The organism is Sphingomonas sp. H160509, assembly GCF_024124765.2.
Taxonomy (GTDB): Bacteria; Pseudomonadota; Alphaproteobacteria; order Sphingomonadales; family Sphingomonadaceae; genus Sphingomonas.
Window position 1 is genome coordinate 1232222 of sequence record NZ_JAMXSR020000002.1, and the last position, 114784, is coordinate 1347005.

At 66.0% G+C, this 114784-nt stretch carries 93 protein-coding genes, 1 tRNA gene and 27 pseudogenes (1 of these 121 only partly in view); 72 read left to right on the forward strand and 49 right to left on the reverse strand.

Annotated elements, in window-relative coordinates; translation table 11 throughout:
- Positions 1-104 precede the first annotated feature (104 nt).
- A complete protein-coding gene (locus NHF48_RS07690; RefSeq protein WP_253070757.1) occupies positions 105-449 on the forward strand; it encodes a hypothetical protein in 345 nt (114 codons plus the stop codon).
- A gap of 85 nt (positions 450-534) precedes the next feature.
- Here the strand turns inward: NHF48_RS07690 and mutL are convergent.
- Positions 535-2344, reverse strand: a pseudogene (gene mutL, locus NHF48_RS07695) (DNA mismatch repair endonuclease MutL).
- A 151-nt stretch (positions 2345-2495) separates the two neighbouring features.
- On the opposite strand from mutL, the gene NHF48_RS07700 reads away from it, so the two are divergent.
- The 9 genes and pseudogenes from NHF48_RS07700 to NHF48_RS07735 all read left to right on the forward strand — a co-directional run bounded on the left by NHF48_RS07700 (position 2496) and on the right by NHF48_RS07735 (position 9143).
- Positions 2496-3539 (forward strand): rod shape-determining protein, encoded by a 1044-nt coding sequence (locus tag NHF48_RS07700; RefSeq protein WP_055878614.1) that lies wholly within the window; start codon positions 2496-2498, stop codon positions 3537-3539.
- A 105-nt stretch (positions 3540-3644) separates the two neighbouring features.
- The gene (locus NHF48_RS24840) at positions 3645-3980 is read left to right on the forward strand and encodes a hypothetical protein (protein WP_342454604.1); all 336 of its coding nucleotides are present in this window, start codon (positions 3645-3647) and stop codon (positions 3978-3980) included.
- Entirely contained in the window at positions 3898-4518 is a 621-nt protein-coding gene (gene mreC, locus NHF48_RS07705) for a rod shape-determining protein MreC (RefSeq protein WP_342454605.1), read from the forward strand. The genes NHF48_RS24840 and mreC overlap by 83 nt, the downstream gene beginning before the upstream one ends.
- Positions 4515-5045 carry a rod shape-determining protein MreD gene (gene mreD, locus NHF48_RS07710; protein WP_082440961.1) on the forward strand — a complete coding sequence of 177 codons (531 nt, stop codon included), beginning with the start codon at positions 4515-4517 and terminating at the stop codon, positions 5043-5045. The genes mreC and mreD overlap by 4 nt, the downstream gene beginning before the upstream one ends.
- Positions 5046-5071: 26 nt before the next feature.
- Positions 5072-7116 (forward strand): annotated as a pseudogene (gene mrdA, locus NHF48_RS07715) (penicillin-binding protein 2).
- Positions 7117-7135: 19 nt separating this feature from the next.
- A complete protein-coding gene (rodA, locus tag NHF48_RS07720) occupies positions 7136-8242 on the forward strand; it encodes a rod shape-determining protein RodA (protein ID WP_253070758.1) in 1107 nt (368 codons plus the stop codon).
- 157 nt (positions 8243-8399) lie between these two features.
- A tRNA-Lys gene (locus tag NHF48_RS07725) sits at positions 8400-8475 on the forward strand.
- A 99-nt stretch (positions 8476-8574) separates the two neighbouring features.
- Complete coding sequence (locus tag NHF48_RS07730) at positions 8575-8769, forward strand: hypothetical protein (protein WP_253070759.1); 195 nt, start codon at positions 8575-8577, stop codon at positions 8767-8769.
- A complete protein-coding gene (locus NHF48_RS07735; protein ID WP_253070760.1) occupies positions 8766-9143 on the forward strand; it encodes a hypothetical protein in 378 nt (125 codons plus the stop codon). The genes NHF48_RS07730 and NHF48_RS07735 overlap by 4 nt, the downstream gene beginning before the upstream one ends.
- Positions 9144-9241: 98 nt before the next feature.
- Here the strand turns inward: NHF48_RS07735 and NHF48_RS07740 are convergent, their stop codons facing one another.
- The 5 genes and pseudogenes from NHF48_RS07740 to NHF48_RS07755 form a co-directional block, all read right to left on the reverse strand.
- Positions 9242-10384: a nucleoside hydrolase gene (locus NHF48_RS07740; protein WP_253070761.1), complete on the reverse strand. Its 1143-nt coding sequence runs from the start codon at positions 10382-10384 to the stop codon at positions 9242-9244.
- Between the two features lie 87 nt (positions 10385-10471).
- A pseudogene (locus NHF48_RS07745) lies at positions 10472-12811 on the reverse strand (xanthine dehydrogenase family protein molybdopterin-binding subunit).
- On the reverse strand, positions 12808-13569 hold the full coding sequence (locus tag NHF48_RS07750; protein ID WP_342454729.1) for an FAD binding domain-containing protein: 762 nt from the start codon (positions 13567-13569) through the stop codon (positions 12808-12810). The pseudogene NHF48_RS07745 and the gene NHF48_RS07750 overlap by 4 nt, the downstream one beginning before the upstream one ends.
- Positions 13568-13720, reverse strand: a pseudogene (locus tag NHF48_RS24845) (FAD binding domain-containing protein); the annotation flags it as partial. The pseudogene NHF48_RS24845 and the gene NHF48_RS07750, both read right to left, overlap by 2 nt.
- 73 nt (positions 13721-13793) lie before the next feature.
- Complete coding sequence (locus NHF48_RS07755; protein WP_253070762.1) at positions 13794-14300, reverse strand: 2Fe-2S iron-sulfur cluster-binding protein; 507 nt, start codon at positions 14298-14300, stop codon at positions 13794-13796.
- A gap of 478 nt (positions 14301-14778) precedes the next feature.
- Between NHF48_RS07755 and NHF48_RS07760 the strand changes: the two are divergent.
- Positions 14779-15438, forward strand: a pseudogene (locus tag NHF48_RS07760) (amidohydrolase family protein); the annotation flags it as partial.
- 191 nt (positions 15439-15629) lie between these two features.
- The gene (locus NHF48_RS07765; protein WP_253070763.1) at positions 15630-15803 is read left to right on the forward strand and encodes an amidohydrolase family protein; all 174 of its coding nucleotides are present in this window, start codon (positions 15630-15632) and stop codon (positions 15801-15803) included.
- Positions 15804-15825: 22 nt separating this feature from the next.
- Here the strand turns inward: NHF48_RS07765 and NHF48_RS07770 are convergent, their stop codons facing one another.
- The 3 genes from NHF48_RS07770 to NHF48_RS07780 are packed head-to-tail and all read right to left on the reverse strand — an operon-like array spanning position 15826 to position 18245.
- Positions 15826-16662, reverse strand: coding sequence for an SLC13 family permease (locus NHF48_RS07770; RefSeq protein WP_253070764.1), 837 nt, complete (start codon positions 16660-16662; stop codon positions 15826-15828).
- Positions 16574-17080 (reverse strand): SLC13 family permease, encoded by a 507-nt coding sequence (locus tag NHF48_RS07775; protein ID WP_253070765.1) that lies wholly within the window; start codon positions 17078-17080, stop codon positions 16574-16576. The genes NHF48_RS07770 and NHF48_RS07775 overlap by 89 nt, the downstream gene beginning before the upstream one ends.
- 52 nt (positions 17081-17132) lie before the next feature.
- Positions 17133-18245 (reverse strand): metallophosphoesterase family protein, encoded by a 1113-nt coding sequence (locus NHF48_RS07780; protein WP_253070766.1) that lies wholly within the window; start codon positions 18243-18245, stop codon positions 17133-17135.
- A gap of 274 nt (positions 18246-18519) precedes the next feature.
- Here NHF48_RS07780 and NHF48_RS07785 point away from each other — a divergent pair, with 274 nt between their 5' ends.
- On the forward strand, positions 18520-19794 hold the full coding sequence (locus NHF48_RS07785; protein WP_253070767.1) for an MFS transporter: 1275 nt from the start codon (positions 18520-18522) through the stop codon (positions 19792-19794).
- 13 nt (positions 19795-19807) lie between these two features.
- Here NHF48_RS07785 and NHF48_RS25845 read toward each other — a convergent pair whose 3' ends face one another.
- From NHF48_RS25845 to NHF48_RS07795, 4 genes are all read right to left on the reverse strand, one after another.
- On the reverse strand, positions 19808-20200 hold the full coding sequence (locus NHF48_RS25845) for a hypothetical protein (protein ID WP_446741123.1): 393 nt from the start codon (positions 20198-20200) through the stop codon (positions 19808-19810).
- A 231-nt stretch (positions 20201-20431) separates the two neighbouring features.
- Positions 20432-20998: an amidase family protein gene (locus NHF48_RS25850; protein ID WP_446741124.1), complete on the reverse strand. Its 567-nt coding sequence runs from the start codon at positions 20996-20998 to the stop codon at positions 20432-20434.
- The gene (locus NHF48_RS25855) at positions 20995-21369 is read right to left on the reverse strand and encodes an amidase family protein (RefSeq protein ID WP_446741125.1); all 375 of its coding nucleotides are present in this window, start codon (positions 21367-21369) and stop codon (positions 20995-20997) included. The genes NHF48_RS25850 and NHF48_RS25855 overlap by 4 nt, the downstream gene beginning before the upstream one ends.
- A gap of 119 nt (positions 21370-21488) precedes the next feature.
- Positions 21489-22394, reverse strand: a complete 906-nt coding sequence (locus NHF48_RS07795) for an SDR family oxidoreductase (protein WP_253070768.1) — start codon at positions 22392-22394, stop codon at positions 21489-21491.
- Between the two features lie 97 nt (positions 22395-22491).
- Between NHF48_RS07795 and NHF48_RS07800 the strand changes: the two genes are divergently transcribed.
- Positions 22492-23319, forward strand: a complete 828-nt coding sequence (locus tag NHF48_RS07800) for a helix-turn-helix transcriptional regulator (RefSeq protein ID WP_253070769.1) — start codon at positions 22492-22494, stop codon at positions 23317-23319.
- 31 nt (positions 23320-23350) lie between these two features.
- On the opposite strand, the gene NHF48_RS07805 is transcribed toward NHF48_RS07800, so the two are convergent.
- Together NHF48_RS07805 and NHF48_RS07815 are read right to left on the reverse strand one after the other, a co-directional pair.
- On the reverse strand, positions 23351-25186 hold the full coding sequence (locus NHF48_RS07805) for an ATP-binding protein (RefSeq protein ID WP_446741126.1): 1836 nt from the start codon (positions 25184-25186) through the stop codon (positions 23351-23353).
- A pseudogene (locus NHF48_RS07815) lies at positions 25134-25931 on the reverse strand (PAS domain-containing protein); the annotation flags it as partial. The gene NHF48_RS07805 and the pseudogene NHF48_RS07815, both read right to left, overlap by 53 nt.
- 232 nt (positions 25932-26163) lie before the next feature.
- Here NHF48_RS07815 and NHF48_RS07820 point away from each other — a divergent pair.
- Entirely contained in the window at positions 26164-26568 is a 405-nt protein-coding gene (locus NHF48_RS07820; protein WP_253070770.1) for a DUF2147 domain-containing protein, read from the forward strand.
- A 171-nt stretch (positions 26569-26739) separates the two neighbouring features.
- Positions 26740-27225, forward strand: coding sequence for an Hsp20 family protein (locus NHF48_RS07825; RefSeq protein ID WP_253070771.1), 486 nt, complete (start codon positions 26740-26742; stop codon positions 27223-27225).
- A 73-nt stretch (positions 27226-27298) separates the two neighbouring features.
- Here the strand turns inward: NHF48_RS07825 and NHF48_RS07830 are convergent, their stop codons facing one another.
- From NHF48_RS07830 to NHF48_RS07840, 3 genes are all read right to left on the reverse strand, one after another.
- Positions 27299-27571, reverse strand: a complete 273-nt coding sequence (locus NHF48_RS07830) for a hypothetical protein (protein ID WP_253070772.1) — start codon at positions 27569-27571, stop codon at positions 27299-27301.
- 248 nt (positions 27572-27819) lie between these two features.
- Complete coding sequence (locus NHF48_RS07835) at positions 27820-28032, reverse strand: CsbD family protein (RefSeq protein ID WP_342454730.1); 213 nt, start codon at positions 28030-28032, stop codon at positions 27820-27822.
- A 324-nt stretch (positions 28033-28356) separates the two neighbouring features.
- A complete protein-coding gene (locus tag NHF48_RS07840; RefSeq protein WP_253070773.1) occupies positions 28357-29370 on the reverse strand; it encodes a sensor histidine kinase in 1014 nt (337 codons plus the stop codon).
- A gap of 213 nt (positions 29371-29583) precedes the next feature.
- Here NHF48_RS07840 and NHF48_RS07845 point away from each other — a divergent pair.
- From NHF48_RS07845 to NHF48_RS07850, 3 pseudogenes are all read left to right on the forward strand, one after another.
- Positions 29584-30865: pseudogene (locus NHF48_RS07845) on the forward strand (NAD(P)/FAD-dependent oxidoreductase).
- Between the two features lie 144 nt (positions 30866-31009).
- A pseudogene (locus NHF48_RS24855) lies at positions 31010-31123 on the forward strand (CoA transferase); the annotation flags it as partial.
- 106 nt (positions 31124-31229) lie between these two features.
- Positions 31230-31892 (forward strand): annotated as a pseudogene (locus NHF48_RS07850) (CoA transferase); the annotation flags it as partial.
- Positions 31893-32012: 120 nt separating this feature from the next.
- Here NHF48_RS07850 and NHF48_RS07855 read toward each other — a convergent pair.
- Complete coding sequence (locus NHF48_RS07855; RefSeq protein WP_253072366.1) at positions 32013-32876, reverse strand: HpcH/HpaI aldolase/citrate lyase family protein; 864 nt, start codon at positions 32874-32876, stop codon at positions 32013-32015.
- Between the two features lie 232 nt (positions 32877-33108).
- Here NHF48_RS07855 and cysD point away from each other — a divergent pair.
- The 4 genes and pseudogenes from cysD to NHF48_RS07875 all read left to right on the forward strand — a co-directional run.
- Positions 33109-33609 (forward strand): annotated as a pseudogene (cysD, locus tag NHF48_RS07860) (sulfate adenylyltransferase subunit CysD); the annotation flags it as partial.
- A complete protein-coding gene (locus tag NHF48_RS07865; protein WP_263817025.1) occupies positions 33569-34147 on the forward strand; it encodes a phosphoadenosine phosphosulfate reductase domain-containing protein in 579 nt (192 codons plus the stop codon). The pseudogene cysD and the gene NHF48_RS07865, both read left to right, overlap by 41 nt.
- Entirely contained in the window at positions 34062-35954 is a 1893-nt protein-coding gene (gene cysN / locus NHF48_RS07870; protein WP_263817026.1) for a sulfate adenylyltransferase subunit CysN, read from the forward strand. The genes NHF48_RS07865 and cysN overlap by 86 nt, the downstream gene beginning before the upstream one ends.
- 5 nt (positions 35955-35959) lie before the next feature.
- Positions 35960-36688, forward strand: a pseudogene (locus tag NHF48_RS07875) (3'(2'),5'-bisphosphate nucleotidase CysQ); the annotation flags it as partial.
- 25 nt (positions 36689-36713) lie between these two features.
- Here NHF48_RS07875 and NHF48_RS07880 read toward each other — a convergent pair.
- Both NHF48_RS07880 and NHF48_RS07885 read right to left on the reverse strand, forming a co-directional pair.
- Positions 36714-36971: a hypothetical protein gene (locus tag NHF48_RS07880; RefSeq protein WP_253070775.1), complete on the reverse strand. Its 258-nt coding sequence runs from the start codon at positions 36969-36971 to the stop codon at positions 36714-36716.
- A 39-nt stretch (positions 36972-37010) separates the two neighbouring features.
- The gene (locus NHF48_RS07885) at positions 37011-37892 is read right to left on the reverse strand and encodes an aldo/keto reductase family oxidoreductase (RefSeq protein ID WP_253072367.1); all 882 of its coding nucleotides are present in this window, start codon (positions 37890-37892) and stop codon (positions 37011-37013) included.
- A gap of 95 nt (positions 37893-37987) precedes the next feature.
- On the opposite strand from NHF48_RS07885, the gene NHF48_RS07890 reads away from it, so the two are divergent.
- From NHF48_RS07890 to NHF48_RS07915, 6 genes are all read left to right on the forward strand, one after another.
- Entirely contained in the window at positions 37988-38896 is a 909-nt protein-coding gene (locus NHF48_RS07890) for a LysR family transcriptional regulator (RefSeq protein ID WP_253070776.1), read from the forward strand.
- Positions 38897-38954: 58 nt separating this feature from the next.
- Positions 38955-39677 carry a response regulator gene (locus NHF48_RS07895; protein ID WP_253072368.1) on the forward strand — a complete coding sequence of 241 codons (723 nt, stop codon included), beginning with the start codon at positions 38955-38957 and terminating at the stop codon, positions 39675-39677.
- 11 nt (positions 39678-39688) lie between these two features.
- On the forward strand, positions 39689-41056 hold the full coding sequence (locus NHF48_RS07900) for a sensor histidine kinase (protein WP_263816817.1): 1368 nt from the start codon (positions 39689-39691) through the stop codon (positions 41054-41056).
- Between the two features lie 78 nt (positions 41057-41134).
- Positions 41135-41857 (forward strand): EF-hand domain-containing protein, encoded by a 723-nt coding sequence (locus NHF48_RS07905; RefSeq protein ID WP_253070778.1) that lies wholly within the window; start codon positions 41135-41137, stop codon positions 41855-41857.
- Positions 41858-41889: 32 nt separating this feature from the next.
- Positions 41890-42048 carry a hypothetical protein gene (locus NHF48_RS07910; protein WP_253070779.1) on the forward strand — a complete coding sequence of 53 codons (159 nt, stop codon included), beginning with the start codon at positions 41890-41892 and terminating at the stop codon, positions 42046-42048.
- 208 nt (positions 42049-42256) lie between these two features.
- Positions 42257-43552 (forward strand): glycoside hydrolase family 130 protein, encoded by a 1296-nt coding sequence (locus NHF48_RS07915; protein WP_253072369.1) that lies wholly within the window; start codon positions 42257-42259, stop codon positions 43550-43552.
- Positions 43553-43749: 197 nt separating this feature from the next.
- On the opposite strand, the pseudogene NHF48_RS07920 reads toward NHF48_RS07915, so the two are convergent.
- A pseudogene (locus NHF48_RS07920) lies at positions 43750-44256 on the reverse strand (cysteine hydrolase family protein); the annotation flags it as partial.
- Positions 44257-44338: 82 nt separating this feature from the next.
- On the opposite strand from NHF48_RS07920, the gene pncB reads away from it, so the two are divergent.
- From pncB to NHF48_RS07935, 3 genes are all read left to right on the forward strand, one after another.
- Entirely contained in the window at positions 44339-45643 is a 1305-nt protein-coding gene (pncB, locus tag NHF48_RS07925) for a nicotinate phosphoribosyltransferase (RefSeq protein ID WP_253070780.1), read from the forward strand.
- 155 nt (positions 45644-45798) lie between these two features.
- Entirely contained in the window at positions 45799-46803 is a 1005-nt protein-coding gene (locus NHF48_RS07930) for a TonB-dependent receptor plug domain-containing protein (RefSeq protein WP_253070781.1), read from the forward strand.
- A gap of 67 nt (positions 46804-46870) precedes the next feature.
- On the forward strand, positions 46871-48727 hold the full coding sequence (locus NHF48_RS07935) for a TonB-dependent receptor domain-containing protein (protein ID WP_253070782.1): 1857 nt from the start codon (positions 46871-46873) through the stop codon (positions 48725-48727).
- A gap of 179 nt (positions 48728-48906) precedes the next feature.
- On the opposite strand, the gene NHF48_RS07940 is transcribed toward NHF48_RS07935, so the two are convergent.
- On the reverse strand, positions 48907-49245 hold the full coding sequence (locus NHF48_RS07940) for a DUF2794 domain-containing protein (protein ID WP_253070783.1): 339 nt from the start codon (positions 49243-49245) through the stop codon (positions 48907-48909).
- Positions 49246-49258: 13 nt separating this feature from the next.
- Positions 49259-49951, reverse strand: a complete 693-nt coding sequence (epsC, locus tag NHF48_RS07945; protein ID WP_253070784.1) for a serine O-acetyltransferase EpsC — start codon at positions 49949-49951, stop codon at positions 49259-49261.
- A gap of 162 nt (positions 49952-50113) precedes the next feature.
- Between epsC and NHF48_RS07950 the strand changes: the two genes are divergently transcribed.
- Positions 50114-50881, forward strand: a complete 768-nt coding sequence (locus tag NHF48_RS07950; protein ID WP_446741127.1) for a sulfite exporter TauE/SafE family protein — start codon at positions 50114-50116, stop codon at positions 50879-50881.
- A gap of 36 nt (positions 50882-50917) precedes the next feature.
- Here the strand turns inward: NHF48_RS07950 and NHF48_RS07955 are convergent, their stop codons facing one another.
- Positions 50918-51436: a carboxymuconolactone decarboxylase family protein gene (locus NHF48_RS07955; protein WP_056057750.1), complete on the reverse strand. Its 519-nt coding sequence runs from the start codon at positions 51434-51436 to the stop codon at positions 50918-50920.
- Positions 51437-51568: 132 nt separating this feature from the next.
- The gene (locus NHF48_RS07960) at positions 51569-52114 is read right to left on the reverse strand and encodes a peroxiredoxin (protein ID WP_253070786.1); all 546 of its coding nucleotides are present in this window, start codon (positions 52112-52114) and stop codon (positions 51569-51571) included.
- A gap of 148 nt (positions 52115-52262) precedes the next feature.
- Here NHF48_RS07960 and NHF48_RS07965 point away from each other — a divergent pair, with 148 nt between their 5' ends.
- The 3 genes from NHF48_RS07965 (at position 52263) to NHF48_RS07975 (ending at position 54861) form a co-directional block, all read left to right on the forward strand.
- Positions 52263-53165 carry a hydrogen peroxide-inducible genes activator gene (locus tag NHF48_RS07965; protein ID WP_253070787.1) on the forward strand — a complete coding sequence of 301 codons (903 nt, stop codon included), beginning with the start codon at positions 52263-52265 and terminating at the stop codon, positions 53163-53165.
- A gap of 257 nt (positions 53166-53422) precedes the next feature.
- Positions 53423-54055 carry a fasciclin domain-containing protein gene (locus NHF48_RS07970; RefSeq protein WP_167397686.1) on the forward strand — a complete coding sequence of 211 codons (633 nt, stop codon included), beginning with the start codon at positions 53423-53425 and terminating at the stop codon, positions 54053-54055.
- A 134-nt stretch (positions 54056-54189) separates the two neighbouring features.
- On the forward strand, positions 54190-54861 hold the full coding sequence (locus NHF48_RS07975; RefSeq protein ID WP_253070788.1) for a fasciclin domain-containing protein: 672 nt from the start codon (positions 54190-54192) through the stop codon (positions 54859-54861).
- A gap of 112 nt (positions 54862-54973) precedes the next feature.
- Here NHF48_RS07975 and NHF48_RS07980 read toward each other — a convergent pair whose 3' ends face one another.
- Genes NHF48_RS07980 through pgsA form a run of 3 tightly spaced genes read right to left on the reverse strand, consistent with a single transcriptional unit; the run spans position 54974 to position 56231 of the window.
- Positions 54974-55423 carry a molybdenum cofactor biosynthesis protein MoaE gene (locus NHF48_RS07980; RefSeq protein WP_253070789.1) on the reverse strand — a complete coding sequence of 150 codons (450 nt, stop codon included), beginning with the start codon at positions 55421-55423 and terminating at the stop codon, positions 54974-54976.
- Positions 55420-55677, reverse strand: coding sequence for a molybdopterin converting factor subunit 1 (gene moaD, locus NHF48_RS07985; protein WP_253070790.1), 258 nt, complete (start codon positions 55675-55677; stop codon positions 55420-55422). Before moaD ends, NHF48_RS07980 begins: the two co-directional genes overlap by 4 nt.
- 2 nt (positions 55678-55679) lie before the next feature.
- Positions 55680-56231 (reverse strand): CDP-diacylglycerol--glycerol-3-phosphate 3-phosphatidyltransferase, encoded by a 552-nt coding sequence (gene pgsA, locus NHF48_RS07990; protein ID WP_253070791.1) that lies wholly within the window; start codon positions 56229-56231, stop codon positions 55680-55682.
- Positions 56232-56345: 114 nt separating this feature from the next.
- On the opposite strand from pgsA, the gene NHF48_RS07995 reads away from it, so the two are divergent.
- Positions 56346-57671: an MFS transporter gene (locus NHF48_RS07995; protein WP_056057732.1), complete on the forward strand. Its 1326-nt coding sequence runs from the start codon at positions 56346-56348 to the stop codon at positions 57669-57671.
- 137 nt (positions 57672-57808) lie between these two features.
- Here NHF48_RS07995 and NHF48_RS08000 read toward each other — a convergent pair whose 3' ends face one another.
- Positions 57809-57973 carry a hypothetical protein gene (locus NHF48_RS08000; RefSeq protein ID WP_165895150.1) on the reverse strand — a complete coding sequence of 55 codons (165 nt, stop codon included), beginning with the start codon at positions 57971-57973 and terminating at the stop codon, positions 57809-57811.
- Between the two features lie 196 nt (positions 57974-58169).
- On the opposite strand from NHF48_RS08000, the gene NHF48_RS08005 reads away from it, so the two are divergent.
- Positions 58170-59288, forward strand: a complete 1119-nt coding sequence (locus tag NHF48_RS08005; RefSeq protein ID WP_056057730.1) for a DUF47 family protein — start codon at positions 58170-58172, stop codon at positions 59286-59288.
- Between the two features lie 161 nt (positions 59289-59449).
- On the forward strand, positions 59450-60448 hold the full coding sequence (locus NHF48_RS08010) for an inorganic phosphate transporter (protein WP_253070792.1): 999 nt from the start codon (positions 59450-59452) through the stop codon (positions 60446-60448).
- A gap of 118 nt (positions 60449-60566) precedes the next feature.
- Here NHF48_RS08010 and NHF48_RS08015 read toward each other — a convergent pair whose 3' ends face one another.
- Positions 60567-61013: a phasin family protein gene (locus NHF48_RS08015; RefSeq protein WP_056057723.1), complete on the reverse strand. Its 447-nt coding sequence runs from the start codon at positions 61011-61013 to the stop codon at positions 60567-60569.
- 131 nt (positions 61014-61144) lie between these two features.
- On the opposite strand from NHF48_RS08015, the pseudogene NHF48_RS08020 reads away from it, so the two are divergent.
- From NHF48_RS08020 to NHF48_RS08050, 7 genes and pseudogenes are all read left to right on the forward strand, one after another.
- A pseudogene (locus NHF48_RS08020) lies at positions 61145-62447 on the forward strand (UDP-glucose dehydrogenase family protein).
- A 64-nt stretch (positions 62448-62511) separates the two neighbouring features.
- A pseudogene (locus NHF48_RS08025) lies at positions 62512-63130 on the forward strand (TetR/AcrR family transcriptional regulator).
- A 315-nt stretch (positions 63131-63445) separates the two neighbouring features.
- A complete protein-coding gene (locus NHF48_RS08030; protein ID WP_253070793.1) occupies positions 63446-63844 on the forward strand; it encodes a hypothetical protein in 399 nt (132 codons plus the stop codon).
- Complete coding sequence (locus NHF48_RS08035; protein ID WP_446741128.1) at positions 63841-65118, forward strand: efflux RND transporter periplasmic adaptor subunit; 1278 nt, start codon at positions 63841-63843, stop codon at positions 65116-65118. Before NHF48_RS08030 ends, NHF48_RS08035 begins: the two co-directional genes overlap by 4 nt.
- A gap of 173 nt (positions 65119-65291) precedes the next feature.
- Positions 65292-68473: pseudogene (locus NHF48_RS08040) on the forward strand (efflux RND transporter permease subunit).
- Between the two features lie 44 nt (positions 68474-68517).
- Positions 68518-69898 (forward strand): annotated as a pseudogene (locus tag NHF48_RS08045) (efflux transporter outer membrane subunit).
- A 91-nt stretch (positions 69899-69989) separates the two neighbouring features.
- On the forward strand, positions 69990-70265 hold the full coding sequence (locus NHF48_RS08050) for a hypothetical protein (protein ID WP_253070794.1): 276 nt from the start codon (positions 69990-69992) through the stop codon (positions 70263-70265).
- Between the two features lie 21 nt (positions 70266-70286).
- On the opposite strand, the gene NHF48_RS08055 is transcribed toward NHF48_RS08050, so the two are convergent.
- Positions 70287-70574, reverse strand: coding sequence for a hypothetical protein (locus tag NHF48_RS08055; protein ID WP_253070795.1), 288 nt, complete (start codon positions 70572-70574; stop codon positions 70287-70289).
- A gap of 109 nt (positions 70575-70683) precedes the next feature.
- Here NHF48_RS08055 and NHF48_RS08060 point away from each other — a divergent pair, with 109 nt between their 5' ends.
- Both NHF48_RS08060 and NHF48_RS08065 read left to right on the forward strand, forming a co-directional pair.
- Entirely contained in the window at positions 70684-70836 is a 153-nt protein-coding gene (locus tag NHF48_RS08060; protein WP_156362382.1) for a hypothetical protein, read from the forward strand.
- A gap of 48 nt (positions 70837-70884) precedes the next feature.
- Positions 70885-72273: a lactonase family protein gene (locus NHF48_RS08065; protein WP_253070796.1), complete on the forward strand. Its 1389-nt coding sequence runs from the start codon at positions 70885-70887 to the stop codon at positions 72271-72273.
- A gap of 64 nt (positions 72274-72337) precedes the next feature.
- On the opposite strand, the pseudogene NHF48_RS08070 reads toward NHF48_RS08065, so the two are convergent.
- The 6 genes and pseudogenes from NHF48_RS08070 to NHF48_RS08095 all read right to left on the reverse strand — a co-directional run bounded on the left by NHF48_RS08070 (position 72338) and on the right by NHF48_RS08095 (position 81359).
- Positions 72338-73885 (reverse strand): annotated as a pseudogene (locus tag NHF48_RS08070) (DHA2 family efflux MFS transporter permease subunit).
- 275 nt (positions 73886-74160) lie between these two features.
- A pseudogene (locus NHF48_RS08075) lies at positions 74161-75325 on the reverse strand (efflux RND transporter periplasmic adaptor subunit).
- The gene (locus NHF48_RS08080) at positions 75322-76731 is read right to left on the reverse strand and encodes an efflux transporter outer membrane subunit (RefSeq protein WP_253070798.1); all 1410 of its coding nucleotides are present in this window, start codon (positions 76729-76731) and stop codon (positions 75322-75324) included. The pseudogene NHF48_RS08075 and the gene NHF48_RS08080 overlap by 4 nt, the downstream one beginning before the upstream one ends.
- A complete protein-coding gene (locus NHF48_RS08085) occupies positions 76728-77198 on the reverse strand; it encodes a MarR family winged helix-turn-helix transcriptional regulator (RefSeq protein ID WP_253070799.1) in 471 nt (156 codons plus the stop codon). Before NHF48_RS08085 ends, NHF48_RS08080 begins: the two co-directional genes overlap by 4 nt.
- 201 nt (positions 77199-77399) lie before the next feature.
- Positions 77400-80984, reverse strand: coding sequence for an autotransporter domain-containing protein (locus tag NHF48_RS08090; protein WP_253070800.1), 3585 nt, complete (start codon positions 80982-80984; stop codon positions 77400-77402).
- A 225-nt stretch (positions 80985-81209) separates the two neighbouring features.
- On the reverse strand, positions 81210-81359 hold the full coding sequence (locus tag NHF48_RS08095) for a hypothetical protein (protein WP_156362381.1): 150 nt from the start codon (positions 81357-81359) through the stop codon (positions 81210-81212).
- A gap of 240 nt (positions 81360-81599) precedes the next feature.
- Between NHF48_RS08095 and NHF48_RS08100 the strand changes: the two genes are divergently transcribed.
- The gene (locus NHF48_RS08100) at positions 81600-81842 is read left to right on the forward strand and encodes a hypothetical protein (RefSeq protein ID WP_263816818.1); all 243 of its coding nucleotides are present in this window, start codon (positions 81600-81602) and stop codon (positions 81840-81842) included.
- 204 nt (positions 81843-82046) lie between these two features.
- A pseudogene (acnA, locus tag NHF48_RS08105) lies at positions 82047-84733 on the forward strand (aconitate hydratase AcnA).
- 529 nt (positions 84734-85262) lie between these two features.
- On the opposite strand, the pseudogene NHF48_RS08110 reads toward acnA, so the two are convergent.
- From NHF48_RS08110 to NHF48_RS08150, 9 genes and pseudogenes are all read right to left on the reverse strand, one after another.
- Positions 85263-86133, reverse strand: a pseudogene (locus NHF48_RS08110) (S-methyl-5'-thioadenosine phosphorylase).
- Positions 86130-87521, reverse strand: a complete 1392-nt coding sequence (locus tag NHF48_RS08115) for an amino acid permease (RefSeq protein ID WP_107953838.1) — start codon at positions 87519-87521, stop codon at positions 86130-86132. The pseudogene NHF48_RS08110 and the gene NHF48_RS08115 overlap by 4 nt, the downstream one beginning before the upstream one ends.
- Positions 87522-87829: 308 nt before the next feature.
- Positions 87830-88182: pseudogene (locus NHF48_RS08120) on the reverse strand (HesB/IscA family protein).
- Positions 88183-88295: 113 nt separating this feature from the next.
- The gene (locus tag NHF48_RS08125; RefSeq protein WP_253072371.1) at positions 88296-88691 is read right to left on the reverse strand and encodes an SUF system Fe-S cluster assembly protein; all 396 of its coding nucleotides are present in this window, start codon (positions 88689-88691) and stop codon (positions 88296-88298) included.
- A 63-nt stretch (positions 88692-88754) separates the two neighbouring features.
- Positions 88755-89969 (reverse strand): annotated as a pseudogene (locus tag NHF48_RS08130) (cysteine desulfurase).
- Positions 89966-91039 (reverse strand): SufD family Fe-S cluster assembly protein, encoded by a 1074-nt coding sequence (locus NHF48_RS08135; protein ID WP_253072372.1) that lies wholly within the window; start codon positions 91037-91039, stop codon positions 89966-89968. The pseudogene NHF48_RS08130 and the gene NHF48_RS08135 overlap by 4 nt, the downstream one beginning before the upstream one ends.
- A gap of 118 nt (positions 91040-91157) precedes the next feature.
- Complete coding sequence (gene sufC / locus NHF48_RS08140; RefSeq protein WP_056489234.1) at positions 91158-91901, reverse strand: Fe-S cluster assembly ATPase SufC; 744 nt, start codon at positions 91899-91901, stop codon at positions 91158-91160.
- 291 nt (positions 91902-92192) lie between these two features.
- Positions 92193-93683 carry a Fe-S cluster assembly protein SufB gene (gene sufB / locus NHF48_RS08145; RefSeq protein WP_056057660.1) on the reverse strand — a complete coding sequence of 497 codons (1491 nt, stop codon included), beginning with the start codon at positions 93681-93683 and terminating at the stop codon, positions 92193-92195.
- A 126-nt stretch (positions 93684-93809) separates the two neighbouring features.
- Positions 93810-94253, reverse strand: a complete 444-nt coding sequence (locus NHF48_RS08150; RefSeq protein ID WP_056047140.1) for an SUF system Fe-S cluster assembly regulator — start codon at positions 94251-94253, stop codon at positions 93810-93812.
- A 237-nt stretch (positions 94254-94490) separates the two neighbouring features.
- Here NHF48_RS08150 and NHF48_RS08155 point away from each other — a divergent pair.
- From NHF48_RS08155 to NHF48_RS08165, 7 genes and pseudogenes are all read left to right on the forward strand, one after another.
- A pseudogene (locus NHF48_RS08155) lies at positions 94491-95518 on the forward strand (quinone-dependent dihydroorotate dehydrogenase).
- A 272-nt stretch (positions 95519-95790) separates the two neighbouring features.
- The gene (locus tag NHF48_RS25860) at positions 95791-95970 is read left to right on the forward strand and encodes a gamma-glutamyltransferase (RefSeq protein ID WP_446741129.1); all 180 of its coding nucleotides are present in this window, start codon (positions 95791-95793) and stop codon (positions 95968-95970) included.
- A 4-nt stretch (positions 95971-95974) separates the two neighbouring features.
- A pseudogene (locus NHF48_RS25865) lies at positions 95975-96265 on the forward strand (gamma-glutamyltransferase); the annotation flags it as partial.
- Positions 96228-96641, forward strand: a pseudogene (locus tag NHF48_RS25870) (gamma-glutamyltransferase); the annotation flags it as partial. The pseudogenes NHF48_RS25865 and NHF48_RS25870, both read left to right, overlap by 38 nt.
- 70 nt (positions 96642-96711) lie before the next feature.
- Positions 96712-97278, forward strand: coding sequence for a gamma-glutamyltransferase (locus NHF48_RS25875; RefSeq protein ID WP_446741130.1), 567 nt, complete (start codon positions 96712-96714; stop codon positions 97276-97278).
- A 10-nt stretch (positions 97279-97288) separates the two neighbouring features.
- Positions 97289-97444 (forward strand): hypothetical protein, encoded by a 156-nt coding sequence (locus NHF48_RS25880; RefSeq protein ID WP_446741131.1) that lies wholly within the window; start codon positions 97289-97291, stop codon positions 97442-97444.
- A gap of 232 nt (positions 97445-97676) precedes the next feature.
- Positions 97677-99462, forward strand: a pseudogene (locus NHF48_RS08165) (AMP-dependent synthetase/ligase).
- A 161-nt stretch (positions 99463-99623) separates the two neighbouring features.
- On the opposite strand, the gene NHF48_RS08170 reads toward NHF48_RS08165, so the two are convergent.
- Entirely contained in the window at positions 99624-102536 is a 2913-nt protein-coding gene (locus NHF48_RS08170) for a M16 family metallopeptidase (protein WP_253070802.1), read from the reverse strand.
- A 299-nt stretch (positions 102537-102835) separates the two neighbouring features.
- Here NHF48_RS08170 and NHF48_RS08175 point away from each other — a divergent pair, with 299 nt between their 5' ends.
- From NHF48_RS08175 to NHF48_RS08205, 7 genes are all read left to right on the forward strand, one after another.
- Complete coding sequence (locus NHF48_RS08175) at positions 102836-103573, forward strand: aspartyl/asparaginyl beta-hydroxylase domain-containing protein (RefSeq protein ID WP_274705274.1); 738 nt, start codon at positions 102836-102838, stop codon at positions 103571-103573.
- 98 nt (positions 103574-103671) lie between these two features.
- Positions 103672-104670 (forward strand): patatin-like phospholipase family protein, encoded by a 999-nt coding sequence (locus tag NHF48_RS08180; protein WP_253070804.1) that lies wholly within the window; start codon positions 103672-103674, stop codon positions 104668-104670.
- Between the two features lie 180 nt (positions 104671-104850).
- On the forward strand, positions 104851-105423 hold the full coding sequence (locus NHF48_RS08185; protein WP_253072373.1) for a NifU family protein: 573 nt from the start codon (positions 104851-104853) through the stop codon (positions 105421-105423).
- The gene (locus NHF48_RS08190) at positions 105423-106016 is read left to right on the forward strand and encodes a malonic semialdehyde reductase (RefSeq protein ID WP_253070805.1); all 594 of its coding nucleotides are present in this window, start codon (positions 105423-105425) and stop codon (positions 106014-106016) included. Before NHF48_RS08185 ends, NHF48_RS08190 begins: the two co-directional genes overlap by 1 nt.
- Positions 106017-106135: 119 nt before the next feature.
- On the forward strand, positions 106136-106753 hold the full coding sequence (gene tsaB / locus NHF48_RS08195) for a tRNA (adenosine(37)-N6)-threonylcarbamoyltransferase complex dimerization subunit type 1 TsaB (RefSeq protein WP_253070806.1): 618 nt from the start codon (positions 106136-106138) through the stop codon (positions 106751-106753).
- On the forward strand, positions 106753-107241 hold the full coding sequence (locus NHF48_RS08200; protein WP_253070807.1) for a GNAT family N-acetyltransferase: 489 nt from the start codon (positions 106753-106755) through the stop codon (positions 107239-107241). The genes tsaB and NHF48_RS08200 overlap by 1 nt, the downstream gene beginning before the upstream one ends.
- Positions 107242-107315: 74 nt before the next feature.
- The gene (locus NHF48_RS08205) at positions 107316-107738 is read left to right on the forward strand and encodes a Fur family transcriptional regulator (protein WP_056047123.1); all 423 of its coding nucleotides are present in this window, start codon (positions 107316-107318) and stop codon (positions 107736-107738) included.
- Here NHF48_RS08205 and NHF48_RS24860 read toward each other — a convergent pair.
- Complete coding sequence (locus tag NHF48_RS24860) at positions 107722-108150, reverse strand: hypothetical protein (RefSeq protein WP_342454773.1); 429 nt, start codon at positions 108148-108150, stop codon at positions 107722-107724. The genes NHF48_RS08205 and NHF48_RS24860 overlap by 17 nt on opposite strands.
- Between NHF48_RS24860 and NHF48_RS24865 the strand changes: the two genes are divergently transcribed.
- From NHF48_RS24865 to NHF48_RS08245, 8 genes and pseudogenes are all read left to right on the forward strand, one after another.
- Positions 108053-108559: a 1-acyl-sn-glycerol-3-phosphate acyltransferase gene (locus NHF48_RS24865; protein WP_342454731.1), complete on the forward strand. Its 507-nt coding sequence runs from the start codon at positions 108053-108055 to the stop codon at positions 108557-108559. The two genes, NHF48_RS24860 and NHF48_RS24865, sit on opposite strands and share 98 nt — an antisense overlap.
- Positions 108560-108755: 196 nt before the next feature.
- Positions 108756-110072: a tRNA (N6-isopentenyl adenosine(37)-C2)-methylthiotransferase MiaB gene (gene miaB, locus NHF48_RS08215; RefSeq protein ID WP_263816819.1), complete on the forward strand. Its 1317-nt coding sequence runs from the start codon at positions 108756-108758 to the stop codon at positions 110070-110072.
- Between the two features lie 374 nt (positions 110073-110446).
- Complete coding sequence (locus tag NHF48_RS08220; RefSeq protein WP_056057614.1) at positions 110447-111451, forward strand: PhoH family protein; 1005 nt, start codon at positions 110447-110449, stop codon at positions 111449-111451.
- 48 nt (positions 111452-111499) lie between these two features.
- On the forward strand, positions 111500-111757 hold the full coding sequence (locus NHF48_RS08225) for a type II toxin-antitoxin system VapB family antitoxin (protein WP_253070809.1): 258 nt from the start codon (positions 111500-111502) through the stop codon (positions 111755-111757).
- Between the two features lie 2 nt (positions 111758-111759).
- The gene (locus NHF48_RS08230) at positions 111760-112200 is read left to right on the forward strand and encodes a type II toxin-antitoxin system VapC family toxin (RefSeq protein ID WP_253072374.1); all 441 of its coding nucleotides are present in this window, start codon (positions 111760-111762) and stop codon (positions 112198-112200) included.
- The gene (ybeY, locus tag NHF48_RS08235) at positions 112160-112669 is read left to right on the forward strand and encodes an rRNA maturation RNase YbeY (protein ID WP_253070810.1); all 510 of its coding nucleotides are present in this window, start codon (positions 112160-112162) and stop codon (positions 112667-112669) included. Before NHF48_RS08230 ends, ybeY begins: the two co-directional genes overlap by 41 nt.
- 8 nt (positions 112670-112677) lie before the next feature.
- Positions 112678-113578: pseudogene (locus tag NHF48_RS08240) on the forward strand (hemolysin family protein).
- A 79-nt stretch (positions 113579-113657) separates the two neighbouring features.
- On the forward strand, positions 113658-114784 hold the 5' portion of the coding sequence (locus NHF48_RS08245) for a PQQ-dependent sugar dehydrogenase (protein WP_253070811.1). The gene runs 202 nt beyond the window's last position; the window shows 1127 of its 1329 coding nt (coding positions 1-1127); its start codon is at positions 113658-113660; its stop codon lies off the right edge, out of view.

Here is a 114784-nt window from a genome sequence, read left to right on the forward strand (position 1 = left end):
GCGCGTAAGTTTCACCCGGTCCAAGGTCACAATCGCAACCATGGGTTCTGACGGTGAATGTCCGAGATGGGGAGGTTAGCTGACGTTCGTGTTAAGGTCGCCTAATGACCGACTTGATCCTTCTGACACGACGTATCGTAGAGGAGATCGACGACTACGCTGCGCCGTCTTCTCCAAACCTCAGCCTTGGCAGCGCACCCGAACGTGCGTGGATATCAGAACAACTCCATTTCATGCGTTCCGCGTTGGTAGTCCCATATCGCGTCCAAGTGACTGACGATGCTGGAGAGAGCCGCGCGGTATTTGTCGTTGCTAACGATGAGTTGGGGAGCTTGGTCGTTTACGATCCGAGCGAAGGTGGTGATTTTGCTCTGGCAGTTGGAAGCGTTCAAAACTTGGTGCTCGCCGGACCGAGGGGCGACGCCGTGGGTTGCTTCCTTGCTCGTTAGCAATGTCCGCTTATGGGCGGAAGCGGTCGTTCCATGGCGGTTCCGGGACCTTCACCATGACCATAGAGCAAAATTCGTAAGCCGTTCACTTACGCCCGAAGAGCTTCTCGATGTCCGAATGCGCGAGCTTCACCCAGGTTGGGCGGCCGTGGTTGCATTGGCCGGAGTGCGGGGTGACTTCCATTTCGCGAAGAAGCGCGTTCATTTCGGGGACCGACAGGATCCGGCCGGCGCGGACGGAGCCGTGGCAGGCCATCGTGCCGGCTACTGCGTCGAGGCGCTCCTTTGGGGAGAGTGCTTCGTCGAAGGCGGCGAGTTCGTCGGCTAGGTCTGTTACCAGGCCTTTGGGATCGCTTTGGCCGAGCAGTGCAGGGGTTGCGCGGACCAGCATGGCGTGGGGGCCGAAGCGTTCGAGGTCGAGGCCGAATTCGGAGAGTTCTTCGGCGCGGGATTCGAGGCGGTCGCAGGCGGATTCGTCGAGTTCTACGACTCCGGGGATCAAGAGAGCCTGGCTGGCGATCGTGCCGCCGATCAGGGCTGCGCGCATGCGTTCGAGGACGAGGCGTTCGTGGGCGGCGTGCTGGTCGACGAGGACGAGGCCGTCTTCGGCTTCGGCTACTATGTAGGTTTTTGCGACCTGGCCTCTTGCTACGCCCATCGGGAAGGCGGTGGTTTGGGGCGGGGGTGTCCAGGCGGGTTCGGCGCGCGCCTGCGGGGGTGCTGCGAAGAACGTGGGCCGAGCTTCGTTAACGGTGCTGTAGCTTCGGCTTTCGAGGGGAAGCCTTTGGGGCGTACCCTCACCTTCCCATCCGCTTTGCGGACGGGCCCCTTCCCTCTCCCCGTGGGGAGAGGGAGATGTTTTCCGGTTGCCACATCGAGAGGGGCGGACTCGCTGGCGCGTTGGCTGCGGTGGCCGGCGGCGTCGAGGGGCTCGGCGCAAGCCCGAGACGATCAGGCCTCTTACCATTGCGGGGTCGCGGAAGCGGACTTCGGTCTTGGCGGGGTGGACGTTGACGTCGACCTGGTCGGTGGGGATGTCGAGGAACAGCGCCACCACCGCGTGGCGGTCGCGGGGGGAGCATCTCGGCATAGGCGCCGCGGATCGCGCCCATCAGCAGGCGGTCCTTTACCGGGCGGCCGTTGACGAAGAGATACTGGTGGTCGGCGATGCCGCGATTATAGGTCGGCAGGCTCGCGACGCCGCCGAGGACCAATCCTTCGCGTTCCAGGTCGATCGCGACCGAATTGTCGGCGAGTGCGCGGTCGGTGAGCGTGGCCACCCTGCCCGGCCGGTCCTCGACCTGCATCGCCGACAGCGCGCGGCGCCCGTCATGCTCCAGCGTGAAGCCAATGTCGGGCCGCGCCATCGCGAGCCGGCGGACGACGTCGAGACAGGCGGCGTATTCGGCGCGGGGGAACGGAGGAACTTGCGGCGCGCGGGGACGCGCGCGAACAGGTCTTCGACGACGACGCGCGTTCCGGGCGGCAGCGCGGCGGGGCCTTCGCGCTCGACCTTCCCGTTGTCGACGGTGCGCGCCCAGCCTTCGGCGCCGCGGATCCGGCTTTCGATCGTCAGCCGTGCGACGCTCGCGATCGAGGGCAACGCCTCGCCCCGAAAACCGAGCGTCACGACCGATTCGATGAACTCGTCGGGCAGCTTGGAGGTCGCGTGGCGTTCGAGTGCCAAGGCCATGTCCGCGGGGGTCATGCCGCAGCCGTCATCGGCGACTTCGATCCGCGACGTGCCGCCCCTCAACGAGGAGAATCGCGATGCGTCCTGCCCCTGCGTCGATGGCATTTTCGACTAACTCCTTCAACGCGCTGGCGGGTCTTTCCACCACTTCACCGGCGGCGATGCGATTGACCAGATGCTCGGGGAGACGCCGTATTGACATGGGTTTGCGTCTAGACCAAGCGACGGCATCCCGCGACCCGCAAACGCCATTTAAACAGGCACCCGGTGCTCGACATCACCGGCGGGTCACGCGAGATGATGTGTGCGATGTGCCGCCCGTCCGGCGGCCAGGATTACGGGACCCTGATTGAATGGCCTTCTACTCGCGTTTCTTCAAGTTCATGTCGCACGACATGGCGATCGACCTCGGCACCGCGAACACCGTCGTCTACGTCCGTGGCCGCGGCATCGTCCTGAACGAGCCGTCGGTGGTCGCGGTCGAGACGATCAACGGCATCAAGCGCGTCAAGGCGGTCGGCGACGACGCCAAGATGATGATGGGCAAGACGCCGGGCAACATCGAGGCGATCCGGCCTTTGCGCGACGGCGTGATCGCGGACATCGACGTCGCCGAGCAGATGATCAAGTATTTCATCCAGAAGGTCCACGGGCCCCGCAAGTTCGCGCGCTGGCCAGAGATCGTGATCTGCGTGCCGTCGGGCTCCACCAAGGTCGAGCGCCGCGCGATCCGCGATGCCGCGTCGAACGCGGGTGCGTCGCAGGTCTGGCTGATCGAGGAGCCGATGGCCGCCGCGATCGGCGCGGACATGCCGGTCACCGAGCCGATCGGTTCGATGGTCGTCGACATCGGCGGCGGCACGACCGAAGTTGCGGTGCTGTCGCTGCGTGGCCTCGCCTACACGACCTCGGTGCGCGTCGGTGGCGACAAGATGGACGAGGCGATCGTCTCCTATGTGCGCCGCAACCATAACCTGCTGATCGGCGAAGCGACGGCGGAGCGGATCAAGAAGGAAGTCGGGATCGCCAAGCCGCCGGTCGACGGCATCGGCATGATCATCCAGATCAAGGGCCGCGATCTCGTCAACGGCGTGCCCAAGGAGATCCAGATCAACCAGGGCCAGATCGCCGAAGCGCTCAGCGAGCCGGTCGCGACGATCGTCGAGGGCGTCCGTGTCGCGCTCGAGAACACCGCGCCGGAACTGGCCGCGGACATCGTCGATCAGGGCATCGTGCTCACCGGTGGCGGCGCGCTGCTGCAGGGGCTGGACGAAGTGCTGCGCGACGAGACCGGGCTGCCGGTGACGGTCGCCGAGGATCCGCTGACCTGCGTCGCGCTCGGGACCGGTCGCGCGCTCGAGGACCCGCTGTTCCGCGGCGTGCTGATGAGCGGCTAAGAGTTTGTTTTTGCTTTAAGACACACGGACACGAAATCGCGTCGTCCGATTCGCGGGGGATCTGGCCCTCGCGGTTCGGCGGCGCCCGAGACAGGGGACAGGCGCATGGCGCCAGCCCGCGACCGGCGCACGGGGTTTTCCCGGCGTCGGCAATATGGTGTGTTCATGGGCTATGTGCTCGCCGTCGCTGGTGCGGTGGTGGGCCTGGTGCTGCTCGTCGCGTCGACCTTCAATCCGCCGGCGTTTTCGGCGCTGCGGATGGGCGTGGCGGGGGGTGACGACGCCGGTGTCGACCGGGCTCGCCACGGTCGGATCGTCGATCTCGGGCATCCCCGACGCGATCGGGAATTATTTCTTCGTGAAGCAGGAGAACGTCGCGTTGCGCGCCGATCGCGAGCGAACGCGGGCGTTGCTGATGCGCGCGCGGACGATCGCGTATGACAATCGCCGGTTGCGCAGCCTGCTCGCGATCCGCGAGCGCTCGACTGCGTCGGTCGTGACCGCGCGGCTGGTGAGTTCGAGCGCGTCGAGCGGCCGGCGCTATGCGTTGCTCAACGCGGGGCGCTGGAACGGCGTGCTGCCAGGCATGCCGGTGCGCGGCCCCGACGGCCTGATCGGTCGCGTGGTCGAGACTGGCCCCAACGCGGCGAGGATCCTGTTGCTGAGCGATGGCGACAGCATCGTGCCGGTCCGCCGCACGCGCGACGGCATGCCCGCGATCGCGGCGGGGCGTGGCGATGGGATGATCGACATCCGCTCGGTCAACGCGACCAACGTCCGGTTCAATGCGGGCGACCTGTTCGTGACGACCGGCACCGGCGGGATCTACGCGCCCGGCGTGCCCGTTGCACGCGTCACTAAGGCGGGGTCGGACTCGGTGATGGCGCGCGGCTTCGCCGATCCCGACACGCTCGATTTCGCGCTCGTCGAGCGGATGTTCATGCCCGTGCCACCGCCCCGCCCGGTAGCGCAGCAATGAGTCGCGCTCGCGTCGTCGACAGCGTCGACTACAAGCCGTTCGAGACCAAGATCCCGGCAGGCCGGTCGCGTGCGATCCCTTGGGCAACGGTGATGGCGGGATCGCTGATCACGATCATCCCGGTGGTCGCGACGATCCCGCTGCTGCCGCCGTTCGGGTTCGTCATGCTGCTCGCGTGGCGGCTGCTCGCGCGGTTCGCGTTCAAGCCCTGGGCCGCCGCGCCGCTTGGTTTTTTCGACGACCTCGTCAGCGGCCAGCCGCTCGGCAGTGCTGTGCTGATGTGGTCGCTCGCGTTCGTCGCGATCGACATGATCGAACAGCGCCTCGCGTTTCGCGACTATTGGCAGGATTGGCTGATCGCCGGCGGGCTGATTGCCGCGTGCATCCTGGTCGGGCGCTTCATCGCGGTGCCGGTCGGCGCGCATGTCGACACCATCCTGATCGCGCAGATCGCGGTCACGATCCTGATGTTCCCGCTGGCCGCCCGCATCGTCGCGGCGATCCAGAACAAGCGCGGTGCCGAGTGAGGAATACCCCGCGGATCGTCACCGAGATGTCGCAGGCCTACAGCTTCTCGCGCCGCGCGTGGATGCTGGGCGCGGCGCAAGGCGGCGTTGGCTTGCTGCTCGCCGGGCGGATGGCGTGGCTGTCGATCGCGCAGAACGAACGCTACACGCAAATGTCCGAGAGCAACCGCGTCAACATGACGCTGTTGCCGCCGCGGCGGGGCTGGATCGTCGACCGCCACGGCGTGCCGATCGCCAACAACCGCACCGATTTCCGCGTCGACATCATCCCCGACCGCCTCCGCGACAAGGAGGCGCGTGCTGCCGCTGCTCGGCCGCATCCTCCAATTGCCGCCCGAGGAAGTCGAGCGGATCGCGATCGACCTCGAACACGCCGCCGGGTTCCAGCCCGTGCAGGTCGCGGAGAATCTCGACTGGGAGCGGTTCGCGGCGGTCAGCGTCCGGCTGCCAGAACTGCCCGGCGTCGCGCCGACGCGCGGGTTCGCGCGCAGCTATCCCGCGGGCGCCGCGGTCGCGCACCTGACCGGCTATGTCGGCGTGCCGAACGCCGAACAGTACAAGAAGACGCACGACCCGTTGCTCGTCACGCCCGGCTTCAAGCTTGGCAGGGACGGGCTCGAGAAGATGCTCGAGGCCGAACTCCGCGGCGTCGCCGGTGCCAAGCGCGTCGAGGTCACCGCGCGCGGCAAGCTGGTCGCCGAACTCGCGACCAAGCCCGACGTCCCCGGCAAGACTGCGCGGCTGACGATCGACGTCGGGCTTCAGGAATATGCCGCAAGGCGGCTCGGCACCAACTCCGGGTCGGTCGTCGTGCTCGACACCCGCACCGGCGAGATGCTCGCGATGGTGTCGATGCCGGCCTATGATCCGAACAGCTTTTCGGACGGGATCAGCCATCTCGAATGGCAGATGCTGAGCGACGACGATCACGTGCCGCTGATGAACAAGGTCACGCAGGGGCTGTATCCGCCGGGCTCGACCGTGAAGCCGATGAACGGCCTCGCGCTGATGAACGCGGGCGTCGATCCGTCGACCCGCGTCAATTGTTCGGGGGGCGATGCGGCTCGGGACTAGCGTGTTCCATTGCCACAAGAAGAGCGGCCATGGTCCGCTCGATCTCAAGAACGCGATCATGCAGAGCTGCGACATCTATTTCTACGAGATGGCGCGGCGGGTCGGCTACAACGCGATCGCGCCGATGGCGCGGACGCTCGGCATGGGGCAGAAGTTCGACCTGCCCTTCTCGACGCAACGCTACGGCACGGTGCCCGACCCGGCGTGGAAGCTGAAGAAGTACAAGCACGACTGGACCGTCGCGGATTCGCTGAATGCGTCGATCGGCCAAGGCTATGTGCTGGCGAACCCGTTGCAGCTTGCGGTGATGGCGGCGCGGATCGCGTCCGGCCGTGCGTTGCAGCCGAGCATTCTCGCGAGCCATGTCCACCGCGATTCCCCTGCCCTCGCGATCGACTCCGAGCATCTCGCGCGCGTCCGCGACGCGATGTTCGGGGTGATCAACCAGGGCGGCACCGGCGGCGCGGCGAAACTGCTGATCCCCGGCGTCGCGATCGCGGGCAAGACCGGCACCGCGCAGGTCCGCCGTATCACGATGGCGGAGCGGCGCTCGGGCGTGCTCAAGAACGGGCAACTGCCGTTCAAGATGCGCGACCATGCGCTCTTCATCGGCTTCGCGCCCGCCGACAACCCGCGCTATGCGCTGGCGGTCGTGCTCGAGCATAACGGCCACACGGTGCGCAATCTCGACACGCCGATGATCGGTCGCGACATCATGACCTACATGCTCGACCGCGAGCGTGCGTTGAAGTCGCTCGCCGAGGTCGAACCGACCTGGGGTGGCGATATCCGCGCGCGCATGGCGGCGACCGCGGAGACGTACCGGAAGGCGCAGTCCGCGCCGCCTGCTGCGATCGCCACCAAGACCGACGCAATCGTGCCCAGCGACGCCCCCGCAGTCGAGAACGCCACCGACATGGCCAACGCGACGCAGGAAGCGCTGACCGCCCCCGGCGCAACGGTCGCCGAAGATGATTCAAGGGACCGCCAGCCGTGAACCGTACCGAGCGTCAGCGATGAACCGCATCGTCCCCGAACCGCTCGCCAAGCTGCCGTGGCGCGTCCTGCTGCTGGTGGTCGCGATCGGCTGTTTCGGCCAGGTCGTGCTGTATTCCGCGGCCGGCGGCTCGCTCAAGCCCTGGGCGCTGTCGCAGGGCATCCGCTTTTTCGTCCTGCTCGCCGGTGCGATCGCCCTCTCCTACGTCCCCGAGCGGACGTGGAAGGCGGGCTCGCTGCCGACCTATGCGCTGATCGTCGCGTCGCTGGTCGCGGTCGAGATCCTCGGCAAGGTCTCGGGCGGGTCGCAGCGCTGGCTCGACCTCGGCTTCATCCGCCTGCAACCGTCCGAATTCATGAAGCCCGCGATCGTGCTCGCCTGCGCGAAATTCTACGACATGCTTCCGCCCGGCGAGACGCGACGGTTCAGCGCGGTCTGGCCCGCCGCGCTACTGATCGGCGTCCCCGCGGCGATCGTCATGAAGCAGCCCGATCTCGGCACTGCGCTGATGATCTGCGCTGGCGGCGCGACGGTGATGTTTCTCGCAGGCATACCGCTGCGCCTGTTCGTCGGCGGCGCGATCACCGCCGCGGTGGCGATCCCGCTCGCGATCAATTTCGCGCTGCACGATTACCAGCGCAACCGCATCCTTATCTTCCTCGACCCCGAGAGCGATCCGCTCGGCACCGGCTATCACATCAGCCAGTCGAAGATCGCGATCGGCTCGGGCGGGATCTGGGGCAAGGGCTTCCTCCAGGGCACGCAGAGCCACCTCGACTATCTCCCCGAGGGGCATACCGACTTCGTCTTCGCGACGATGGCGGAGGAATGGGGCCTGGTCGGCGGCTGCCTGCTGATCCTTGCCTTCCTGCTGGTGATCCGCTGGGGCATCGAGGTCGGCCAGCGCGCGCAGACCCGCTTCGGCCGGCTGACCGCCGCCGGGCTGTCGACGACAATCTTCTTCTACGTCGCGATCAACCTGATGATGGTGATGGGCCTCGCCCCCGTGGTCGGCATCCCATTGCCGCTGGTGAGCTTCGGCAGCTCCGCGCAGATGACCGTGCTGCTGTGCCTTGGCATCCTGATGTCGATCGACCGCCAGAACCGCAAGACGGTCGGTTGGTAGGGCGAAAAACCCACTTAATTCGCGAAAAAGCGGCGCGATCGACGAAAACGGACTCGGATCGACGAAAAGGGGGTTGCGGCCCCCGATGAGTCTGCTAACAGCGCGCCTCCAGCAGCGGGGCGCCACACCAGGGCGCCACTCAAAACCGCCCCGGAATGGACGCATAGCTCAGTTGGTAGAGCAGCTGACTCTTAATCAGCGGGTCCTTGGTTCGAGCCCAAGTGCGTCCACCATTCTCTTATAGCGTTAGATACCGGCACCGATTGGTCGCATCGGCAAGTCACCTGTATCAGGCAACTTTCGCCGCGCGGCGCGCCGCGCTATCGGTTGGCATGGCGCGTGTCCAAAAGTTGAAGGTGTACCGGACCGTAGCGGGTTTCTACGATGCGTATGTCGCTGCGCCGAGTCAGAAGGCGGCACTGGCGGCGTGGGGTAGCGACCGCGACTTGTTTGCGCGGGGCATTGCCGAAGAGGTCACGGATCCGGCGTTGATGGCGGAACCGCTGGCCTCCCCGGCACGGTCGTGAAGCATTCGCGTGGGACGACGGCGGAACAGATTGCGGCACTGCCCGAACAGCGGGCGCCTGCCGCGCCGCGCGATAGCGATACCGATCCGAAACCTACCGCGAAACCGCGAGCGAAACCTCAAGCTAAACCCAAACCCAAGCCGCGGCCGAAACGCGACGAGCTTGATGCGGCTGAGGAGGCTTTGACGTCGTTACGAGCAGAATTTGACCGGAAGAAGAAAGATCTCGCCGAACGGGAGGCTGCGCTTGCGCGGGATCGTCGCGCGTTAGAGCAGGCTCGCTCCTCCAGCATCGAGGCTGCGGAAGACGCGCTGAGGGGGCAAAAGCAGGCGTATGAGGAAGCCGTGCGTCGGTGGCGGGCGTCTCAAGAGTGAGTACTGCACGCGGATTTCTGACGTAGGGCGTCGATAGTTGCGTATGTTCCGTCCGGGGGACGCCCTAGGGGGCGAATGTCCTTGTAGGGTCGACGTGGCTACTGTGATGACGGTCCATGCTTCAGCGGCCTTGTGTAGAGCGCGCGCATTGCCGCCTCCATCTTCTCGCGGTCGACGCGAAGTACGACGGTCTGCGCGCGTTCGCCGAGATGCGGGCGGTATGCGTCGTGCCACGATAGGGTATCGCCGTATCCCGCGGTCTGGCTGGTGTCGAAATCGATGTAGAGCGTCTCGGCGCGCGTGACGATGGCGGGCTCCAGCCAAGCCATCGCCGCGATCTCGTCCCACATCGGAAATCCCGGTTCGAGCCCGGTCTGAAGTGTGTCGGTCAGCGCCGTGTAGGCTGACTTGAGGCTGTCGAGGAAGCCGCGCGTCCACTGCGTGCCCGTCGAAGGGTCGATCGGGACCATCGTCACCTTCGGCCACGCGCCGTGCGCCATGATCCGCGCCGCTTCGGGATCCCAGCGGATGTTGAACTCGCGCCGGGGCGTATTGACGAACTCGCGTGCGAACGCGGCAGCTGTCGGCGTGTCGATCGACTGCTGCGGATTGAGGCTGCCGCCCATGTAGACGAGCTCTTTCACATTCGCGGCGAAGCTCGGGTCGAGGCTTTGCGCGATCGCGATGTTGGTCATCGGGCCGGTGGCGAACAGCGTGACCTGGTGCGGGTGCGCGCGGACCATCCGGACGAGGAACGCGGCGGCGATCTCGCCGGACGGCTTGGTGACGGGATCGCCGATCGGCAGGCTAGGCACGACCGAAGGCGACGGTGTCCCCGGGGTGGACTGGCCCGCGCCGGCGGACGCAGGCTCCGTCCACGGCCCCTTGAACTCGAGCCGACCGTACAGCCCTTCCCACCGCTTGGTCGCCGCCTCGCTGTTCACCAGCGGGTAGGTCGCACCCGGCACCACCGGCACGTCGGTGCGCCCGAGGATCTCGACGGTCCGCAGCGCATAGGCGGTGGCGGTATCGCGCCAGACCGAACCACTGGTCGTGGTGATCCCCAGCACCTCGACGTCCGGTGCCTGGAGCAGCAACGCGGGCGCGCCGTTCAGACCGACGACGTCATCATCGATCAGGACGAGCCGCCTGGCCGTCGCGTCCTGTGCCGAGACCGCGACGGGCGTCGACATGGAAAGCAGCGCGACAAGACAGCTGACCGAGACGAAACGAAAGGCCATCGTGCAACTCTTCCCCGCCAGATCGGTACGCCATTTATGCCAGTCCATGCAGGCGATCTCCGGCAGGCCTCACAATACGCTCTCCGATCAGATCAGCACCTTGTCCAGCGTGATCGGCAGGTCGCGCACGCGCTTGCCGGTGGCGTTGTAGATCGCGTTCGCTACCGCCGCGGCGACGCCGGTGATGCCGATCTCGCCCACGCCGTGCGCGCCCATCGGCGTGTGCGGGTCGGCGATGTCGGTCCAGATCACGTCGATCTCGGGCACGTCGAGGTGCACGGGCACGTGATATTCGGCAAGGCTCGGGTTCATGATGCGGCCATTACGCTCGTCGAACTGCGTTTCCTCCATCAGCGCCATGCCGAGGCCCATGACGATCCCGCCGCGGAACTGGCTGCGCGCGGTCTTGGGATTGAGGATACGACCGCAATCGAATGCGCCGAGGAACCGACTGACGCGGGTCTCGCCGGTTACCGCGTTGACGCGCACCTCGCAGAACAGCGCGCTGTGCGAATGCATCGACCAGTGCATCAGTTCGAGCGGCTGCGACGCCTCTTCGCTGACGACCACGCTTTCGCGCTGTGCCCGATCGAGGATCGAGACATAGCTTTCGCGTCGCGACGGATCGTCGAGCTTGGCCAGTCCGCCATCCTCGCTGCCGACCTCGTCGGGCGACAGGCCTGCGAGTGGCGAATCATTGCCCGCGAGTTTCAGCAGTTCGGCGACCAGCGCATGATGCGCGGCGATCACCGCAGCGCCGATCGCCGCGGTCTGCTGCGATCCACCGGCCAGGATCGCGCCGGGGATGATCGAGATCGCCATAACCGACCGAGACGCGGTCGAGCGGTAGCCCGAGGCGATCGGCGGCGACCATAGCGGTCGTTGTCGACGTCCCCATGCCCATCTCATGCGCGGCGATCTCGACGAGGGCATGCCCGTCACGGCGCAGCGTGATCCGTGCGGCGGCGCCCGGCATACGGTAATAGGGATAGGTCCCGGTCGCGCAGCCCATGCCGATCAGCCACTCGCCTTCGCGACGCGTACCCGGCTCCGCGCTCCGCTCGCTCCAGCCGAACCGCTCCGCACCGCTGCGCCATGCCTCGACGATATGCCGCGACGAGAATGGCAGGCCCGAGGTCGGATCCTTGTCCGGCTCGTTACGAATGCGCAGCGCGATCGGGTCCATGTCGAGTTCGACCGCGAGCTCGTCGATCGCCGACTCCAGCGCGAACGTGCCGACCGCCTCGCCGGGCGCGCGCATGAAGGTGTTGGCGAGCATGTTCATCGTGACCGTCTCGACCGACAGCTTGAAGCTGTCCGCCGCATAGCCGCCGCGCGTGCCGAGGATGAACGGCTCGGGCATGTTGTTGTGCGGCGTCATCGCGGCGATGCCGGTGTGGACCAGCGCCTTGAAGCGGCCATCCACGTCGGCGCCGATCGCGACCCGCTGCTCGGTCAGCGTACGGCCGCCGACGACGCGGTACACGCCCTCGCGCGACAACGCGATCCGGACCGGTCGCCCGGCAAGCTTGGCAGCCGCGGCACCGAGAATCTGGTGATCCCACAAGCACTTCCCGCCGAACCCGCCACCGACGAACGGCGAGGTGACGCGGACCTGCGCCGCCTTCAGGTCGAACACGTCGGCGATCGTCTGCGCCTCCGCGGTGACGAGCTGCGTCGCGTCGTGGACGATCAATTCGTCGCCGACCCACGCGATCGTCGCGGCATGCGGCTCGATCGCGTTGTGGTTGTGGCGCGGCGTCCGATAGACTTGATCGACCTTGTGCGGCGCCGCTGCCAGCATCGCGTCCGCGTCGCCGGTTTCGTTCAGCAACGGCTGGCCCATGAACAGGCCCTGCTTGGGTCCTTCAGCCTTGGCCGCGGCGAGCGACGTGGTCGAAGGCTCGGCCGCGTAGGTCGCGACGATCAGCGACTTGGCGTGATCGGCCTGCTCCTGCGTCTCGGCGAGCACCACCGCGATCGGCTGGCCGTTCCAGTGGACGCGGTCGTCCTGCATGACCGGCAGGTCGGCAGGCCCCGCCGCGGTGGGCGAAGAGCCGAACACTGCAGGCGGGTTCATCCGGGGCGCGTTCAGGTGCGTCATCACTACCACGACGCCCGGCGCAGCCTCCGCGGCCGCCGTATCGATTGCTGTAATGCGCCCGCGCGGGAATCGTCGCATAGGCGAGCGCGGCGTAGACCATGCCCTCCAGCGGGAACTCGGCCGCGAAGGTTGCTGCGCCGCGCACCTTTAGCGGACCATCGAGCCGCGAGACCGACGTACCGATCAGTCCATGCTGCTGACGGATCAGCGGATCGGGCACGCCGCCCGGGATCCAGCTGTCGGGGGGCAAGCGGCACCAGCTTGCTCATCGCACCCTGGACCAGGCCCTGTGCGGTTTCCTTGACCGTATCGACGATGCTCATGCTGATGCTCCGGCAAGGTCGCCAAGCACGGCGACGAGGGTGCGCTTGGTCAGTGCGATCTTGAAACCGTTGTCGCGCAGCGGCACGGCGTCCGCCATCTCGGCGACGGCGGCGGCGAGGAACGCCTCCTCGGTCGCAGGACCACCACGCAAGGCCGCCTCCGCCTTCGACGCGCGCCACGGCTTGTGCGCGACCCCGCCGAGCGCGATCCGCACGTCCTTGATGACGCCGCCATCGATCTCCAGCGCGGCTGCGATCGAGACGAGCGCGAAGGCGTAGCTCGCCCGGTCGCGCACCTTGCGATAGGTCGAGTTGGCCGCGAAACTCAGCGGCGGCAGTTCGATCGCGGTGATGAGTTCGCCCGGTTCCAGCACGGTATCGAACTCGGGATGATCGCCCGGCAGGCGGTGAAGCTCGGTAAACGGCAGCGTCCTGGCCCCGCCCCGCCCGTGCAGATGTACGACCGCGTCGAGCGCGGCGAGCGCCACGCACATGTCCGACGGATGCGTCGCGACGCACGCCGACGACGCACCGAGAATGGCGTGTCCCCGCGTGAAACCCTCGATCGCGTCGCAGCCCGACCCCGGTGCGCGCTTGTTGCAGCGCGATCCGTCGGTGTCGTAGAAATAGGTGCACCGGGTTCGCTGGAGCAGATTGCCGCCGACCGTCGCCATGTTGCGGATCTGCGCCGACGCCCCCCGCCAGGATCGCCCGCGACAAGACCGGATAGCGCGTCCGCACAGCCAGATGCTCGGCAAGCGCCGTATTGCGGACCGCGGCGCCGATCATCAGCCCGCCGCCCTCGGTCTCCTCGATCTCGGTCGACAGCCCGGTCACATCGACCAGCGCGCTTGGCCTAGCGACCGTCTCGCGGATCAGGTCGACCAGGTTGGTACCCCCCGCCGAGATAGGCCGTCGCGTTCGCCTGCCCGGAGCCGGAGGGCGTCTGCGGCGTTCTCGGCGCGCGCGTAGGTGAACGGGGTCATGCCGCCATCCCCGCTGCCACGGTTTCGCGGATCGCGTCGATGATCCCGTTATGCGCACCGCAGCGGCACAGATTGCCGCTCATCCGCTCCTGCAATTCCTCGCGGGTCAGCGTCACGTCGGCGGTGAGATCGGCGCTGACATGGCTCGGCACGCCCCGCTTCGCCTCCGCCGCCATGCCGATCGCCGAACAGATCTGGCCCGGCGTGCAATAGCCGCACTGGAAGCCATCGTGATCGATGAACGCCTGCTGCAACGGATGCAGCGCGTCGCCGTCGGCCAAGCCTTCGATCGTCGTCACCTGTCGCCCGTCATACTGCACCGCGAGCGCGAGGCAGGACACGATTCGCTCGCCATCGACGAGCACCGTGCAGGCGCCGCACGCGCCTTGATTGCACCCCTTCTTGGTGCCAGCCAGATGCAGCCCTTCGCGCAACAGATCGAGCAGCGAGACACGGGGATCGTCGGGCAGCGCCACCGCTGACCCGTTGATAAGTATCGACATCGCCACTCTCCTGTTGAGCCGACGGTGTCGTTGCGACCGCCGAATCCGTATTTCAGTACCGAGCGGTATAGTCGCGATCAGCGGGGTCTGCCAAGCGTCTGGCGGAGCGATCGTGAAGATAGATCGATGCCCTCTTGCCGCCGCGTCGCGCATCGGCGAGCATCACGCATCAAAGGGGGAGAATGTGATGATCAAGGCATGGATGATCGGGCTGACGGCAATCGTCGCGGCACCGGTACTGGCGCAGGGCAAGCCATCGACCACGACCTATATCCAGGCGGGCACGGTGCTCGACCGGCCCGGCCAGGCGCCGCGCGGCAACACCACGATCATCGTCCGCGACGGGAAGATCGTCGAGCTGCGCGATGGCTTCGTCGCGCCGGAACAGGGGGCGAGGCTGATCGACCTGCGTACCGCGTTCGTACTGCCCGGGATGGTCGACATGCACGTCCATCTCTGGGGCATCGGCGGTGATCCGATGCGCGCGCGACTGGAAGCGCTCAACCGCGACCGGTTCGACGACGAGATGACCGCGGTCGCCAATGCGCGCACGACGCTGGCGGCAGGCTTCACCTCGGTTCGTGACCTGGGCGGCGACCCGCGCGGTATTCGGGCACTGCGCGATGCGATCGATGCCGGCACCGTCGAAGGGCCGAGCATCACCAATGCCGGCGAAATGATCTCGGTGACGGGCGGGCACGGCGACGGCGGCAACGGGCTCGCGGAAGAGTTCGCGGACATGGTGCACGCGAAGGAAATGAACCTGTGCGACGGCCCCGACGATTGCCGCCGCGCGGTGCGCGCGCAGGTCGCGCTGGGCGCGCGCGTCATCAAATTCGCGGCGACCGGTGGCGTGCTGTCGAACGTCAGCGGTGGCCTCGGCCGTGCGATGACGCCCGAGGAAATGCGCGCGATCATCGAGACCGCGCACGCGCTCGGTCGCAAGGTCGCCGCGCACAGCCATGCCGCCGAGGGCACGAAGGCCGCGCTGGAGGCCGGCGTGGACTCGATCGAGCACGGCACGTTCCTCGACGACGAGACGATCCGGCTGTTCAAGACCAAGGGCGCCTATCTGGTGCCGACCGAGATCGCACCCGTCGCGGCGCTGGCGCAGGCGCGCGGCGGTGCATTGCCGCCGGCGACGATCGTCAAGGCCGAGGCGGCGGCCGCGGCGATGGCGGCTAGTCACCGCCGCGCCTATGCCGCGGGGGGTGAAGGTCGCGTTCGGCACCGATACCGGCGTGTCGAAGCACGGCGACAACGCCACCGAGTTCGCGCTGATGGTCAGGAACGGGCTCACCCCCGACCCAGGCGATCGCCGCCGCCACGGTGGGGGCCGCAGACCTGCTCGGGCGCGACGACATCGGCACGCTCGCACCTGGCAAGACCGCGGACATCATCGCCGTGGCGGGGTCTCCGCTGCAGGACGTAACGCGGCTGGAACACGCCGAGTTCGTCATGCACCGCGGGACGGTCGCGAAGACGCCTGCTGCCGGCATCTGATTGGCTGCCACTCGGCGCGCGCTCAGCCGATGAGCATGCGCGCGCCGAGCGCCGCGAACAGCGCTGGCGGCATCACGACCGCGCCCACCTTCAGGAACCGCCAGAACCCGACGTCTTCACCCTCACGGCGGATCGCGGTCAGCCACAATATGGTGGCGAGCGAGCCGGTGATCGACAGGTTCGGGCCGAGGTCGACGCCTATCAGCAGGCCGTCGGTGACGATCTGCGGAACGTGTGCTTGTTGTAGCGTGGTGCTGGCTATCAATCCGGCCGGGAGATTGTTCATCAGGTTCGAACCGAATGCCAGGATCGTGCCCGCAACCCCGGCGGTCGTCGATGGCGACTGCGCTGCCCCCGCCGCGAGCCAGCGCGCCAACATCGTGATCACGCCCGTGCTCGCCAGTGCCTCGACCAGCACGAACAGGCCCGCGACCAGCGGCAGCACCGCCCAGGATACCGAGCCGAGCGTCGTAAGCGGCGACTTGCGCTCCCCAATGCATATTGCGGCCATCGTCGCGATACCGGCCAGGCAGGTCGGCAGTCCTAACTGATACCCCTGCGCCGACGCGGCGATCAGCAGAACTGCGGTCACGATGATCCCGCCGAGCGCGATCTTGCCGCCACGCGACAGCGTGCCGGTCTCGACGACGGTCTCGCACCGGTCGGTGAGCCGCTCGCGCTCGACCCAGCGCAGCATCAGAAAGGTCACGGCGATCGACAACAGCGATGGCAGCGCGAACGACGCCATCCACGCGCCGAGCGACGGCATCTCACCGCCGTACAGCACGAGGTTCGCGGGGTTCGAGATCGGCAGGACGAAGCTCGCCGCGTTGGCGATCAGCGCGCAGGCGAACAGCATCGGCAGCGGGTCGGCCTTCGCCTTCTTCGCCGCGGCGTAGACGGCGGGGGGTCAACACCACTGCGGTCGCGTCGTTCGAGAGGAAGGTCGTGACGACGATGCCGACGCCGAAGACGAGCGCGAACAGGCGACTGGTCGATCCCTTTGCGAGCCGCACCGCGTGCTCGGCGACCCAGTCGAACAGCCCCTGCTCTCGGGCGACCTCGGACAGCAGCATCATGCCGATCAGGAACAGATAGACGTCGCCACCCTTCAGCACCGCGGCCCATGCTGCACCGGGCGACATCAGTCCGAACACGAGCAACACTGCAGCGCCAGCGACCGCCCAGACCGCTTCGGGTAGCTTGAACGGACGCGTGATCACGCCGAAGGTCGCGACGAAGCAGATCGCCCAGATCGCGTAGGTGTGGAGAGTCATGCCGCGGGCATCCGCGAGTCGATACGCCGGACCATCGTCATCGTTACGGTATTCACCAATCGAGTCCGTTCTTGTTGGGGCCGCGTTGCGCGCCGTCGATACCACGATCGGGCCAGGCACCGATCGCGTTCACATCGCGGCCGAGCGCTACTGGAGGATTGCGCTTCGGTCGCGGGCCGGCGTTGCGAACGAGGATCTCGATGCGGTCCTCGCTCCTGTCACAGCGGATGGCGAGATGGTGGAGGCCATCAGCTACGCCATCGACCGAGGCGCTCCAGAGCGAGGGCACGCCGTCGACGCGCGTCATCGGGACGGCCTGGCCGTCATCGACGTGCAGCGACACCGTGTCTGCGCTGCCGAACACCTTCGCGCGGACCGTGAAGGCGCTGCCGGGCACGTTGTCGGCGCGCGCCGGGTCGGTGATCAGGCGGCGGTCGGCGGGGCTGGTGATCTGGACGAGTGGCCAGGGATCGTCGATCGCCTGGAACCGCCAACTGGGCACGCCGTCGTCGAGCGTGACGATCGAGAAACCGGGGGCGCCCTCCTCGATCTGGCCTGTCGAGCGGGTCGCGCCATAGATAACGCGGCCGTCGTTGAGCAGCTCGTTGTAATGCGTGTGCCCGGTGTCGACGAACGCGACGCGGTGCGCAGCGAACAGGCCGGCGATCCCGTCGGGATCATCGCGCAAGTCGCCGGGGTAGGCATGCATGAACGCCGCGACCGGTTCGCCAGCGACCGCGGCGGCGCTCAGTTCGCGTTCGATCCAGGCGCGCTGGGCCGGGTCGATCCGGAAGTCGGGACCACCCTTCCCCGCCGAGACGATATCGAGGAACAGGCAGCGATAACCCGCGATCGTCTCCGCATAGGGCGCCATCTTCGCCGTGATCGCGCGCATCGCGGTCAGGTCGCCGGGTTCGAAATCATGATCGCCCGCCAGCACGTGCCACGGCAGCGACAGCCCCGTCATCGCGTTCGCGATCCGCGCGTACTGGTCGTCGGTACCGTGATTGGCATTGTCGCCAGGCAATAGCGCGAAGTCGACCGCGTCGCCCAGATTCGCCTCGGCGCTCGCGATCAGCGTGCGAAACCGAGACAGTCCTTCATACCCATCGGCCTCGTCGACATGCAGATCGCCAAAGTGAATCCAGGTCAGGCATCCTGTCATTAAAGCACTTTCCAGTCGTCTGGCAGATGATCCGCCGATGCTGCCCATAGCGAGGCTGAGGGTTCATCGTTCCGTGACAATAACTTCATGATTTGAGACTTAACCGGCTCGTTCAGTTTCGGTTTAGCTTTTGACATCACTGGATAAAATCAAGCCGAACAATATTTCAGCGGCGTGGAAACTTTGCCCGGTGCCGCAGCTTTAGCGCTCCGACGTCGCGCGGGTTTCCCGTGCGGCACCGGTTTCGACGACACCGATATTTCAGGGAATTCTCATGGCCACGACGGACACGGCATCCGCCAACAACGGCAAGGCCAAGGGCGGGTCGGACGGCAAATCCGCGCCGAAGAAGACGCTCGACGCGCTGAACTTCTTCCTCGCCGACGTTCGCGATGGGCTCGGGCCTTATCTGGCGATCTATCTCGTCGCGGTCCGTGGGCCTGCGCATGGCTGGAACGAGGCGACGGTGGGCATGATCCTCACGATCGCCGGGATCGTCGGCCTGATCTCGCAGACGCCGGCGGGCGGGCTGATCGATCGCAGCAGGAACAAGCCGCGTATCGTGATGATCGCCGCACTGCTCGTGACGCTCAGCAGCGTATCGCTGCCGATCGTCAGTGGCTTTACCGCAGTTGCGGTCACCCAGTCGATCGCGGCAGTCGCTGGTGCTGTATTCGCGCCGGCGATTTCGGCCATCACGCTCGGTCTCGTCGGCCCGAAACTGTTCGCCAAGCGCGTCGGTCGCAACGAAGCATTCAACCACGCGGGCAACGCCGTGTCGGCGGCGCTTGCGGGCGTGCTCGCGTGGAAGTTCGGACCGGTCGTCGTCTTCTACCTGATGGGCGCGCTGACGGTTGCGAGCATCGTGACCGCGTCGCGGATCAGGAACGACGACATCGACAACGCGGTCGCGCGTGGTCTCGATTGCGAGCCGGAGGACGATTGCGAGGAGCCGAGCGGGTGGAAGGCGCTGGTCGAGAACAAGCCGCTGATGATCTTCGCGGGGACGGCGTTCCTGTTCCACCTCGCCAACGCGGCGATGCTGACGTCGGTCAGCCAGTTGCTCGCGCGCACCGTCGGCAAGGATCAGGCGACGTCGCTGACCGCCGCGTGCATCGTCGCGGCGCAGCTGGTGATGGTACCGGTCGCGATCGTGGTCGGCCGCAACACCGACAAATGGGGCACCAAGCCGCTGTTCCTCGTCGCCTTCGGGTTTCTCGCTGCGCGCGGCGCACTGTATACCGTGTCGGACAATCCGTGGTGGCTGGTCGGCGTGCAGGCACTGGACGGGATCGGCGCGGGTATCTTCGGCGCGCTGTTCCCGGTCGTGATCGCCGACCTGACCAAGGGGACGGGACGCTTCAACGTCAGCCAAGGTGCAGTGGCGAGCGCGCAGGGCTTGGGCGCGGCCTTGTCTGCGACACTGGCCGGTGCGATCATCGTGTGGGCTGGCTACGGCGTGAGCTTCCTGACCCTGGCCGTCGTCGCTGGCGCCGGCTTCATGCTCTATTTCTTCGCGATGCCCGAGACGAAGCAGAAGGCAGGGTAAGCCCCCCCTCGCCTCACCGGTCGACGGCGATGGTCGGTAAATACCGCGGCGCCGACCGGGCCTTGGCACGTTGTTCATAGGCATAGCCGGCGCGCAGCACGGTCTGGTCGGCGTCCTTCGTGGCGATGAACGACAGGCCGACGGGCAATCCGCGTACGAGACCCATCGGTACGGTCAGGTGTGGATAACCGGCGACCGCGGGCAACGTCGCGGCGGAGGGGCCGGCGTAGGTATCGCCGTAGACCGGATCGGTCAGCCACGCCGCGTCGTAGGTGGGCTCGACCAGGATCTGCGCGCCCGCCGCGCGCAGCATCGCGTCGATCCCCTGCGCACCCGCCAGCCGCAGCGATGTCGCGCGCGCGGCCTTGTAGGCGGGATCGTCGAGCCCCCTTGGTCTTGTCCGCATCCTCGAACAGTTCCTGCGTGAAGAACGGCATCTCGGTCGCGGCGTTCGCGCGGTTGAAGGCGATCACCGCGCCCAGCGTCTTCGTCTGGACCGCGGGTGGCGTGGTCGCGAGATAGGTGTTCAGGTCCGCCTTGAGTTCGGTTTTCAGGACCATCAGTTCCGCTTCGCCCAGTCCGTCGAGCTTCGGCGTCTTGACCTCGACCAGCACGGCACCCGCTGCGCGCAGGACGTTCAGCGCCGCATTGTAGCGGACGACGAGATCCGCGGACGTACACCGTCGGGCCTGACGACTCCGATCCGCATACCGGACAACGCGCTGGCTGAGAGTCCCGCGGCATAATCCTTGGTCACCGCCGCCGCCGTCACGCGGTCCGCGGGATCCGCACCGACCATGCCCGACAACAGGATCGCGACGTCGGTGACGCTGCGCGCCATCGGCCCCGGCGTATCCTGGCTATGGCTGATCGGCACGACATGCGTCCGGCTGACCAGACCGATCGAAGGCTTGAAACCGACCAGACCGTTGAGCGACGACGGGCATACGACCGAACCGTCGGTCTCGGTTCCGATAGCCGCGGCGGCGAAACTCGCCGCGACCGCGGCTCCCGATCCTGACGAGGAGCCGCACGCGGTCCGGTCCAGCGCATAGGGATTACGCACAAGCCCGCCGACCGCGCTCCAACCACTCATGGAGTGGGTCGAGCGTATGTTCGCCCACTCCGACAAGTTGGTCTTGCCGAGGATCACCGCACCCGCGCGCCGCAGGTACGCGACCATCGGCGCGTCCCGGCGCGTCATGTTGTCGCGCAAAGCGAGGCTGCCCGCGGTCGTCGGCAGCGGATCCGCGGTCTCGATATTGTCGCCTTTATGAGGATCGGAATGCCGTGCAGCGGACCGCGCACATGCCCTGCCTTGCGTTCGGCATCGAGCGCCCGGGCCTGCGCGAGGGCATCGGGATTGACCGCGATGACGCTGTGCAGCGCCGGCCCCTTGCGATCCATCGCGGCGATCCGCGCGAGATAGGCCTGGGTGATGTCGACGCTGTTGGCCGAGCCGTCGTTCATCAGAGTCCTCAACCGATCGAGCGACACTTCTTCGACGACCACCGTCTTGGCGAGAACAGGCGTGGCGACGCAGGCGAGCAGTACCGCAGTGATGAGACGACGCATGAGACCCCCGTATACAATGTCGCAGGATGGTCCCGAGCCGCGCACCGATGCAAGCGGCATCTGCTCGACGCGTATCCCGCTGACGGCAAACTATAAATTGCCGCCAGCGGGATGCCCGGTCAGGCGGCGACTAGGCCCGGCGCATAGTCCGTCGCTTCCAGATCGGCGATCAACCCCGGGCCGGTCGGGTTCCAGCCGAGTTGCGCGCGCGTCCAGTCGCTGGAGGCAAGCATGTCGAGCGAGGCGAACATGCCGAACCAGCCGAAATGGTCGTTCGCCTGGTCCTGCGTCAACGATAGCGTCGGCAGGCCCAGTCCAGCCGCTACCACCTCGGCGATCGCCCGCGCGCTGACGCCTTCCTCCGCAACTGCATTGTACCGCGCGCCCTTCTCGCCCTTGTCGAGCACGAGCGCGTAGAGTTTCGCCACGTCCAGCACGTGCGCCGCGGGCCAGCGATTGGCGCCGTCACCGACATAGGCCACCACGCCCTTCTCGCGCGCGATATCGACATAGGGCGTGATCAGTCCCTGCTTCACGGTATCGTGGACCTGCGGAAGGCGCATGACACGGACGTCCAGGCCGGCTTCCAGCAGCACATGCCCCGCCTTTTCCGACGCGATCCGCGGGTTGGGATAATCGGGGTTGAACGCGGACTCGAGCGCAGGCTTGCCCGGGCCAGTATCGCCGATCCCGGTACCCGACGTGATGATCAAGGGACGGTCGCTCCCCTTGAGCACCTCCCCCATCGCGCCGATCACGCGACGGTCCTTCTCGCAGTTTGCTACGAAGTTGGTGAACTCGTGATCGAACGCGGTGTGGATCACCGCATCGGCCTGCTCTGCTCCGCTGCGCAGGCTGTCGAGATCGACGAGATCACCGCGATGTACCTCGGCGCCAGCCTCTACCAGCGACCGCGCGCCGGCATCCGACCGGGTAAGACCCAAGACCTGATGACCCGCACTCAGCAGTTCCGGCACGATACGCGACCCGATGAACCCCGTCGCACCCGTCAAAAATACACGCATCCAAACTCTCCGATATTGTCCGGAGCAAGACTTGGGCGTACTTCGACACCCGTAAAAGTAGTGACCTTATCATGGTATAATCTTCAACAGGATGTCGATGTCTATCGAGACTGACAATGCGCTCGGCACGTTCCTGCGCGATCGCCGGGCACGCATGGACGCCGCGGCGTTCGGGTTCAGTGGCGGCCGGCGCCGGACGCCCGGCCTGCGCCGCGAGGAAGTCGCCCAGCGCGCTAACATCTCAGCGACCTGGTACACCTGGCTCGAACAGGGCCGCGGCGGCGCGCCGTCGGCCGACGTCCTCAACCGCATCGCCGGCGGCCTGATGCTGACCGAGCCGGAGCGCGAACACCTGTTCGTGCTTGGTCTCGGCCATCCGCCCGAAGCGACCTATCGCGCCTCCGACGAAGTCACGCCGCGGCTGCAGCGGGTGCTGGATGCGCTGGAATTCAGCCCGGCGATCGTCAAGACGCCGACCTGGGACGTGGTCGCGTGGAACGCGGCGGCGGCAACGCTGCTAACCGACTATTCAACGTTGCCCCGCGACCAGCGCAACATCCTGCGCCTGATGTTCACCAATGCGAGCATCAAGGCGGCGCAGGAGGACTGGCTCAACGTCGCCCGCTATGTCGTCGGTACGTTTCGCGCGGATGCAGCGCGTGCCGGTGCGGGCGCGGAGATCGCGCAACTGGTCGAGGAACTGTCGCGGCTCAGTCCCGAATTCGACGCGTTATGGCGCGACAACAACGTTGCCCGGCATGCTGACGGCCTGAAGCGGCTTCACCATCCGGTACACGGTTTGCTCGAACTCGAATTCTCGGCGTTTGCGGTCGACGGTCGGCCGGACCTCGGGATGATCGTCTACAATCCCGCCTCCCCGGAAACGGCGCAGCGTATCCGGTCGTTGATGGCGCCGACCGCCTGAGCCCTTCGCCCGCGGATCGGCAGCCTCTCCGTTATTCCGCCGAGCCGTCCGAACTCCTGTCGGCGCTTCCCCAGCCCGCCGCCTTGCGCAGTACGCGCGACAATTGCTCGACCGAATACGGCTTGTGGAGCAGCTCGAACCCGTGCGTACCGTCCTGCGCGAGGATATTGCTGTACCCCGACGTCAGCACGACCGGCAGGCTCGGATGGTCGGCGCGGATAGCCTTGCCGAGTTCGATGCCGTTCATCCCCGGCATCACCACGTCCGAAAAGACGATATCGAAGCGCGAGGCATCCTTGCCCAGCTCCGCCAGCGCCTCCTGCGCATTGGCCGCCCACACCGTCACATAGCCAAGCTCGGCCAGCGACTGGGTGGTGAACGTCCCGACTTCCCTGTTATCCTCGACGACCAGCACGCAGGTTCCGTGACCGTCGGCCAGCGTCTGGACGGTGTCGTCCTCGGCGAGACGGTCGCTCTCGTCGACCTGTGGCAGATACAAGGTGAACGTCGCGCCCTCGCCCGGCGGGCTTTCGACGACGATGTCGCCCTCGGACTGTTTGGCGAACCCGAACACCTGGCTGAGCCCGAGGCCGGTCCCCTGCCCGACCCCCTTGGTCGTGAAGAACGGCTCGAAGATCCGTTCCAGTTTCTCGGGTTCGATGCCGGTGCCGCTGTCGGTCATCGAGATCGCGACATAGCGCCCAGGCACGGCCGGGTGCGAGCGAACGGCGGGTATGAACGATGCGGGCCGCACCGCGATAAGGATATGACCCGCGCCGTCCATCGCGTCACGCGCGTTGACCGCCATGTTCACCAGCGCGGTATCGAGCTGGCTCGGATCGACGTTGGTGAACAGCGGCGTCTCGGGCACGTCGATGTCGATGACGATCCGCGAGCCCGTCAGCGTGCCCAGCATATCGGCGATGACGCGCAGGCTATGCCCGACGTCGATCACCTCGGGCTGGAGCGCCTGTCGCCGCGCGAAGGCGAGCAGCTGCCCCGTGAGTTTCGCGGCACGATCGGCCGTATCGGAGATCGCGTCGATATAGCGTTCGCGCCGTTCCGCGCTGAGGTCCGGACGCTTCAGCAGATCGGTCGCCGACCGGATGACGGTCAGCAGATTGTTGAAATCATGCGCGACGCCGCCGGTGAGCTGGCCGACCGCTTCCATTTTTTGCGACTGGCGCAGCGCGTCCTCGGCATGCTGGAGCTCGCCGGTCCGCGCCACGACCTGCTGTTCGAGCGACGCGGCGAGAGCTGCAAGCTCCTGCTCCGTGCGCCGCCGCTCGGTCGCGATGCGCGTCCGCTCGGCGACCTCGCGAACGAACGCCACCTCGTCCGCGCGCCATTGCCGTGCACGGCCGCTGCCGAGGTAGAGCATCGCGACCAGCCGTCCGTTTTCCATGATCGGCATGTTGACGATCGCGCGGACGGAAATCGCCTCGAGCGCGGCGACCGTCGATCGCGTCCGCGGATCGGTGTGCGCGTCTTCGATACACACCTCGTCGCCATTTTTCAGATCGTCGATGTACGTTCCGAAGCTGCGTAGATCGAAGCTGCCAAAAAGGGGGCGCGACGCGCGGCGCACTCCAGTCGCGCATGATCGTGAGCGTGTCGGCGTCGATCTCGCCATAGCCCGCTCGGTCCGCCCCGACCGTTTGGCCGATGATCCGCGCAGCCGCGAAGGAGATATCATCCGGTTCGTCCGTGTCGCGAAACACGTCGCCCAGTTCGACGAGCGCCGCGCGCATGATCTCGCTGCGACGCTGGTCGGTAATGTCGGTCGAGACGCCGGCGATCCGCAACGCCTCGCCCTCGGTGTTGAAGAAGGGCTGGCCGCGCGAGGCGAGCCAGCGCAGTTCTCCATCGCGGCGATAGATGCGGTAGATCACGTCATAGTCGGTGCCCTCCGCGACGCAGCGACGGACTTCGGCAACGCTTTTCGCTCTATCCTCGGGATGGATCGCCTCGAGCCGGTCCTCGTAGGTGAAGGGCTCGTGGCTGGGGCGGCCGAAAATTTCCTTGCACGTATCGGAGGCAGTCAGCTGCTTGCTGGCTATCTCCAGGCTCCAGGTTCCGAAGCGCGCAGCCTTCAACGTGAAGGCCAGCTCGCGCTCCTGCTCCTGCTGCATCCGCAACCGGTCGGTCAGCTCGGCCAGAAGCGCGGCGTTGCTCGATTCCAGACCTTGCAGCCGTTCGCGCTCGAGCGTCACATCGACCTGGCTCGCGAAGAAATAGGCGAGCACGCCTTCGGTATCGTAGACCGGCGCCAGCAACAGGCGGTTCCAGAACAGCTCCCCGTCCTTGCGGTGGTTCTGGATGTCGATCTCGATCGGCCGGACCTGCCGCACCGCCTCGCGGATTTTAACGACGGTCGCGGGATCTGTCTCCGGCCCCTGCAGGAACCGACAATTACGGCCGAGGATCTCCGCCCGGCTATACCCGCTCAACCGGCAGAACGCGTCGTTGGTGAAAACGACCGGATTGTCGGGCAACCGGGGATTGGTGATGATCATCGGCATCCGCGTGGCCCGCACAGCCGCGACGAACGGATCGGTGCCGACGTCCTGCGCGATCAGCTCGGCCGCGATCCGCTCGGCATCCGCCGTCATCTTCGGGGCGCTTTCGGCGGCGCTGTCGATGATATCAGTCAAAACAGTTTACTCATCGATGATCACCAATCCCGGTATCTAGGGTAGCGACCAAATCATCGCAACGCCGACCATTAGATACTGAGCCAAATCAGCCGCATAGGTGGCAATCGAAAATCCGGTTTTACCTTTTCGACAGGGCTCGAAGCGAGGTTTGGCACGTTCGATCCGGCAGGAAGTTCGAGAGGATGACATGCTTTTCAAATATTCGGCCGCAATTCTGGCACTCTCGCTAGTCGCCGCGCCCGCCGCGGCACGGACCCCGCCGCCCGCCGGGATCTGGGCCAACCCGCACAACACCGTCCACGTGACCTTCAAGCGCTGTCGGGATGCGATATGCGGGACGGTCGTGTGGGCGAGCCGCACTGCGATCGACGACGCGCAGCGCGGCGGCGTCGACCAGCTCGTCGGCGAGGAACTGTTCCGCGATTTCGTCGAGGACGAGCCTGGTCGATGGAGCGGCGAGGTCTTCATTCCCGATGTCGGCCAGACCGTGTCCGGCACGATCACGCAGATCGATTCCCGCACGTTGGTCGGCGAAGGCTGCATGTTCGCGGGGTTCGGCTGCAAGACGCAGGCGTGGAAGCGCATCAAGTAGCGGATCGCCGCCGCTCGCGACCGGTGCAAAAATTTCGTTCGGCAATCTTGACGCCTTGGCACGCGAAATTATTTCCCCGGTCGCCGGACGCGTCGATCGGTCCGGCGACTGAGGGCACCGGCTTTACCGGTGCTCCTCGTGCTCAGATTGCTCATGAGGGAGGATTTGGATATGAGGACGAACTTCGACTTTACGCCTTACCGCCGTTCCACGGTCGGTTTCGACCGGCTGTTCGACTTGCTGGAAGCGACCGCGCGGACCGATACAGTCGATGGCTACCCGCCGTTCGATATCGAACGCGAGAGCGAGGACAGCTATCAGATCACGCTCGCCGTCGCCGGGTTTCGCCCCGACGACATCGAGGTCGTCGCGCAGAACAACCAGTTGACGGTCAGCGGGCGCAAGCCCGACGAACGCGACGACGGCCGCTTCGTCCACCGCGGGATCGCGACCCGTGCGTTCGAGCGCCGCTTCCAGCTTGCCGACTTCGTGCAGGTCCAGAATGCGAGCTTCGACAACGGCCTGCTGCGCATCGCGCTGAAACGCGAAATTCCCGAGGCGATGAAGCCGCGCCGGATCGAGATCACCGGCGCCGCAGCCAATGATCGCAGCGGCGATCGTCTCGAAGACAAGCAGGCGGAACGCTCCGCCGCGTAACGGGAATGACGACTGCCAGCCCAAGTGCTGGCAGTCGTTCTTTATTCGGGGGCTATGTATTCGAGCGCCCGGTTTAGCGCGGCGGCGGCATCTGGACGTGAATATCGGCCGCCGAGGGCACGACATGGTTCGGACGAGCGGTCATCCGTAGCCATCCGCCGCGGACCATGACGAGTGCTACGCCTGCAGCGATCACCGCCAGCCCGAACTCGATCTTGCGAAGCGTATCGCGGTTGCGATCGTCGGTATTCCAGACCTTGTCCCAGTCGTCGTCGGATCGCTGCTCGCGGTGTCCCACGACGAGGTTGGAATCGTAATCGGTTTCGTAATCCGTATGATCCGTCATGCGGTCCTCCTCTCCGACGTCCGATCGACATAGCGCTTCAGCAGCGCGACCGTGGATCACGGTCCGCAATTGCAGCGCGTTGGTGTGCGTGGTTCGCGATGAGGTCGTCGGATATTCGATCGACCAGCCGCGGCGTGTTTATCGGTAGCGCAACGATCGAGTGCGCTTGGTGTCGTACGTCTTCGGTAACGCGAGTGAAGGTATAGCGGCGGGAGCGATCATGCGCCCCCGCCGCGACGCGCCGTGGCTTACTTGCCGCGGAGCGTGTTGATCAGGGCGATACCCAGTACACCGGCAAGTGCTGCGGCGGTGAACGGACGTTCCTTCGAGAACTGGCGGACATAGTCGACCAGCGGACGGATGTTCTCTTCGACGACGTCCTTGGCCTGGCCGACCGTCTTCTGGACGGTACCGGTCAGCTGATCCGCTGCGCCTTCGCTCTGCAGCGACTTGTCGCCGATTGCGCCGCCAAGGGTTTCCCTTGACCTTGCCGCTGACGTCCGTTGCTGCGCCGCTGAGGGTGTCGGTGTTCATGAATGATCTCCTTGGATACGTGGATGATGGGGCTTCAAACGACGAAGCCGGCGGGAATATCCCGCGCTGCTCCGCGCTGGTGAAAACGATAGGGGTCGCACGGGCAAAGGAGTTCGCGCTCCGGCAGACCCGAAACTCATATTGCCCAGAGACATAACCCATCGGACCGCGGATGTTTCCGCAGTATTCCTGCACCCGAATCAGGTACTAAACTACTATCCTGGTGATCGCGGCCGAGCGTTGAAGGCCAGTCAAGATGAAAGCCGGTCCCGCCGCATCTTCAGTGTGATGATCACCCCGCCCGTCGACCATTCATAGGCGATCGAGCCCCCCAGCTGCCCGGCAACGGTACGGCGGACGAGCTTGCTGCCGAAGCCTTCTCCGGCATTCGGGCTTTCCACTTCCGGACCGCCGCGTTCGAGCCAGGTCAGGATCACTTCGTCGTCGGTCGCGGTGCTGGACAGGTCGAGCGTCCCGGTCGGTGCCGACAACGCGCCGTATTTCATCGAGTTGGTCGCGAGTTCGTGGATGATCAGCCCAAGTCCGGTCGCGGCATTTTCCCCGACGCCCATGCGCTCGACCGCGACGCGGATGCGGCCCTTGAAGGCGCCCATGTCGTCATAGGGGGCCAGCAACACCGAGAGCAAATCGCCCAGCAACGCCGCGTCGCCCTGCCCGCCCGGCAGCGGACGGACGAGATCGTGCGCCCGCCCCAGCGCGCTCAACCGTTCGGTCAGTTCGCGCGCCATGTCCTGCGTATTGGGCGCAGTGCGCGAGGTGATCGCGGTCAGGCCGCTCGCGATCGCCAGCAAATTCTTGACGCGGTGGCTCATTTCACCGGCGAGCAGTTCGTTGCCCTCCTCGGCCTGCTTGCGACCGGTGACGTCGAGGAAGATGCCGAACATCGTCCGTCCGACGATCCCGACATCCTCGCCCTGCCCGCGTGCCGAGATCCAGCGGACCTCCTCGCCGATCATGATCCGGAAATCGGTCTCATAGCTGCCGAGCACCGCGCGGGTGGCGGCGAAAGCGGAGTGGACGCGGTCGCGATCGGACGGATGGATATGCGCCGACAATTCCTCGAACGTGACTTCGGCGCGCCACGGGAGGCCCCAAAGCTCGAAGCCACGCTCGTCCATCGTGAAGGCGTCGGTGTCGACGTTCCATGCCCACAGGGCGACACCCGCGGCGGTGACCGCAAGCCGCAGATGGTCGGAGTCCCACGCATGAGCCTTGGGTATTTCGGCAGTTCCGTCTGCAATCACTTCGGCAATCCCCGTCCGAGCGCAGAGCCCGGCCACGATGCCTAATACACATCGCGCGCGCTTTACGGTAACTTCGCACAAGTGGCGGTGTTCACCGCGCTCGACGGTATGCGGCCGCAGTTGAGGTCATCCGACATCGCCAATAGAAATGCGCACCACGAGGGCAGATCGGCGTGCTACTCGACCGGGCACCAGGTGGACGAGGGTAGCGATATGGACAGCATCACAGGCGATGCGCCGCGGGACACGACTGTGTTCGCCGATGTCGTCATCGTCGGCGGCGGGCACGGCGGTGCGGCATGTGCGATCGCGCTGCGCAAGACCGGTTTCGAGGGATCGATCCTGATCGTCGGCAAGGAGGCCGAGCTTCCCTATGAACGGCCGACCTTGTCGAAGGAGTATCTGTCGGGCGAGAAGGTCTTCGGCCGTATCCTGATCCGACAGGCGGCGTTCTGGACCGAACAGCGCATCGATCTGCGGCTCGGATCGCGCATCGTATCGGTCGATCCGGTCGGCCACAGCGCAACGACCGAGGACGGTACGACGATCGGCTATGGCCGGCTGGTCTGGGCGACGGGCGGGACGCCCAGACGACTGACCTGCGCTGGCCATCATCTCACCGGTGTCCACACCGTGCGCGACCGCGCCGACGCCGACCGGATGATCGCCGAACTGCCGGATGTCGGGACCGCGGTCGTGATCGGCGGCGGGTATATCGGGCTCGAAGCCGCCGCGGTGCTGCGCAAGTTCGGCAAGTCCGTCATCCTGATCGAGGCGCTCGACCGGGTACTCGCGCGGGTGGCGGGCGAAGACCTGTCGCGGTTCTTCGAGGCGGAGCACCGCGCGCACGGCGTCGACGTGCGGCTGGGGCAGTCGGTCGACTGCATTCTGGGCGATGACCGCGTCACCGGGGTCCGGCTGGGGGGACGGCACCGTCATCGCCGCCGACATGGTGATCGTCGGCATCGGCATCCTTCCCGAAGTCGCGCCCCTGATCGACGCTGGTGCGGCGGGTGGCAACGGCGTGGCCGTCGATGGCGTATGCCGGACGAGCGTGCCGGACGTGTATGCGATCGGCGACTGCGCGTTGCACGCCAACCGGTTTGCCGGTGGGGCGGCGGTGCGTGTCGAATCGGTGCAGAATGCGAACGACCAGGCCGCCGTCGTGGCGAAGGACATCGTCGGCCAGCCGGCGGTGTATGACGCGGTGCCGTGGTTCTGGTCGAACCAGTATGACCTGAAGCTGCAGACCGTCGGACTGTCGATCGGCTATGACGAGGCGGTCCTGCGCGGCGATCCGGCGGCGCGCAAATTCTCGGTCGTGTACCTGCGCGATCGCCGCGTCATCGCGCTCGACTGCGTGGGAGCGGTCAAGGATTACGTCCAGGGGCGCAAGCTGGTGGAAGCCGGCGCTGTGATCGACCGGGCCATCCTCGCCGACCCCGGCGTCATGCTGAAGGACATGGTGCCGCTGGACCCGCCGACGCTTTCTTGACTCCGGTTCGGCATCGGTCGCACCTTGCAGCCGAACAGCGCGGATATCGGATCGCATGGCAATGATGAGTATCGGCGCATGACGGCGCTGGCGGGCCTGCGGGTCGTCGAGTTCGCCAGCATCGGGCCGGGCCCGCATGCGGTGATGCTGTTGTCCGATCTCGGTGCGGAGGTGCTGCGGATCGAGCGGGTCGGCGGTGGTTTTCGCAATCCCGTGCTCGACCGCGGCCGCGCCCGGCTTGCGCTCGATATCCGCACGCCGGAAGGGCGAGATCGGGCGTTGGCGATCACGGACCGCGCCGACGTCGTGATCGAGGGGGTTGAGACCGGGCGTGATGGAGCGGCTCGGCCTGGGTCCGGAGGTGATGCTCGAACGCAACCCTCGGCTTGTCTATGGGCGGATGACCGGTTGGGGACAGACCGGACCGCTCGCGCAGGTTGCGGGCCACGATCTCAATTACATCGCACTCAGCGGCGCACTCGCGGCGATCGGCGCGCCGGGAACGCCGCCGCCGCCGCCGCTCAACCTGATCGGCGATTTCGGCGGCGGGTCGCTGTATCTCGTTACCGGTATCCTCGCGGCGCTACTCGAACGCGCGCGATCGGGACTGGGCCAAGTCGTCGATGCGGCGATCGTCGACGGTGTTTCGTCGATGATGGCGCTGTTCGCGGGAATGGTCCCGGCCGGGGTGATGTCGATGGACCGCGACCGCAATCTACTCGGCGGCGCGGCGCCGTTCTACCGCTGTTACACCTGCGCCGATGGGCGGTACGTCTCGGTCGGCGCGATCGAGCCGAAATTCTACGCGGAACTGCTCGATCGGCTGGGGCTCCCCGCCGACCTCGCGGCGGACCAGATGGTCGTCGAGCGCTGGCCCGAAACCGCGCGACGCTTCGCCACAGTGTTCGTGACCAGGTCGAGGGACGATTGGTGCGACGCGCTGGAAGGCACCGACACCTGCTTTGCGCCGGTGCTGGAACTCGACGAGGTGCCGACGCATCGTCACATGGCGGATCGCGGTGTCGTCATCGACGGCATCTGGCAGGCGGCCCCGGCCCCGCGGCTGTCCCGCACGCCGGGACGGATCGCCCCTACCTCCGACGGCGCCGCACTTCTGGCGGATTGGGGGTCGGCTAGAACGCCCGGATCACGCGCGCCCGACCTGCCGCAACAGATGCTCCGCACGCGACAGATGCGGTCGGTCGAGCATGCCGCCCTTGTAACCGATTGTGCCGACGCCGGGGTTCGCCGCGAACAGATCGACGATCGCCTGCGCCTTGGCAATCTCCGCCTCGGTCGGCGTGAAGGCTGCGTTGATCACGTCGACCTGCGCCGGATGGATCGCAAGCATCCCGCGGTAACCGTCACGCCGGACCTGCTCTGCGCGCGTCTTCAGCGTGTCGAGGTCGCGGAAGTCGCCCTGGATCGTCTCGATCGCGGTAACGCCTGCCGCCGCGGCCCCCAGCAGGCACATCGACCGCGCCAATTCGTAGGTGAAGCGGTAGCTGCCATCGGGATTGCAGTTCGCGCTAGCGCCGATCGAGTCCGCCAGGTCTTCCGCGCCCCAAGTCAGCGCGACCACCCGAGGCGCGCCCTTATAGTCGCCCGTGTGGAACATCGCTTCCGCCGTCTCGGTGATCAGCACGATCACCGGGGTCGACCCGATCGCGATGCCGTTCGCCGCTTCGAACGCGGACAGGTAATGATCGAGCCGTTCGACATCCTGCCGACCCGTAACTTTCGGCAGCATGATCCCGCCCGGACGCGCCGGCATGATCGCAGCGAGATCGGTCAGGGTATATGGTCCGTCGAGCGGATTGACCCGCACCCACATCCGCGCGCGGTGTGCGACGTGCGCGGCCAGCACGTCGTGGACGGTCTGGCGGGCGAGCGGCTTGTTCTCGGTCGTCACCGCGTCTTCGAGGTCGAACAGGACGATGTCGGCGCTACCTTCGATCGCCTTGGTCATCTTGCGCTCGCTGTCCCCCGGCGCGAACAACCAGGAACGCATTTTCAACGATGCAACGGACATGGCGGCATGGTCCCAGACGGATCGAAACAGGTGCGTTGCGTACGGCGTCGATCGCGAGCGGGCAACTGCAGCGCAGGGTTCGCCGCGAAATCGTGCATGGTGCGCGGTGCCGTCATTGGCGGCATGAGATAGCGAAGCGTTCCCCGACCGAAGAATGCATTGATTGCCGACACCGCCCTGCGCGGGGCAAACGGCGCCGCGGAGACACATCATGGCGAAGACACTCACCCATCTGGAACGGCTCGAGGCGGAGGCGATCCACATCCTGCGCGAAGTCGTCGCCGAGGCCGACAAGCCGGTGATGCTGTATTCGGTCGGCAAGGATTCGGCGGTGATGCTGCACCTCGCGCGGAAAGCCTTCTACCCGTCGCCCCCGCCCTTCCCGCTGCTGCACGTCGACACGACTTGGAAATTCCAGGAAATGTACAAGTTGCGCGACCGGATGGCGGCGGAAAGCGGCATGGAACTGCTCGTCTACCAGAATCCCGAAGCTGCCGCGCGTGGGATCAATCCGTTCGATCACGGTGCGCTCCACACCGACATGTGGAAGACCGAGGGCTTGAAGCAGGCGCTCAACCTGCACGGGTTCGACGCGGCATTCGGTGGTGCGCGGCGCGACGAGGAGAAATCGCGTGCGAAGGAACGCATCATTTCGTTCCGCACCGCGACGCATGGCTGGGACCCGAAGAACCAGCGCCCCGGAATTGTGGAACCTCTACAATGCGCGGAAATCGAAGGGCGAGAGCATCCGCGTGTTCCCGATCTCGAACTGGACGGAGCTCGACGTCTGGCAATACATCCAGCTCAACGACGTGCCGATCGTGCCTCTCTACTATGCTGGCGTGCGCCCCACGGTCGAGCGCGACGGCATGCTGCTGATGGTCGACGACGACCGCTTCCGTCTCGAACCCGGCGAAGTCCCGGTCGACCGTTCGATTCGTTTCCGCACGCTCGGTTGCTATCCGCTGACGGGTGCGGTCGAGAGCACGGCGTCGACGCTGTCCGAGATCATCCAGGAAACGCTGCTGACCACCACCAGCGAGCGCCAAGGCCGCGCGATCGACAAGGATGCCGGCGGCGCTGGCATGGGAAGAAGAAGAAGCAGGAGGGGTATTTCTGATGAGCGACATCGCCACGCAGGAGTCTGCCTACCAGACCGACGCGCTGATCGCGGAGGATATCGACGCGTATCTCGACCAGCATCGCAACAAGACGATGCTGCGCTTCATCACCTGCGGTTCGGTCGATGATGGCAAATCGACGCTGATCGGCCGGCTGCTGTACGATTCGAAGATGATCTTCGAGGATCAGCTCGCGGCGCTCGAGGCGGACAGCAAGCGCGTTGGCACGCAAGGTGGCGAGATCGACTTTGCGCTGCTCGTCGACGGGCTCGCCGCCGAGCGCGAACAGGGCATCACGATCGACGTCGCCTATCGCTTCTTCTCGACCGAAAAGCGCAAGTTCATCGTCGCGGATACGCCCGGTCACGAGCAATACACCCGCAACATGGTGACCGGCGCATCGACCGCCGACCTTGCCGTGATCCTGGTCGATGCGCGCAAGGGCGTACTGACCCAGACCAAGCGCCACAGCTATCTGGCGCACCTGATCGGCATCCGGAACCTCGTGCTCGCCGTCAACAAGATGGACCTGATCGGCTACGACCAGGCGCGCTATGACGAGATCGTCGGGGACTATGCGGCGTTCGCGAAGAGCATCGGCATCACCGCGTTCACGCCGATGCCGATCTCGGGGTTCAAGGGCGACAACATCTCCCTCAGGTCCGAAACCATGCCGTGGTACGATGGCCCGACGCTGATGGAGCATCTCGAAGCGGTCGATGTCGATGTCGACGACGACCAGGCCAAGCCGTTCCGCATGAGCGTGCAGTGGGTCAACCGACCCAACCTCGATTTCCGCGGTTTCTCGGGCCAGATCGCCGCCGGTACGGTTAGGCCCGGCGACGCGATCCGCGTGCTGCCCGGCGGCAAGACCTCGACGATCATCCGGATCACGACGCTCGACGGCGACCTCGACGAGGCGGTCGCGGGGCAGTCCGTCACGCTGTCGTTCACCGACGAGATCGACTGCTCGCGCGGCAACGTCATCGCCGCGTCGGACGCGCCGCCCGAAACCGCCGACCAGTTCGAGACGACGATCGTCTGGATGGACGACGAGCCGCTGATCGTCGGTCGCTCCTATTGGCTGAAGCTCGGCACGCAGATGATGTCGGCGACGGTGCGCGAGCCGAAATATCAGGTCAACGTCAACACGATGGAGCGGCTCGCGACCAAGACGCTCGAGCTGAACGCGATCGGCGTGGCGGAGATCACGACGGACCGCGCGATCGTGTTCGAGGCCTATGCGCAGGAAGGTGCCGCGCCGAACAAGGTGCTCGGCGGGTTCATCCTGATCGACAAGATCACCAATGCGACGGTCGCGGCGGGCATGGTCCATTTCAGCCTGCGCCGCTCGCAGAACGTCCATTGGCAGGCGACCGATATCGGCCGCGAGGCGCATGCCGGGCTGAAGAACCAGAAACAGGCGGTGCTGTGGTTCACCGGGCTGTCGGGCGCGGGCAAGTCGACGATCGCCAACGAGGTCGAGAAACAGCTCAACCTGATGAACCGGCACACCTTCCTGCTCGACGGCGACAACATCCGTCACGGCCTGAACAAGGATCTGGGGTTCACCGAGGCTGACCGGATCGAGAATATCCGGCGTGTCGGCGAAGTAGCCAAGCTGATGGCGGACGCCGGGCTGATCGTGCTCACCGCGTTCATCTCGCCGTTCCGTGCCGAGCGCGACATGGTGCGCGCGATGCTGCCGGCGGGCGAATTCATCGAGATCTTCGTCGACACGCCGCTCGATGTGGCGGAAGGTCGCGACGTGAAGGGCCTCTACAAGAAAGCACGGGCAGGCGATTTGAAGAACTTTACCGGGATCGACAGCCCTTACGAGGCGCCGCTGAACGCGGAGATTCGCGTCAATACGGTCGAGATGACGCCGGTCGAAGCCGCCGCGTTCATCGTCCGCCAGATCATGCCGCTTAAGTGACGGTCATGGAAAGCGACGTCCGTCTCGCCGAACGCGTCGCCACCGAGGCGGGGGAGATATTGCTCGCGTTGCAGAAAAGCAGCGGGCTGACCGGCAAGGATCTTGGCAAGGCGGGCGACGAGCAGGCCAACACCTTCTTGATGCGGATGCTGCGCGCGGCGCGGCCCGACGACGCGATCCTGTCCGAGGAAGAGAAGGATACCGGCGATCGCTGTTCGGTGCGCCGCGCTTGGATCGTCGATCCGCTCGACGGCACGCGCGAATATGGCGAAGGGCGGACCGACTGGGCGGTGCACGTCGCGCTCGCGATCGACGGCGTCGCCGTCGTGGGCGCCGTGGCGCTGCCGGGACTCGGGATGACGCTGACCTCGGGTTCGCCGAAGCCGCTGGAACCCGCGGGCGATCCGCTCCGCATGCTGGTCAGTCGCAGCCGGCCCGCACGCGAGGCGGTCGCGGTCGCCGAGACGTTGGGGGCGACGCTCGTGCCGATGGGCTCGGCGGGGGCGAAGGCGATGGCGGTGGTGCGCGGCCAGGCCGACATCTATCTCCACACCGGCGGGCAGTATGAGTGGGACAATTGCGCACCGATCGCGGTCGCGCAGGCGGCCGGGCTCCATGTCAGCCGCGTCGACGGATCGCCGCTCGTCTATAACTGCGCGGATCCGTATCTGCCCGACCTGCTGATCTGTCGGATGGAACTGGCGGCGCAGGTGCTCGACCTGGTGAAGGCGCTCCCCCCGCCTGAGCGGGCGGGCGGTATCAGCCGTCGGAGGGCACCAGCTCGACGAACTCGAAGTCATAGCGCTGCCACCCGCGTTGCACCGCGGCCTCGGCAAGTGCGTTGCGCTTCTTCTTCGCCTCGGCCAGCGATTTGGTGTGGCCCCAGAAGATCTCGGTCTTGCCGTTGGCCAGCACCGCGACGATCCGCCAGTAATGCGTGAACGGCGTCGCGGTCGGGCCGATCGTCTTCACATAGCCGTCGGGCAGCGTCGCGGTGAGGTAGCGTTTCTTGGCCATGACGCTGCCGTTAGCCGTCCGCCGCCCGGACGGAAATGCTTACTCGCTAGCGGCGTCCTTCCCGATGCGATCGAGTGTCGCGATCGCATCGGCTGGCAACATGATCTCCCCCGCCGCAAGATTCTCGCGCAAATGACCGACCGACGACGTGCCGGGGATCAGCAGGATGTTTGGCGAACGCTGTAACAGCCACGCGAGCGCGACCTGCATCGGAGTCGCGTCCAGATCGCGCGCGACATCGGACAGCGCAGTCGACTGCAACGGCGAGAACCCACCGAGCGGGAAGAACGGCACATACGCGATCCCCGCCTCGGCAAGGTCGTCGATCAGCGCATCGTCGTCGCGGTGCGCGAGATTATACTGGTTCTGCACGCAGGCGATCGTCGCCATCGCGCGCCCTTCCGCGACCTGCGTCGGCGTGACGTTGCTGAGCCCGATATGACGGACCAGACCCTGCCGCTGGAGATCGACGAGCGTCGCGAGCGGCTCGGCGATCGAGCCCTCGGCGGGTCCATGCGCATCGAACATCGCGCGCAGATTGACGATGTCGAGCGCTTCCAGCCCGAGATTACGCAGATTGTCGTGGACCGCGCTGGTCAGCTCCGCGGCCGAGAAGGCAGGATCCCATGAGCCCTCAGGTCCCCGCCGCGCACCGATCTTCGTGACGATCACGAGGTCGTCCGGATACGGATGCAGCGCCTCGCGGATCAGGCGATTGGTGACGTGGGGGCCGTAGAAGTCGCTCGTGTCGATATGATTCACGCATGCCTCGACCGCCGCGCGCAGGACCGCGAGTGCCGCGTCGTGATCCTTGGGAGGCCCGAACACGCCGGGGCCGGCGAGCTGCATGGCGCCGTAGCCGAGACGGTTGACGGTGCGGCCTGCGAGCGGGGCGGTGATGGTGATGCCGTGCGTGGTCATGATCCGGTCCTTTCGAAGTGTGACCTTCATATGGACCGCCTTGGCTGTTACGATAACGCGGCAGTATCGGCACGGGCTGTACGGGAGTACGCACAATGGCAGTCGACGCAGGCGATCTCTCCGCGTTCGTCACGGTCGCGCGGGCGGGCGGATTTCGCGACGGCGCACGGATCAGCGGCGGCAGTGCGTCGGGGCTGAGCGAGGCGGTACGCCGACTGGAGGCGCGGCTCGGCGTGCGGTTGCTCAACCGGACGACGCGCAGCGTGGCGCCGACCGAAGCCGGGGCGCGGCTGCTCGACCGGCTCGGCCCTGCGCTCGCCGAAGTCGAGGCGGCGCTGGACGTCGTCAACGGCTATCGCGACTTGCCGGCGGGACCGTTGCGGCTGAACGTACCGGTCAGCGCCGCGCGGTTGGTCCTGCCCGCGATCGTCCCGGCGTTCCTTGCCGCCTATCCCGATATCCGGCTGGAGGTGATCGCCGAGGACAGCTTCGTCGACATGCTCGCCGCGGGGTGCGACGCCGGTATCCGCTACGACGAACGGCTCGAACTGGACATGATCGCGATACCGATCGGTCCGCGCGAGCAACGGTTCGCGACCGCGGCGTCCCCTGACTATCTCGCGCGCCGGGGCACGCCCGTGCATCCCCGCGATCTGCTCGACCACGCCTGTATCCGCGGTCAGTTCTCCAGCGGCTCGATGATGCCCTGGGAGTTCGAGCGCGACGGCGAGATCGTCAAGGTCGAGCCCGGCGGACCGCTGATCGTGCGCGTCGGCGCGGCCACCGATCTCGCGGTCGATGCGGCGCTGGCGGGGACTGGAATCATCCACCTGTTCGAGGATTGGCTCCGACCGCATCTCGACGGCGGCGCGCTGGTGCCGGTGCTGGAACCGTGGTGGCAGCGCTTCTCCGGTCCGTTCCTCTATTATTCGGGACGGCGGTATCTCCCGGCACCACTGCGCGCGTTCATCGATTTCGTTGCAGCCCGACGCGGGCAGCCATGAGCGGCCTCGATCGACCAACAGAAATATGCCGAACACACTTGCCTTGCAGGACGGCGGCATGATCCCTGCTTCCGTGCCCGACCTTGCGAAACCCGTGCTGCTGGTGGTCGATGACGACCACATGATCCGCACGCTGCTGGCGGAGAGCCTCGGCATGCACGGCTATCAGGTCGAGACCGCGACGAACGCGCAGGAGATGGACGGCGTGCTCGCGCGGTGTGCGGTGTCGCTGATCCTGCTCGACGTGATGATGCCCGGCGAGGACGGGCTATCGGTGTGTCGTCGCTTGGCGCGGACGGGGGCACCGCCGGTTGTGATGCTGAGCGCGCTGGGCGACGAGCCCGACCGGATCCTGGGGCTGGAGATCGGTGCGAGCCATTATCTGTCCAAGCCGTGCAGCCCGCGCGAGATCCTGGCGACCGTTCGTGCCGCATTGCGGGCGCGCGAGATGCAGGATGCTGGGGACAGCCGCGCGTTCGGGTTCCTCGGCTGGCGCGTCGATTTCGCGGCGCACGAGCTGTTCGATCCCGACGGCACGCTGATCGACCTGACCGACGGCGAGTTCGCGGTGTTGCGCGCGTTCGTCGAGCGACCACGGCGCGTGCTGGCACGCGACGCGTTGCTGGAAGCGGCGCGAGGCCCCGACACCGACGCCTTCGATCGCGCGATCGACGTCCAGGTCAGCCGCTTGCGCCGCAAGCTGCGCTCGCACGACGACGAGATCATCCGGACGATCCGCAACGAGGGCTATTTCTTCGTTCCCCGCGTGGTGCGCCTGTGATGCGCCACCCGATGACGACAGCCGGCAAGATCGACCAGCCGATACGGCGTACCCCGCAGCGGTCCTGGCCGATGTTCCTGCGCATCTTCGTGCTGGGGCTGACGACCGTGCTGCTGGTCCAGATCCTGAACTTTGCGATCGTGCTGCTGATGCCGCCGCCTCGGCCGCAGATCTTCACGGCCAACCGCGTCGCTGCGGTGGCGCGGACAGGGCGCGATCCGACCGGTCAGTTGAAGGTCGAGATTGCCACCGGCCCGCCCCATCCGACCGACAATCCGCGCGACGCTCGGCTCGCCGAATCGATTGCCGCCGATCTCGGACTGGCGCGAACCAAGGTGACCGTCGAGACCGAACGATCGGCGATGCCGCTGTTCGCAGGCGCACTCCGGCCGCCGCTGCCGCTCGGCATGGGCCGTTCGGGGCATCTGCCGCAATCGTTCGATAATGCGCTGTTCGGCCCGTTCGTCGTGTCGATCGAGATGCCGAACGGCCGGTGGCACGTGATCCGGCCGACGCACACCACGATCGGCCCTTGGCGTATGCGGATCGTGCTGTGGTTCCTGGTTGCAATGGTGGTTGCGGCCGCGGTGGCATGGGTGATGGCGCGGCGCGTCGTAAAGCCGATTGCGCTTTTTGCCGCCGCCGCCGAGCGTCTCGGTCGCGATCCCCGCGCCGAACCGCTGCCGATCGTCGGCCCGCCGGAGATCGCCGAAGCGGCCACCGCGTTCAACTTGATGCAGGAGCGGCTGAATCGCTATGTCGAGGATCGGACGACTCTGATCGCCGCGGTCGCGCATGATCTGAGGACGCCGTTGATGCGGTTGTCGCTGCGCCTCGAAAAGGCGCCCGACGATATCCGTGCGGCAAGCGAGGGCGACATCCAGGAGATGAGCGAGCGGATCGGTTCGGCGATGGCGTTCGTCCGCGACATGACCCGGCATGTCCGCCGCCAGCGGCTCGATCTCCGCTCGCTTGCCGAGAGCGTCGCGGATGATTTTGCCGATCGCGGCGATGCGGTGGCTTTGCTTCCGGGTGACCCGCTCACGCTGGAGGGCGATGCGCCGTCGTTGAAGGCGCTGATCGCGAACCTGGTCGGCAACGCGGTCAAATATGCCGGCCATGCCGAAGTGGAAGTGCGCAGCGAGGGCGGGGTCGCGATCGTCGAGGTGTGCGATTCAGGGCCGGGCATGGCGCCAGCGGATCTCGCCCGCGCGTTCGAGCCGTTCTTCCGCGCCGAGCAATCGCGCAATCGCGACACCGGCGGCAGCGGGCTTGGCCTCGCCAGCGTCCGCGCGGTGGCGCGCGCGCATGGCGGCGATGCGACGATCGAGAACCGCCCGGGCGTCGGGTTGCTCGCGCGGGTGACGTTGCCGATCTGAACTGCGCGAGCGGTCAGCCGAAACATCGCGGCAACGATCGCCGTGTCAGACGAATATCACGGCATCTCGGGAGATTGCATGCGTAACGTCCTTTACCTTGGCATCGCCGCCGCATTGGCCGGATGCTCATCCCAGACGCCGCACCCACAGGGCGGTTATGGTCCGGCACGGGGCCGCGGCCAGTTGTTCATCAGTCCGATGGGCGAACCGTTCCGCGCGTCACTCAAGCCGGGCGCGGCACAGGACCTGTGGTTCGCGGGCGCCGATACCGATGGCGACGGGAGGATCACGATGGCCGAATTCCAGCATGACGCCACTCGTTTCTTCGCGGTGCTCGATCGCGGCAAGGACGGCGAGATCGATCCCGACGACATCGCCTATTACGAAAACGTCCTGGCCCCCGAGATTCGCGTGGCATCGGGCGGACGCGGGCCAAGGTCCGAAGGTGGCGGGCGAAGTCGTGGCGGCCGCGGAAGAGGTGGCGGCGGGTCCGGCGGTCAGGGCATGCAGTTCGGCAACGGCGACAGCAAGAAGGGCGCCACCGCCGTCCACGAACGCATCGGCGCCGCGCGCTACGGCTTCTTCGACTTGCCGGAGCCGGTGATCGCCGCCGATGCGGACCTGAACCGCGGCATCGATTCAGGCGAGTTTGCCAAGGCTGCGGCAACGCGCTTCGCCGCGCTCGACCGGAACCATGACGGCGCGCTGACCCACGGCGAACTCCCACGCGCGGGCGGCGAGACGTGGCGCAACGGCTCGGACGAACCGACCGCCCCGCCTCCGGAACGTCGCGAGCCCTGACGCCATCGGCGCGGCATTCGGTTCAGCCAAGCATGCCCGACACGATCCAGCGACGACTGACCGCGGACTTGACGATCGCCGCGCCGCAGCACCGGCAGGCGGAGCGCTGGATCGGCTCGCTCTTCACGTCGCGGTGCCGGGATCGCGGCATGTGGCGGCCGATCGCACAATTGCCGGGTCGTGATGGTTGAGCCTGCATACCGCGTCCTTCGTGCATCGGTCGTCGAATGATCGAGCTGGCGGTGTGACAGGCGAAGTTTTCCGCGGTGTTTCGGCAGCCGCGCGTGACGGGGAATTCATGTAGCCATGGCGGCGGTTTCGGCGTTCAGTGCCGGGCACCCCTCGCGGTGTCGTGGCGTCCATTTCGACGCGACGACAGCGCGTCACCTGGAGCCGACCATGGCCGAAGCCGAACTCGTCGCCTTTTCCAATATTCAGTTGCGGCCAGACCCATCGCGGACCGTCATCCGGCCGTTCAACATCGAATATCCCGGCGCGTTCAAGGTCGATGGCCACCCCCGCGCCGTCCGCGTGATCGACCGCGTTCTGTCGCTCTCGCCCGACGAACTCCGCGCCGAGCGTCGTCGCGTGATGGAGTCGCTCGACGAACGCCATCGCGATGTCGACGAGCTTCTCCTGCACCGCTTCGGCGAGATCATGGCGGTGCTGAAGGACCCGCGCGAGATCGACACCGACCAGAAACTGCTGATCGGCGCCTATCTCAGCGGTGAATATTCGTTCGAGGCGGCCGCGCTGTTCAACCCGAGCATGGTGCTCGACCCCGATCAAGCCAACGCCCCCGAAGGCGGCCTGCGCTTCATCCTGTCGCTACGCGGGATCGGCGAAGGTCATGTCTCGTCGGTCACGTTCCGCACCGGAAGCTGGTCGCCCGACGACGGTTTCTCGGTCGATCCCGCGAGCCAGACCGCGGTGCCGCCGCGGGTCACACCGACGGATCAGGGTGCGACCGATGGCGGTCCCACCCGACTGGAATGCGGTGGCAGTCGCGAATTGTCGGAGACGGTGATCTTTCCGATCCTGCCAAGCCAACATCAGGGGATCGAGGACCTGCGGCTCGTCCGTTTCGAGGACGCTGGCAAGGTGCAGTATCTCGGCACTTATACCGCGTTCAGCGGCTCGGAAGCGCGCTGCGAACTGCTCCGCGGCGAGGACTTCAAGACGTTCGAGATGCAACCGATGCGCGGCGCGGTCGCGGCGACCAAGGGCATGGCGCTGTTCCCACGCAAGATCGACGGGCGCTATGCGATGCTCGGGCGGCAGGATAACGAGAACATCTGGTACCTGACCTCGGACGACCTGCTGACCTGGGACGGTGGCACCAAGATCGTCGAGCCGAAATGGCCGTGGGAATTCATCCAGATGGGCAATTGCGGCTCACCGATCGAGATCGACGAGGGCTGGCTGGTGCTGACCCACGGCGTCGGCAGCGTCCGTAATTACTGCATCGGCGCATGCCTGCTCGACAAGGCCGACCCGACCAAATTGCTCGCGCGGATGACCGATCCGCTGATCGTGCCGAGCCCGGCCGAACGCGACGGTTATGTGCCGAACGTCGTGTATAGCTGCGGCGGAATCGTCCATGATCGCACGCTGTTGCTGCCGTTCGGGGTGGCCGACAATTTCGCCTCGTTCGCGACGGTGGATGTCGGGCGGCTGCTCGCGGCGATGGCGTGAAGGCGAGCCGACCGGCAGTCGGCACTAGCATGTTTCCCCGCGAAGGCGGGGACCCAGCCTGGGCTCCCGCCTTCGCGGGAGAACAATCTTACGCTGCGTTCGGCGTACTGGCCCGTTCGACGATCAGCCCCGCCCCCTGCAAAATCTTCCGCGGCAACCGCGTCGATCTGTCGCTCGATACCGCGCGTGAGGCCCGCCGGCACGGTCACCACGAAACCCCGCGCGAGTAGTCCATCGACCGCCCAACGGACGCAGTAATCCGCCGCGACACCGATTACCGTGACCTCGGTAACGCCACTTGCCGCCAACGCCGCGAAAAACGCCTCGCGCTCAATAGTCGGCCTCTCGGCATCCCGCGCATCCTCGATCGCCAGACCCGGTTCGGCCCACATATCGAACACCCCCTTCTCGATCCGCCACGCCGGGATCGCCGGGTCGACCAGCGCGACGTCGAGCATGTTGCCCCACCCTCGCGTCCCCCGCACGCAGTGGATCGGAAACATCTGCGCCTCGGGCGACGCGGCGTAGGTCTCGGCGAAATGCGTGTCGAACGTGAACAGGACACCGGCAACTTCGTCAGGCGTGAGAGCCGATAGCCACGCCTGCATCGGCGCGACCAAATCCGCCGCCCCCGCCACGCTCAGCGCGCCCTCGCCCGCCATGAAATCCCACTGCGTATCCACCACGACCACGAACCGCGCCATCGCCCATCTCCCTTGCCCGCTGCTTGACACAAACGCGTCTTCTCGGACACCCGGCCCCTACGCAACGCAGGAGCCCATGCGCATGGCCGTGACCGATATCGCCACCCGGACGTACAACCACAATTTCCGGCTCGATCCGATCGTCCGCAGCCTGCTCGATACCGATTTCTACAAGCTGTTGATGTTGCAGATGATCCGGCAGGCCTATCCCGACGTCAACGCCACCTTCGCGCTGATCAACCGGACCAAAACGGTGCGGCTGGCGGAGATCGTCGACGAGGCCGAACTGCGTGCGCAGCTCGATCACGCGCGCACGCTGCGGTTCGCGAAGAAGGAGCTGATCTGGCTCGCGGGCAACAGCTTCTACGGCAAGCAGAAGATGTTCGGGCCGGAGTTCCTGGCGTGGCTCGCGGAGTTCCAGCTGCCGGCATACGATCTGCGCAAGGTCGACGGGCAGTATGAACTGCATTTCGAAGGGCCGTGGAGCCACACGACGATGTGGGAAATCCCCGCGCTGACGATCATCAACGAACTGAAGTCCCGCGCCGCCCTGCGTGATCGCGGCCGGTTCGCGCTCGACATCGTCTACGCGCGCGCCAAGGCCAAATTGTGGGAGAAGGTCGAGCGGCTGCGCGAGTTGCCCGACCTCGTGCTGTCGGACTTCGGCACGCGGCGGCGGCACGGGTTCCTGTGGCAGCGCTGGTGCGTCGAGGCGCTGAAGGAAGGGCTCGGCGACCGGTTCATCGGTACGTCGAACGTGCTGCTGGCGATGGACGCCGACCTGGAGGCGATCGGCACGAACGCGCACGAGCTGCCGATGGTCACCGCCGCGCTGGCGAACAGCGACGCAGACCTCGCCGAAGCGCCGTACCGCGTGCTCGAGCATTGGCGGCAACATTATAACGGCAATCTGCTGATCGCCCTCCCCGACGCGTTCGGGACGACCGCGTTCCTGCGCAACGCACCGCACTGGCTGGCGGAGTGGACCGGCTTCCGTCCCGACAGCGCGCCGCCGATCGCGGGCGGCGAGCAGATCATCCGCTGGTGGGAGCAGCAGGGTGTCGATCCCAAGACCAAGCTGCTGATCTTCTCCGACGGGATGGACATCGACACGATCGAGCAGACGTATCGCCATTTTCACGGCCGCGTGCGGATGAGCTTTGGCTGGGGGACCAACCTGACCAACGACTTCCGCGGCTGCGATCCCGATGGCGCGGCGGCACTGGAGCCGATCTCGCTGGTCTGCAAGGTGATCGCCGCGAATGGCCGCCCGGCGGTAAAACTGTCCGACAATCCGGCGAAGGCGACGGGCGAACCCACGGAGATCGCGCGGTACCTGCGGGTGTTCGGGGAAGCGGATCGCGCCGCGGCACCCGTTTTAGTCTGATCACCTGCGTGTCCTGCGCGCAACACGCAGGACACATATCGCAACAAAATTGTCGTATCGCGCAATCTTCCCTTGCTTCGTTACGCCCGTGAGCCATCATTCGCACACATAAGATAAGAGAGCGGATGTTTGCTGGGGCGCGGACAAGGGGAAAAATGTTGAAGCGTGGGTTCAAGACGTTCACGGGCGCGAGCAAATATGCCGGCGCCAGCGGGTTGGCATTGGTGGCGATGCTGACAGCGATGCCGGCCTTCGCACAATCGGTGACGACACCGACCGCCGAGGGCGTGCAGGCCGCCGATCCATCCGTAGACCAGGCTGGCGGAGATGAGATCGTCGTGACCGGATCGCGCATTCGCCGCAGTCCGCTCGACCAGCCCTCCCCCGTCGTCACGGTCGATGCGCAGTCGATCCAGCGCACCGGGCTTTCGTCGGTCGCCGACGTTCTCCAGCGGCTGCCAAGCGCGGCCGGCGGGCTCAATTCGAAGGTCAACAATTCGGGTAACATCGGCAATCCGCCCGACGGCGGTGGCGTCGGTGCAGGGTCGGCCGAGATCGACCTGCGCTATCTGACGGCCAAGCGGACGCTGGTGCTGGTCGACGGGCTTCGCTTCGTCAACGGCGCATCGGCGAGCGGCATTCCCTCGACGGTCGATCTCAACACGATCCAGGTCGGCTCGATCGAGCGGATCGAAATCCTCCAGTCGGGCCAGTCGCCGCTTTACGGATCGGACGCGCTGGCCGGCGTCGTCAACATCATCACCAAATCGCAGCAGAAGGGCCTCAAGGCCTCCGCGCAGTTCGGCACGTTCCGGCAGGGCGACGGCCATACCCAGGACTATAACGTCAGCTACGGCATCCAGGCGCCGCGGACGAGCGTGGTGTTCGGCGGCAGCTACGTGAAGCAGGAGTCGGTCAGCACGCGCGATCGAAAGATTTCGCAGTTCCCCAACCCTGGCCAGACAAGTTGCTCGGACGTCATTGGTGGTTGTTCGGGCGCTACCCCCAACGGATTCTTCCAGGTCGGTGGCCGGAACCTGACGCTGAAGTCCGCCCCCCATCCTCGGTCGGCCACGCTACGACGCCGCCAATCCGACCGGCCCGAACAGCGATTTCAAGGAATTCACGTCCGCCGACCGCTTCAACTTCTCGCCGTTTAACTATTTCCTGACCCCGTCCGAGCGCTACGGCTTCTTCGTCAGCGCCAAGCAGGAACTCACCGACAACGTGAACCTGCGCGTGAAGATGAACTACACGCGACGCAATTCGCAGAATCAGGCGGCGTTCCTGCCGCTCGTGATCGGGCCGGACGCTGGCAACGGCAACCTGCTCGACACGATCTCGGTCGATGCCACCAACCCGTATAATCCGTTCGGCTACACGCTGTCGGCGGGCGGCGCGGGCAATGGTCCGGCGAACTATTCGACGGTGCGTCGTCGCCTCGTCGAGGCTGGCCAGCGGACCTATTCGCAGACTGTCGACACGATGTCGGCGACCGCCACGCTCGATGGCTCGTTCAACGTCGGCAGCCACAAATTCTACTGGGACGTGAATGCGGTCCTCGGCTTCAACGACGCCAAGCAGCTGTTCACGGGCAACATCAACGCGGCCAATCTGGCCCAGGCACTAGGCCCGGTCGCAAACTGCACCGGGGCATGCGTACCGTTCAACATCTTCGGTGGCGCAGGATCGGTCACGCCGGCGATGCTCGGTTACATCGCGTTCGATGAGCGTGCGCGCAGTTCGCAGAGCCTGGAGGACTATACCGCCAATATCTCGGGCGACCTGTTCGACCTTCCCGCCGGCGCCGTTGGTCTCGCCGCGGGCTATGAGCACCGCGTCCAATATGGCAGCTTCACGCCCGATCCGCTGATCACCGCAGGGCTCGGCGCGGATATCCCGGCGCAACCGGCGCGTGGGCACTTCAACTCGGACGAAGTCTATGCCGAGTTGCGGGTACCGCTGATCCACAACACGCCGCTCATCCAGTCGCTCGAAATCGGCGGCGCGGTGCGGCATTCGAACTATTCGATCAGCGGCAGCAACACGACCTATACCGGCAGCGGCCTGTGGAAGCCGTTCAGCGACCTGCTGTTGCGCGCCTCCTATGCGCAGGGCTTCCGCGCACCGAGCATCGGCGAATTGTTCGGCGCGGCATCGCGGTCCGACGCCGCGATTGACGACCCCTGCACCAACGTCGCCGGATCGCCGTTCCAGTCGTCCGCGACCGTCCGCGCCAACTGCATCGCCAACGGCGTACCCGCGAACGGCAGCTATCAGGAGCCGAATGGCGGACAGCTGAGCGTGCTGACCGGCGGCAATGAGGCGTTGAAGCCCGAGACGTCGCGGACATGGCTGTTCGGCGCGGTGTATGCGCCGAGCTGGGCCCGGACCAGCGGGATCGCCAGCCAGCTGAGCATCGAGGGCAATTATTACGACATCAAGGTCGACGACGCGATCGCGGCGACCGACGCGACGCTGACGCTCAGCCGCTGTTCGCAGGCGGCGGACGCCCTTAGCTGTGCGGCGATCTCCCGCACGCCCAACGGGATCATCTCGCGGATCAACGCGCAGTTGCAGAACATCGGCGGCATCCGCACCCGCGGCGTCGACGTGACCGCGGTCTATCGCTCGCCGCAGACCTCGGCGGGCACGTTCGGGCTCTCGCTCAACGGCAACATCCTGTTGAAATACGCCGAGAGCTTCCCGGCGACCGTCGGCTTCACCACCACCAATTACCAGGGTACGACGCGTGGCTCGCCCGAGCAGTCCTATCCGAAGTTCAAGGGCAATGCGGTCGTCGACTGGGACATCGGCATGGCGCGCGCGTCGTTCACCGGCCGCTACATCAAGAGCGTGAAGGAAGCGGACGGCAAGAAACTCGACAACACCTTCTACGGTGACGTGCAGGTTACGCTGTCGCCGGGCTGGCTGGAGAATCGCTTGGGGCTGACGATCGGCGTGAACAACGTCTTCAATCAGGACCCGCCGGCGTGCTTCAGCTGCACCGGGCCGAACTACGACCCGAGCACGTACGACGTGCCGGGGCAGTTCGGGTATATCCGACTGTCGTGGGGGCTTTGATCTTATGAGATGCCGGTCCGCTCATTGTGAGTGGGCAGGCAAATCGATCCTCCCCGCCAGGGGGAGGTGGCGCGAAGCGACGGAGGGGGGAGGATACGGAACCTACGTTTCCCTTTCCTCCCCCTCCGTCTGGCAAGGGCCAGCCACCCCCCCTGGCGGGGGAGGATCGTTGGGTTTGCTCAGTCCTCGACCAACTTCATGAAACGGCGCTCGACCGGGGCTAGCACCGGCCCCAGTTCGTGCCCGCGCTTTACCACCGCGCCGCCCTCGCCGATCAGCGCCCACATCCCCTGCTTGTTACGCAGCGAAGGCCGTTTCTCGATCCTGAACTCCGGCCGTTCGGCGGCGCGGCAAAAGGCGGCGAACACCGCGGCATCCTTGCCGAGATCGATCGCATAGTCGCGCCAATGACCTGCCGCGACCATCCGCCCGTAGAGATCCAGGATCCGGTTCAGTTCGAGGCGTTCGAAGCCGACCTGCGTCGCCTTGGACGGTGTGGGAAAAGGTACGACGCCCATCAGTTACTCACCATCATGCGCGGTCGCGGCGGTCCTCTGGATGATCTTCGGCGAGCAGCGCGTCGAGCCGCTTGCGCATCGTCTCCAGCTCGCAGCGCATGATCTCCATCTTCTGCGTCGCGGGATCGAACATCTCGCTGCACGGCGTACCGTAGGGCACGAAGCGTGGCACCTCGGGCGCGTTGCCGCCCTCGATCGTCGTCGCGCGCGCGGGGATGCCGACCACCGTCGTGCCCGCCGGCACGTCACGCGTCACCACCGCGTTGGCGCCGACCCGCGAGCGCTTGCCGAGCGTGATTGGGCCCAGCACCTGCGCACCCGAGCCAATGATCGCGCCGTCGGAGATGGTCGGGTGGCGCTTGCCCTGCACACCGTTGTCCGGACTGGTGCCGCCCAGCGTGACGCACTGGTAGATCGTGACGTCGTCGCCGATCTCCGCGGTCTCGCCGATCACCACGAAGCCGTGGTCGATGAAGAAATTGCGGCCGATCGTCGCGCCCGGATGGATGTCGATCGCGGTGGCGAAGCGCGACCAGTGGTTGACGCACCGCGCGAGGAAATAGAGTTTCGCCTTGTACAGGCGGTGCGCGATCCGGTGATAGCCGAGCGCCCAGACGCCGGGGTACAGCATGATTTCTGCGCGCGAATGCGGGGCGGGATCGCGGGCGCGGATCGAATCCAGATAGGCCAGTAATCCGCTCGACATCCGCAGTCCCCTTCGCGATTTCCGTATCTAGGGTATCGAACCGCCGATTTCCAGAACCGCACGCAAGGGCCGCCTCAACGCATCGGGATCGGGGTAAAGCCTATCTTTGTTGTGGGATAAGCCCGCGCGTTGCACTCTGCGCACGATATTGAGGGGATGCCGATGTTCGACCTGACGACCTTGAGCTTCGAAACGCTATTGCCCTTCATCCTGGTCGGGTTCGCCGCGCAGATCGTCGATGGCGCGCTGGGGATGGCGTTCGGGGTGATTTCGAACACGTTGCTGCTGTGGGTCGGCGTGCCACCAGCTGCGGCATCGGCGGGCGTGCACACCGTCGAGACCTTCACGACGGCGGTGTCGGGGATCAGCCATGTGCTGCACAAGAACGTCAACTGGGCGCTGTTCCTGCGGCTGATGATCCCGGGCGTGATCGGCGGCGTGCTGGGCGCGTACGTGCTGTCGAACATCGATGCGAGCACGGCGAAACCGTTCATCCTGGCGTATCTGACGTCGATCGGCGTGTACCTGCTGTACCGCGGGCTTCGCTATCCGCCGAAGCAGAAGGAGCCGAAGATCGTCGAGCCGCTCGGGCTGGTCGGCGGGTTTCTCGATGCCGCGGGCGGTGGCGGCTGGGGGCCGGTGGTGACGTCGAACCTGCTGGTGCAGGGCGCATCGCCGCGCACGACGATCGGTACGGTGAACACCGCGGAATTCTTCCTGACCGCGACGATCTCGGCGACGTTCATCACGCAGCTCGGCTGGGCGGCGTTTACGCAGGCGACGGTCGGGCTGCTGATTGGTGGCGTGCTGGCAGCCCCGTTCGGGGCGATGCTGGCGAAGCGCGTGCCAGCGAAGACGTTGATGGTCTTGGTCGGCGTGATCCTGACGATCACGAGCTTGTTTGGGCTGTACCGGGCGATCTGGCACTGACAAACTCCCCTCCCGCTTGCGGGAGGGGAACAGAAGTCACAACGTCGCGTGGACCGTCGCAACCGCCGCCATCACCGCGCCGATCCGTACCGACGTCTGGATCGCCTCGGCCGTAACGCCGGCCTTCTTCAAAATCTGCTCGTGGCTGTCGATGCACATGCCGCAGCCGTTCATCGCCGACACGGCCAGGCTGAACAGCTCGAAATCGACCTTGTCGATGCCCGGCTGGCCGATCACGTTCATGCGCAGCTTGGCGGGCATGTTGCGGTATTCCTGGTTCCCGGCGAGGTGCGTGAACCGGTAATAGACGTTGTTCATCGCCATCACCGCAGCCGCCGCGCGCGCTGCGTTGGCGGCCTCGGGCGAGAGCTTCGGGGCGCATTCGGCCTCGGCGGCTTCGACCAGCGGCTTGTATCCCGAGCCGTGCGCGCAGGTGAGCAGCAGGCCGTATTTGCGCTGATCGGTGAGGTGCGTCTCGTTCAGCAGCGAGCCGACGTTGAGGCGGATGTCCTTGGCGTAGTCCGGGAGTGTCCCGGCGAATTCCTTGAGCGACATATCTTACTTCCTTCTGCTCCCCTTCCGCCTGCGGGAGGGGTCGGGGGAGGGACTGGAGACAAAAAAGAGAGGGCGGTCCGTGTGGACACGCCCTCCCCCAACCCCTCCCGCAAGCGGGGAGGGGAGTTTTAGTTACGCGGCGAGCTGGAGGACGTCGTCGCCCTTGTTCCAGTTGCACGGGCAGAGCTCGTCGGTCTGCAGCGCGTCGAGCACGCGGAGCGTCTCGGCGGGGTTGCGGCCGACGTTCAGGCCGTTGACCTGGACCGCCTGGATGACGTTGTCCGGATCGATGATGAACGTCGCACGGAACGCGACATGCTCGTTCTTGTCGACGATGCCGAGCGCGTCGGCGAGCTTGGCGCCGTTATCCGCGAGCCATGGGAAGTCCGTGGCGGCAAGGTCCGCGTCCGACTTGCGCCAGGCGAGGTGGACGTGCGCGGTGTCGGTCGACGCGCCGATCAGGACAGCGTCGCGGTCCTCGAAATCGCCGCGGATGTCGCTGTAGCCGACGATCTCGGTCGGGCACACGAAGGTGAAGTCCTTCGGCCAGTAGAACAGCACCTTCCACTTGCCGGGATATGCCGTCGTCAGGTCGAGCGTCTCGCCGGCGGGCAGCGCTGCAATGCCCTGCTGGACGGGAATGGTCATCGATGGGAACTGGTCGCCGATGGTCAACATGATGGAAGCCTCCTGGAAATAAACTTGGCTCCAGGCATCCTCAAGCGCGGCGGTTGTCCCGCTCGGTCGTTGTGCGATGCGGTATATGGGGGCTGGTGTAATCGATCCAACGCTCTATTTATCATCTGATGATCGATAGAGGCGATTAATGGCTGCGACCTACCTACCCACGTTGAAACAGTTGCAATATCTTGTTGCGCTGAAGGACCACGGCCATTTCGGACGCGCCGCGGAAGCGTGTTTCGTGACGCAATCGACGCTGTCGGCGGGCCTGCGCGAGCTGGAAACGCTGATCGGCGTGGTGTTGGTCGAGCGCACCCGGCGAGTCGTGCGGTTCACGCCGCTGGGCGACGGGATCGCCGACAAGGCACGGCGCGTGCTGCGCGAGGCGGAGGAACTGGGCGACATGGCGCGTGCCGCCGGCCAGCCCTTGTCCGGCGACATGCGGATGAGCGTCATCCCGACGATCGCGCCGTTCATGCTGCCCCGTATCCTGCCGCGGTTGCGGAAGGATTATCCGGATCTGAAGCTGTTCCTGCGCGAGGAGCCGAGTGGCCCGGCGTGCGAGGGGTTGCACAATGGCCGGACCGACTGCGTGCTGCTCGCCCTCCCTTATGCCTGCGGCGAGGTTACGTCGGAGACGCTGTTTGAGGACCGGCTGTTCGTTGCCTATCCGTCGGGCGAGCAACCCACCGCACTGCCCGCAATTCCGGCGTCGGCGATCGACGAGACGCGGCTGCTGCTGCTCGAGGACGGGCATTGTTTGAAGGATCATGCGCTCGGCGCGTGCAACCGGCCCGAGCTTCGCGCGGAGGCGACCATGCTGGGCACGTCGCTGCATACGATCGTGCAGATGGTCGATAACGGCCTTGGCATCACGATGCTGCCTGAAATGGCAATCAAGGCGGGCATCCTCGACAACACTAGCATAACCGCGCGTCCGCTCGACGAGATCAATGCCGTACGCAAGATCGCGCTGGTCTGGCGCCGCGCGAGTCCGCGAGAGAAGGACTTTCGGTTGATGGCGAAGGCACTGGCGGACGTTCAGTAACTGCACTGTCGTAGCGCCCCGCCCTTGCTTCTGCCCCCATCCCTGAAAGGGAGGGGGTTGGGGGTGGGTCGGCCAGCTTGTGTTGCTGACGGTCCAAGATGCGGAAGCCGACCCACCCCCTGCCCCTCCCTTTCAGGGATGGGAGACCGTTGCGAACTGGGCGCGCTCGGTCTTCACCCCATCCCGAGATCGACACGCTTGCGCAACCAACTCGGCCTTCGATCGTATGTTTCCCAGTTCCCGCTGGAGATCGAACGATGTCGAAGACGCTTCCACTGCTGCTGATGACCAGCGCGCTGGCACTCGCCGCGTGCAGCGGCAAATCCAAGGACGACGTGGCCAGCGCCTCTACGACGCCCGCGAATCCTGCGCTGGCGGTACCGAACGGGCCGCCCGCAGTCGCCAATCCGACCGTCGGCGGCGTGCCGATGATGGCGACGCGGACGATCGTCGACAACGCCTCGGCGGCGCCTAACCTGTCGACACTGGTTGCCGCGGTGAAGGCCGCGGACCTGGTCGGCACGCTGTCCGGCCCCGGCCCCTTCACCGTATTCGCCCCGACCAACGATGCGTTCGGACGGCTCGCACCGGGCATGGTCGACACGTTGCTGAAGCCAGAGAATAAGGCCTCGTTGACCAAGGTGTTGACGTATCACGTCGTGCCGGGCGTCATCACTGCCGACGATCTGCGCCAGCGCATCGCGGCCGGTGGCGGTACCGCGACGTTGACCACGGTTGAGGGTGACCCGATCACTGCGACCATGGTGGGCGCGGTCATCGCGTTGACCGACGTCAACGGTAACAAGAGTTATGTCGAGACGGCAGATGTCCGCCAGTCGAACGGCGTCGTGCACGTCGTAAATGGCGTGATCGTCCCTAAACTGAGCTAAATCTGAGTTAGCCAGGCTCGGTTCATCGTATAGTCGGTACGGTCTGTCGGTGAAATAGTTGAGATCGCCGCCTCTATCCCCAAATTCCATCGTTCGAGTTTCATCCGTCCCAATCACAATCTCTGGAGTTGCAGATGACTGTTAAGATCCACCTTATGATTGCTGCGGCAACGAGCCTGTTTATTGCAACCGGTGCGACTGCCCAGACGGCAGCGCCGACCGCGCCGCGGACTGCGGCACCGATCGCACTGCAGACGGCGATGCCGGCGACGCCAACCACTCCGGCGGCACCCGGTACCGCGGTTGCTCCGCAACAGCCCGGCGCGCCTGTCGCCCCGACTGCTGCGGCAACGACGACGATCGCCGCTGCACTGCCGACGCTGCCGAACCGCGCAACGTTGGCAAAGCTGGTGACCGCCGCGAAGCTGCAAGCGACGCTCGCAGGTCCTGGCCCGTACACGCTGTTCGCACCGAGCGACGAGGCCTTCACGCGCCTGCCCGCCGGTGCGCTCGACACGCTATTGAAGCCTGAGTCGGCACCGACGCTGGCGACGATCATCAAGTATCACGTGGTCGCCGGCGCGCTGACCGCGGACCAGTTGAAGGCCCAGATCACCGCGGGCGGTGGCAAGGCCACGCTGACGACGCTGGCAGGCCAGCCGCTGATCGCAGGGCTTGGGCCGAACGGCAACATCGAGTTGACCGACACGGCTGGTATCAAGTCGTACGTCGATACGGCGGACATCAAGGAGACGAACGGCGTCGTTCATCTCACCAACGGCATGAGCGTTCCGAAGCTCGGCTGATGTGACGGCGGGCCGCTATCCCATCCGGGAGCGCGGCCCGCACTACTTTGTTTGCCCGCGAAGGCGGGGATCCAGTCTGGGCTCCCGCCTTCGCGGGAGAACACGCTTTGGGTTAGCCCTTCGACATATCCCAGCGTGCCGCGGCGGCATGGTCGCCATCACGTGCTTCGACCCAGCTAGCTTCGATACCGCGCGTCTCGCGCTTCCAGAACGGCGCATCGGTCTTCAGCCGGTCGATCAGATACGCGCAGGCCTCGAGCGCGGCGCCGCGATGTTCCGCCGTCGCAGCGACGAACACGATCCGTTCGCCCGGATGCATCGGCCCGACGCGGTGTACGATGATCGCCGCACTCAGCGACCAACGCTCGATCGCACCCTCCGCAACCTTGAGCAACGCCGCCTCGGTCGCGCCGGGATAATGTTCGAGCTCGAGCGTCCCCACCCCGTCGTCGGCACGCACCAGCCCGGTGAACGTCGCCACCGCGCCCGCCCCTGCCGCTTCCGCGCGCGTCATCTCCCCAGCGATATCGATCGGCAATTGCTGGACCGAGATATGGATCATCCGCCCGTCACCGGTGGGAAGATTGCGATCTCCTGTGCGTGACCGATCCGCGTATCGAGCGGCACGAAATCCTGATCGATCGCGGCACGCAACCGCGAACGGTTCTCGAAAGCTCCCGCATGCGCCGGGCTGGTCTCGGCCAGCCAGTCGACCAGATCCGCCACCGTCACGACGCTTGCCGGCGGCTCGACCGACTCTTCGCCCATGCCGATACGCTCACGCACCCAGGCGAAATACACCATCCGTACCGTCATTTTCAGTCCATGTGCTTCAGGCCGACGCGGAGATAATCCCACCCGGTCAGCAACGTAAGGACGGCCGCGCCCCAAAGCGAAACGATGCCGACGGTATGGACCCAGACCATTTCGGGCACCGAACCGCCAAGGATGATTCCGCCGAGCGACACGAGTTGCAACGTCGTTTTCCACTTCGCCAACTGCGAAACCGGCACGGACACCTGCACCTGCGCCAGGAACTCGCGCAATCCCGACACCGCAATCTCGCGCAACAGGATCACCAGCGCGGCGATAACATGGATGCCGGCAATATCGCGCGTGCCGACCAGGATCAGGATCACCGCGGCGACCATGATCTTGTCCGCGATCGGATCGAGGAAAATCCCCAATCGCGACACGGCGCCGCTCGACCGCGCGAGATACCCGTCGAAATAATCGGTGATGCCCATCAGGCAGTACAGCACGAAGGCGATGCCGTACCCTGCCTCCCAGTCGGGCCACCACAGGAACCAGACCAGCAGGGGCACCGCGACGATCCGCGACAATGTCAGGAGGTTAGGCAAGCTCAGCACCCACCACCCCTATACCGGTCGGTCGCGGGGCGAAACCGGTTTAACGTTGGCGTGCGGATGACGCTCCGCTAAGGGTTCGACACATTACCGCAACGATCAGGGCTATTTCCCGTCATGCTCAATGCCCTCGGGTTGCTGAAGCAACGTCGCTTCCTGCCCCTGTTCACCACGCAGTTTCTCGGCGCGTTCAACGATAATTTGTTCAAGACCTCGATGGTCCTGTTCGCTACCTATGCCGTCTTCAACGATCCGAAGATGGAGGCCAATTTCAACGCGTTGGCGACGGGACTCGGCATCCTGCCGTTCTTCCTGCTGTCCGCGCTCGCCGGGCAGTTAGCGGACAGCGAAGACAAGGCGCGGATCATCAGGATCGTGAAGACGGTCGAGATCGGCATCATGCTGCTCGGCGCGACCGGCCTGATGGTCGCACGCGCAGGGCATCCGTCGCTGGGGATCGGGCTGATGCTCGGCGCGGTGCTGTGCCTCGGCGTGCACTCGACCTTCTTCGGACCGATCAAATACGCGATCCTGCCGCAGCATTTGAAACCGTGCGACGTGCTCGGCGGCACTGGGCTGGTCGAGGCCGGGACGTATCTCGCGATCCTGCTGGGCACGGTCACCGCCGGCTGGATCCCGATCGAGGGTGCGGCTGCCAGCGTTTTGATCGTTGCCGTGATCGGCTGGTTCTCCGGCCGGCAGGTGCCCCCAGCACCGCGCGAAGGCCCGCCGCTGAAGCTCGACTACAACCCGTTCACAGCGTCGTGGCGGCTGATCAGCGCGACGCTGCATATCCCCCGCCTGTTCCTCGCGATCGTCGCGATCAGCTTCTTCTGGACGATCGGCGCGGTGCTGATCATCGTCTTCCCACCACTGGTAAAGAACGTGCTGACCGCCGACGAGCGAGTCGCGAGCTTCGTCATCGCGGTGTTCTCGGTCGGGGTTGCGATCGGCTCGGTGGTGATCAACTCGATGCTGCGCGGGCGGATTTCCGCGAAGTTCTCGCCTGCGTCGGTGATCGCGATGGGCGGGTTCGTCGTGCTGTTCTCGTTCCTCGCGCGCAACTGGACGCCCGCGGCTCCGGGGCATTATTACGACTGGGCCGGTTTCATCCATCAGCCGGGTGCGATCCCCGTGCTCGCGACGCTGCTGGCGATCGCGATCACCGGCGGGATGTTCGTCGTGCCGCTCTATGCGTTCCTCACGACCACCGTCGAGAAGGACCAGACGGCGCGCACCGTGGCGGCGAACAACGTCGTCAACTCGGGCGCGATGACGATCGGCTCGATCCTCGTTATCGGCATCACCGCGATGGGTGTCACGCCCGAGGACATGCTGTTTCTCGTCGCGGCGATGTGCCTCGTCTCGGCGTGGCTCGCGCAGAAGCTGCACCGGGCCTGCGACGACGACGCGATCGGGTGTTTGCCGACGCTTCGACACTGAAAATCCCCCCGCCAGGGGGAGGTGTCGCCGAAGGTGACGGAGGGGGAGGACACGGGACGCATGTTTTCCTTTCCTCCCCCCCTCCGTCTGGCAAGCCAGCCACCTCCCCCTGACGGGGGAGGATCGACAGTTCAATCTCAGAAAATGAAGCTGTAGAAGCACGTGAAGAACGCGGCGAAGCTGAGCAGGAAAAGCTTCACATCCTGATCGTCGTTCCTTGCGCTCGCGATGACCGGTGGCGGCAGCGAACGGCGCATCGGATGGCGGGCGGCTTCGTTGGTGAGGACTAGGCGTCTGGTCATGATGCAAACGTTAACGGCGCGTTTACCAATTCGACCAGTGACAAAGGTGGTTAAAGGTAGCGGCGTCCGGCAATGGGACAGAAATGGACCCGCGGGGATGGTTCGAAAACTCTCCGCCGCGCCGCTATCCTTGCGTAAGAACCGAGTATAAGCTCCCGACTTTCCCCGCGATTCTGCGGGTGCGAGGACTCGGACCATCGAGCAGATCGGCGCACTTCCCTATGTGATCGACGAAGCCGGCCACGCCCGCGTGATGCTGATCACCTCGCGCGACACCGGGCGCTGGGTGATCCCCAAAGGTAACCCCATTGTCGGCCTCGCCAGCCACGAGGCGGCCGCGCAGGAAGCGTATGAGGAAGCCGGCATCCGCGGCATCCCCTGCCCCTCGCCCGTGGGACAATTCGCCTATCGCAAACGCCGCCGCACCGGCCGCTACCGCGACATGATCGTCACCGTGTTTCCGCTCGCATTCGTCGAGCAGGTGGAGGACTGGCCTGAGCGTCATCAACGCGACACACGCTGGTTTACGCTTGATCGCGCGGCGGAGGCTGTCAATGAGCCCGGCCTGAAGGCGCTGATCGCTGCTTTCCGTGAGCCGCCGATCCCGGCGTCGCTCGCGCAACGTATCTTACCCGTCGTGCGCACGAGTGCGAAAAGGAGAATTCCGATGCTGGGCTGGTTCCAGTCGCTGATGCCGAAGCAGGGACGGTTCTTCGAACTGTTCGACGCGCATGCCGCGACTTTGGTCGCCGGCGCCGATGCGCTCGCACGGCTGCTCCACGGCGAAGGCTCGATCGAGGGCCAGATCGCCGAGATCGTCAAGCGCGAGCACGAGGCCGACGATATCACGCGGGAGGTGTTGCAGGACGTGCGCCGGGTGTTCGTCACGCCATTCGACCGCAGCGCGATCACGGATTTGATCGGCGTGATGGACGACGCGATCGACCAGATGAACGGTACCGCCAACGCGATCGCGCTGTACGAGGTCACCGAATTCTCGCCGCAGATGCGCGACATGGCGGGGATCATCGTCGAGGCCGCACGGATTACGGCAGAGGCGATTCCGCTGCTGCGGTCGCTCGGCACCAACGCAGGCCGGTTGCACGACCTGACCGCGCGACTGATCCAGATCGAGGGTCATGCCGACGATATTCACGACACGGGCCTGCGCGCGCTGTTCCAGGCCTCGAAGATCAGCGCGGACCCGATGACGTTCATCATCAACCGCGAAATCTACAGCAGCCTGGAAAAGATCGTCGACCGCTTCGAGGATGTCGCGAACGAGATCCAGGGGCTGGTCATCGACCATGCTTGATGTGTTTGAGTCCGAGAGCTTCCACGAAGCTCCCCCGGCGAAGGCCGGGGCCCAATTGGGGGACGGCAATAACGAAGGGCGACGTTCCGTTGCTGCAACCCTTCCAATTGGACCCCGGCCTTCGCCGGGGGTGAAGCGGTAGCGGATAGGGGGGCAACCGCATGATCCTCTCCCTTCCCTTCCTCATCGGTCTCATCGGCATCGCGCTGCTGTTCGACTTCCTGAACGGCCTCCACGACGCGGCGAACTCGATCGCCACCGTCGTCTCCACCCGCGTGCTGAAACCCCAATACGCCGTCCTGTGGGCCGCGTTCTTCAACTTCATCGCGTTCGCGGTGTTCGGCCTCCACGTCGCGCAGACCGTCGGCACCGGCATCGTCCAGGCGCACGTCATCGACGCTCAGGTGATCTTCGCCGCGCTGATGGGCGCGATCGCGTGGAACGTCATCACCTGGGTGCTCGGCATCCCGTCGAGCAGCAGCCATGCGCTGATCGGCGGGCTCTTGGGCGCCGGCATCGCCAAGGTCGGCTTCGGCGCGATCGTCTGGAGCGGCGTCATCAAGACCGTTCTCGCGATCTTCGCGTCGCCCGCGATCGGCCTGATGCTCGCGCTGGTACTGGTGCTCGCCGTCGCGTGGACCAGCCTCAAGCTCACCCCGCTCGGCGTCGACAAGCGTTTCCGCAAGCTCCAGCTGATCTCGGCCGCGCTCTACTCGCTCGGCCACGGCGGCAACGACGCGCAGAAGACGATGGGGATCATCGCCGTGCTGCTATATTCGCAAAAGATGCTCGGCGGTGAGTTCCACGTCCCGCTCTGGGTCGTGCTGTCCTGCCAGGCGGCGATGGCGCTCGGCACGCTGTCGGGCGGCTGGCGGATCGTCCACACGATGGGCTCGAAGATCACCCGTCTTACCCCGGCACAAGGCTTCTGCGCAGAGACCGGCGGCGCGATCACGCTGTTTGCGGCGACCTTCTGGGGCATCCCCGTATCGTCGACGCATACCATCACCGGCTCGATCGTCGGCGTCGGCGCGGCGCGGCGCCTGTCCGCCGTCCGTTGGAACGTCGCAAGCAACATCGTGGTGGCATGGACCCTGACGCTGCCCGCGGCAGGGCTGATCGGTGCTGGCACGTACTGGCTGGTGGGACTGTTCGTCTAAGCGCGAATTAGTTGAGGCTGGTCCGCCGCCGCTCCGTCATAGTGTCGGAGCGGCGGCGTTCTTGCTCGTCCGTACGCCGCTCCACCCGAAACGAAGAGCGGCGTATTGGCCGGTCGGCTTACTTGATTCCGCCGCCCTGCAATGGTGCGACCGCGTCCTTGCCGAACTTCATGATCAGCTCGCCGATCTCGCGTGCCTGGCTCATGCTCCGCTGGCTCTGCTCGCGCAGATAATCGCCCTGGATCTTCATCACCTGGGTCAGGTCGCTGGCGCTCGCCGCTTCGCGCATCGCCGCGAAGGCCTCGCGCGCATTCTGCTCGGCCTGGTCGATCATCGCCTTGCCGATCGTCGCGCCACCCTCGGCGATCTTGCCGCCGGACTCCTTCATCGCCTCGCCTGCACGCCGCGCCGGATCGACGACCTTCTCCGAGAACGCATCGCGCGCCTTCCCGGCATTCTCGCGCATCGCGTCCGCCGCGCCCTTGGCCGCATCCGCCGCGCGGTCGGTTGCCGCCTTGCTTGCGTTCGCACCGTCATCGACTGCCTGCTTGAAGTCGTCAGCCATCGTCTCTCTCCTGTGTTGCGCTGCCATTTGGTCGAAGTTTCAACCGGTATGCTCCGCTTTGGTTGCGCCCGCCAGCTTGCACCCGCGCGCATTAGTCTCGATAGGTCGCGCGGCTTTTACGGGGAACGTCCATGCGCATCACGATGATCGGTTCTGGCTATGTCGGCCTGGTGTCCGGCGCCTGCTTTTCGGATTTCGGCCATGACGTGATCTGCGTCGACAAGGACCAGTCGAAGATCGATGCGCTGCATGCCGGCCGCATGCCGATCTTCGAGCCCGGCCTCGATCAGCTCGTCGCGTCGAACGTTGCCGCGGGGCGGCTGACCTTCACCACCGATCTCGCCAGCGCGGTCGCCGGCGCCGACGCGATCTTCATCGCGGTCGGCACGCCATCGCGGCGCGGCGACGGCCATGCCGACCTCAGCTACGTGTTCGCCGCCACCGAAGAGATCGCCGCCGCGGTCACCGGCCCGACCGTGGTCGTGACCAAGTCGACCGTCCCCGTCGGCACCGGTGACCGAGTCGAGGCGATCCTGCGCGAGAAGCGTCCCGACATTGACGTCGCGGTCGTCTCGAACCCCGAATTCCTGCGCGAAGGCGCCGCGATCGGCGACTTCAAGCGCCCCGACCGCATCGTCATCGGCACCGAGGACGAGCGCGCCAAGCAGGTCATGCGCGACGTCTATCGTCCGCTCTACCTCAACGAATCGCCGATCCTGTTCGTCGGACGTCGCACGTCGGAGCTGATCAAATACGCGGCCAACGCGTTCCTCGCGACCAAGATCACCTTCATAAACGAGATCGCGGACCTGTGCGAGGCGGTCGGCGCCGACGTGCAGGACGTGTCGCGCGGGATCGGGCTCGACAACCGGATCGGCAAGAAATTCCTCCACGCCGGGCCGGGCTATGGCGGCTCGTGCTTCCCCAAGGACACGCTGGCGCTGCTCAAGACCGCCGAGGATTACGACACCCCGGTACACATCGTCGAAGCCGTCGTGAAGGTGAACGACAGCCGCAAGCGCGCGATGGGGCGGAAGGTCCTGCACGCGCTGGGCGACAATCCGCGTGGCAAGACCGTCGCGCTGCTCGGCCTAACGTTCAAGCCGAACACCGACGACATGCGCGACGCCCCCCAGTCTCGCGATCGCGACCGCGCTTGCGGACGCCGGCGTGACGGTCCGCACGCACGATCCCGAAGGGATGGCGCCCGCGAAGGCGATGATGCCCGACCTCGTCTACTGCACCGACGCCTATGACGCGGCCGAGGGTGCCGACGCGGTCGTGATCGTGACCGAATGGGATGCCTATCGCGCGCTCGATCTCGCACGGTTGAAGCGCGTGATGGCCGGGCCGGTGATGGTCGACCTGCGCAACGTCTATCAGCGCGCCGACGTCGAGCAGGCCGGGTTCGCCTACACCGCCGTCGGTCGGTGAGCGTCCCCGGCAACATATTCCAGTCACTGGACCTTTTGCGCGCTCTCACTATATACCGAACGGTATGAATAGGCTTTGCACGCTCACCGCCCCCCAAGGGCCGCCCCCCGCGAGTTCGATCTCGACGAAGCGCTGGCGGGTGCGTTGCGCGTGTTCTGGCGCAACGGCTACGAGGGCGCATCGATGGCGGAACTGACCGCCGAGATGAAGATCACCAAGCCCAGCCTCTACGCCGCGTTCGGCAATAAGGGAGGCGCTGTTCCACAAGGCGCTCGACCTCTACGAGCGCGAGAAGCTGGCCTATATGACGTCCGCGCTCGACGCGCCGACTGCACGTGCCGTAGCGGAAAACCTGCTCCGCGGTGCGTTGCAGATGCAGATGAGCACCTGCGATCCCAAGGGGTGTCTCAGTGTCATCAGCAGCGTCGCGTGCAGTGCCGAAGCCGAGCCGATCAAGGCCGAGGTCGCCAAGCGTCGCGCGTCGTCCGAAGCCGCGCTGATGAAGCGGTTCGACGAAGCCAAGGCGGCGGGCGAGTTCCCCGACGGTCTCGAGTCGCACGCGCTGATGCGTTACCTTTTTTGCGATCATGCAGGGGCTGTCGATCCAGGCCGGCTCGGGCGCTAGCTGCATTGAGCTCCAGCAGCTCGTCGAGACGAGCATGCTCATGTGGCCAACCGAATAGACACGCTTTCTACCGCGCCGCGGGAAAAAATACCGGCCGGTACAAAAGTCTTGTTGACTAGATGAACGCCAGGTTTATATACCGACTGGTATCGAAGCTCTCTCCTACTTCGGATGGGGCACCCGGGGACACCAACCCATGACCACGGTTCAAACCTAAGACGGCTTCGGCCTGATTTTCGAAAATTCCAAGCGGGCAAGCGCGGCACGGTGATGTGCCGGCAATGACCGCGCACGCCTCGCGACCAGCTGACGTCGGTGGACCGTCCACCCACGAAGGCCAGCGCTTGCCCAAGATCAAAAGGGGGACAATCCCATGGCTTATCTCGACCTCGACAACATGTTCGCTTCGCCCGTCACCAGCCGCGCCCAGGCCGTGACGGCTCCTGCCCCGACCGGCTTTTCCGCGCTGGAATGGAGCGTCATCGCCCTCGCCAAGCGCGACACGCTGCGCAGCCTGTCCGGCCCGAGCCGTATGTCGCGGGCGATGGGCAGCCTGTTCGGGCTGAGCACCGCGTCGCGGCTCGCCGACCCCCGGCTCGAGGCGTTGCGGCGGATGGCCGTGTACGCCTGGCGTCGCGGCTTCGCGCTGCCGATGGCCGAGATCCAGGGCTTCCTCGCCGCCGGCTTTGCCGAGGCACAGATCGAAACGCTCGTCGAGAGCGTGACCGGCATGCGCGTCGGCATCCAGCAGAAGCGGAGCATCGCAGCGTGAACCAACTTACCACGATCACGGCCGCGAACGACGCCGACGTCGTCGCGTCGCCGCCTGCGGACCGCCATCGACGGCCGGCATGGCAGCGCGGCGCAATGGTGCTCGTGCCGATCGCGCTGCTCGGCGCGGTCGGCGTGAAGCTGTTCGATCATCCCGACGCGGCGATGGCGGCACCCCCGCCCGCCTCCGTCACGGTGGCGTCGCCGCTGGTGCGGCAGGTCAGCGAATGGGACGATTATGTCGGCCGCTTCGCACCGAGCCGGACGGTCGAGATCCGTCCGCGCGTCGCTGGCGAAGTCACCGGCATCCATTTCCGCGACGGCGAGATCGTCAGCAAGGGCCAGTTGCTCTTCACGATCGACTCCCGCCCGTTCGCTGCTGCTCTGGCCGAGGCACATGCCAACGTCGCGAGCGCCCGCAGCGCCTTGTCGCTGGCCCGTACCGATCTGGGTCGCGCACAGCGACTCGTCGCTGACGAAGCGGTCTCCGCAGGCGAAGTCGACGCCCTCCGCGGGCGGCTCGAAGCAGCGCAGGCCGCACTCGCTGCGGCGCAGGCTCGCGAACGCGCCCGCGCCTTGGACGTCGGCTTCACGCAGGTTCGCGCACCGATCAGCGGTCGGATTTCCGATCGGCGCGTCGATGCGGGCAACCAGGTCGCGGGCGGCGAAGGCACCGGCGGCACGGTGCTGACGACGATCAACGCGCTCGACCCGATATACTTCACGTTCGATGGGTCGGAAGCGCTGTACCTCAAGACGCAGCGCGCACGGCAGCCCGGCGCGACGCCGGCCGCGGTCGAGATCCAGTTGCAGGACGAGACCGAGCATCGCTGGAAGGGCAAGCTCGACTTCACCGACAACGGCCTCGACCAGCGCTCGGGCACGATCCGTGGCCGCGCGGTGCTCGCCAACCCGAGGTATTTCCTGACGCCGGGGATGTTCGGCAACATGCGCCTCGCCAGTGCGGGAACGCGGCAGGCCCTGCTGGTGCCGGACGATGCGGTGCAGACCGATCAGGCGCGGAAGGTCCTGCTGACGATCGATGCGAAGAACGTCGTGAGCCAGAAGCCGGTCGAACTCGGCCCGGTGGTCGATGGCCTCCGCATCGTGCGCTCGGGGATCGGGCCGAACGACCGGATCATCATCCAGGGGACTCAGATGGCGATGCCGGGTGCCACGGTTGCGCCGAAGGTCGGCCGGATCGTGGTGGCCTCGGGTGCGACGGCGCCAGCCTCGGTCCAGCCGATCTCGGGCGAGGCCACGCTCGCCAAGTAACCACCACCCCGGCGAAGGCCGGGGCTCAGGTGGGATAGCGTTTCGATGTAATTATTGCGGTTCGCCCAACTGAGCCCCGGCCTGGGTTCCCATCGAAGTAATACTTCGATGGGGCCCCGCCGCCGGGGTGGTGTTGGGGCGTGTCCGTCGCTCTTCTTTCGAGGACACAAACCATGCGCTTCTCGCGCTTCTTCATCACCCGGCCGATCTTCGCGGGCGTGATCGCGGTGATCATCACGATCGTCGGCGCGATCGCCTACATGACGCTGCCGGTGTCGCAATATCCCGACATCGTCCCCCCCACCGTCACCGTCAGCGCGACCTATCCCGGCGCCTCTGCCGAGACGGTCGCCGAGACCGTCGCCGCGCTGATCGAGCAGGAGATCAACGGCGTCGACAACATGCTGTACCAGTCGTCGCAATCGACCGGCGACGGCAAGGTGACGATCACCGTCACCTTCAAGATCGGTACCAACCTCGACGCCGCGCAGGTGCTCGTCCAGAACCGCGTCGCGGTCGCTGTCCCGCGCCTGCCCGAAGACGTCCAGCGTCTCGGCGTGGTGACGCGCAAGACGTCGCCCGACTTCCTGATGGTGGTGAACCTCGTCTCGCCCGACAACTCGCTCGATCGCGGCTACATCTCCAACTACGCGCTGACGCAGGTCCGCGATCGCCTCAGCCGTATCGACGGCGTCGGCGACGTGCAGCTGTTCGGCGCGCGCGATTATTCAATGCGCGTGTGGATCGATCCCGGCCGCGCCGCCGCGCTCGACCTCACCGCCGGCGAGATCGTCGCGGCCTTGCGCGCGCAGAACGTCCAGGTCGCCGCCGGCACGCTCGGCCAGCCGCCCTATGACAAGGGCAACAGTGCGTTCCAGCTCAATGTCGAGACGCAGGGCCGCCTGACCGATCCCAAGCAGTTCGCCGACGTCGTCATCCGCACCGACGCGCAAGGCCGCCAGGTCCGCGTCTCGGACGTCGCGCGCGTCGAACTCGGCGCGCAGGATTACGGCGCCAACACCTATCTCAGCGGCAAGCCGACGGTCATCGCCGCGGTCTTCCAGCGTCCCGGCTCGAACGCGCTCGGCGCGGCACAAGCCGTCACCGCCGAGATGGAAAGCATGTCGAAGCGCTTCCCCAAGGGCCTCGAATACAAGGTCATCTACAACCCGACCGAGTTCATCGCCCAGTCGATCGACGCGGTGAAGCATACGCTCTTCGAGGCGATGGTCCTCGTGGTACTCGTCATCCTCGTCTTCCTGCAGAAGTGGCGCGCGGCGATCATCCCGATCGTGGCGATCCCGGTCTCGCTGATCGGCACCTTCGCGGTGCTCGCCGCCGCCGGGTACAGCCTCAACAACCTCTCGCTGTTCGGCCTCGTCCTCGCGATCGGCATCGTCGTCGATGATGCGATCGTCGTGGTCGAGAATGTCGAGCGCAACCTCGAACACGGGCTGTCCCCCTTGGAAGCGGCGCGCACGTCGATGGACGAAGTGTCGGGCGCGCTGGTCGCGATCGTGCTCGTGCTGTGCGCGGTGTTCATCCCGACCGTGTTCCTCACCGGGCTGTCGGGCGCGTTCTACCGCCAGTTCGCGGTGACGATCTCGACTGCGACGATCATCTCGCTGCTCATCTCGCTGACGCTATCGCCGGCACTTGCCGCAATGCTGCTCAAGCCGACCGCCCCCGCCGATTCCGGCAACCGCCTGACCCGTACGGTCCGCCGCGCCGGCGATGCCTTCAACCGCGGGTTCGAGCGGATGAGCGACAGCTATGCCCGCCTCACCGCGCGCCTGGTCACCGCGCCGCGCCGGATGATGATCGCCTATGCCGCGTTGATCGCGGTCACGGTCGGCGTGTTCACGATCACCCCGTCGGGCTTCGTCCCCGCGCAGGACCAGGGCTACTTCCTGACCGTCATCCAGCTTCCGCCCGGCTCGTCGGTCGAGCGCACCGACGCGGTCATGCAGAAGGTCGCGAAACGCATCCTGCCGCTTGCCGGCGTCAAGGGCGCGGTGATGCTCGCGGGCTTCGACGGCCCCTCGCAGACGCTCGCCCCCAACTCGGCCGCCGCGTACATCCCGCTGAAAAGCTTCGAGGAACGCAAGAAGCTCGGCGTCACGCTCGCCAGCATTATGGCGGAATCGCAGAAGGCGACCGGCGACATCACCGAAGCGCGCCTGCTGATCGTCCCGCCGCCGCTGATCCAGGGCATCGGTTCCGCCGGCGGCTATCGCCTGATGGTGCAGGACCAGGGCGGCCACGGTTACGCCGACCTCGGCAAGACGAGTTACGCACTGATCGGCCAGGCGAACCAGACCAAGGGTCTCGCCCAGATCTACACGTTCTTCGACACCGCCACGCCGCGCATCTTCGCCGACGTCGACCGCGCCAAGGCCAACCTTCTCGGCGTTCCACCTGAGCGCGTGTTCGAGGCGCTGCAGGTCTATCTCGGCTCGGCATTCGTCAACGACTTCAACCTGCTGGGCCGGACTTACCGCGTCACCGCGCAGGCCGACGCACCGTTCCGCAACACCACCGCGGACATCGCCAACCTGAAGACGCGCTCCAACTCGGGCCAGATGGTCCCGGTCGGCTCGGTCTCGACGTTCAAGGACAAGACCGGCCCGTACCGCGTGGTCCGCTACAACCTCTTCCCCGCGGTCGAGGTCGATGGCGACACCGCCAAGGGCTATTCGTCGGGCCAGTCGCTGGTCGCGATGGAGAAGCTCGCCGATGCGTCGCTGCCCGCCGGCTACGCGCATGAATGGACCGGAATCGCCTATCAGCAGAAGGCAGCCGGCAGCACCGCCGCACTCGTCTTCGGCATGGCGGTGGTGTTCGTCTTCCTCGTGCTCGCCGCGCAATATGAGAGCCTGACGTTGCCGCTCGCGATCATCCTGATCGTGCCGATGTTGCCTGCTCGCAGCGATGACCGGCGTGAACCTGCGAGGTATGGACAACAACGTCCTCACGCAGATCGGCCTGGTCGTGCTGATTGCGCTCGCCGCGAAGAACGCGATCCTCGTGGTCGAGTTCGCCAAGCAGGCCGAGGAACAGGACGGCCTCACCCCCGTCGAGGCGGCGGTACGCGCGGCGAAGGACCGGTTGCGGCCGATCCTGATGACGAGCTTCGCGTTCATTCTCGGCGCTGTACCGCTGGTGATCGCGACGGGTGCCGGTGCGGAACTCCGCCAGGCGCTCGGGACCGCGGTGTTCTTCGGGATGATCGGCGTGACCGGGTTCGGCCTGCTCTTCACCCCCCACCTTCTATGTCGTCGCACGGGCGCTGGCGCTGCGGTTCGAACGCCGCCGTCCCGCCGCACCCGCCGCGACCCTTCAGCCAGCCGAATAGGACCAGCATCATGAAGTCCGCCCCTCCTCGCGAGCCTCTCGGCGCTGACGCTCGCCGCGTGCGCCGCCGGCCCCGACTATGTCGCGCCGATCACCCCACCCAAGGCAGCGGCGTCGTTCGTCACCGCCAACGCCGCGACCGTCACGACCGCGCCCGACAACGACTGGTGGCGGATGTACCGCGACCCGGTCCTCGACGGCCTCGTCGCGGATGCGCTCGCGGCGAACACCGACCTCCGCGTCGCCGTCGCCCGGCTCGACAGCGCGCGCGCGTCCCTGCGCGGCGCGAAGACCGACCGCGAACCCCAGGTGAACGCGGGCGCGAGCGGTAATTACGCGCGCACTTCGCAGCTACAGAACCTGCCCGGCCTCGACCGCGAGCGTGCTACCTATGACGTAGGCCTGGACGTCAGCTACGAGGTCGATCTCGCCGGCCGAGTTCGCCGCAACGTCGAAGCAGCCCGCGGTGACGTCGGCGCCGCGCAGGCCGATGCGGATGCCGTCCGCGTCTCGATCGTCGCCGCCACCACGCGTGCCTATGTCGACGCAGCCTCGTCCGCCGAACGCCTCGCGGTCGCCCGGCGGATCGTCGACCTGCTCGACAAGTCGAACACGCTGACCGGCAAGCGCGTCGACGCCGGTCGCGCAGCCCGCCTCGACCAGGTCCGGATCGCCGCCCTGCGCGACCAGCGCGCCGCCAACATCCCGCAGATCGAAGCCGAGCGCCAGGCGGCATTGTTCCGCCTTGCCACGCTCACCGGCCGCACCCCGCAGGATCTGCCCGCAACCGCCGGCGCGCGCACCACCACGCCGCGCCTCGACCAGCCGATCCCGATCGGCGACGGCGCCGCGTTGCTCGCCCGTCGCCCCGATGTCCACGCCGCCGAACGCCGCCTCGCGGCAGCGACCGCACGGATCGGCGTCCAGACCTCGCAGCTCTATCCGCAGATCTCGCTCGGCGGTTCGATCGGCTCGACCGCACTCAGCGTCGGCGACATCTTCACAGGCGGCCCGATCCGTTGGCTGCTCGGGCCCCTGCTGAACTGGTCGCTCAACCAGTCCGCCGCCCGCGCCCGCATTGCCGGTGCCGAGGCGGACTCACGCGGCGCGCTCGCCAATTTCGACGGCAGCGTCCTCACCGCGCTCGAGGAAACCGAAACCGCGCTGTCGAACTACGCCCGCGAACTCGATCGCCGGACTCAACTCCAGTCCGCGCACGACAACGCCGCCACCGCCGCCCGCATCACCCGCGCTCGCCAGCGCGAAGGCCAGATCGATTTCCTCGACGTCCTTGATGCCGAACGTACGCTAGCCGACACGGACACGGACCTCGCCGCCGCCGACTCGCGGATCGCGGGGGGCGCAAGTCGACCTGTTCCGTGCGCTGGGTGGTGGCTGGCAGGCGCCAAGTCGCCCCGCCGCATGAGGTAGATGCAGCCAGAAACGATACGTTAACAAACATAATGGTGTAAGGAGCGACTAAGATAGATCAAGTTTGACATCTGGCGGAATGCAGTATGACCGACGACATCGCACAGACGGATACGAACGCCGCAGCGTGGCGTGATCGGGCCACGTATCATGAAGACCGGGCTGCGCAGGAACGGGTACTTGCCGTTTCCGCGCGCTCGGACGCGGCCTACACCGCGCATCGGGTACTCAGCGAGCGACATCTTCAACTCGCGGCGACCGCCGAACTGGTCGCCGAAATGCCGGATGCCGAACCACCGCAAAGCTCGTCGCTGGAGCAGACCGGCGACCTGATCCGCCGGAGTTACGGTGATGCCGGATAGCAGCCTATCCGACCGGGAATGTCAGGCGATGTCGGCCTTGCCCAGGTTGATCTTGTCGTAGAGCGCAAGCAACGCGGTCACTTCCTCGACCACGGTCTCCTGCTCAGCCCGCCAGCGCGCGGTGGCGTCGTGCGACGGGATACCATCCTGCCCGTCATGCAGCGTGAACCCTTGGTCTATCAGCCAGATCGCGTCGCTCGCCCGCGAACGCTGTCGTCGCAGGTGATAGACCCATTGCTCGATTATCCCCGAAGGTACCAGTCTATCCAGATCGCCCATGACGCCGCGGTAGGGCAACGCCGACGCCAATACCAGTCTCTGGAAATTTTGCCGCAACACACTCCTTCCGGGGGGAGGATTTCGAGATTAACCGTGTTGCGAAATCCGGCCGCAATATCGTGCGGCCAAAAGCATGGTAATGGATTTTCTCCCACACCCTTCCGTGATCGAACGCAGGATGGACGACCAGTCCGTGCTCGCGATTCAGGCGCCGAACGCGATCATCGCGCGGATGCACGAAGAACTCGCGTTGCTGTACCGCGAGCAGTTGGTCGCGCTGATCGAGCGCTGATCTGAATTGGGATGCGATGCAGCACCGACCGCGGTTAGAAGCCGACGGATGACCTGTTCCGACCCCCACCCCAACACCGCAAAATTCCTCTGGATCGGCACCTATGCCGGCGGAGGCGGTATGGGCATCTATCCGCTTGATCAAATTGGCACGCTCGCCGCGCCCTACGCGGACGCACGCAACGCATCGTTCGGCACCTATTCGTCGCGGTTCGATCTTCACTATCTGGTCGACGAGCAGGACGACGGTGCGCTCGGCGTATACCGTCGCACCGCCTCGGGCTGGGTCCGGCTAGCGCATGTCCCGGTCGGTGGCGCAGCACCGTGCCACGTCGCGCTGGATCGCACGCAATCCTGCGTCGCGGTCGCGAACTATGCGAGCGGGAGCGTCTCGATGTTTTGGCTGGATCCACGGATTGGCCTGCCGATCGGCCAGCCAACGGTGCACCCCAATAGCGGCAGCGGGCCAAACCCCGAACGCCAGCAATCGCCGCACGCGCACTGGGTCGGCTTCGGTCTCGACAACCGGTTTTTGTATGCCGCGGATCTCGGTACCGACGAAGTGATCGCCTTCTCTCTCGACGCGGAACGGGCAACACTTGGAGAGCCGTACACTGCGCTTAAGGCCGTGCCCGGATCAGGACCGCGCCACCTGTTTTTCCACGAGCAGCACCCGCGATCGGCGTATCTTATCTGCGAACTCGACAGCACGCTTCTCGCGCTCGACGTTCAGGGTCGCGATTTGCAACGTCGTGCGTCCGTATCCACCCTCCCCGCAGACTGGCACGGCGCAAACATCGTCGCGCACATCGGTGCCAATGCCGCGGGTGACAGGCTGTACGTCTCCAACCGCGGCCACGACAGCATCGCGGTCTTCGCGCTGAACGAAGACGGCGATCCCACCCCTCCTCCAGCATATCGCCAGCGGAGGCGCATCGCCGCGCTTCTTCATGGTGTTGGAAGTGGAAAACCGAATGATCGTCGTCCACGAACGCGATCAGCGCGTGACGATGCTCGATATCCTGCCGGACGGAACGCTCGCCCCAACCGACTTCGCGGTGCACGTTCCCGGCGCCGCGTTCGCATTCATCGCCTAGCTGACGCTGGCGATCAGCAGAGTGAGCTCGGTACGGACCGGGTTGTCGTCGATGCGGATCGGCTTCACCGCACGGCGCTTGACGGGATAGGACGCGCGCACCGCGTCGCACAGATCCTTGACCGAGACGCGCACGCACGCCCCTTCGTCGCAGACCAGGCGCGGCGTGCTGATCGATTGGATGCAGGTCGTCGGCGTACCGGCCCAGACTGGCGCGGCGCTAGACAAAAGGCATGCGGCTGCGATCCGCAAAACGGTGTTCTTGGTCATCATGGTAGCTGGCCCCCCACAGGCAGTTCGTATCTGGTAAAGCGACCGTTAGGGGCCAAGTGGTTGCGATAACGTTTCAATCGGCGGGCAATCGTACGACGGCCCGCCGGTGGTAAGAAAACGACAACCGGAGCGATCAATCCGCGGCGATCGGTCCTTGGGGAGGGGCTCGCGCGTCGCGTGAACCAGACGATGATCACCATCGCGAGGCACAGCCAGGCCGAGATACGGAACAGGTCGGTCGACGCGAGCAGATACGCCTGCGCCACCATCTGCCGCGTGATCGCGCCGGCCGCCTGCACGTCGGTCAGCCCGATCCGGGTCAGCGCACCCTGCGCCATCTGGTAGGGGCGAACCGGTCCCGATCGCTTCCGACAACCGGCTCTGGTGCAGTGTCTCGCGACGATCCCAGGCGGTGGTGATGATCGACGCGGCGAAGCTGCCCGAGGTGATGCGCGCGAAGTTCGAGATGCCCGTCGCCGACGGCAACCGCTCAGCCGGGATACGGTCGAGCGAGATCGTCAGCATCGCGAGGAAGAACGTGCTCATCGCGATCCCCTGCACCATCAGCGGCAGCATCAGGTCGTAGAAGCTCGCGCCCGTCGTGTAGCCCGAGCGGAGATAATAGGAGTAGCCGAACGACGCGAATGCCACCGTGGCGAGGATGCGCGCGTCGATCTTGCCGCTCAGTCGGGCCACGAACGGCGTCAGGATCACTGCCACCGCGCCCGATGGTGCGGCGACCAGCCCCGCCCAGGTCGCGGTGTAGCCGAGCTGCGTCTGCAACCAGAGCGGCAGCAGCAGCGTGTTGGCGAAGAACACCGCATAGCCGAGGCAGAACGCGATCGTCCCGATCGTGAAGTTGCGGCTCTTGAACAGCGACAGGTTCACCGCCGGGTTGGCGTCGGTCAGCTCCCCAGATAATCCAGCCGACAAAGCCGATCGCGGCGACGACCGCGGCGATGACGATGCGGTCGGCGGCGAACCAGTCGTCGTTCTTGCCGAGATCGAGCACGATCTGCAGCGCGCCGACCCAGATCACCAGCAGGATCAGCCCGACCTGGTCGATCGGCAGCTTCCGCGTCGGCGTGTCGCGCTTGCCCAGCTTGTTCCAGCACACGAACGCGCAGAACATCCCGAACGGCACGTTGATCAGGAAAATCCAGCTCCAATGATAATTGTCGGAGATGTAGCCGCCCAGGATCGGCCCCATGATCGGCGCGACCAGCGTGGTCATCGACCAGATGCCGAGCGCGGTGGAGCGCTTGTGGACGGGGAAGATCGCGATCAGCAGCGCCTGGCTGCCGGGGATCATCGGTCCGGATACCGCGCCCTGGAGGATGCGGAAGCCGATCAGCGACGGCAGGTCCCAAGCGATCCCGCACAGGAACGACGCGATCGTGAACAGGAAGACGGAAACGCAGAACGTCCGCACCACGCCGAACCGCCCCATCAACCACCCGGTCAGTGGCACCGCGACGCCGTTGGCGACCGCGAACGCGGTGACGATCCAGGTGGAGTTGTCGCTGGAAACGCCGAGATTGCCGGCGATGGTGGGGAGCGAGACGTTGGCGATCGTCGTATCGAGCACCTGCATGAAGGTGCCGAGCGCGAGCGCGAATGCGGTGAGCGCGAGCGAGCCGCCGACGAGAGGGGCGGGACCGGGACCGGAGGGGGCTGCCATTATACGGCACTCGCCTGAGAGGGGATGACCACCCCAAAACCACCACCCCGGCGAAGGCCGGGGCCCAGTTGGAGGACGCTGGTGCCGAAAGACAGCGCGCCGTTACGACCACCTCTCCAACTGGGCCCCGGCCTCCGCCGGGGTGGTGGCCCCTGACATAGCGGACGGCCCGTTCCTTGTTTCCCCGCGAAGGCGGCGACTCAGACTGGACTCCCGCCTTCGCGGGAGAACAAAGAGGAAGGGACCGGACCCTACTAGCGGCCACCGCAAAACCATCACCGGTTAGCCGCGATGATCTGGCGGATCTTCGCATCGACCGCGGCATCCCCCTGCCCTGTCGCCAGCCCCCTTATACGCCGCCACCGCAGGCCGCCCGACCATCGTGCCCGACTTGTCCGCGGTATCGACGATCGCGTTCACCGACAGCCCAACCCGCAGCGGATTGCGCCGCAGCTCACCCTTGTCGAGCGCGATACGCACCGGCACGCGCTGGGTAATCTTGATCCAGTTCCCGCTCGCGTTCTGCGGCGGCAGCAGCGCGAACGCGTTCCCGCTACCCGCGCCCAGCCCGACGACATGGCCGTGATAGACCAAATCATCGCCGTACATGTCCGCCGTGACCGTCGCTGCCTGCCCGATCCGCAGATCGCGCAACTGTGTCTCGCGGAAGTTCGCATCGACCCAGACCCGATCGAGCGGCACGACGGCCATCAGCGGCATCCCCGCCGAAACCTGCTGCCCAAGCTGCACGGTGCGTTGCGCGACAACGCCGTCGATCGGCGCGACGACGTGCATGTGGCTGCGCGTGATCGCCGCGCGTCGATAGGCCGCGATCGCCGCCAACACTGCCGGGTTGTTCGACACCGTGGTGCCGACCACCCCGTTGCGCGACTGCGCCTGCTGGCTCCGCGCGAGTTGCAGCGTCGCGCTCGCGACCTTCACCTGGTCCGCCGCGTGGCTGAGTTCCTCGCCCGAGATCGCGCCCTCCGCGGCCGCACCACGACGACGCCCAAGATCGTTCCGCGCCCGTGCCAGTTCAGCCTCCGCCTGCACGACCGCGGCCCCGGTCTCGTTCACCTTCGAGAAGTCCGACCGCGTCGCGCGCACCGCCCGTGCGAGTTCCGCCTCCGCCGACGCAACGCCGACATCGGCGGTCGCGGCGTCGAGGTCGATCAGCGGCTGGCCCGCCTTCACGACTTGCGTATTGTCCGCATGGATCGCGGTCACCTGCCCCGGATCGCGCGCGGTGATCGCCACCACGTCGCCCGCGACATAGGCGTCATCGGTCTCCTGCTCGGGCGCAGCGAGCAGGAAGTGGAACACCGCCCACACGATCGCGCCGATCACGACGACCACGCCGAGGATCGTCAACGCGCGCTTGCGGGCGCGCGGATTGCCGGTCGGAGCCGCGGCAGGCGCCGGCGTTTGCGTATCGGTCATCGCGTCATCCCCTGAAAATCATAACCACCACCCACCGCCAGCACGAGCTGCACGCGCTGTTGCGCGGCATCGGCGGCGAGGTCGGCATCGGCCTGTTCGGCGGCCAGCGTACGGACGTCGTTGTCGACGAGGTCGAGCCGGCTATCGAGGCCGCTCGACACGCGGATCGCGTTCAGCCGCCCGGTCTCGGCATAGCCGCGCACCACCTCGCGCTGTCGCTGCCGGTCCGCATCTAGCGCCCCGATCCGCGCCACCGCGTCCCCCGCCTCGCGCACCGCACCGATCACCCGGTCGTTATAATCCGCGGTCGCCAGATCGAGCGCCGCGGTCGCGCCCGCGAGATCCGCCTTCAACCGGCCATTGTCGAAGATCGGCAGATGGATCGCCGGCCCGACGCCGACCGTGCCGGCATCGAGCGAGAACAGATTGCCCAGCCCGACCGCCTGGAACCCCGCCAGCGCCGCCAGATTGACGTTCGGATAAAACGCCTTCCGCGCAACCTGACGCCCGGCGGCCGCGGCCTCGATTCGCGCCTGCGCCGCCGCGATATCGGCACGCCGCGCGAGCAGGTCGGCGGGTACGGTCTTGGGCAACGGCAGCGCTGCATCGAGCCGCAACGCGGTCACGCCAATCGTCGCAGGATAATCCGCACCACGCCCGGCCAGCGCCGCCAGCGCATTCTTCGCGAGCACCTGCGCCGCCTGCGCACGCAGCAACGCCTGCCGTGCCTGCGCCAGCAACGTCGTCGCGGCCTGCGCGTCGAGCTTGCTCGCAAGGTTGTTGCGGATCCGCACGTTCACGAGCCGAAGCGAATTCTGCCGCGTCGCGATCGTACGCTGGGCAATACCAGCCTGCGCCTCGGCGCGTTCGAGATCGATATAGGTCTGCACCACCGCCCCCGACAGCGCCATCCGCGCCGCCGCGACGTCGAGCGAAGCCGCACGCACCGACGCCCGAGCACCCTCGATCGCAGCCTTCTGACGTCCGAACAGATCGAGGTTCCAGCTGAGGTTCGCCGCGGTCGACCCGACGAACCGCGTCGACCCCGCATAGGGCGGCGGGATCGTGTAGCGCCCGCTCAGTCGCGCCAATTGCTCCTGCGCATCGAGCGTCACGTCGGGGCCGTTGTCCGCCCGCCGCGTCGAGAGCACGGCCTGCGCCTGCGCGACCCGTGCCAGCGCCGCATCGAGCGACGGGCTGCCCGCGACCGCATCGCGCACCAGCCGATCGAGTTGCGGATCGCCGAACGACCGCCACCAGTCGGCGGCGATCACCGGCGCGGCGTCCGGAGACAACCCCAGCGCCGTGGTCGATACCGGCTCCACGACGGTCTTCGACGCCGGGATCGCGCATCCCGCGAGCAGCCCCGCCACCGTGATCGGGGCTAGGGCAGTGCCAATTTTCATGCGCGGCGTCCTTCGGTCAGAGCGTCGTCCAGCGTCGTGCGGAGTTTCTGCATCAGTTCGATCAACTTCTCGATTTCGGCCCGGTCCCAGCCCGTCAGCAGACTATTCCAGTATTCTATGATCTTATCGCGACACCGGATCGCGACCGCCTCACCGTCGGGCGTCAGCTCGAGATTGAGCACCCGCCGGTCGTCGCTCGCCCGCGACCGCGTGACCCACCCGTTCTGCTCCATCGCGTCGACCAGCCGCGTCGTCGCACCCTTGTCGTGCGACAGATCCCGCGCGAGGTCGGCACACGTCGCCGCCCGGCCTGCGAGGATGGACATGAGCGCCGACCACTGCGTCCCGGACAGACCCTCCGCCGCGAACACCGGCTCGATCAGGCTCTGCCCGATCTGATGGATCCGCCGCGCGAGGTAGCCGAGCGAGCAGTCCGGTCCGAATTCCGATTTGGTGTAAAACGCCATTTCGTTGCCATGGCAACCATTGCCCAGGCAGTCAATTGCGCGTTTTGCATGTGAGGTGATGACGGCGGACTGGTGGATGGCCGCGACTCGAAAGCGCTCGGTCCCCCGGATCTCAGGCAGGCTTGGCCGCGAATACGAAAAGGGCCACCCGCACGAGCGGATGACCCTTTCGCCATTCCAACGATCTGGAACTGCCCCCGATCAGAAGCGGATCTTGATCGAGCCCTTGTACGACTGGTTCGACACGTCCTTGCGCTCGACGGTGGTGTCCGCACCGACCGAGATGTCGACGCTGTCACCGACCAGCGTCAGCCTCGCGCTGATCTCGCCCCAGTTCTTGTCCTGCCCAACCAGCGCGAACAGTGCGTTCGGACCGATCCCGCCGACGAAGTTCGCACCGAACACGCCCGGCGTCGACTGGAAGTCGTGGACGTAGTTCGCCGCAGCATACGGCCGGATCGAGGTGCCGCCGCTGAGCGTCAGCCCGGCGCGACCCTGCAGGCTGTCGAAACTGTCGCGATCGACGAACAGAGCCGGTCCGCCGCCATTCTCGATCGACTTGCCGAAGCCGATATGGCTTGCACGCATCGACACGCGCGGGCCGACCTTGAGCATCGACAGGTCGAACGCCTTGCCGAGCCCGACCTCGCTGACGACGGTCAACGCGTTGTCGGTGCCGCGCAGACGATAGCTGGTGCCGACGAAGCCGACATTGCGATCGGTCTTGGCGACGAACGCGCCTGCGCTGAACTGCGTATCGAGGACGATCCCCGATGCCGTCTCCAGCTTGCCGTACAGCGTGCCCTGGAACAGCTCGCCCTTCGCGCGCTGCGCGATCCCGCCGGTGGTGCCGTCGGTGTTGGTGTACGAGAACGAGAAGCCGATCACGCCGCCCTCGCCTGCCTGCTTCTCAACGCCCACAGCCGCGAAATAGCCGTCGAACTTGTCATGCCCGCCGAACGGATTGGTCCCCGGCATCGACCGGCTCTTGCCGTCGATATAGCCGCCCGCGATGAAGCCGCTCATGTCGTCGGGCAGACGACCCTGCTGCAGCACGGTGCCGCTCGAATCGCTCATCGTGTCCTGCCCGCCGGGAAGGTCGCTCGCCATCAGCGAGGCGACCTGGACCGGCTTGCCGATCAGCGCCAGCGTACCGCCGAGCCCGCCACGCGTATCGATCTGCGCAATGTGATCACGGTAGAAGCGCGACATCGTGTCGATCGACGCGACGCCGAGGTTCGACTTGAGCGTTTCGGCCCGCGGCGCAAGGCCCTCCAGCGTCGAGCGGATCGTCGCCGCGTTCTGCAGGTCGAGCGAGCCATAGACGTTGCTCAGCGCCGCATAGTTGGACCGGTTCTGGTCGAGCAGCCCGGCATAGGCCGACTGGACCGGCGTTGCATCGACGACGTTGCGATACTGACCCGCGAGGATCCGCACCTGCACCGCGTTGGCACTGTAGACATAGCTCGGTGTCAGGACCGCGCTCAGCGGGGTCGCCGCACCGAACGCGCCCGTGATGCCGCCCTGTGCGGTCAGGATCGTGTAGAGATCGTTATACCGCACGGTATAGCCGGCGACCGGCGCGAACCCGACGCGACCGCTGAGGCTGATGATGCCGTTGGTCGCGGCCCCTGCCGCATTGAACGTCGTCGCCGCGAAGGCGAGCTTGTCCGAGGTGCCGTTCGGGCCGAGATCGACCAGCAGGTTGGTGCTCGAGGCGAGCACGCCGTTGCCGCCGATCGTCAGCGTGCCGATCGTCCCCGTCGTGCCGGGTGCGATCATCCCGGCGACGCTGGTGAAGAACGGCGTGTTGATCCGCCCCGAACCGGTCAGCATGCCCGACAGCATGAAGTAATCGCCGGGCGTCGAGATCACGCCGTCGTTCTGGACGACGCCGGTCACCTGGTTGATCGCCATCAGGCTGGTGAGCGACCCGGCCGACGTCACCGCCAGCTTCGCCGTGCTGCCCGCGACGGTGAACTTGTCGACCGTCACCGCCGAGTTCAGCGTGGTCGTGCCCGCAGCCGACAGCGTGACGTCGTAATAGCGTGCGCTGCGCTGCGTCGTGCGATCGGGGTCGATGTTGTTCGGCACGAAATTGCTCGCACCCGGCAGGCCGTTGGCGAGCGTCGGCGACAGGACCGCCAGTGCTACTGCATCGCCACCAGCGCCGGTGGTACCCGCCTGCGCGATGCTCTCGGCGCTACCGCCGAGCGTCGCGATATCCACGCTGGTCTTCTGCGCAATCGACTCGACGATCTTGCCTTCGCCGACCGTACCCGGTGCGCCCTTCGACGCAACGGCAACACCAGCCGCAGCCGATGTCGTTGCGCCATTGGTCGCAACCGGCTTGCCGTCGACATAGGTGACGTTGGTCTTGATGTCTAAACAGACGTCGATGCCGAAACCAGGCTCCTGATCGCAAATCTGTCCGAACTTGTTCGCGTCTCCTGCTATCCCGGCCCCGGTCGTGGTCGGCACGCCGTTCACAAGCTTGCCGTCGACGATGATCTGGTAATTCGGATCGAGCGCCGTCACCCAATGCGACGCATCGGTCCACAGCCCGTCGCCAGTCTTCGTCTGTGCATAGCGGTAAGGATTGTTCGCCGCGATATAGTCCGAGAACAGGTATAGCGGCTGGTAAAAGCTCGCCGTGCCATAGGCGCCGAATGGCTGTTCGTTGAAAAAGCGATTGCCGCCCGACAGCACGCCGATCACGACCTGTTTGGCGAACGTCCGATCGAGGATCAGCGGACCGCCCGAATCACCACCCGCCGTCGTGCCTTCCTTGGCCAGCGGCGCGTCCTTGAACACGTTGAAATCATACGGGCTTGCAGCAGCGGTGCCATGGCGGGGATCGTCGAAATCGAGCTGGTACAGGTTCTGCGGCATGCCATCGATGGAGCCATAGAGGAACCCGTTCAGGTCATCGAACGAGCCGAGGATACCGATCGTGTTCTCGGCGATGCGGCGGCGGTAATCGATGCCGTTGGTGTCGCCGACCAGCGTGCCGCCCTGACCGCTGCGACCATAGCCGGTGATCGTGACGTGATAGCCGGTTCCGGTGGTGTCGCCGATCGACGCAGGCGCGGGCAGTGCCGACAGCAGCAGCGCCCAGGTCGGCACGTTGGCCGCCGGCGTATCCAGCGTCGCGATCGCGACGTCGCCCTGCAGGAAGTTCTGCGAGAGCCCGAGCTTCAGCGAGTCGGCGTTATAGACGACCTGGTTGACGTTATAGAGGAAGTTGGCGGTGTTGGTCTTGTACTGCTGCGTGTTGACTGCGCCGGTCGCGGTCGTCGGCAGGAACCAGTCGAGCAGGGCCGGACGGTTGTTCTGCTGGAAACCGAACGCGATCGGGATGCCACCGCCCTGCGCACCATAGCCCCAGGGGTTCTGCGCGCCGGTGCCGGCGGCGTTCTCGTTCACGCAGTGCGCGGCGAAGATCACCGTGCGCGGATTGATCAGCGTCCCCGTGCACAGGCCGACGCCGCCGCCGCCCGTCGAGATCGTCATCTGGCCTACGCCGTTGACGCCGTTGCCGGGATCCTGCGCGGTCGTCGGCGTGCCGGGCGCCGAAATCACGATGTTCGGTTCGGACACGAGGTCGGCGGGGTTCAGCGCGCTTGAATAGGCGATCGATTCAGGCCGCGGCAGGCGATCCTGCGCGGCCGCGATCGACGGCAGCGCCGCCGCGGCGAGCAACGCCGTCGAGGTCAGCAAGGCCGCGCGTGCATGGCGCGATCCGGTGCGTGCGCCGCGCGTGCGCGAGGTAGCGATAGTCGTCACATTCATCCCCTTGTCCGCGCCGCCCGCTGTGGGGCGTACGCCAATGTGACGAGGGTATGCAGACCATTTTGGGAACGCAATCAATGACTACGCTTCGTTCACGCTATTGTAATATTCCGTCGCGAACGTTGTAAAATTGTCACCGCGAGGCCGTTCTGGGCCATTCGATGTTTCACCGCGCCGCGAGCGTTACTGCTCCCTCGGTTGGCTCAGAATTGGGTATTGTCAGGCGCTCGCCGGAGGAGTGTCCGCCAGTTCGTCGAGACAATGCGCGAGCAACGCTGCCATCAGGTATCGCTGCTGACCGTCGGCAATCGCCAACGCGTTTTCGATTGCGTCACGGAGAATCTGGGTGTCGTCGGTATTGTCGCCCATGCCCTGTGTTCGGGTATGATGCGACGCCGCGCAATGTGAGAGGTTATCCTCGCCGTTACCAACCTGAGTTAGTCTTTAGAATGACATGATTTTTGCTAGCGCGTCGCAACCGCGATCTGTCATGTTAGCGTATGGCAATCGACACCGACTCGGCCCGCACCGCGGAAAACCTCCTCACGGTACGCGACATGCGCGGGGGACATATTTCCCAGCGAAATCTTCGACGAACACGCATGGAACATGCTGTTGCGGCTGTTCGTCGCCGAAGCCAGCGATGAAGCCATTACCGCACCCGACCTGATGGCGCTCACGAAGACGCCGCCGGCGGTGGGCCAGCGCTGGCTCGCCCATCTCGTCGCGGATGCGCAGATCGAGCCCTATTCGGACGGCGGCACTATAACGCTCACCCGTTCCGCGGTCGATCGCATGAACATGTTCCTGCGACGCGCGGCCGGCGTCCACGAAAGCGATGGTCCCGCCTGACGCGCCAGTGCACTCGTCCACTCGGCAACGCGCAGGCGGAATAACCGGCCCACGGCACTCCCGCGCCCTTCCCCGATGCGCTCCCCCTTGCTAAGGCCCCTCCGGTAACAGCATTTTTCGCTCGGTCCCCGACGCGCCCGCGTGGCCTATACGGCTGCTTTCCCCTCGGCGCCCGGCGGCCCGACGCCCACGGGAAGGACCCCTATGACTGCCATCGGCCAGGACACCCTCAAGACCCGCACCAGCCTCTCCACCGGCGGCAAGTCGTACGACTATTACAGCCTCGCCAAGGCGTCGGAACAGCTCGGCGACATCAGCCGCCTACCGTTCTCGATGAAGGTCCTTCTCGAGAACCTGCTCCGCTTCGAGGACGGCGTGACGGTCACGCGCGAGGATATCCAGGCGATCGTCGACTGGCAGAAGGAGCGTCGCAGCGACCGCGAGATCCAGTATCGCCCCGCCCGCGTACTTATGCAGGATTTCACCGGTGTTCCCTGCGTGGTCGACCTCGCCGCAATGCGCGACGCGATGACCAAGCTCGGCGGCAACCCCGAGAAGATTAACCCGCAGGTTCCCGTCCACCTCGTCATCGATCACTCGGTGATGGTCGACGAGTTCGGCACCCCGCAGGCGTTCCATGACAATGTCGACCTCGAATACGAGCGCAACATCGAGCGCTATGAGTTCCTGAAGTGGGGCAGCAAGGCGCTCGACAATTTCCAGGTCGTCCCCCCGGCACCGGCATCTGCCACCAGGTGAACCTCGAATATATCGGCCAGGCCGTCTGGTCGTCGGCGTCGTCGGGTGACCACGGCGACGGTACGATGATCGCATATCCCGACACGCTGGTCGGCACCGACAGCCACACGACAATGATCAACGGCCTGGGCGTACTCGGCTGGGGCGTCGGCGGGATCGAGGCCGAGGCCGCGATGCTCGGCCAGCCCGTCTCGATGCTGATCCCCGAAGTCGTTGGCTTCAAGCTGCTCGGCAAGCTGAACGAGGGCATCACCGCCACCGATCTCGTGCTCACCGTCACGCAGATGCTGCGCGCCAAGGGCGTGGTCGGCCGCTTCGTCGAGTTCTTCGGCCCCGGCCTGTCGTCGATGACGCTCGCCGATCGCGCGACGATCGCCAACATGGCGCCTGAGTACGGCGCAACCTGCGGCTTCTTCCCGATCGACGACAAGACGCTCGATTACATGCGCCTCACGGCACGGTCCGACGAGAATGTCGAGCTGGTCGAGGCCTATGCTAAGGCCAACGGCTTCTGGCGCGACGAGAACGCGGAAGACCCCGTCTTCACCGACACGCTCGAACTCGACATGGGCACCGTCGTCGCATCGCTCGCCGGCCCGAAGCGCCCGCAGGACCGCGTCAGCCTCAACAAGGTCGACGAGGTGTTCAACAGCGACCTCCACAAGCTGTACCACAAGGGAGCAGCCCGCCCGCGTCGCGGTCGAAGGTCGCGAGCATGACATCGGCGACGGCGACGTCGTGATCGCCGCGATCACCAGCTGCACCAACACGTCGAACCCGTCGGTGCTGGTCGCCGCAGGGCTCGTCGCGCGGAAAGCGAACGCACTCGGCCTCAAGTCGAAGCCGTGGGTGAAGACCTCGCTCGCCCCCGGTTCGCAGGTCGTCACCGACTATCTCGACAAGGCTGGCCTTACCGCCGACCTGAATGCGCTCGGGTTCAACCTCGTCGGCTATGGCTGCACCACCTGCATCGGCAACTCGGGCCCGCTGGCGCCTGCGATCTCGGCTGCGATCAACGAGAACGACCTCGTCGCCGCGTCGGTGCTGTCGGGCAACCGCAACTTCGAGGGCCGCGTCTCGCCCGACGTCCGCGCCAACTTCCTCGCCTCGCCCCCGCTCGTCGTCGCCTATGCGATCAAGGGGCACCGTCACGACCGACATGATCGAGACGCCGCTGGGTCAGGGTTCGGACGGGCAGGACGTGTATCTGCGCGATATCTGGCCGACCAACGAGGAAGTCCGCACGACGATGGACGCCAACATCGACGCCGGCATGTTCGGTGCGCGCTACGGCGATGTCTATGCGGGCGACGCCAAGTGGCGCGAGATCGACGTCACGGGCTCGGACACGTACCAGTGGCGTGCGGGCTCGACATATGTCGCCAACCCGCCCTACTTCGACGGCCTGTCGATGACCCCCCGCCCCGGTGCAGGACATCATCGACGCCAAGCCGCTCGCGATCCTCGGCGATTCGATCACCACCGATCACATCTCGCCGGCCGGTTCAATCAAGGCCGACAGCCCCGCTGGTCGCTTCCTGCAGGAGCATCAGGTCAGCAAGGCCGACTTCAACAGCTATGGCGCACGCCGCGGCAACCATGACGTGATGATGCGCGGCACCTTCGCCAACATCCGCATCAAGAACGAGATGGTCCCCGGCATCGAGGGCGGCATGTCGAAGTACGACGGCGAAGTCATGGCGATCTACGACGCCGCCATGCGCTTCAAGCAGGACGGCACCCCGCTCGTGATCGTCGCCGGCAAGGAATACGGCACCGGCTCGTCGCGCGACTGGGCGGCGAAGGGCACCAACCTGCTCGGCGTCCGCGCGGTCATCACCGAAAGCTTCGAGCGCATCCACCGCTCGAACCTGGTCGGCATGGGCGTGCTGCCGCTGCAGTTCGCCGAGGGGACCGATCGCAAGACGCTCGGCCTCGACGGTTCGGAGACGTTCACGATCCTCGACGTGGCGAGCATCCGCCCGCGTCAGGACGTCACGGTCAAGATGACCCGCGCCGACGGGTCGAGCGAGACGTTCCAGACCAAGTGCCGGATCGATACCGTCAACGAGCTGGAATATTTCCTCAACGGCGGCATTCTCCACTACGTCCTGCGCAAGCTGGCCGCGTAAGACTGCGCTACGATCCTCCCCCCGCAAGGGGGAGGTGACGCCGTAGGCGACGGGGGAAGACACGGAACAGAGGTTGCCCTTACCTCCCCCTCCGTCAGACAAGCGCCTGCCACTTCCCCCTTGCGGGGGAGGATCGATAGACTTCCAAAATCTCAAGCTATTGCCGCGCGCCCCGCGTCGCGATTCCCCGCGCTTCCAGGACAAAAAAAGGCGGGGCGATCGCAAGGATCGCCCCGTAGTTCAGGGAGAAGACCGGGACAGGGGAGACCCGGTCAAGTCGCCGTCCACAGGGGGAGAGGGAGCGGCGACGCACTCCCCTTCGCGCCGATATGTTGCAGGGATATGTCGAACACGGCGAATGACGAACTTTTCACCTGATGGAATTCGAAGGTACACGCGCTGTCGCAATCCTCCCCCGCCAGGGGGAGGTGGCAGGCGCCAGCCTGACGGAGGGGGAGGAAACGATAACGCCGGGTGCGTGTCCTCCCCTCCGTCACCTTCGGCGCCCCCTGGCGGGGGAGGATCGAGATCAAAATCCGAATGCCCGCCCCGCCACGGCATCCAGCTTCGCCACCAACGCCGGATCGCGAGCCTCCCGCGCCGTGATGATCGCGCTATCGAGGCACGTATCGATCGGCGAAGCATCCCGCTCCACCGGCAATGCGCGCAGCAACGCCATCACCATCGCCCGAGCCTTCGCCGCATTCGCGCCAAGCTGCGCCACGACCTGCGCGACATCGACGCCCGCCTCGTCCTCACGCCAGCAATCGTAATCGGTCACCATCCCGACCAGCGCGTACGGAAGCTCCGCCTCCCGCGCGAGCTTCGCCTCGGGCATCGCGGTCATCCCGATCACGTCGCAGCCCCATTGGCGGTAGAGCCGGCTTTCCGCCCGCGTCGAGAATTGCGGGCCTTCCATCGCGAGATAGGTGCCGCGATCGTCGACCTGCGCACCCGCCTCACGCGCGGCGTCGGCGGCATAGCGTGACAGCCGCGGACAAACCGGATCCGCCATCGACACATGCGCGACGAGGCCGGTGCCGAAGAAGCTCGACGGCCGCCCCTTGGTACGATCGACGAACTGGTCGACGACGGTGAAACTGCCGGGCGGGCGCTGCTCGACGAGCGATCCGACCGACGACACCGCCAGCACGTCCGTCACGCCGAGCCGCTTCAGCGCGTCGATATTGGCGCGCGCGTTGAGGTCGGAGGGGGATATCCGATGCCCCCGCCCATGCCGCGGCAGGAACGCCACCCCCGACATGCCCGACGCGCCCGGTATAGATCGCATCGGACGGCTCGCCCCAAGGCGTCTCCACCGTCTGCCAGCGCCCGTCCTCGATTCCGTCGACCGCGTACAACCCCGAGCCGCCGATGATCCCGATCGTCCAGCCGCTCATTCGGCGAGCGCTCTCGGGCGTGCGTAAACGAAGTAGATCACCAGCCCGAGCAGGTTCCAAAGTCCGAAATACAGTTGCGTCTTCGAGGGGAGGCTGAAGAAGAGATACAGGCAGCCGAGAATACCGATCGTCCCGACCAGCGTCGCCGCCGGCGCCCGGAATGTCCGCACCGCGTCGGGCGCCCGGCGACGCATCACCAGCATGCACGCACACACCGCAACGAACGCCGCGAGCGTGCCAGCATTGGCCAACGCGGCGATCTCCGCGAGCGGCAACAGCCCTGCGATCACCGCGACGATCGCCGCGGTGATCCACGTGATCCGCACCGGCGCGCCGCGCTTCGAGACCTTGGCGAGGCTCAACGGCAGCAACCCGTCACGCGCCATCGTGAAGAAGATCCGGCTCTGCCCGAACAGGAACGCGAGCAACACCGTCGGCAACGCGATGACAGCGGAAGCACCAAGGAATGTCGCGAACCCTGGCCGGCCGATCTCGCGCAGGATCAGCGCAAGCGGCTCTGCGCTGCCGGCAAACCGGGTGTAGGACAGCGCGCCGACGGCAGCGACCGCGACTAGGATGTAGATCGCGATGCACGCGACCATCGACCCGACGATCCCGATTGCGAGATCGCGCCCGGGGTTCTTGGTCTCCTCGGCCGCGGTGGAGATCGCGTCGAAGCCGTAGAACGCGAAGAAGATGATCGCCGCTGCCGCCATGACGCCGCGCTCGGCACCGTCGGGCTGGACCGCCTTGGGGAAGCCGTACGGCATGAACGGGTGCAGGTTGGCGCTGTTGAAATAATGCAGCGCGATGAACACGAACACGGCAAGCGCGATCATCTTCACGCCGACCAGCACCGCGTTCAACGTCGCACTCTCACGCGTGCCGAACGACAGCACGCCGGCGACGACCGCGATGATGAAGATCGCCGGCACGTTGAGGATGCCGCCGAGTTCGGGGCTGAGTGTCAGTGCCTCGGGAAATCCGAACGCGCCGCGCAGCAACGGCGCGGCATAGCCCGACCAGCCGACCGCGACGGTCGACACCACGAGGGAATATTCGAGGATCAGCGACCAGCCGATCACCCAGGCTATCAGCTCGCCAAGCACGACATAGCTATAGGTGTACGCGCTACCCGAGGCGGGGATCATCGTCGCCATCTCGGCATAGGCGAGCGCCGCGCAGGCACAGATCCCGCCGGCGATGATGAAGGACAGGATGACGGCGGGGCCCGCGAGCCCTGCGCCGACGCCGATCAGCGTCAGGATCCCGGTGCCGACGATGCCCCCGACGCCCATCGCGACGAGGTGCGGCCACGACAGGGTGCGCGCGAGCTGATGCTCCGGCGGCTGTTCGGTGACGATTTTTCGGCGAAACAGACTGGCCACGGATATCCCCCTTTTGTTGCGCGGGAAGTGGCACAGGACGGGACCGGGGGGCAAGGCCAGCGGCCAACCACTTACCCGAGCATCGATATCCTCCCCGGCGGAGGCCGGGGTCCAGTTGGCAAGGTCATCGTGACGATGCGCAGCGCAATGTCAGCAGCGTTTCTCAATTAGGCCCCGGCCTTCGCCAGGGGTGGTATAAGAGGAGCCAAGATCGAACGGCAGTCCGCTAGTCCTTGTTCTCCCGCGAAGGCGGGAGCCCAGTATGGGTCCCCGCCTTCGCGGGGAAACACGCTACCTTAAGGCAACTCTCAGACCGTGAAGCTTTCCCCACACCCGCAAGCACCCTTGGCGTTCGGGTTCTGGAACACGAAACCAGCGGTGAAATCATCCTCGACCCAGTCCATCGTCGACCCGATCAGGTACAAAATCGAGCCGCCATCGACGAACAAGGTCCCCCCGGCGTATCGATCCGCTCGTCGAACGGCTTGGCTTCGGTGACGTAGTCCACCGAATAGGCCAGCCCCGAACACCCACGCTTAGGCGTCGACAGCTTCACCCCGATCGCATCCTCCGGAGCCCGCGCCATCAGGTCGGCGATCCGCGCATGCGCCGTCTCCGTGAGGTTCAGCGCCGCCGGCCGTGCTCGCAATGTCGTCGCCATCACCAATTCCTTCTGCTCCCCTCCCGCCTGCGGGAGGGGTTGGGGGAGGGCTTGAACAGCAGCGTTCCGCTCTCCCCTCCCCTAACCCCCTCCCGCAAGCGGGAGGGGAATGATTACAGCATGCCCAGCTCTAACTTCGCCTCATCCGACATCTTCTGCGGATCCCAAGGCGGATCCCAGACAAGGTTCACTTCCGCAAACCCGACCCCCGGCACCGACCCGACGCGCATCTCGACCTCCGCCGGCATCGACTCCGCGACCGGGCAGTTCGGCGTCGTCAGCGTCATCGCCACCACCGCATGCCCGTCCTCGGTCACCTCGACGCCGTAGATAAGCCCCAGGTCGTAGATGTTCACCGGGATCTCGGGATCGTAGATCTCCTTCAGCGCGTCGATGATCGCATCGTACACCGCGCCACCGGGCTCGCCGGGCGAATCCACCTGCGGCTTCTGCGCCAGGAATCCCGCGAGATAATCGCGTTTCCGCTCCGCGTCGGAGTCCGTCTCCATCACGACGCGCGCCTTGGGCGGCGATGCGACGGCATCCACTTCCCTCGATCTCGAACCGATCGCTCATTTGAAGATCCTCGTTACTCGCTCGATACCGCGCACCAGCGCCTCGACGTCCGCCGGCCCGTTATACACGCCGAAACTCGCGCGTGCCGTCGCCTCGACGCCCAGCGCCTCCATCAGCGGCTGCGCACATGATGGCCGGCACGGATCGCGACGCGTTCCTCGTCCAATATGGTGCCGATGTCGTGCGGATGAACCCCCTCGATCGTGAAGGAGACAATCCCCGCCGAGCCCACCGGGCCATACAGGCGCACCGAATTGATCCCCGACAGCGCGTCACGCGTCGCCGTCACCAGCGCGGTCTCGTGCGCGTGGATCGCGTCGAGCCCGATGCTCTCGACATAGTCGATCGCCGCATGCAGCCCGAGCGCGCCGACGATATGCGGCGTCCCCGCCTCGAACCGTCCCGGCGGCGGCGCGTAAGTGGTCTTCGCGAACGACACCTTGTCGATCATCGACCCACCGCCTTGGTACGGCGGCATCGCGTCGAGCAATTCAGGCTTGGCCCACAGCACGCCGATCCCGGTCGGCCCGTACAGCTTGTGCCCGGAGAACACGTAGAAATCACAGCCGATCGCCTTCACGTCGACCGTGATCCGCGGCACCGACTGACACCCGTCGAGCAGGATCTTCGCCCCGACGGAATGCGCGATCTCAGTCGCGCGCTTGGCATTAAGCACCGAGCCGAGCACGTTCGAGACATGCCCGAGCGCGACCAGCTTGTGCGCCGGCGTGATCATCCGCTCCATCGCGTCGAGATCGATGCGGTGGTCGGGGGGTGAGCGGCAACACGTCGATCGCGACGCCCAGGCGTTCGGCGATCATCTGCCAAGGCACGATGTTCGAGTGATGCTCGAGCATGGAGAGCAGGATGCGATCGCCAGCCTTCAACTGCGTTCCGGCCCAGCAGGTCGCAACCAAATTGATAGCCTCGGTTGCCCCGCGCACGAACACGATCTCATCAGGCGAACCCGCGCCGATGAACCGCGCCACGGCCTTACGCGCCGCCTCGTACGCGACCGTCATATCGGCGGACCGCTGGTACACGCCGCGATGCACCGTCGCATAGGTCTCGCCATAGGCGCGCGTAATCGCGTCGACCACGACCTGCGGCTTCTGCGCCGTCGCAGCGGTATCGAGATACGCCCAGCCCTCGGGGATCGCGGGGAAGTCCGACAGGCGATCCAAGGGACGAACGTCGGCGATCACACTCACAACGCCCGCTCCAGCCACGCGTCCGCATCCGCCACGAAAGCCTCGCGCACCGTCTCGTCCGCGATCTGGACGAACGCATCGCCGACGAACGCGCGCGTGAGCAGCGCCTGCGCCTTGGCATGCGGGATCCCGCGGCTCTGCATGTAGAACAGCGCGCGCTGGTCGAGTTCGCCGACCGTCGCGCCGTGCGCGCACTTCACGTCGTCGGCGAAGATCTCCAGCTCGGGCTTCAGGTTCACCGTCGCGGTGCGCTGCAACAGCAACCCGCGGAGCGACTGCACCCCGTCGGTCTTCTGCGCATCGCGCGCGACCTCGACCCGCGCCGCAAGGCTGGCCGTCGACTTGTCGGCCGCGACCGCACGCCAGATCTGCTTGCTCTGCCCGTTCAGCGCCGCATGTCGCACCGACACCGCGCACTCCTGCCGCTGGTCGTTCCGCGTCAGCAACGCGCCGCCATATTCGGCAAACGCATCGTCACCCGTCACCGTGATCGCCCCATCGATCCGCGTCCCGGCATCGCCCGCGCCCAACACAGTGACGATCAGGCTCGCCTCGGCACCTACCTCGACCTCGTCGCGCAACGACACGAAACCACCGGACTGAAGCAACCGCACCGCGCGCGTCAGCTTAGCGCCCTTGCCGAGCATCATCCGCGTCGACCGGTTCGACCAGCCGGCCCCGACATAGGTTTCGACCACCGACGCGCTCGCTCCGGCGACGAGAACGATCTCCGCCGGCAGTTGATTGTCGCCACCCGTGGCGATGTGGACGATCTGGATCAGTTCGGCCGTCGCATCCGCCTCGACGCGCAAAGACCAGCCCATACCGGTGGTCCGACGCCCCAGCGCGTGCGATCCGCCGTCGATCGGGACGATCGTGACGTGCCGCAGATCGCTGCGCCCATCGTCGAGCACGCCATCGACGAACACCGCCCGCGCACCCGGCAAGTCAAGAAACCACTCGCCAGCATCCAGCGCAACGCCGCGCGGCAGTTCAGCCGCCGCCGCAATAGCCGTCGGATCACCCCAACGCCAGGACTCCTCGCGCGTCGAAGGAAGAGTAAGCGTCATCACGAGCGCAACTCCTCCGCGTCTCCGCGTCTCCGCGTGAACAAAATTTTCTCACGCGGAGACGCGGAGCCGCGGAGAGTAAGGGGAGAGTTGGAGGCGCCTTCAGCGCGAAGAACACTCATGCGGCGATCCCCACATAGCCTTCGCTCTCGAGCTGCTTGGCGAGGTCCTTGCCGCCCGAGCGGACGATCTTGCCGTCCGCCAGCACGTGGACGAAGTCCGGCTCCACGTAATCGAGCAGCCGCTGGTAGTGCGTGATCAGCAGCACCGCCTTGTCGGGCGCGCGCATGATGCGGTTGATGCCGTCGCCGACGACGCGCAGCGCATCGATGTCCAGCCCCGAGTCGGTCTCGTCGAGGATCGCGAACTTCGGGTTGACGATGCCCATCTGGACCATCTCGTTGCGCTTCTTCTCGCCGCCCGAAAAGCCGACGTTCACCGGCCGCTTGAGCATGTCGTAGTCCATGCCGAGCAGATCCGCCTGCCCGCGCGCGAGCTTGAGGAACTCGCCGCCGGACAAAGGCTTCTCGTCACGTGTCGCGCGCTGCGCGTTCAACGCCTCGCGAAGGAACTGGACGTTCGACACGCCGGGGATCTCGACCGGATACTGGAAGCCGAGGAACACGCCCGCCGCGGCACGTTCATGCGCCTCGAGTTCGAGCAGGTCGACGCCGTCGAACGTCACCGAGCCCGCGGTGACCTCATAACCGGGCCGCCCGCCGAGCACATAACCCAGCGTCGACTTGCCCGCGCCGTTCGGCCCCATGATCGCGTGCACCTCGCCCGCGTTCACTTCGAGCGACAGGCCCTTGAGGATTTCCTTGCCGTCGATCTCGGCGTGGAGGTTTTCAATTTTTAGCATTTTGTGCCTCGCAATCTTTCATTCCGACGCGAAAGCGATTTTCGGAATTTTCTCGTTGGTTCATCAAAATCTGGATTTCTTGCGTACTTTGCGGTGCCGCGTGGCTTGTCGACGACTGGATTTCCCTGACGCGAGCGGCGACATGGGCCAAATCTCGCTCATGCCGCTGCTTCACCGCGGCACAAGTTGGAACACCAGAAGTCTCGGAGCGGGTACACGCGCCGACAGCCAGGAGAGCCACTAAAAGCGGCAGTCGCTCTACTGAGCGCTTAACGGCAGATGACGAAGCGCTCACCCCACGGAGCCTTCCAACGAAATCCCCAGCAGCTTCTGCGCTTCCACCGCGAACTCCATCGGCAACTGCTGCAGCACTTCCCGCGCAAAGCCATTGACGATCAGCGCCACCGCCGCCTCCTGATCCAGCCCGCGCGACATCGCGTAGAACAGCTGGTCTTCGGAAATCTTCGACGTCGTCGCCTCGTGCTCGATCTGCGCGGACGGGTTGCGGACCTCGATATACGGCACGGTATGCGCGCCGCACTGGTCGCCCAGCAGCAGGCTGTCGCACTGCGTGAAGTTCCGCACGCCTTCCGCGGTCGGCGCGACGCGCACCAGCCCGCGGTACGTGTTGTCCGAACGCCCTGCCGAAATCCCCTTCGACACGATCGTCGAGCGCGTGTTCTTGCCGAGGTGGATCATCTTCGTGCCGGTATCGGCCTGCTGGCGATTGTTCGTCACCGCGACCGAATAGAACTCGCCGACCGAGCCATCGCCGAGCAGCACGCACGACGGATATTTCCACGTGATCGCGCTGCCGGTCTCGACCTGGGTCCAGCTGACCTTCGAGTTCTTGCCCTGGCACAGCGCGCGCTTGGTGACGAAGTTGTAGATCCCGCCGACGCCGTTCTCGTCGCCCGGATACCAGTTCTGCACGGTCGAATACTTGATCTCGGCATCGTCGAGCACGACCAGCTCGACCACCGCGGCATGCAGCTGGTTCTCGTCGCGCATCGGCGCGGTGCAGCCTTCGAGATACGAGACGTACGAACCCTTGTCGGCGACGATCAGCGTGCGCTCGAACTGTCCGGTATTCTCGGCGTTGATGCGGAAGTACGTCGACAGCTCCATCGGGCAGCGCACGCCCTCCGGGATGTAGACGAACGTGCCGTCGGAGAAGACCGCCGAGTTCAGCGTCGCGAAATAGTTATCGCGCTGCGGCACGACCTTGCCGAGCCACTTCCGGACGAGATCGGGATATTCCTTGATCGCCTCGGAGATCGAACGGAAGATCACGCCCGCGGCCTCGAGCTCCTTGCGGAACGTGGTCGCGACCGAGACGCTGTCGAACACCGCATCCACCGCGACGCGACGCTTGGGCGTGCCGTCCTCGTTCAGCGGATCCTCGACCACGCCCGCCAGCATCTTCTGCTCGCCGATCGGGATGCCGAGCTTCTCGTAGACGCGCAGGATCTCCGGATCGACCTCGTCGAGCGACCCGAGCTTCGGCTTCGCCTTGGGCTCCGCGTAATAATACGCGTCCTGGTAATCGATCGGCGGCACGTTGAGCTTCGACCAGTCGGGCGCCTCCATCGTCTGCCACAACGCGAACGCCTTCAGCCGCCAGTCGAGCATCCACTGCGGCTCGCCCTTCTTGGCGGAAATGAAGCGCACCGTATCTTCCGACAGACCTTTCGGCGCGAATTCCTGTTCGATGTCCGAGGAGAAGCCCCACTCGTACGTCTTGTTCGCGGCGGCGTATGCCTCTGCGTTCCGGGTAGCCATCATTCCATCTCCGCCGCGGCGCGGCTCTCTAAAAACTCGGCGATCTCTGCGTCTCTGCGCGAACAAGATTCTTTGCGCGAAGAGGCGCAGAGAGCGCGGAGGAAGGGAGGTAAGGCGCTGCGCGCGTCATGCGGGCACCTGTGAAAGAGGGGGGTGTAAAACCGGGGTTTGCGAAAGACTGGCGAGCGACACGCCGGCGAGCGCACCACGGACCGCGCCGTTGACGGCGTTCCAGTGCGGCTTGACCTTGCACGTCTGCTCCACGCAGCAATCCTGCGATGCACCATCGACACACGACGTCAGTGCGATCGGGCCTTCGACCGCTTCAATGATGTCGGCGAGCGAGATCATCGCGGGCGGCCGCGACAAACGAAACCCGCCACCGGTGCCGCGCGTGCTCTCGATTAGCCCGGCCGCGGACAGTCGGCTCACCAGCTTCTGCACGGTCGGCAGCGGTACGCCGGTCTCCTCGGCGAGCAGCGTCGCGTTCAGCCGCGCGATACCGCCGCAATGACGCGCCGCGGCGCTCATCATCACGACCGCATAGTCGGCTAGGCTGGAAAGACGCATGGTGGCTTCGGAGTCCAATCGGACCGATATGATCCGATTGGTCAAATGGGCTTTGTGCAGTGCATCGTCAACCCGGCGAGGGGGTGCTAACGACTCGCAACTGAGCCCTTCCCCGTCATTCCCGCGAAGGCGGGAATCCACTTCGCCTTTCGCGCCTGCGGATGGTTGGATCCCCGCCTTCGCGGGAATGACGGAAGAAGGGTTTGGCCGCCCCAGCCGATATGCCTAAGAGCGCGCATGGCCTTCTACCACCCGATCCTCTTCCGTCTCGACGCCGAGTGCGCGCATACCCTCACCATCGCCGCGCTCGGCGCATGGGGGAAGGCCGGCACGCCACTCGCCCCCAGCGTACCGCGGCTCGCGACGACCGTGGCGGGGATCGCGTTTCCCAACCCGGTCGGCTTGGCGGCAGGCGTCGACAAGGACGGCCGCGCGATCGACGGTTTCTTTGGGTTGGGCTTCGGCAGCGTCGAGATCGGCACGCTCACACCGCTCGCGCAGCCCGGCAATCCCAAACCCCGCATCTTCCGCCTCCCCGAAGACCGTGCGGTGATCAACCGTTTGGGATTCAACAATGGCGGCCTCGATGGCGCGCTTCCCCCGGGCACAGAGCGCAAAGCGGAACGGCGTTCTCGGAATCAACGTCGGCGCGAACAAGGACGCGACTGACCGCACCGCTGACTACGTCCACGGCGTAACCCGAGCCGCGCCCCACGCCGATTACATCACCATCAACATCAGCTCCCCCAACACCCCCGGCCTGCGCGACCTCCAGCACGGTGCGGCCCTGCGCGATCTCCTCGCCGCCTGCACCGCCGCCAAGGGCAGCACGCCGATCTTCCTCAAAGGTCGCCCCCGACCTCGAACCCGCCGACATCGACGACATCGCTCGCGCCGCACTCGACAACCGCATCGACGCGCTGATCGTCAACAACACGACGATCTCCCGCCCCGGCCTGCGCTCGGCCAACTCAAAGGAAACCGGCGGCCTGTCCGGAGCGCCGCTCGCCCCGCTGGCCCGCCAACGCCTGTCGGATTTCCGCAAGGCGACCGGCGCAGCGATTCCCCTGATCTCGGTCGGCGGCGTGGACAGCGGCGCCGAAGCCTATGCCCGCCTCCGCGCCGGCGCGAGCTTCGTCCAGCTCTACACCGCGCTGGTCTACGAAGGCCCCGGCCTCCCCGCCCGCATCCTCCGCGAACTCGACGCGCTGCTGACCCGCGACGGCTTCGCGACAGTCGCCGACGCGGTGGGCACGGACACCTAACGATCCTCCCCGCCAGGGGGAGGTGGCTGGCTCTTGCCAGACGGAGGGGGCGGAAAGGGCAACCTCTGCTTCGTGTCCTCCCCCTCCGTCGCCTACGGCGCCACCTCCCCCTGGTGGGGGAGGATCGCAAGGTTGCGAGACGGGTTGCCTAGTATTCGAACCACGCTAGGCTCGCGCTCGATGAAGACCTCTCTCCTAGCGCTCGCCCCTCCTCGTCCCCACCGCCGCAGAAGCGCGCCAACCCGCCCCCCGCCCCGGCCAAAGACCAGGGCATGGTCAGCGCCGCAGACCCCCGCGCAGCCGCCGCCGGCGTCGAGATCCTCCGCGCCGGCGGCAGCGCCACTGACGCCGCGATCGCCACCATGCTCGCCCTCAACGTCGTCGAACCACAAAGCTCGGGCATCGGCGGCGGCAGCTTCTGGATTTCCCACGCGGCCGGCGGCGCCCCTTAGCACGATCGACGCGCGCGAAGAGGCCCCCGCCGCGGCCGACGCCCGCTGGTTCTACGCCCCCGACGGCACACCGCTGAGGCACAGCGACGCAGTCCCCGGCGGTCGCAGCGTCGGCATCCCCGGCGCGCTCCGCGGCATGGCGCTCGCGCACCGCGCCTCGGGCAAGCTCCCCTGGGCGCAACTCTTCGCCCCCGCGATCCGCCTCGCGACGAACGGCTTCCAGGCCTCCCCCCGCCTCGTCAACGGCATGACCGCCTATGGCGACCACATCACGCCCGAGACGCGAAAGCTCTTCTCCGCGCCCGACGGCTCGCCCGTCGCGATCGGCGCGGTCATCAAGAACCCGCAGCAAGCCGCCCCTCCTCCAGCGCGTCGCGACCCAAGGCCCCGACAGCTTCTACGTCGGCCCCGAGGCGCAGAAGATCGTCACCGCAGTCAACACCGCCGCGCGCAATCCGTCGAAGATGACGCTCGGCGATCTCGCCAGCTACGACGCCAAGTCGCGCCCGCCGGTCTGCGTCAAATACCGCGTCTACCGCGTCTGCGGGATGGGCCCGCCCTCGTCCGGCGGCATCACCGTATTGATGATCCTGAAGCAGCTCGAACGCTTCGACATGGGGAAACTCGGCAAGGACAGCGCGCAGGCCTGGCACCTGTTCGCCGAATCCTCGCGCCTCGCCTATGCCGATCGCGACCTGTACGTCGGCGATCCCGATTTCGTCCGCGTGCCGGTGCAGGGGCATGCTCGACGCGAAGTATCTCGCGTTGCGCTCGGCGCTGATCTCCCCGGCGAAGACGATGGCGACCGTCACCGCCGGGTCACCTCCCGGAGCCCCCGCACGCACCCGCGCCCCGGTCAGCGAAGTCCCCGGCACCACCGACATCGCGACGGTCGACGCCCGCGGCAACGTTGTCGAGGTGACCACCACCGTAGAGGGCTATTTCGGCTCCGGCATCACCGTCGACGGTACGGTCCTGAACAACCAGCTCACCGACTTCGACATCGTCCCCGTCAAGGATGGCGCCCTCGTCGCCAACCGCGTCGAAGGCGGCAAGCGCCCGCGCAGCTCGATGTCGCCGACGATCGTCTACGGCCCCGACGGGAAAGTCCGCCTCGCAGTCGGCGCAGCCGGCGGCTCGACGATCATCGCGCAGGTGGCCAAGGCGATCATCGGCGTGGTCGACTGGAAATTGTCCGCGCAGGACTCGATCGCCCTCGGGCTGCTCTACGCCCCCGGTCACGTCGCCGCGGCGGGAGAAGGGCACCGAACGCGAGGCGATGGTCCCCGCGTTGCAGGCGCTAGGTGAGACCGTCCAAGTGGCAGCGCTCGGCCTGAAGGCAAACGCTATCGAACGCGTCGGCGGCAAATGGGTTGGCGCCGCAGACCCTCGGAGCGAAGGTGTCGCGATCGCAGAGGACGGTATCGTCACCAAGATCCAGCGCGTCGGCGCCCTTCAGCGCGCACCGGAATAACGACAAACTCCACCTCCCCGGCGGAGGCCGGGGTCCAGGTGGGAAACTTTGCTAATTGACGTTCGCGCGTCGGTACTGCGACCTTTCCAACTGGACCCCGGCCTCCGCCGGGGAGGTGCCGAGTCCATGGCAGAGGTTGGGGTTGAGCCCTCGCCGGTTATGACGCACTAACCGTCCAACGCTCAGAATCGCGTCGTACAAGGCGCAACGGCACAGCGCCCAGGGAGAGACAATGGCCCGCCAGCTCGAACGCTTCCCGAACCTCGTCACGATGTTCTTCGCGCGCGCCGCCGAGAAAGGCGACGCCCCGTTCCTGTGGACCAAGACGAGCGGCACTTGGGTCGCCACCAGCTGGGCCGAAGCCGCGCGCCAGGTAGCCAGCCTCGCCACCGCGCTAACCGCGATAGGCCTGAAACGCGGCGACCGCGTCATGCTGGTCGCCGAAAACCGCCCCGAATGGTGCCTCAGCGACCTCGCGATCATGGCCGCGGGGTGCATCACGGTGCCGACCTACGTCACCAACACCGAGCGCGATCACCTTCACATCATCGAGAACGCCGGCGCGTGCGCGATCATCGTCTCGACCGCCAAGCTGGCGAAGACGCTGCTCCCCGCGGTCATCCGCTCGAACCAGGCGCAGACCGTGATCGGGTTCGAGGACATGAAGGTCCCCGCGGGAATCGACTTCCACAACTGGCACGCGCTGATCGCCGCACACCAGACCGCGCCCGAATCCGCCGCCGCCCGTGCCGACTTCGATCGCGAAGACCTCGCCTGCATCATCTACACCTCGGGCACCGGCGGCGCGCCACGTGGCGTGATGCAGCACCACGGCGCGATCCTCCACAATTGCGCCGGCTGCGCATCCGTCATCTCGGAGGATTTCGGCTGGGACGACGAGGTCTTCCTGTCGTTCCTGCCCCTCAGCCACGCCTACGAACACACCGGCGGCCAGCATTTCCCGATCTCGCTCGGCGGCCAGATCTACTACGCGGAAGGCCTGGAAAAGCTTGCCGCGAACATCGAAGAAACGCGCCCGACGATCATGTTCGTCGTCCCCCGCCTCTTCGAAGTCCTCCGCACGCGCATCTCCAAGACGATCGAGAAACAGGGTGGAGCCTCCGCCTACCTCCTGCGCCAAGCCCTCGACATCGGCGGCAAGCGCTACGCCGGCCGTCTCCGCCTGATCGACCGCCCCATGCAGGCCGCCGTCGCCACCCTCTTCAAGCCCAAAATCTCCAAGAAGTTCGGCGGCCGGCTGAAGGCGATGATCTCGGGCGGCGCCCCGCTCAACCCCGAAGTCGGCCTGTTCTTCGAGGCGCTCGGCCTCACCTTCCTGCAAGGCTATGGCCAGACCGAAGCCGCCCCCGTCATCTCGTGCAACCGCCCCAAGGCCGGCGTCCGGATGGACTCGGTCGGCCCCGCGCTCATCGACACCGAGGTCCGGATCGCCGAGGACGGCGAGATCCTGGTCCGCGGCGAACTCGTCATGCACGGCTATTGGCGCAACGATGCCGAGACCGCGAAGGTGCTGAAGGACGGCTGGCTCCACACCGGCGACATCGGCGAGATCGACGATCGCGGCCGCATCCGCATCACCGATCGCAAGAAAGACCTGATCATCAACGACAAGGGCGAGAACGTCGCCCCCCCAGAAGGTCGAGGGGATGCTGACGCTCCAGCCCGAGATCGCGCAGGCGATGATCGCCGGCGACAAGCGGCCGTACATGGTGGCGCTGATCGTGCCCGATCCGGAATGGACGCAGGAATGGTGTGCGAAGAACGGCGACGCGTGCAGCTTCACCCGGCTGGCGGAGAACAGCGAGTTCCGCACGGCGATCGGCCATGCGGTCGAACGGGTGAACAAGGACCTGACCGTAACTGAGCGCGTACGGCGGTTCGTCCTAGCCGACGGCCCGTTCACGATCGAGAACGAGCAACTGACGCCCAGCCTGAAGATCCGCCGCCACGTTCTGAAACAGGCCTACGGCGAACGCCTGGACGCGCTCTACAAATAACCCTCTCCCCCACGGGGGAGAGGGGGGAGGCCCGCGCGCCCTTGCGCGTGGGAGGGTGAGGGGCGTGAGGCTCGCAACGCCTCCGCCAAAGCCCCTCACCCTTCCGTCGCCAAGTGGCTCCTCCCTCCCTCCCTCCCCGTCGGGGGGAGGGACTAAGGCGATCACTTCTTCGCGGACGCCGCCGCCGGCACCACGGCCATCGTCCAGTCCTTCTCCGGCCGCAGGTACTTCGCCGCCGTCGCCTGCAACTCCACCGGCGTGGTGGCCACCAGATCGCTCGCGATCCGCTGCGTCGCCGCGATGCGCCGCGGATCGAACGTCGCGCCGCCGAGCTGCTGCAACCAGAACTGATTGCCGGTCGAGGCGCGCAGGATATACTGCCCCATCGGCTTCTTGATCCGGTCCAGCTCGTCCGCCGCGATCGGCGTCGACACGAGTTCCGCCGCGATCTGTCGCGCGATCTGGAAGAAGAACGACACCTTGTCCGGCGCGACCTGACCGATCGCGACCATCCGGCCGCCGGTGTTCATGCCCACCGGCCACTGGCTCGACACGTTGGGGCTGTAGCTCGCGCCCGCCGCCTGCCGCAGCCGCTCGAACAGCCGGTCGCTGAACACCTGCGCCAGTACGTCGAGACGCCGCGCTTCGACGATATTGTCGATCCCGCCACCCGTCGGCCAGGCGATCACCGCCGCCGCCTGGTTCTCCGGGCCGGTATGCGCCCGCATCACCGGCGTCGCGTTGTGCGCGGGGAAGCCGACCGGCGCCCCCACCGTCGGCACTGCCGTCCGCGGCTTCATCGCCCCGAACGACTTCGCCACCGCGGCGATCGCATCTTCGGTCTTCACGTCGCCGAAGATCGAGACCTCGACCGGTCCGGTCTTCAGGATAGGCTCCCAGAACGCGCGGAAGTCCTTCGCATTCAGCGCTTCGACCGTCGGCTTCGACGGCGTCCCCCAGCGCGGATCGCCAGCCCGCAGCAGACCTTCGAGGTCCCGCGACAACACGCCGTCGGGCGACGAGTCATACCCGGCGAACCCCGCCAGCGCCGCCACCCGAGCACGCGCCACCGGTGCAGGATCCCAGGCCGGGAACGCCAGCTTCGACGCCATCAACCGCAGCTGATCGGCATAATCCGCCGGCGAGGTGATCGCGCTCAGCGTGAACGCATCGTCGTCGATCCCGAAGTCGAGACCGATCCGCCGACCCGCCGTCAGCTGGTCGAGATCGCCCTGGTCGAGCTTGCCGATTCCCCCGGCGACCAGCGCAAGATCACCCGCCCAGGCCGGCGTAGGCCGGTTCGACGGGATCGCGGTATAACCGCCACCGAACCGCACGCGCACATACACGCGCCCGGTCTCGCCCGCGTTCGGGAACAGCAACACGCGCGTCCCGTTGGCGAAGTTCACCTGCTCCATATCGAACGCGGCGATCTTCTCGCGGCTCGCGACGACGCCCGGCTTGCCGAGCGACGGCAGCTTCGAGAAGTCGACCGCAGCCTGCGCGCGACGCTTGCCGGCAAGACCCGAAACGTCCGCCTTCAAAGCGGTCGCCAGCTTAGCCGCAGCGCCCGCATCAGGAGTCTGCGTATTGACGAGGGCGCGCGTAGCCGTGCCCTCGAAGATCGCCTTGCTCGATGCGAGCAGCGTGGCGGGCGTGAACATGCCCTTCGCTTTTGCGTCCTGCAATATCTTGTACGACGTCTCGGGCCCGGCGACCGTCTCGCGAATGTCGAGCGCGCCGACCATGTCGTCCGCCTGCTTCGACCCCGCCTCGACCTTCGCTGTCTCCACGCTAGTGCGCATGATCGTGTCGAAATCGGCATATTCGCGGTCGACTTCGGCCTGGCTCGGCGCGTTGACCTGCGCGTCGGCGATCACCGCGCGGACGTCCTTCAACGCCGCTTCCCAGTCGGTCCCGATCGGCACGATGTTGACGCTGGTCAGGTTCGCCGAGCGCGACACATCGTCGATCGACACGCCGGCTTGCAGGTAGCTCCCGCCCGCCCGCGCGCGCGTTTCCAGACGACGACTGATGAGCCGGGTAGCCAGCACGTCGACCAGCCGCTTCTGGTTCATGATCGCGGTGTCGTCCTTATACTCCCACGGACGCACCACACCGAGCGTCACCACAGCCGGTATAGCCGGCTCGGCGATCGTCGCGGAGACCGGCGCCTTCGGATCGGGCTTGCCGAAATCGGGCGAGGGCACGAACGGGCCGATACCCTTCCAGGCCGCGAAGTTCTTGACGATCAGCCGCCCGAACAACGCCGGGTCCATGTCGCCCGAGATGATGACGACGGTGTTCTCCGGCCGATACCAGCGATCGTGGAACGCCTTCACGGTCGCACCAGTAGCCGCCTCCAGCGTCTTGATATTGCCGATCGGCGAGCGATCCGCGAGCGGCTGCCCGGCGAAGAACGTCGCGCGGATCGCATCGCCGAACCGCACCTGCGGCCCCGGCTGCTCGCGCTGTTCGGCCAGCACGACCGGCCGCTCGGCGGTCACGGAGGCATCGGTAATGACCGGCTTCTCCATCATCCCCGACATGATCTTCAGGCTCTCATCCAGGCCGGACTCGGTCGCCGACGGAAGATCGAGCTTGAAGGTGGTCGAAGTCGGCGTCGTCTGCGCGTTGGTATCAGACCCGAAGGTCGCCCCGAACCGCTGCCACACCCGCTTGGCCTCGCCATCCGGCACGTATTCCGAGCCGCGGAACGACAGATGCTCGATGAAATGCGCGAAACCCCGCTCGCTGTCGGTCTCGTTCAGCGACCCCGCATCGATCCGCACGCGCACCGACACCTGGCCCGGTGGCACGCCGTTCTTGCGCACCGCAAAGCGCATGCCGTTGGGCAACGTGCCGAACTTCCACTCGGGATCCCGCGTGAGATCGCTGCCCTTGTAGAGCCACGCGGTCGTATCGATTCCCGGCAGCTCGGGAAGCGTCGGCGCTTCCTTTGCAGGGGTAGATACGGCCTGCTGCGTCGCCATCTGGCCGCTCGCCGGAATGGCGAGGCCGAGGATGACGGGGATGAGGACGGGAGCGCGGTACAAGCGCGAAAAGGACACCATGGTTCACCTGTAGCGGTCGCGGGCGTCGCTCGCCAGTGCCCTGCCTCCGCACCGGGCGCGCGGTGCCATCATTTCGTCCAACACTGCCGGTATATCGTGTCCGAACAAGGGGGATCGGCGCCACCGCGCGCCTGGATGCAGGGTAGAGATGACGGTCGAAGCCGAACGGGGGGCACGAACTGGGCCACCAACTGGGGCAGTGTTCATTGTGGCGGGATTCGGGCGAGCCGGCAGTACGCCGCAGCACCCGCGTGCCCGATCTGAACGTCATATCCGGCGCGCCCAAACCCGGCGCGCCGATGGTCGCCGAGGCCAACCGCCCGCTGATCATCCGCGTCGGCAAGCATTTGCGCGGCGTGTTCGACCGCATGATCGCGTCGTCCTCGCTGGTCGCCAACGATCCGGTGCTCGACGTCCGCGACTTCGCCTGGACGGCAGGCCTGCGCGAGAACTGGGCCGCGATCCGCGATGAGGCGGTCCGCGTCGCGCTGCAAGGCGAAGCGTCGCCCAGCCTCGCGACGATCTCACCCGATCACCGCTCGATTGCCGAGGTCGACAAGTGGCGCTCGTTCTTCCTCTACGGCTACGGCTACCCGATCGAGGAGAGCCTAGCACGCTGCCCGGACACGGCAGCCGCCGTTGCGCGCATCCCCGGCCTCAACAGCGCGTTCTTCTCGATCCTCGCGCCGGGCACCCACATCCCCGAGCATCGCGGCGTGACGAAGGGCCTCATCACCTGCCACCTCGGCCTGATCGTCCCGCGCGACGGCGACGTCCGCATGCGCGTGCACGATCGCACCGTCCGCTGGGCGGAAGGCGAGACGCTGGTGTTCGACGACACCTATCAACACGAGGTCTGGAACGACACGACCGGCACCCGCGTCGTGTTGCTGATCCAGTTCGAACGCCCCCTGCGCAACCCCGGCAAGTGGATCGCCGACCTGTTCCTCGGCGTCGTCCGCCGCTCCGCCTTCGTCCAGGACGCGGTCCGCAACATCGGCAGCTGGAACGCGGCAGTGAAGCAACTCGACGTCTGAGCGATCCCGCGTGAGAGGTTGCACCGATCCGGACCGATCTCCAGACGTCGTCGTGGTCGTCTACTGATACGCTCGGCCCAGCAGTGGGAGAAGGCGCCGTGGACAGTGATCGTACGAAACCGAGATACATCCTGACGATCGATGGCGGCGGGACGCGCGGACTGATCCCCGCGCTGATCCTCGCCGAGCTGGAACGCCGGATCGGCCGGCCACTGCACGAGTGTTTCGATCTGATCACCGGTACGTCGACCGGTGGAATCATCGCCGCCGGCCTCACCGCACCCAGCGAAGCGGATCCGAAACGGGCCGCCTGCACGGCGAGCGACCTCGTCGATCTCTACCGCAACGAGAGCAAGCGGATCTTCCCGCACATCTTCGGCATACCCCTTCGCGTACCGGGCTGGCCCTATAGCGCCCGGCCGCTCGAACGGATCCTGGCAGCGCGGATCGGCACACGCGTGACGACGCGCGACGCGCTGACGAACATCGTCATTCCGGCGTATAACCTGCTGGCGCGCAAGGCGGTGTTCATGGCCGGCGGCCCCGATTATAACCGTAAGCTCGGCATCCCCGAGCGGGTTTTCCCACTACATATCGCCGCACGCGCGACATCGGCGGCCCCGACGTTCTTCAAGCCGGCCGCGATCGACGATCCCACCAAATTGGAACCGGATCTGCTGATGGTCGATGGCGGCGTGTTCGCCAATGATCCGACGATCGCGGCCATCATCGAGGGGCGCAAGCTCGGCTGGCATCTCGGCGACATAGAGATCCTGTCGCTGGGTACGGGCCGGTCCGATCGCCCCTATCCCTCCGCGCGGAACTGGTCGTTCCTCGGCTGGGTGAACCCGTTCCGGGGCGTGCCGATCTTCTCGATCCTGATGCAGGCCGGTTCCAGTACGATCTCCTATCAGGCCCGGCGGCTGGACATCGCCGCATATGACCGCGCCGATTTCGCGTTGCCCTCTGGCGATGGCGGACTGGACAATTCAAGTGCCGCGTATCTCGCCGCTCTTACCACGCTGGCCGAGGACTGGATCGTCGCCAACGATGCCGTGCTTACTCGCTGGGTCGACAAGCTACGGACCACGCGGTGAGGTCCGCCGCTACCGTTCGCGGCGTAAGTCCCTGACGCAATTTACATGGGTCGCGTTGCCCGACAGCTACAGCGCAGTACCGGCGCGAACGAGTTAGCCGGAATGCCCTCACCCCCCGAAAGAAACCGTTTCCCGTTCCGCGCTTGATCCCCCCGCCCCCCTTCGGGCCACATGCCCCTCATGCTCATCGAAACGGAATCCACTCCCAACCCGTCGACGTTGAAGTTCCTGCCGGGACGCACCGTCATGGAAGCCGGCACGCGCGACTTCGCCACCCCCGAGGAAGCCGAGGTGAGTTCGCTCGCCGATGCGATATTCGGCCTCGGCGACGTCACCGGCGTGTTCTTCGGCCGCGATTTCGTCTCGGTCACCGCCGCGCCCGGCACCGCCTGGTCGGACCTGAAGCCCGACGTGCTCGCGATCCTGCTCGATCATTTCTCCGCCGCGATGCCGCTGTTCAAGCCCTCGCGCGCCGGCTTCTCGGTGCCGTCGGACGAACCGGCTCTGTCCGACGATCCCGCCGATGCCGACATCGTCGCGCAGATCCGCGAACTGATCGACACGCGCGTGCGGCCCGCGGTCGCCAACGACGGCGGCGACATCGTCTATCGCGGCTTCGACAAGGGCAAGGTGTTCCTCCAGCTCCAGGGCGCCTGCGCCGGTTGCCCGTCGTCGAGCGCCACGCTCAAGAACGGCATCGAGCAGCTGCTGAAATACTACGTCCCCGAAGTCACCGAAGTGAGAGCCGTCTGATGCGTCAGAAACTCGACGACACCGTCCTCGACGCCGTCTTCCGCGATGCCCGCAGCTATAACGGCTACACCGACCAGCCGGTCGCCGAGTCCGAGCTGCACGCGATCTGGGACCTGATGAAGTGGGGCCCGACGTCGGCCAACCAGCTCCCCGCGCGCCTGATCTGGGTCACCAGCGACGAGGCCAAGCAGAAGCTCGCCGATGCGTGCAGCGCGCAGAACCAGCCGAAGATCCTCAACGCCCCCGTGTCGGTCATCATCGGCATGGACACCAATTTTCACGAGCATTTGCCCGAGCTGTTCCCGCATGCCGATGCGAAATCCTGGTTCGACGGCAACGCCGAACTGCGCGAGGCCTCGGCCTTCCGCAACTCGACGCTCCAGGGTGCGTATTTCATCATCGCCGCGCGGATGCTCGGGCTCGATACCGGGCCGATGTCGGGCTTCGACGCGGGCAAGGTCGATGCGGCGTTCTTCCATGAAACGCCGGCGGTGCGGACCAACTTCATCTCGACGCTCGGCCACGGCGATCCCGCGACGATCTACGCCCGCTCGCCCCGCCCCGACTTCGCGAAGTTCAACAGCATCGCTTGAGGCGGGACCTGCTCCCTCTCCCCTGCGGGGAGAGGGTCGGGGTGAGGGGCAGTTGGGAAGGGCAGCGCTTGCGGCGCCCCTCACCCTGCCCTCCCCCTGAGGGGAGAGGGTAAGAAGTAATGCGCACTTTAGTCATCGAAACATCCACCACCGCCTGCTCGGTCGCCCTCATCGAAGACGGCGCCGTCATCGCCCGCGCGCACGAAGTCGTCGGCCGCGGCCACGCCGAGCGCCTCATTCCGATGATCGCCGAGTTGCCCGAAGGTGGCCGAGCAGACCGCATCATAGTCGATTGCGGCCCCGGCAGCTTCACTGGCGTCCGCGTCGGGATCGCCGCAGCCCGTGGCCTCGCGCTCGGCTGGGGCGCGGAAATTGCCGGTTTTTCCTCGCTTCCGCTCATCGCCGCCGCCGGTTTCGCCGACCGCTTAACCGACGATATTGCGGTGATCATGGAAGGCGGGCATGGCGAGGTCTTCATGCAAGCGTTCTCCGCCGATCTGTCGCCGCGATCCGACATGGTATCGCTGAAGCCCGACGCCGCGCTCGCCGCGCTGGCAGGACGGCGCGCAGTCGGCAACGGCATCCGCTGGCTCGCCGCACTCGACGACAGGTTGGACCTCACCGAAGCACTCCCCGACGCAGCCGCCGCGATCCTGCTGCCGGCAGCACTGACCGCGCTAGCGCCAAGCCCGATCTACGGCCGTGCCCCCGACGCCAAGCCGTCGGTCCCGAAATAATGGCCACGCGCCAGGCCGCCACGCGCACCGTCACGCTCCGCACCGGCGACGCGCGCGATCTCGCGATCGTCGACGCGCTGATGACCGAGGCGTTCGACCCACGCTACGGCGAGGCGTGGACGCGCAGCCAGTGCCTCGGCGTGCTCGCACTGACCGGCGTCCACCTCACCATCGCCTTCGTCGATGACTTCCCCGCCGGGTTCACGATGACGCGGTCGGTCGCCGACGAGGCCGAACTCCTCCTGATCGCGGTCGCGCCCGACTATCGCCGCCGCGGCGTCGGCACCGCGCTGATCCGCGCGGCGATTGCCGATTGCTCGGTCGGCGGCATCGCCAAACTCCATCTCGAAGTCCGTGCCGGTAACGACGCGGTCAAGATGTACGACGCGCACGGATTTACAAAAGTCGGCGAACGCCGCGCCTACTACCGCGGCAAGACCGGTGTAGCGTATGACGCACATACATATTCGAAAGATATCAACAGTTAAGGCTTATTGCGAGTCACTATCCCTTTTCGCAACAGCGCGGAGGCCCTACATGGCACTCAACGAGGGAACGACACATGCCGCGCAAAATCGATCTGGAAGCACTCTGCAACGAGAAAGGCCTGCGCATCACCGAGCAGCGCCGCGTCATCGCGCGCGTGCTGTCCGAGGCTGACGACCATCCCGACGTCGAGAAGGTCTATGAGCGCGCATCGCAGATCGACCCCGGCATCTCGATCGCGACGGTGTACCGCACGGTTCGCCTGTTCGAGGAAGCCGGTATCCTCGACCGCCATGATTTTGGCGACGGTCGCGCGCGCTATGAGCCTGCGCCTGAAGCGCATCACGATCATCTGATCGACGTCGAGAGCGGCAAGGTGATCGAATTCGTCGATCCCGAACTCGAACAGTTGCAGAAGGCGATCGCGGAGAAGCTGGGCTTCCGTCTGGTCGATCACCGCATGGAACTCTACGGCGTCGCGCTCACCCGCAAGGACTGACGCGATCGGCCGAACCCGCTTTGGCGCGCGGTTGGCGGCGCTGCTGGTCGCGCTGGTCCTGGCGCTGCCATTGCATGGTCTGTGGCGGCTGTTCGGCCGTAAGTCGCCTTGGCCGCCGCGGTTCCTGGGACTGGTTGCGCGCATAGTCGGCGCCCGCCCCCGCGTCGTCGGCACGCCGCTTCGCCACGACGTCGTCTTCGTCTCGAACCATCTGAGCTGGATCGACATCCTCCCTCCTGTCCGGTGCGACCGGCAGCGCGTTCGTGGCGAAATCCGAACTCCGCAGCGCCCCACTGGTCGGCTGGCTCTGCACGCTGAACCACACGATCTTCGTAAGCCGCGCCGACCGCATGGCCGTAACCGCCCAGATCGCCCAGATCCGCGACGCGTTGGCGGCAGACTGGCCCGTCACCCTGTTCCCCGAAGGTACGACCGGAGACGGCACCACCCTCCTCCCCTTCAAGGCCGCGCTGCTGGCAGCCCCTCGACCCGCCCCCGCCCGGTGTGAAGGTCCAACCGGTCCGCATCGATTATGGCGCGGCCACCGACGAACTCGCCTGGGTCGGCGACGAGCCCGGCCAACACCACGCCGCCCGCGTCCTGAAGCGACGGGGCACATTCGTCGCGACGCTGCACTTCGCCGACCCGTTCGACCCGGCAGAATACGGCGACCGAAAAGCCATAGCCGCCGAAGCCCGCCGCCGCATGGAAGCGCTGTAAGTCATAGTAAGAGAGTGTTCCCCCGCGAGGGCGGGGGCCCAGTCTGGACTCCCGCCTTCGCGGGAGAACAAGGGAGGGAAGCTCCACTCTTCTCCGACTGAGGAACACCACCCCGGCGGAGGCCCGGGCCCAGTTGGAAAGGTCGCTGTAACGGACGGCAGACCTTAGTCAGCAACGTCCCCCAACTGGGCCCCGGCCTCCGCCGGGGTGGCGCCCCTTTCCAGAGTTAGCTCCGTGTGAAAGGCAGGACCGACGCCCCCTCCCCCAACCCCCCACAAATCCGCTACACGCCCCCGCATGTCTCCCCCCAGAACCTTCCACGTAAAATCCTTCGGCTGCCAGATGAACGTCTACGACGGCGAGCGCATGGCCGAGCTGATGGCCGCCCAAGGCCTCACCCAGGCCGACGCGGTCGACGCCGACGTAGTCGTCCTCAACACGTGCCACATCCGCGAACGCGCCACCGAGAAGGTCTATTCGGACATCGGCCGCCTACGGAAGGACCAGCGCCGCAAGTCCGGCAAGACGCCCATGATCGCGGTCGCCGGCTGCGTCGCGCAAGCCGAGGGCGAGGAGATCTTCACCCGCGCCAAGGTCGATATCGTCGTCGGCCCGCAAGCCTATCACAACCTCCCCGACCTCGTCGCGAAGGCCGCCGCCGGCACGCCCTCGCTCGACACCGACATGCCGCTGCTGTCGAAGTTCGGCGCGCTCCCCGCCCGCCGGAAGGTCGCCCCATCGGCATTCCTCACCGTGCAGGAAGGCTGCGACAAATTCTGCACCTACTGCGTCGTCCCGTACACACGGGGCGCAGAAATCAGCCGCCCGTTCGCCGCGATCGTCGACGAAGCCAAGGCGCTGGTCGACGCCGGCGCACGCGAGATCACGCTGCTCGGCCAGAACGTCAACGCCTGGTCGGAGAATGAGCGCGGTCTCCACGACCTGATCCGCGACCTCGACCGCATCTCCGGCCTCGCGCGCATCCGCTACACCACCAGCCACCCCAACGACATGACACAAGGCCTGATCGACGCGCACCGCGACATCGAGAGCCTGATGCCATTCCTCCACCTCCCCGTGCAGGCCGGCAGCGACCGCGTGCTGAAGGCGATGAACCGCAGCCACACCCGCGACTCCTACCTCCGCCTGCTCGACCGCGTCCGCGAAGTCCGTCCCGACATCGCACTCTCGGGCGACTTCATCGTCGGCTTCCCCGGCGAGACCGATGCCGAGTTCGAAGACACGCTGAGCCTGGTCGACGCGGTAGGCTACGCGCAGGCGTACAGCTTCAAATACAGCCCCCGCCCCGGCACCCCCGCGGCGTCGATCGTCGAGCAGGTCCCGGAATCGGTCATGGACGAGCGCCTCCAACGCCTCCAGGCAGCGCTAAACCGCGACCAGCACGCCTTCAACGCCGCCACCGTCGGCCGCACCTGTTCCGTCCTGCTGGAGCGCGCGGGGAAACTCCCCGGCCAGTTGATTGGCAAGTCCCCCTGGCTGCAATCGGTCCACCTGATCGGCAACCACGCGATCGGCGATCTGGTGGAAGTGACGCTGGCGGCGGCTGGCCCGAACTCCCTCACCGGGATCGAACGGATCGCCGAGGCAGCCTGAGCCCCAATCTGATCCTCCCCCGCAAGGGGGAGGTGGCAGGCACTTGCCTGACGAAGGGGGAGGCAAGCGCCAACGCATGGATCCGTGTCCTCCCCCTCCGACACCTCCCCCTTGCGGGGGAGGATCGCAACGGCGTCCCTGAGGCATCAAAGCAAAACGCGCGGGCCTCGAAACCACCCCCCGCGATTTCGCTGTCCTACATCCGGATCGCCTGTCACACTCGCCCCCGATGCAGCTTCGCCCACGCGACTCGAACCATCTCTCGGCCAGCGCTCCGGCGCGGCTTGAACGCGTCGCTTGGCGTGCTCATCTTCCTTTCAAAGGTTACGGTTCGACGCTTCTAGGCGTAACCTTTGACACCCTGAAAGGACCGTATGAGCCGTAAACCCGTTCCCGCCCAGTCCGGTGACCGCGCCCGAGTCGAGCTGCTGTTCGACAAGCCCCAATTGCTCGTCCGGCTGTTCGGCCAGTACGACCAGAATCTGGTAGCGCTCGAAAATCGCCTCGGCGTCTACATCACCGCGCGAGGGAACAAGATCGGCCTGGAGGGCACCGCCGAACAGGTCGCCAAGGCGCGCGACGTGCTTCACGATCTCTACGCCCGCATCCAGCGTGGCGAAGATGTCGACGCAGGCTTGGTCGACGCGTCGATAGCGATGGCGGACGAGCCCGTGCTCGAAGGCATCATCCGCGCCGATGCCGGTGGCGGCGGTGCCCCGCCGATCATGATCCGCACGCGGAAGAAGACGATCGTGCCGCGCACGCCGGCGCAGGCGCACTACATGCGCGAGCTCGCCAACAACGACATGATCTTCGCGCTCGGGCCGGCAGGCACGGGCAAGACCTATGTCGCGGTCGCGCAGGCGGTGCAGCAGCTCATCAACGGCAGCGTCCAGCGACTGATCCTCTCGCGTCCCGCGGTCGAAGCCGGCGAACGCCTCGGCTTCCTGCCCGGCGATATGAAGGAAAAGGTCGATCCGTATCTCCGCCCACTCTACGATGCGCTCTACGACTGCCTCCCCGCCGAGCAGGTCGAACGCCGCATCGCTAGCGGCGAGATCGAGGTCGCCCCGATCGCCTTCATGCGCGGCCGCACCCTTGCGGATGCCTTCGTGATCCTCGACGAAGCGCAGAACACCACGCCCGCCCAGATGAAGATGTTCCTCACCCGCTTCGGCCAGAACAGCCGCATGGTGATCTGCGGCGATCCGAAGCAGGTCGACATCCCCGGTGGCGTCGCGGCGTCCGGCTTGGCGGATGCAGTCCGACGGCTGGAAGGCGTAGAGAGCATCTCGATGTGCCGCTTCACCGTCGGCGACGTCGTCCGCCACCCGATCGTCGGCCGCGTCGTCGAGGCCTATGAAGGAACCGATGGTTGATCCTCGGGATATCCCGGAGTATATCCGGGATATCCCAGGAGGATGACGATGGCGTCTCTCTACATCAAGGACAACGAAACCGCCGAACTCGCGGCTGAGCTTGCGGCGCGTCTGGGCGTCACCAAGACGGAGGTCGTTCGTGATTTGCTACGTCGCCAGAAGGCAGAATTGACACCGTCGATTTCGGTGCCGAGCATGCGCGAACGCCTGGACGCATGGCGCAAGGCTCACCCCCTAGGTGAGCCGACTGGCCTGAAAGCCGATAAGGCGTTTTTCGACGAATTATGGGGCGAGGAACCGGATTGACCGTGTTCGTCGATGCATCCGCGCTTGTAGCGATTATTACAGGTGAACCGGAGCGCGATGCTTTCATCACTCGTGTCGAACATGACGGAAATGCCCTGTGGTCGGCGATGTCATGCTGGGAGACGGTGTCCGCTCTTCGTAGCTCCTATCGGTTTGATATCGATGTGGCTCGCAGTGAAGTGGAAAACACCGCTCAGGTGTTGGCTCTTCGCCTTATCGCAATTGGAGAGAGCGAATTATCTACGGCCCTCGACGCCTATCAAATCTACGGCAAGGGCCGCCACCCCGCCAAGCTCAACATGGGCGATTGCTTCGCGTACGCCTGCGCGAAAACCCATGGTGCGGAACTTCTCTACAAGGGTAATGATTTCGCCCCTGACCGATCTCGCCTGAAGGACCTGCATGCTCGAAATCGCGCTTTCCTCCGACGCCCCCTGGCCTGAGCAGGATTGGGACGCCCTCGCCGTGCGCGCAGCAACGGCAGCGATCGAGCGGACTCCGCACGGCGAACTTCTGACCAGCAAAGCCACGGTCGAAATCTCGATCCGCCTCGCGTCGGACGACGAGGTCCACACACTCAACAAGCAGTACCGCCAGAAGGACAAGCCGACCAACGTCCTGTCCTTCCCGATGGTCCAACCCGACCTGCTTGCCACCGTCAGCCAGAATTCGGACGATGGCGAAGTCCTCCTCGGCGACATCATCCTCGCGCACGGTGTCTGCGTCGCGGAAGCGGCCGAGCGCGGTATCTCGGTCGAGGATCATGCGATGCATCTGATGGTGCACGGCACGCTGCATCTGCTAGGCTATGACCATATCGACGACGACGAGGCTGAGGGCATGGAGCAGATCGAACGCGACGCGCTCGCCGCCTTGGGCCTCCACGACCCCTATCTGATAACAGAGGACTGACGACCACGATGGCCGATGGCCCCAATGCCGGTAACGGCGATAGTAGCGACAGTATCTGGCGCGGGCTCAAGGGCCTGATCTTCGGTGCTCAAGACGAATCCCTCCGCGACCAGCTCGAGGATGCGATCGACCGGCATGAGGGGCGATCCCGCCCCCGATGCGAAGGGCGATCTGACCCCGCTCGAGCGCCAGATGGTCCGCAACCTGCTCCACTTCAGCGAGCGTGACGCGGGCGACGTCGGCGTGCCGCGCGCCGACATCATCGCGGTCGAGGAGGAGACGCCGTTCGCCGATCTCGTCAAGCTGTTCGCCGAAGCCGGTCATAGCCGCCTGCCGGTCTACCGCGACAACCTCGATACGATCATCGGCATGGTCCACATCAAGGACGTCTTCAACATCCTCGCGACCGGTGCCGAGCATCCGACGTCGATCGCCGGACTGATCCGCGAACCGCTCTACGCGCCGATGTCGCGCGGTGCGCTCGATCTGCTCGCGGACATGCGGCAGAAGCACGTCCATTTGACGATCGTGCTCGACGAGTATTCCGGCACCGAAGGCCTGGTCACGTTCGAGGACCTGATCGAGGAGATCGTCGGCGAAGTCGAGGACGAGCATGACGAGGCGCCCCAAGTGCTGATGACGCCGATCGAAGGCGGCGCCTGGGATGCCGACGCGCGCGCCGAACTGGAGGATGCCGCAGAACTGATCGATCCGCGTCTGGCGGAGGTCGACGGCGATATCGACACGCTGGGCGGCTTGGCGGCGCTTCTGGCGGGGCACGTCCCACAGATCGGCGAATGCGTCGATCATCCAAGTGGCTGGAAGCTCGAGATTATCGACGCCGACGAACGCCGTATTAACCGGTTGCGCCTGCATCCGCCGGTGGTGCCGGTCGAGGACGACGACTGATACAGCCTCTGCAATGGATCGACGGGCCTTTTACCCATGATCCATTGCCCCGGCCCTGCCTCCGTTCTAACTTCCCTTCATGCGCAAACACATCCTCATCGTCCTGGGCCTGATCCTGCTCGTGATCGCCGCGGGCGTCACCTATCTAGCCTGGCCCGACACGGCGGAATTGTCGGTCGACCAGGTCGCCGGCAAGCTGCCCAAAATCACCGATCCGCGCATTCAGACGATCCCGACCGTCAAGGTCGCCAAGGTCGTCGGCTGGCAGAACGGCGCGATGCCGACGCCTGCCGCCGGACTGAAGGTCCAGCCGTTCGCGACCGGGCTCGACCACCCGCGCTGGATGTACCGCCTCCCCAACGGGGACGTGCTGGTCGCCGAGACCAACTCGCCACCGCGCGAGGGCGGCGGGATCACCGGCTGGGTTATGAAGGTGCTGATGGGCCGCGCCGGTGCCGGCGTGCCGTCGGCCAACCGCATCACGCTGCTGCGCGACGCGAACGGCGACGGCGTGGCGGAAAGGAAGTCGGTGTTCATGACCGGTCTCAACTCGCCGTTCGGCATGACATTGCTCGATGGCCAGCTCTACATTGGCAACACTGACGCGCTCGTCCGCGTGCCGTACACCGATGGCGCGACCAAGATCACTGCCAAGCCCGAGCTCGTCATCAAGCTCAACCCGGGTGGCAATCATTGGGCCCGCAACGTCATCGCCGCAGCCGACGGCAAGACGCTGTACGTCGGCGTCGGCTCCTCGACCAACATCGCCGAGAACGGCATGGACGCCGAGAAATACCGCGCCAACATCCTGCAGGTCTGGCCGAAGGACAAGAACTGGCGGATCTACGCCGCCGGCCTGCGCAATCCCAACGGCATGGCGATCAACCCCAAGTCGGGCGGGCTGTGGACCGTCGTCAACGAGCGCGACATGCTCGGCTCCGACCTGGCGCCCGACTATCTGACTCAGGTCGAATTCGGCGATCACTTCGGCTGGCCCTGGTATTATTGGGGCGGCTATCCCGACAGCCGCGTAGAGCCGAAGAACCAAGCGCTCCAGCAATACGCCAAGCGCCCCGACTATGCGCTCGGACCGCACGTCGCCGCGCTCGGCCTGACCTTCTCCGCAGACGCGAAGCTCGGCGCGAAGTTCGCCAACGGCGCGTTCGTCGGCGAGCACGGCTCGTGGAACCGCAAACCGGTGTCGGG

Bases quoted from the DNA above. Each gene is read 5' to 3' on its own strand.
- NHF48_RS07690 (WP_253070757.1), top strand. From the start codon at position 105: ATGACCGACTTGATCCTTCTGACACGACGTATCGTAGAGGAGATCGAC.
- NHF48_RS07700 (WP_055878614.1), top strand. From the start codon at position 2,496: ATGGCCTTCTACTCGCGTTTCTTCAAGTTCATGTCGCACGACATGGCG.
- NHF48_RS24840 (WP_342454604.1), top strand. From the start codon at position 3,645: ATGGCGCCAGCCCGCGACCGGCGCACGGGGTTTTCCCGGCGTCGGCAA.
- mreD (WP_082440961.1), top strand. From the start codon at position 4,515: ATGAGTCGCGCTCGCGTCGTCGACAGCGTCGACTACAAGCCGTTCGAG.
- rodA (WP_253070758.1), top strand. From the start codon at position 7,136: ATGAACCGCATCGTCCCCGAACCGCTCGCCAAGCTGCCGTGGCGCGTC.
- NHF48_RS07730 (WP_253070759.1), top strand. From the start codon at position 8,575: ATGGCGCGTGTCCAAAAGTTGAAGGTGTACCGGACCGTAGCGGGTTTC.
- NHF48_RS07740 (WP_253070761.1), bottom strand. From the start codon at position 10,384: ATGGCCTTTCGTTTCGTCTCGGTCAGCTGTCTTGTCGCGCTGCTTTCC.
- NHF48_RS07755 (WP_253070762.1), bottom strand. From the start codon at position 14,300: ATGTCGATACTTATCAACGGGTCAGCGGTGGCGCTGCCCGACGATCCC.
- NHF48_RS07770 (WP_253070764.1), bottom strand. From the start codon at position 16,662: ATGCTGTTCGCCTGCGCGCTGATCGCCAACGCGGCGAGCTTCGTCCTG.
- NHF48_RS07775 (WP_253070765.1), bottom strand. From the start codon at position 17,080: ATGACTCTCCACACCTACGCGATCTGGGCGATCTGCTTCGTCGCGACC.
- NHF48_RS07780 (WP_253070766.1), bottom strand. From the start codon at position 18,245: ATGACAGGATGCCTGACCTGGATTCACTTTGGCGATCTGCATGTCGAC.
- NHF48_RS07785 (WP_253070767.1), top strand. From the start codon at position 18,520: ATGGCCACGACGGACACGGCATCCGCCAACAACGGCAAGGCCAAGGGC.
- NHF48_RS25845 (WP_446741123.1), bottom strand. From the start codon at position 20,200: ATGCGGACAAGACCAAGGGGGCTCGACGATCCCGCCTACAAGGCCGCG.
- NHF48_RS25850 (WP_446741124.1), bottom strand. From the start codon at position 20,998: ATGACGCGCCGGGACGCGCCGATGGTCGCGTACCTGCGGCGCGCGGGT.
- NHF48_RS25855 (WP_446741125.1), bottom strand. From the start codon at position 21,369: ATGCGTCGTCTCATCACTGCGGTACTGCTCGCCTGCGTCGCCACGCCT.
- NHF48_RS07795 (WP_253070768.1), bottom strand. From the start codon at position 22,394: ATGCGTGTATTTTTGACGGGTGCGACGGGGTTCATCGGGTCGCGTATC.
- NHF48_RS07800 (WP_253070769.1), top strand. From the start codon at position 22,492: ATGTCTATCGAGACTGACAATGCGCTCGGCACGTTCCTGCGCGATCGC.
- NHF48_RS07805 (WP_446741126.1), bottom strand. From the start codon at position 25,186: ATGGAGAACTGCGCTGGCTCGCCTCGCGCGGCCAGCCCTTCTTCAACA.
- NHF48_RS07820 (WP_253070770.1), top strand. From the start codon at position 26,164: ATGCTTTTCAAATATTCGGCCGCAATTCTGGCACTCTCGCTAGTCGCC.
- NHF48_RS07825 (WP_253070771.1), top strand. From the start codon at position 26,740: ATGAGGACGAACTTCGACTTTACGCCTTACCGCCGTTCCACGGTCGGT.
- NHF48_RS07830 (WP_253070772.1), bottom strand. From the start codon at position 27,571: ATGACGGATCATACGGATTACGAAACCGATTACGATTCCAACCTCGTC.
- NHF48_RS07855 (WP_253072366.1), bottom strand. From the start codon at position 32,876: ATGCGTTCCTGGTTGTTCGCGCCGGGGGACAGCGAGCGCAAGATGACC.
- NHF48_RS07865 (WP_263817025.1), top strand. From the start codon at position 33,569: ATGGCTGGGACCCGAAGAACCAGCGCCCCGGAATTGTGGAACCTCTAC.
- NHF48_RS07880 (WP_253070775.1), bottom strand. From the start codon at position 36,971: ATGGCCAAGAAACGCTACCTCACCGCGACGCTGCCCGACGGCTATGTG.
- NHF48_RS07885 (WP_253072367.1), bottom strand. From the start codon at position 37,892: ATGACCACGCACGGCATCACCATCACCGCCCCGCTCGCAGGCCGCACC.
- NHF48_RS07890 (WP_253070776.1), top strand. From the start codon at position 37,988: ATGGCAGTCGACGCAGGCGATCTCTCCGCGTTCGTCACGGTCGCGCGG.
- NHF48_RS07895 (WP_253072368.1), top strand. From the start codon at position 38,955: ATGATCCCTGCTTCCGTGCCCGACCTTGCGAAACCCGTGCTGCTGGTG.
- NHF48_RS07900 (WP_263816817.1), top strand. From the start codon at position 39,689: ATGACGACAGCCGGCAAGATCGACCAGCCGATACGGCGTACCCCGCAG.
- NHF48_RS07905 (WP_253070778.1), top strand. From the start codon at position 41,135: ATGCGTAACGTCCTTTACCTTGGCATCGCCGCCGCATTGGCCGGATGC.
- NHF48_RS07910 (WP_253070779.1), top strand. From the start codon at position 41,890: ATGCCCGACACGATCCAGCGACGACTGACCGCGGACTTGACGATCGCC.
- NHF48_RS07915 (WP_253072369.1), top strand. From the start codon at position 42,257: ATGGCCGAAGCCGAACTCGTCGCCTTTTCCAATATTCAGTTGCGGCCA.
- pncB (WP_253070780.1), top strand. From the start codon at position 44,339: ATGGCCGTGACCGATATCGCCACCCGGACGTACAACCACAATTTCCGG.
- NHF48_RS07930 (WP_253070781.1), top strand. From the start codon at position 45,799: ATGTTGAAGCGTGGGTTCAAGACGTTCACGGGCGCGAGCAAATATGCC.
- NHF48_RS07940 (WP_253070783.1), bottom strand. From the start codon at position 49,245: ATGGGCGTCGTACCTTTTCCCACACCGTCCAAGGCGACGCAGGTCGGC.
- epsC (WP_253070784.1), bottom strand. From the start codon at position 49,951: ATGTCGAGCGGATTACTGGCCTATCTGGATTCGATCCGCGCCCGCGAT.
- NHF48_RS07950 (WP_446741127.1), top strand. From the start codon at position 50,114: ATGTTCGACCTGACGACCTTGAGCTTCGAAACGCTATTGCCCTTCATC.
- NHF48_RS07955 (WP_056057750.1), bottom strand. From the start codon at position 51,436: ATGTCGCTCAAGGAATTCGCCGGGACACTCCCGGACTACGCCAAGGAC.
- NHF48_RS07960 (WP_253070786.1), bottom strand. From the start codon at position 52,114: ATGTTGACCATCGGCGACCAGTTCCCATCGATGACCATTCCCGTCCAG.
- NHF48_RS07965 (WP_253070787.1), top strand. From the start codon at position 52,263: ATGGCTGCGACCTACCTACCCACGTTGAAACAGTTGCAATATCTTGTT.
- NHF48_RS07970 (WP_167397686.1), top strand. From the start codon at position 53,423: ATGTCGAAGACGCTTCCACTGCTGCTGATGACCAGCGCGCTGGCACTC.
- NHF48_RS07975 (WP_253070788.1), top strand. From the start codon at position 54,190: ATGACTGTTAAGATCCACCTTATGATTGCTGCGGCAACGAGCCTGTTT.
- NHF48_RS07980 (WP_253070789.1), bottom strand. From the start codon at position 55,423: ATGATCCATATCTCGGTCCAGCAATTGCCGATCGATATCGCTGGGGAG.
- moaD (WP_253070790.1), bottom strand. From the start codon at position 55,677: ATGACGGTACGGATGGTGTATTTCGCCTGGGTGCGTGAGCGTATCGGC.
- NHF48_RS07995 (WP_056057732.1), top strand. From the start codon at position 56,346: ATGCTCAATGCCCTCGGGTTGCTGAAGCAACGTCGCTTCCTGCCCCTG.
- NHF48_RS08000 (WP_165895150.1), bottom strand. From the start codon at position 57,973: ATGACCAGACGCCTAGTCCTCACCAACGAAGCCGCCCGCCATCCGATG.
- NHF48_RS08010 (WP_253070792.1), top strand. From the start codon at position 59,450: ATGATCCTCTCCCTTCCCTTCCTCATCGGTCTCATCGGCATCGCGCTG.
- NHF48_RS08015 (WP_056057723.1), bottom strand. From the start codon at position 61,013: ATGGCTGACGACTTCAAGCAGGCAGTCGATGACGGTGCGAACGCAAGC.
- NHF48_RS08030 (WP_253070793.1), top strand. From the start codon at position 63,446: ATGGCTTATCTCGACCTCGACAACATGTTCGCTTCGCCCGTCACCAGC.
- NHF48_RS08050 (WP_253070794.1), top strand. From the start codon at position 69,990: ATGACCGACGACATCGCACAGACGGATACGAACGCCGCAGCGTGGCGT.
- NHF48_RS08060 (WP_156362382.1), top strand. From the start codon at position 70,684: ATGGATTTTCTCCCACACCCTTCCGTGATCGAACGCAGGATGGACGAC.
- NHF48_RS08065 (WP_253070796.1), top strand. From the start codon at position 70,885: ATGACCTGTTCCGACCCCCACCCCAACACCGCAAAATTCCTCTGGATC.
- NHF48_RS08080 (WP_253070798.1), bottom strand. From the start codon at position 76,731: ATGAAAATTGGCACTGCCCTAGCCCCGATCACGGTGGCGGGGCTGCTC.
- NHF48_RS08085 (WP_253070799.1), bottom strand. From the start codon at position 77,198: ATGGCGTTTTACACCAAATCGGAATTCGGACCGGACTGCTCGCTCGGC.
- NHF48_RS08095 (WP_156362381.1), bottom strand. From the start codon at position 81,359: ATGGGCGACAATACCGACGACACCCAGATTCTCCGTGACGCAATCGAA.
- NHF48_RS08100 (WP_263816818.1), top strand. From the start codon at position 81,600: ATGCTGTTGCGGCTGTTCGTCGCCGAAGCCAGCGATGAAGCCATTACC.
- NHF48_RS08125 (WP_253072371.1), bottom strand. From the start codon at position 88,691: ATGGAGACGGACTCCGACGCGGAGCGGAAACGCGATTATCTCGCGGGA.
- NHF48_RS08135 (WP_253072372.1), bottom strand. From the start codon at position 91,039: ATGACGCTTACTCTTCCTTCGACGCGCGAGGAGTCCTGGCGTTGGGGT.
- sufC (WP_056489234.1), bottom strand. From the start codon at position 91,901: ATGCTAAAAATTGAAAACCTCCACGCCGAGATCGACGGCAAGGAAATC.
- sufB (WP_056057660.1), bottom strand. From the start codon at position 93,683: ATGGCTACCCGGAACGCAGAGGCATACGCCGCCGCGAACAAGACGTAC.
- NHF48_RS08150 (WP_056047140.1), bottom strand. From the start codon at position 94,253: ATGCGTCTTTCCAGCCTAGCCGACTATGCGGTCGTGATGATGAGCGCC.
- NHF48_RS25860 (WP_446741129.1), top strand. From the start codon at position 95,791: ATGGTCAGCGCCGCAGACCCCCGCGCAGCCGCCGCCGGCGTCGAGATC.
- NHF48_RS25875 (WP_446741130.1), top strand. From the start codon at position 96,712: ATGCTCGACGCGAAGTATCTCGCGTTGCGCTCGGCGCTGATCTCCCCG.
- NHF48_RS08170 (WP_253070802.1), bottom strand. From the start codon at position 102,536: ATGGTGTCCTTTTCGCGCTTGTACCGCGCTCCCGTCCTCATCCCCGTC.
- NHF48_RS08175 (WP_274705274.1), top strand. From the start codon at position 102,836: ATGGTCGCCGAGGCCAACCGCCCGCTGATCATCCGCGTCGGCAAGCAT.
- NHF48_RS08185 (WP_253072373.1), top strand. From the start codon at position 104,851: ATGCTCATCGAAACGGAATCCACTCCCAACCCGTCGACGTTGAAGTTC.
- NHF48_RS08190 (WP_253070805.1), top strand. From the start codon at position 105,423: ATGCGTCAGAAACTCGACGACACCGTCCTCGACGCCGTCTTCCGCGAT.
- tsaB (WP_253070806.1), top strand. From the start codon at position 106,136: ATGCGCACTTTAGTCATCGAAACATCCACCACCGCCTGCTCGGTCGCC.
- NHF48_RS08200 (WP_253070807.1), top strand. From the start codon at position 106,753: ATGGCCACGCGCCAGGCCGCCACGCGCACCGTCACGCTCCGCACCGGC.
- NHF48_RS08205 (WP_056047123.1), top strand. From the start codon at position 107,316: ATGCCGCGCAAAATCGATCTGGAAGCACTCTGCAACGAGAAAGGCCTG.
- miaB (WP_263816819.1), top strand. From the start codon at position 108,756: ATGTCTCCCCCCAGAACCTTCCACGTAAAATCCTTCGGCTGCCAGATG.
- NHF48_RS08220 (WP_056057614.1), top strand. From the start codon at position 110,447: ATGAGCCGTAAACCCGTTCCCGCCCAGTCCGGTGACCGCGCCCGAGTC.
- NHF48_RS08225 (WP_253070809.1), top strand. From the start codon at position 111,500: ATGGCGTCTCTCTACATCAAGGACAACGAAACCGCCGAACTCGCGGCT.
- ybeY (WP_253070810.1), top strand. From the start codon at position 112,160: ATGCTCGAAATCGCGCTTTCCTCCGACGCCCCCTGGCCTGAGCAGGAT.